Origin of the sequence: Paenibacillus sp. LjRoot56, from assembly GCF_964253335.1 — a bacterium.
In the GTDB taxonomy this organism is placed as follows: domain Bacteria; phylum Bacillota; class Bacilli; order Paenibacillales; family NBRC-103111; genus Paenibacillus_E; species Paenibacillus_E allorhizoplanae.
On sequence record NZ_CAXURV020000008.1, the window covers coordinates 115,343 to 202,264 of the forward strand.

63 protein-coding genes and 3 pseudogenes (1 of these 66 running past the window's edge) are annotated in these 86,922 nt (G+C 43.1%); 11 read left to right on the forward strand and 55 right to left on the reverse strand.

Annotated features, from left to right (window positions below):
- From ACSQ8O_RS35990 to ACSQ8O_RS36135, 30 genes and pseudogenes are all read right to left on the reverse strand, one after another.
- Positions 1-4,992, reverse strand: the 5' portion of a protein-coding gene (locus tag ACSQ8O_RS35990; RefSeq protein ID WP_436245647.1) for a GH32 C-terminal domain-containing protein. It extends 1,995 nt beyond the left edge of the window; the window shows 4,992 of its 6,987 coding nt (coding positions 1-4,992); its start codon is at positions 4,990-4,992; the stop codon falls past the left edge of the window.
- 164 nt (positions 4,993-5,156) lie between these two features.
- The gene (locus tag ACSQ8O_RS35995) at positions 5,157-6,935 is read right to left on the reverse strand and encodes a sensor histidine kinase (RefSeq protein WP_436245648.1); all 1,779 of its coding nucleotides are present in this window, start codon (positions 6,933-6,935) and stop codon (positions 5,157-5,159) included.
- Between the two features lie 12 nt (positions 6,936-6,947).
- On the reverse strand, positions 6,948-8,552 hold the full coding sequence (locus tag ACSQ8O_RS36000; RefSeq protein ID WP_436245649.1) for a response regulator: 1,605 nt from the start codon (positions 8,550-8,552) through the stop codon (positions 6,948-6,950).
- Between the two features lie 38 nt (positions 8,553-8,590).
- Positions 8,591-9,598, reverse strand: a complete 1,008-nt coding sequence (locus tag ACSQ8O_RS36005; protein WP_436245650.1) for a substrate-binding domain-containing protein — start codon at positions 9,596-9,598, stop codon at positions 8,591-8,593.
- 194 nt (positions 9,599-9,792) lie between these two features.
- Positions 9,793-11,268, reverse strand: a complete 1,476-nt coding sequence (locus ACSQ8O_RS36010) for a glycoside hydrolase family 32 protein (protein WP_436245651.1) — start codon at positions 11,266-11,268, stop codon at positions 9,793-9,795.
- Positions 11,255-12,223, reverse strand: a complete 969-nt coding sequence (locus ACSQ8O_RS36015; RefSeq protein ID WP_436245652.1) for a carbohydrate kinase family protein — start codon at positions 12,221-12,223, stop codon at positions 11,255-11,257. The genes ACSQ8O_RS36010 and ACSQ8O_RS36015 overlap by 14 nt, the downstream gene beginning before the upstream one ends.
- Positions 12,224-12,260: 37 nt before the next feature.
- Positions 12,261-14,504 carry a GH32 C-terminal domain-containing protein gene (locus tag ACSQ8O_RS36020; RefSeq protein ID WP_436245653.1) on the reverse strand — a complete coding sequence of 748 codons (2,244 nt, stop codon included), beginning with the start codon at positions 14,502-14,504 and terminating at the stop codon, positions 12,261-12,263.
- Between the two features lie 24 nt (positions 14,505-14,528).
- The gene (locus tag ACSQ8O_RS36025) at positions 14,529-16,187 is read right to left on the reverse strand and encodes an extracellular solute-binding protein (protein WP_436245654.1); all 1,659 of its coding nucleotides are present in this window, start codon (positions 16,185-16,187) and stop codon (positions 14,529-14,531) included.
- A 117-nt stretch (positions 16,188-16,304) separates the two neighbouring features.
- Positions 16,305-17,201 carry a carbohydrate ABC transporter permease gene (locus ACSQ8O_RS36030; RefSeq protein WP_436239507.1) on the reverse strand — a complete coding sequence of 299 codons (897 nt, stop codon included), beginning with the start codon at positions 17,199-17,201 and terminating at the stop codon, positions 16,305-16,307.
- A gap of 12 nt (positions 17,202-17,213) precedes the next feature.
- Positions 17,214-18,128, reverse strand: coding sequence for an ABC transporter permease (locus tag ACSQ8O_RS36035; protein ID WP_436245655.1), 915 nt, complete (start codon positions 18,126-18,128; stop codon positions 17,214-17,216).
- 86 nt (positions 18,129-18,214) lie between these two features.
- Complete coding sequence (locus ACSQ8O_RS36040) at positions 18,215-19,219, reverse strand: LacI family DNA-binding transcriptional regulator (RefSeq protein ID WP_436245656.1); 1,005 nt, start codon at positions 19,217-19,219, stop codon at positions 18,215-18,217.
- Between the two features lie 95 nt (positions 19,220-19,314).
- The gene (locus ACSQ8O_RS36045; protein ID WP_436245657.1) at positions 19,315-20,406 is read right to left on the reverse strand and encodes a GerAB/ArcD/ProY family transporter; all 1,092 of its coding nucleotides are present in this window, start codon (positions 20,404-20,406) and stop codon (positions 19,315-19,317) included.
- Between the two features lie 15 nt (positions 20,407-20,421).
- Positions 20,422-21,636, reverse strand: coding sequence for a Ger(x)C family spore germination protein (locus tag ACSQ8O_RS36050; RefSeq protein ID WP_436245658.1), 1,215 nt, complete (start codon positions 21,634-21,636; stop codon positions 20,422-20,424).
- Between the two features lie 46 nt (positions 21,637-21,682).
- Positions 21,683-23,275, reverse strand: coding sequence for a spore germination protein (locus tag ACSQ8O_RS36055; protein WP_436245659.1), 1,593 nt, complete (start codon positions 23,273-23,275; stop codon positions 21,683-21,685).
- Between the two features lie 145 nt (positions 23,276-23,420).
- Positions 23,421-24,929 (reverse strand): glycoside hydrolase family 32 protein, encoded by a 1,509-nt coding sequence (locus ACSQ8O_RS36060; protein ID WP_436245706.1) that lies wholly within the window; start codon positions 24,927-24,929, stop codon positions 23,421-23,423.
- 165 nt (positions 24,930-25,094) lie between these two features.
- A complete protein-coding gene (locus tag ACSQ8O_RS36065; protein WP_436245660.1) occupies positions 25,095-26,561 on the reverse strand; it encodes a glycoside hydrolase family 68 protein in 1,467 nt (488 codons plus the stop codon).
- A 213-nt stretch (positions 26,562-26,774) separates the two neighbouring features.
- Positions 26,775-28,055, reverse strand: a complete 1,281-nt coding sequence (locus ACSQ8O_RS36070) for an ABC transporter substrate-binding protein (RefSeq protein ID WP_436245661.1) — start codon at positions 28,053-28,055, stop codon at positions 26,775-26,777.
- Between the two features lie 26 nt (positions 28,056-28,081).
- Complete coding sequence (locus ACSQ8O_RS36075; protein WP_436245662.1) at positions 28,082-29,272, reverse strand: response regulator transcription factor; 1,191 nt, start codon at positions 29,270-29,272, stop codon at positions 28,082-28,084.
- 4 nt (positions 29,273-29,276) lie between these two features.
- Positions 29,277-31,058, reverse strand: a complete 1,782-nt coding sequence (locus ACSQ8O_RS36080; protein WP_436245663.1) for a cache domain-containing sensor histidine kinase — start codon at positions 31,056-31,058, stop codon at positions 29,277-29,279.
- Between the two features lie 1,004 nt (positions 31,059-32,062).
- Positions 32,063-32,734, reverse strand: a pseudogene (locus ACSQ8O_RS36085) (ABC transporter ATP-binding protein).
- A 70-nt stretch (positions 32,735-32,804) separates the two neighbouring features.
- A pseudogene (sigK, locus tag ACSQ8O_RS36090) lies at positions 32,805-33,307 on the reverse strand (RNA polymerase sporulation sigma factor SigK); the annotation flags it as partial.
- Between the two features lie 297 nt (positions 33,308-33,604).
- On the reverse strand, positions 33,605-39,727 hold the full coding sequence (locus ACSQ8O_RS36095) for an OmpL47-type beta-barrel domain-containing protein (RefSeq protein ID WP_436245664.1): 6,123 nt from the start codon (positions 39,725-39,727) through the stop codon (positions 33,605-33,607).
- A gap of 374 nt (positions 39,728-40,101) precedes the next feature.
- Complete coding sequence (locus tag ACSQ8O_RS36100) at positions 40,102-41,142, reverse strand: glycoside hydrolase family 88/105 protein (protein WP_436245665.1); 1,041 nt, start codon at positions 41,140-41,142, stop codon at positions 40,102-40,104.
- A 65-nt stretch (positions 41,143-41,207) separates the two neighbouring features.
- The gene (locus ACSQ8O_RS36105) at positions 41,208-42,848 is read right to left on the reverse strand and encodes an extracellular solute-binding protein (protein WP_436245666.1); all 1,641 of its coding nucleotides are present in this window, start codon (positions 42,846-42,848) and stop codon (positions 41,208-41,210) included.
- A 50-nt stretch (positions 42,849-42,898) separates the two neighbouring features.
- Positions 42,899-43,798, reverse strand: coding sequence for a carbohydrate ABC transporter permease (locus ACSQ8O_RS36110; RefSeq protein WP_436245667.1), 900 nt, complete (start codon positions 43,796-43,798; stop codon positions 42,899-42,901).
- Positions 43,799-43,813: 15 nt separating this feature from the next.
- A complete protein-coding gene (locus ACSQ8O_RS36115; protein ID WP_436245707.1) occupies positions 43,814-44,773 on the reverse strand; it encodes an ABC transporter permease in 960 nt (319 codons plus the stop codon).
- 290 nt (positions 44,774-45,063) lie between these two features.
- Entirely contained in the window at positions 45,064-47,334 is a 2,271-nt protein-coding gene (locus ACSQ8O_RS36120; RefSeq protein ID WP_436245668.1) for a helix-turn-helix domain-containing protein, read from the reverse strand.
- A 377-nt stretch (positions 47,335-47,711) separates the two neighbouring features.
- Positions 47,712-48,323, reverse strand: a complete 612-nt coding sequence (locus ACSQ8O_RS36125; protein ID WP_436245669.1) for an IS6 family transposase — start codon at positions 48,321-48,323, stop codon at positions 47,712-47,714.
- A gap of 32 nt (positions 48,324-48,355) precedes the next feature.
- Positions 48,356-49,498, reverse strand: coding sequence for an aldose epimerase family protein (locus ACSQ8O_RS36130; RefSeq protein WP_436245708.1), 1,143 nt, complete (start codon positions 49,496-49,498; stop codon positions 48,356-48,358).
- A pseudogene (locus ACSQ8O_RS36135) lies at positions 49,478-50,230 on the reverse strand (ThuA domain-containing protein); the annotation flags it as partial. The gene ACSQ8O_RS36130 and the pseudogene ACSQ8O_RS36135, both read right to left, overlap by 21 nt.
- An 84-nt stretch (positions 50,231-50,314) precedes the next feature.
- On the opposite strand from ACSQ8O_RS36135, the gene ACSQ8O_RS36140 reads away from it, so the two are divergent.
- The 5 genes from ACSQ8O_RS36140 (at position 50,315) to ACSQ8O_RS36160 (ending at position 56,503) form a co-directional block, all read left to right on the forward strand.
- Positions 50,315-51,982, forward strand: a complete 1,668-nt coding sequence (locus ACSQ8O_RS36140; RefSeq protein ID WP_436245670.1) for a GMC oxidoreductase — start codon at positions 50,315-50,317, stop codon at positions 51,980-51,982.
- A 338-nt stretch (positions 51,983-52,320) separates the two neighbouring features.
- The gene (locus ACSQ8O_RS36145) at positions 52,321-53,901 is read left to right on the forward strand and encodes a spore germination protein (RefSeq protein ID WP_436245671.1); all 1,581 of its coding nucleotides are present in this window, start codon (positions 52,321-52,323) and stop codon (positions 53,899-53,901) included.
- A 49-nt stretch (positions 53,902-53,950) separates the two neighbouring features.
- Complete coding sequence (locus tag ACSQ8O_RS36150) at positions 53,951-55,120, forward strand: Ger(x)C family spore germination protein (RefSeq protein WP_436245672.1); 1,170 nt, start codon at positions 53,951-53,953, stop codon at positions 55,118-55,120.
- 14 nt (positions 55,121-55,134) lie between these two features.
- A complete protein-coding gene (locus ACSQ8O_RS36155) occupies positions 55,135-55,377 on the forward strand; it encodes a hypothetical protein (protein ID WP_236292124.1) in 243 nt (80 codons plus the stop codon).
- A gap of 31 nt (positions 55,378-55,408) precedes the next feature.
- Positions 55,409-56,503, forward strand: a complete 1,095-nt coding sequence (locus tag ACSQ8O_RS36160) for a GerAB/ArcD/ProY family transporter (RefSeq protein ID WP_436245673.1) — start codon at positions 55,409-55,411, stop codon at positions 56,501-56,503.
- On the opposite strand, the gene ACSQ8O_RS36165 is transcribed toward ACSQ8O_RS36160, so the two are convergent.
- The 9 genes from ACSQ8O_RS36165 to ACSQ8O_RS36205 form a co-directional block, all read right to left on the reverse strand.
- A complete protein-coding gene (locus ACSQ8O_RS36165; protein WP_436245674.1) occupies positions 56,500-56,628 on the reverse strand; it encodes a hypothetical protein in 129 nt (42 codons plus the stop codon). The genes ACSQ8O_RS36160 and ACSQ8O_RS36165 overlap by 4 nt on opposite strands.
- Positions 56,625-56,885: a hypothetical protein gene (locus ACSQ8O_RS36170; RefSeq protein WP_436245675.1), complete on the reverse strand. Its 261-nt coding sequence runs from the start codon at positions 56,883-56,885 to the stop codon at positions 56,625-56,627. The genes ACSQ8O_RS36165 and ACSQ8O_RS36170 overlap by 4 nt, the downstream gene beginning before the upstream one ends.
- Positions 56,886-57,175: 290 nt before the next feature.
- Positions 57,176-57,307, reverse strand: a complete 132-nt coding sequence (locus ACSQ8O_RS36175) for a hypothetical protein (protein WP_436245676.1) — start codon at positions 57,305-57,307, stop codon at positions 57,176-57,178.
- 34 nt (positions 57,308-57,341) lie between these two features.
- Positions 57,342-57,584, reverse strand: a complete 243-nt coding sequence (locus ACSQ8O_RS36180) for a hypothetical protein (protein WP_436245677.1) — start codon at positions 57,582-57,584, stop codon at positions 57,342-57,344.
- Positions 57,585-57,634: 50 nt separating this feature from the next.
- Positions 57,635-59,323, reverse strand: coding sequence for a GMC oxidoreductase (locus tag ACSQ8O_RS36185; RefSeq protein WP_436245678.1), 1,689 nt, complete (start codon positions 59,321-59,323; stop codon positions 57,635-57,637).
- Positions 59,324-59,577: 254 nt separating this feature from the next.
- Positions 59,578-59,763 (reverse strand): SUMF1/EgtB/PvdO family nonheme iron enzyme, encoded by a 186-nt coding sequence (locus ACSQ8O_RS36190; RefSeq protein ID WP_436245709.1) that lies wholly within the window; start codon positions 59,761-59,763, stop codon positions 59,578-59,580.
- Positions 59,724-60,056, reverse strand: a complete 333-nt coding sequence (locus ACSQ8O_RS36195; RefSeq protein WP_436245679.1) for a hypothetical protein — start codon at positions 60,054-60,056, stop codon at positions 59,724-59,726. Before ACSQ8O_RS36195 ends, ACSQ8O_RS36190 begins: the two co-directional genes overlap by 40 nt.
- A 318-nt stretch (positions 60,057-60,374) precedes the next feature.
- Positions 60,375-61,292, reverse strand: coding sequence for a carbohydrate ABC transporter permease (locus ACSQ8O_RS36200; protein WP_436245680.1), 918 nt, complete (start codon positions 61,290-61,292; stop codon positions 60,375-60,377).
- Positions 61,293-61,396: 104 nt separating this feature from the next.
- Positions 61,397-62,653, reverse strand: coding sequence for an ABC transporter substrate-binding protein (locus tag ACSQ8O_RS36205; RefSeq protein WP_436245681.1), 1,257 nt, complete (start codon positions 62,651-62,653; stop codon positions 61,397-61,399).
- Between the two features lie 454 nt (positions 62,654-63,107).
- Here ACSQ8O_RS36205 and ACSQ8O_RS36210 point away from each other — a divergent pair, with 454 nt between their 5' ends.
- From ACSQ8O_RS36210 to ACSQ8O_RS36220, 3 genes are read left to right on the forward strand one after another with little or no spacing between them, the layout of a single operon-like run.
- Positions 63,108-63,395 carry an ArsR/SmtB family transcription factor gene (locus ACSQ8O_RS36210; protein ID WP_436245682.1) on the forward strand — a complete coding sequence of 96 codons (288 nt, stop codon included), beginning with the start codon at positions 63,108-63,110 and terminating at the stop codon, positions 63,393-63,395.
- A gap of 8 nt (positions 63,396-63,403) precedes the next feature.
- Positions 63,404-63,661, forward strand: coding sequence for a hypothetical protein (locus ACSQ8O_RS36215; protein ID WP_436245683.1), 258 nt, complete (start codon positions 63,404-63,406; stop codon positions 63,659-63,661).
- Between the two features lie 57 nt (positions 63,662-63,718).
- Positions 63,719-64,180 carry a hypothetical protein gene (locus ACSQ8O_RS36220; protein ID WP_436245684.1) on the forward strand — a complete coding sequence of 154 codons (462 nt, stop codon included), beginning with the start codon at positions 63,719-63,721 and terminating at the stop codon, positions 64,178-64,180.
- Positions 64,181-64,374: 194 nt separating this feature from the next.
- On the opposite strand, the gene ACSQ8O_RS36225 is transcribed toward ACSQ8O_RS36220, so the two are convergent.
- Both ACSQ8O_RS36225 and ACSQ8O_RS36230 read right to left on the reverse strand, forming a co-directional pair.
- Complete coding sequence (locus tag ACSQ8O_RS36225) at positions 64,375-64,581, reverse strand: DUF2750 domain-containing protein (RefSeq protein ID WP_436245685.1); 207 nt, start codon at positions 64,579-64,581, stop codon at positions 64,375-64,377.
- A gap of 702 nt (positions 64,582-65,283) precedes the next feature.
- Entirely contained in the window at positions 65,284-69,882 is a 4,599-nt protein-coding gene (locus ACSQ8O_RS36230; RefSeq protein WP_436245686.1) for a fibronectin type III domain-containing protein, read from the reverse strand.
- A gap of 399 nt (positions 69,883-70,281) precedes the next feature.
- Between ACSQ8O_RS36230 and ACSQ8O_RS36235 the strand changes: the two genes are divergently transcribed.
- Both ACSQ8O_RS36235 and ACSQ8O_RS36240 read left to right on the forward strand, forming a co-directional pair.
- On the forward strand, positions 70,282-70,470 hold the full coding sequence (locus ACSQ8O_RS36235; RefSeq protein ID WP_436245687.1) for a hypothetical protein: 189 nt from the start codon (positions 70,282-70,284) through the stop codon (positions 70,468-70,470).
- Positions 70,471-71,901: 1,431 nt separating this feature from the next.
- The gene (locus ACSQ8O_RS36240; protein WP_436245688.1) at positions 71,902-72,339 is read left to right on the forward strand and encodes a transposase; all 438 of its coding nucleotides are present in this window, start codon (positions 71,902-71,904) and stop codon (positions 72,337-72,339) included.
- A 317-nt stretch (positions 72,340-72,656) separates the two neighbouring features.
- Here ACSQ8O_RS36240 and ACSQ8O_RS36245 read toward each other — a convergent pair whose 3' ends face one another.
- The 11 genes from ACSQ8O_RS36245 to ACSQ8O_RS36295 form a co-directional block, all read right to left on the reverse strand.
- Complete coding sequence (locus ACSQ8O_RS36245; RefSeq protein ID WP_436245689.1) at positions 72,657-73,265, reverse strand: class I SAM-dependent methyltransferase; 609 nt, start codon at positions 73,263-73,265, stop codon at positions 72,657-72,659.
- 358 nt (positions 73,266-73,623) lie between these two features.
- Positions 73,624-74,403: an alpha/beta hydrolase gene (locus tag ACSQ8O_RS36250; protein WP_436245690.1), complete on the reverse strand. Its 780-nt coding sequence runs from the start codon at positions 74,401-74,403 to the stop codon at positions 73,624-73,626.
- 387 nt (positions 74,404-74,790) lie between these two features.
- Positions 74,791-75,183: a hypothetical protein gene (locus ACSQ8O_RS36255; RefSeq protein WP_436245691.1), complete on the reverse strand. Its 393-nt coding sequence runs from the start codon at positions 75,181-75,183 to the stop codon at positions 74,791-74,793.
- A 658-nt stretch (positions 75,184-75,841) separates the two neighbouring features.
- Entirely contained in the window at positions 75,842-76,816 is a 975-nt protein-coding gene (locus tag ACSQ8O_RS36260) for a copper amine oxidase N-terminal domain-containing protein (protein WP_436245692.1), read from the reverse strand.
- Positions 76,817-76,930: 114 nt separating this feature from the next.
- The gene (locus ACSQ8O_RS36265) at positions 76,931-77,398 is read right to left on the reverse strand and encodes a hypothetical protein (RefSeq protein WP_436245693.1); all 468 of its coding nucleotides are present in this window, start codon (positions 77,396-77,398) and stop codon (positions 76,931-76,933) included.
- A gap of 336 nt (positions 77,399-77,734) precedes the next feature.
- Positions 77,735-78,637, reverse strand: a complete 903-nt coding sequence (locus ACSQ8O_RS36270) for a response regulator (RefSeq protein ID WP_436245694.1) — start codon at positions 78,635-78,637, stop codon at positions 77,735-77,737.
- A gap of 5 nt (positions 78,638-78,642) precedes the next feature.
- A complete protein-coding gene (locus ACSQ8O_RS36275; RefSeq protein ID WP_436245695.1) occupies positions 78,643-79,917 on the reverse strand; it encodes a sensor histidine kinase in 1,275 nt (424 codons plus the stop codon).
- A 70-nt stretch (positions 79,918-79,987) separates the two neighbouring features.
- A complete protein-coding gene (locus ACSQ8O_RS36280) occupies positions 79,988-80,638 on the reverse strand; it encodes an amino acid ABC transporter permease (protein ID WP_436245696.1) in 651 nt (216 codons plus the stop codon).
- A gap of 20 nt (positions 80,639-80,658) precedes the next feature.
- The gene (locus tag ACSQ8O_RS36285; RefSeq protein WP_436245697.1) at positions 80,659-81,312 is read right to left on the reverse strand and encodes an amino acid ABC transporter permease; all 654 of its coding nucleotides are present in this window, start codon (positions 81,310-81,312) and stop codon (positions 80,659-80,661) included.
- 63 nt (positions 81,313-81,375) lie between these two features.
- Positions 81,376-82,239 (reverse strand): glutamate ABC transporter substrate-binding protein, encoded by an 864-nt coding sequence (locus ACSQ8O_RS36290; protein WP_436245698.1) that lies wholly within the window; start codon positions 82,237-82,239, stop codon positions 81,376-81,378.
- Positions 82,240-82,259: 20 nt separating this feature from the next.
- The gene (locus tag ACSQ8O_RS36295) at positions 82,260-82,988 is read right to left on the reverse strand and encodes an amino acid ABC transporter ATP-binding protein (RefSeq protein WP_436245699.1); all 729 of its coding nucleotides are present in this window, start codon (positions 82,986-82,988) and stop codon (positions 82,260-82,262) included.
- Between the two features lie 465 nt (positions 82,989-83,453).
- On the opposite strand from ACSQ8O_RS36295, the gene ACSQ8O_RS36300 reads away from it, so the two are divergent.
- Positions 83,454-84,539: a hypothetical protein gene (locus ACSQ8O_RS36300; RefSeq protein ID WP_436245700.1), complete on the forward strand. Its 1,086-nt coding sequence runs from the start codon at positions 83,454-83,456 to the stop codon at positions 84,537-84,539.
- A 248-nt stretch (positions 84,540-84,787) separates the two neighbouring features.
- Here the strand turns inward: ACSQ8O_RS36300 and ACSQ8O_RS36305 are convergent, their stop codons facing one another.
- The 3 genes from ACSQ8O_RS36305 to ACSQ8O_RS36315 form a co-directional block, all read right to left on the reverse strand.
- Positions 84,788-85,597, reverse strand: a complete 810-nt coding sequence (locus ACSQ8O_RS36305; protein WP_436245701.1) for a class I SAM-dependent methyltransferase — start codon at positions 85,595-85,597, stop codon at positions 84,788-84,790.
- Positions 85,598-85,887: 290 nt separating this feature from the next.
- Entirely contained in the window at positions 85,888-86,115 is a 228-nt protein-coding gene (locus ACSQ8O_RS36310; protein ID WP_436245702.1) for a hypothetical protein, read from the reverse strand.
- 84 nt (positions 86,116-86,199) lie between these two features.
- Positions 86,200-86,685 (reverse strand): hypothetical protein, encoded by a 486-nt coding sequence (locus ACSQ8O_RS36315; protein WP_436245703.1) that lies wholly within the window; start codon positions 86,683-86,685, stop codon positions 86,200-86,202.
- Between the last annotated feature and the right edge of the window lie 237 nt (positions 86,686-86,922).

An 86,922-nucleotide genomic window follows, 5' to 3' on the forward strand; every position in this document is an offset into this window, starting at 1 on the left:
CGCGACAATTTCCATTGTACTTCCATATACGGCTTGCAACACATTATTATCCTGCCCAACTTGGAAATTGGTCCAATGCAGAACCGGCTTTCTTAATTCTTCCAACTGCTGAATCGGCTGCTGAATCAGACGGATTCCATTCGTTGTCGTCTTAAGCTCAACCGTACGCGGAATGCTCATTGCCCCCCGCCAAGTACTTGTAGGCGTATTGCTCGCATATCTCCAGTTACTCATCCAGCCGAGCCATACGGGTCTTTCTAGCTCATCTCGAATATGGCTCCATGTTACTGCTGCATAGAAATCTGAACCATAGTCAATCCAATTGGATTGATCAGCAGTTGGCCGTTCATCAGGTGTAAAGGTTTTGCCATCGAACGTGCCGACAAAATACATCATACCTGATCCTTTGCCAGGAGGCTCTGGGTCAACATCTCTTCTGTTTCCGTTACCATCGCCGGTACTAATGATCATAACCCATTTCTTCTTGGTTGGATCTCCATCGACGGGTAATTCGATCAAATCAGGACATTCATAAATGCCGAAATGTGAGCCAAGACCGTCAGAACCAAATGAGTTTTCATAAGTCCATTCTTTTAAGTTGGGCGATGAATAAAACTCGATGTGATGACCTACCGCTAATAACATGATCCATTTGGAAGTAGCCTCATGCCAGAATACTTTAGGATCCCTAAAATCCGGTGCAGTTCCTTTAGGTTCCCTTAAATCCGCTGCAGCTTCCGGTAAGAGGACAGGATTTCCTGTATATTTCGTCCAAGTTCTGCCATTATCCTTGCTGTAAGCTATACTCTGCACCTGCTTCGGTCCATTTTGCGTATAGAACGCTACCAGACCGGAGCCTTCTTCATTAAAAAATCCGGATGAGTTATGCGCATCTACTACAGCGCCGCCTGAGAATATGGCACCATGTTCATCAGGCGCTATTGCCGGTGGTAGTTCTTTCCAATGGGTAAGATCTGTACTTACCGCATGCCCCCAATGCATCTTATCGAAAGCAGGGGATGTGGAAGAAGGAGTATACTGGTAAAACAGATGGTATTCTCCATTATAATAGACCATACCGTTTGGATCATTCATCCAATTTTTTTCAGGTGTGTAATGGAACTGTGGTCTGTATGGTTCTGAATAGTTTTCACGCGGAATACTCAATTGAAAATCATCTACATTGATATAACCAAAAGCGCCTGAGGTCTTATTGTCCACGACTTTAAAATATACTTCTTCCCCTAGGTAAGCTGAAGCATCCCATGTAACATCCTGAAATATGTCTGAGTCCGATCCCGTGGCTCTAAACAGTTCCATATGATCAGAAGCTCTGACTAGGGCTACATGCAGCTGATCAGAATCCTTACCTCCAGCGACCAAGAAGCTCAGAATACCAGTCCCTGTCAATTGGAATACTTTGGATGACAATGTACCTGTCAAGGCAGGGTTACTCGCTTTATTCCCGTTCACATAATACGTTCCATAGTTTCCATTCCCAGGTATATTTGAGACAGAATCTGCGAATGCATCACCTTCCAGTGTCCACCCAGACAAATCACCAGTTTCAAAATCAGAATTTTCCAATTGTGAAACTGCATTCACCGTTACAAAGCGATCCAGGTTGAGATGTCCAAATCCAGCAGTTGTTTGGTCCACAATCCGGAAATAGAGTTCTTCCCCTGCATACGGGGTAGCGTCAAAAACATGCTCTGAATATTGCTCATCACTCATACCTGTAGATGTGTAAAGAATCTCGCCTGTTCGATCCCTTACAAGCGCAACATATAAGTTGTCAATATCCGAACCACCGCCCATCAGGAAAGTTAATCTTCCCGATGTAGGGATATTCTTATCGCCCAAAGCGATGAAATGGCTGGATTCCATAATTCCCTTTCTGCCGTCTCCACCGCCTTGAAACCCCCAGAGATGATACAGTCCACTGTGCTTAAATGGCTTTGTTCCCCAGAATTTATCCTGCGTAGTAATCGTATTATCGAATGCGTTACCCTCAACGACCTTCCAACCACGTAGGTCTCCGCTTTCAAAATCGCCATTCATAACTTCATGAGACACATAATAGTTGAAATCATCGACATTGAGATGACCTGTCGCCATATTGTCGACAATGGTGAAATAAAGCTCTTCGTTTATAAATTTCGAAGCGTCCCAAATAACGGTTTGATAACTGTTAGTGTTCTGCGCTGCTGCTCTAAACAATTCTTTATTGTCGGATGCTCGAACTAATGACACATAAAGATGGTCAACGTCTATATCTCCGCTAATTTTAAAATTAACAGTCCCTGTCCCTGCCAGCCTGAATGTGTTGGATGTTAAAGTGCCTGTCGCTTCGTTATGTCCAACAACATGATAATTGCGCTGTTGCCTGTAGGCAATTCCCGAAGAATCAGTGTCCTGATCAGAAACTGAAAAAGCGTCGCCAACTACTGTCCATCCAGATAAATCTCCTTTTTCAAAATCTTCATTATTCATCATATAAGAAGGAGAACCTGTATTGCGAACATGGAAATCGTCGACATTCAAATGTCCTATTAGGCTATTGTCCATCACTTTCAAAAACACCTTTTGCCCTAAGTAGGCTTTGGCATCCCAAACGATCCGTCGAAGAGATTCAGGGTTTAACTCACCATTTGCCGGTGTCTCACTGTATAGGATTGAATTGTCTTCCGCGTTTACTAACGCAACATATAGGTTACTCGGATCATGATTACCGCTTAACATAAAATTAATTTCACCGTTGCCGCCAAGTTTAAAGACTGACGATTGGAGAGAGCCTGTTCTTGCATCCGCATTACCCGAACCAGCTCCAGCTAAGCCTTGGATATAGTAATTGCCTATTTGGTTGATTGGGTCTTCACCCGACATTGTCTCAGCGGAAACGGTTCCTGTAAAAGCATCACCAGTAGCTTGCCAGCCCTCTAAAGTCCCTGTTTCGAAGCCTGGATTCAAGATATCAGTCGGATCGTTGTTGAATACATGAATATCGTCAAGGTTAACATGCTGCCACCCGCCGCCAGGCACGCTATCCACTACTTTCAGATATACTTCCTCACCTATAAATGCAGAAGCATCCCACACAACACGATCATACCCCTCAGAGCCTGCATGTGCAGTATGCGTGGATTTGATCAGTTCTTTCCCATCAGACGCACGAACAAGCGCAACATACTCCGTTTGGGGGAAATTACCTCCGCCTAGCATGAAATTAATTTCACCATTACCGCCAAGCACAAACGTGCTTGATTGGATAGTGCCCTCCTTCCAATCATCGCCCCAGAAGTGGTACTCACCGACTTTATTTATCGGGTCAGGATGCCAGTAATTTACTTCAGAAGTGACTCGACCAGGTGCCTCAGCGCTCGTAACAGTCCAACCCGTCAAGTCTCCCGATTCGAAGTCAGGATTCACAATGTCATGTGGCAGATTATAAACATGGATATCGTCAAGATTCACGTGTTGCCATCCACCGGCTGCTATCTGGTCCACAAGCATTAAATAAACTTGCTCGCCTAGGTAAGCCGACGCATCCCAAGTCACTCTTGCATACGCCTCCGAATCTGCAAATTGTGTATTATTTGCTCTCATTAGTTCCGTATTGTCAGAAGCACGCATTAAAGCAACATACTGCGTATCGAGATTTCCGCCACCCATCATGAAATTAATCTCGCCAGTTCCACCAAGGACAAACACACTGGATTTGATAGAGCCTTGCTTCATGTCATCGCCCCAAAAATGGAACTGACCTGTCTTATTAATTGGGTTTTCATGCCAATAATTTACGGTTGGCGAAACTTGACCAGGCGCTTCTCCGGATACGACGGTCCATCCAGTTAAGTCGCCCGATTCGAAGTCTGGGTTTACAACGTTATGAATTGTATTAACTACACGGAAATCATCAACATTGATGTGTCCTTGACCCAGATCAACAACTTTCAAGTAGACCACTTCGCCAAGATGAGCGGAAGCATCCCAAATCACTCTTTTCATGGATTCAAGACCATCACCAAGAGAAGAACCGGTTGCTCTATATAATTCTGTATCGTCAGACTCTCTGACTAGAGCAACATAAGTATGATCCAGATCATTCGTTCCGCCGATAAGAAAGTTTACTTCGCCTGTTCCTTCCAGCTTGAATGAGGAAGACTGCAGAGAACCTGACTTTGCTTCTGCACTTCCGGCATCACCGGTCAAGCCCCATACAAAGTACTTTCCTTTTTGATAATAAGAGGTTTGATCCTCACCATAAGCTACCGAGTTTGAGACTGAGAAAGCATCGCCCTCAGCGTTCCAACCATTCAAGTCTCCCGTTTCGAAGCTTGGATTGTCAATACTATTCGTTACATTGTATACATGGAAATCGTCCACATTAATGTGCTGACTTGTGCTATTGTCCACAACTTCAATATAGAGATCTTCCCCTTTGTAATCTTGAGCTTGCCAATTCACTCGTACATATCGCTCAAATTGATCCGGCAATGCGAACCCCGCACTTTTAAACAAGATTGTATGATCAGAGGCGCGAACGAGAGAGACATACAAATTGTCGATATCATTGCCTCCGCCAACCAAGAAGTTAACCTCACCATTCCCAGAAAGCCTGAACGTACTAGATTTCAACGTACCTGTTCTTGAATCTGAGATATTTTTGCTGCTATCGCTTGGGTCTATTGTCTCTGGATTCCATCCCCATGCATGATAAGTCTCGTTCTGTTTAAAAGGATGGTCTCCCCAAAAATTCTGGATAGATGAGGGCAGATCGCTAAATGCATTCCCGGTTGTCATCCAACCTGATAGATCGCCAGCTTCAAAATCAGGATTTTCAATTGTGACAGGATGTTGTAAAGCATTCGCGGCTGTTGATATTCCACTAAAAGCAACAACATTAGAAAATAACATAAAACTAGCTAAACCTAACGCAACATTACTTTTTAACTTTCGGGCGCTAATCGCCATTTCTGTAACCCCTTTCATAAAACCCCTAAATGAGTAGATATTTGTTTTTTCCTCGTCTTCATCATACATTCGATAAAAACTAAAAATAATAGAGAATTCTCTTGCAAGTGTTGAAATTTTTCTACTGAACAAAAAAGCCCTGGCCTGTTATGAAGAATCAGGCTAGGGCTATATATTTACTTCTATTCTATGACTGGCAGCCAAATATTGACGGTAGTTCCTTTCCCGAATTCACTCTCGAAATGCAGCCCATACGGCTCGCCAAAATGGAGCTTGATTCTTTGATCCACATTTTGCACGCCGATACCACTACCTTTCGCAGACGTACGATCTTTATGGTATATGTTTTGGATCTCCTCGGGAGACATTCCAATTCCATTATCGATGACCTGAAGAAGAATACGATCCCCCTTACGTATACCAGTTATTTGAATATTACCTTTCCCTGCATTATTTCTTATTCCGTGATAAATGGCATTTTCTACTAGAGGCTGTAAAATAATCTTGATCAGCTTACAAGAAAGAATACTCTTATCCACATTGATTTCAAAATCCAATTTAGATTTGTACCGCATTTTCTGGATCGTCAAATAATTCTTAATATGCTCGATTTCGTTAAAAATAGAAAGGAATTCTTGTCCTTTACTAATGCTTAAACGGAATAACTTTGCTAAGGAAGCTGTCATAAGGATAACCTCTTTCGACTTTCCAGTCTCTGCCATCCATATAATTGAATCCAACGTATTATAAAGAAAATGAGGATTAATTTGAGCTTGTAATACCTGCAACTCGCTCTTTCTTTTTAACTCCTGTTCCTTCACATTTTGCAGCATCAATTCTTTGATCTCTGTCGTCATTCGATTAAATCGATTACTTAAGTGCCCGATTTCATTGGAGCTTTGAATATCAACCTGAATGTCGAAATTTCCCTTCTCTACCTCTTTCATCGAACTTTCAAGATGTTTAATGGGCCTTGAAATACGTAAGGAAAGAATAATAGAGAGCAAAACTACGATGATAAGAAATCCTATACCTCCAAAAAAAGTATACATTTGCAACTCATTCTTATTGGAGACTAATTCGTCCACATAAGTGACTCCGACAATTTTCCATCCGGTGCTTTGCGATGTTTTAATCGTGTACATCCGGCTATTTTTACCTTCTGAAGTCACAAAGCTGCTGCCAGGAGTACGCATAACTTCAGAGATCAATTCAATTTTCTGATTGTTGTTAATCATTTGCTGCTCAGGGTGATAAACAATGTTTCCATTTGCGTCCACAATGAAAACATATCCCCTATTTCCAAGTTTAATCTTATTGCAAATATCGTTGATGACACTATAGTTCAAGTCTACAAGCAGAACGCCAAGCTTTTCATTCCCGACATCACTACTCAGTTCACGACTTAAGGATATCACTGAATTATAGTCGTTAAGAATCATATTTTGTACATGTGAAGAAGAAATTACGACTTTCCCTTTCGCTTCAATTGCCTTCTTATACCAGCTTTGCACCGTTGGATTCACTTGTGGATTTAGTTTAATATTTTCATTGTAAGGGATAATCTCCCCATTTGTACCAAATATAAGAATCGACGAAATATCCTTTCTTGTATTCAACACAGTATTCAATTGGAAGGATATTTTCTGTTTCAAGTCTTCCTTACCAATTGCACCAAGATATACTTGCTTCAAAAGGTACTCTTTAATATCATAATTGGAAAGAACCATTCGCGAAATATTGTCCATATAATTGATGTAACTATCTATATTCGAGCTTACTTGTCCCATAAGCTGATAGGTATAATCCCGTGAATTTTTTTTCACTGCATCTGTGGAAAGGTGATAAGACATCCATGCAATCACCGTAATTGTGACCACAATTAAGCATGAAAAAGCGACAGCAATGGTTGACTGGATACTTTTGAAATGAAAAAAGTGCTTGATTCGATTTCTTACCATTTTTACGCCCCTTTACACCATTCTGCGATATACAGTCGGGGTCATACCCGTCGCTTTTTTGAAAATTAAATTGAAATAATGGGGGTCAACATAGCCTATACGATTTGCGATTTCATAAGTCTTCAAATCCGTACATTTAAGTAATTCTTTCGCCTTTTCTACACGAATCCGAGTAAGATAACTTATGAATGTTTCTCCAGTATGGTTTTTAAAAATAAGACTAAAGTAACTTGTGCTTAGAACCAGATACTTACAAACCATATCCATGGAAATTTTCGCATCCGCATAATTTTCCTTTATATATTCTTCAGCCTTTAAAGCTTGCATCTTACAAAAGTTGTTTCTTGTTTCGAGGATGGAACCTGTGGTTTGCAAACAATAATTTTTCAGCCAATCTTCAACTTCATCAAGTGTTTTTAACCCGTAAATTTCGGTCAATGGATTGGAAGATGTGCTATGAAGTGTTTCCCGAATCTCAAGCTCATCCAAAACATCCAAAATCGAGACGATTATTTGCTGTATGTGAATATAGCAACGATCCATTGGCAGATAAGATTCCTTAAGGTTTTCAATAATTTTCTCAATGATCAATTCTATCTCTTGCTGAGTTCCTGACTTTAAGGTAGTATCGAGCTTCCTTTCCCAATGTTTATCGTAAGGAGTGCTCTCACCTCTTCCCCCTTCAATATCGCCGAAATGTATAATCCGATTCTTTCCAAGAAAAAAGCGATAATCAAGTGCAAATGAAGCCCTTTTATGGGAATGATGAATTTTATTTAGAGAAGAGCAAATATCTCCCACACCAATAGACACTGTAAACTTCAGATAATCTCGTACCGATAGGTTGATCTCTTCGAAGATTTGCAGTGCTTCTTCACGGAGCGTTTCCATATTATCGCCAAAGAGGATTACAATTGTTTTTTCATTATTGTTTTGGAACACGAGTCCGTTCTTTTTTCTTGTAATAATTTCTCCACTAATGTTACACACTGCAAAATAAAGCAGTTCACTCTCGCTTTCGGGATAAAATCTTTGCAGTTCCCCATGATCATCTACATCAATCACTGCGACTAAATAATGGCTTCCCGGTAAATCAATATCCAAATAGGCAAGCTTATCTTCAAGCTTGCTTTCACGTAGTTCTCCTGTAACCAACTGATTCAAGAACCGCTCTCTAACGAGAGGCAAACTCTCTCTTAGCTGCTGCTTAAGCTTGCTTAAATCCTCCACTTTACGATTCTCATCATCAAGATCCGCCTTTACTTTGGAGAGGATTTGACATAATTCATCAGCTGTATTCGGCTTTAAGATATAATCATGTACCTTCAGCTTCAATGCTTGCTGAGCATATTCAAATTCATCGTAACCCGTAAGAATAATAATTTTTGTCTGCGGATAATGTTCATAGAGATAGCGTGACACTTCTAAACCATCCATCAACGGCATGTTAATATCCGTTAAAACCACATCAGGTTGAATCTGTTCAAGGGCCTGGAGCACCTCACGACCATTTTCAAAGTCGCCAACCACTTCAAATCCCAACTCATTCCAGTTTAAACTATCTCGTATTCCTTCCCTAACGTTATCTTCATCATCCGCAATGATAATCTTATACATACATTTCACCACTATGCTTTCGAATTTGATAAAGAATATTACCAACCTTTGTAGGTTTCCACATTATCTTGAGTAATCAAGTCAACAGGAATTTTAATTAACGATTCTACCTTTTCACCTTTTAGAACTTTAAAGCCTTCATCCATTGCCAATTTAATCATTTCAAACGGATACTGTGCTGAGGTTGCAACGAAGCTTTTCTTTTCTTTAAGCGCACTAACGGCATCTGGCGCTCCATCTACACCAACAATAAACATTTCTTTGTCCCGACCTGCTTGTTCAACAGCAATTTTAGCACCAACTCCAGAAGGATCATTCGTTGCAAATACAACGTCAATCTTTCCTTTTCCTTTGACTTGTAAAATGGTTTCCATCAATGTAACCGATGTTTCACGGTTGCCAAACCCATTCTGTTTAGCAACTACCCTAATTCCTGGAGTCGCTTTAATTGCTTCTTCAAATCCATTGATACGATCCGTTACAGCAGATACAGGAGGACCATCAATGACAACAACATTTCCTTTTCCATTTAAACGCTTAACAATATATTCCCCTGCTAATTTTCCGGCAAGGAAGTTATCTGAGGTTACAACCGTGTTCACACCTCCATCTGCACCTACGTCAACTGCAATGACGGGGATACCCGCCGCTCTAGCTTGGCTAACAGCACCCGCTATACCTTTGGAATCTACAGCATTTAGAAGAATTACACTTACTTTTTTTGTAATAAAATCTTCTATTTGAGCTGTTTGCTTAGCCAAATCACCTTCTGCACTTACTATAATTACATCAGCACCATGCAGCATAGCACCTGCTGTAGCACCTTTGGACATTGCGACGAAGAATGGATTACTTAAATTTTGTAAAGTAAATCCTACCACTACTTCTTGCTCTTTTTTTGCCGGTACTGCTTTTTCTGTTACTAAAGGTGAAAACGTTTCTTCAGATGTTTCTGAAGGTTCCGTTATTTTACTTGAAGAGCATGCGGTAAGTGTAACCCAAGCAACGGCAATTAATATAAACGATACTACTTTAATACTTTTCATATTAGACTATCCCCTATAATCATTTACCTTCAATTGAAACCTGCCAGTTAAAAAAATAATAAAGGACGATGCTGAGTTTTCTAAGACTCTGATTGAGAAAAACTTCTATCGAAGTACTTCGTAAACAAAACCCCCTTCATCCGTAAGGGGGTTCTTGCAATCTTATCCGCAGCACTTTCTTCTCATAAAAAATACTAATCAAGCAATATGGAATTAAGTGTGTAAATCGTTAACGATTTCACTCTAACAGTACCGTCTTTCGCGTACATTTTTATTTCTGCTAGTGTTGATAATGGGAAAATTTGATCTGTCATGACACGCTTCCCATCATTTGCAAAAACTTCAATGGACGATCGGTCTACAAAAATATGCATTTTAATAATGCCATTCTCCGGTTTCAATACAACACTGTGCTTGCATGCAAAATGTTCATGAAAATCGGTAACTCCAGAACGACTTCGATCCATATACAGCAATTGCTCCTGAACGCCATAGCTTACAACCGTTTCTTCTGTCTCGGAGGACCTTAGCTTCAAACCAAAATCTAAGGCATCGCCAATTTCAAATTCAGCAATAATTTCAAATAAATCGCCGTCAGTTATTGTTATTTCGGAATTGCTCAGCTCGAATGCTGCTCGATCCACTTTATTCCGCCTCTTAGCCTCCAGCTCGCGGATCGGCTTCTGATGGAGTCGGACTCCCTCTGATTCTGTCGCAAGTGTTAGCTCTCTAGGAAGCGTCATCGCCCCTCTCCAATTGGCAGTTGGAATGATGTTGGCATATTTCCAATTGTTCATCCACCCGATAAACAGACGCCTTCCCTGCTGTTCAGGCACATCTGACCATGTAACGCCTGCATAGTTGTCTCTCCCGTGATCCAGCCAAAGTAGGGGGGCAGGACATTCCTCAGGAACAAAAGTGTCCCCATTAAAAGCCCCAATAAAATACTGCGTACGGGATCCTTCAGGGAAGTTAACATCTTCTCCAATACTAACAATAAGCACCCATCTCGTGTTGTTGACGTCCTTGTCGACAGGCAACTCGAATAAATCCGGACACTCCCAAACGCCGTCATGCGAGCCTTGCCCCAATCCAAATTGACCCGTATATGTCCATTCTTTCAAATTCGGTGATTTGTAGAATCGAACGTAGTCACCCGCAGCAATGACCATTACCCAGCTTTGCCCAGGTACGTACCAAAATACTTTGGGATCACGGAAATCAGGAAGAGCTTCCTCCGTAAGTACAGGGTTATTTGCATATTTCGTCCATGTGCGCCCGCGATCCATACTGAACGCAAGACTCTGTCTTTGCCTAATTTGATCCGTCCCTGGTATCGTATCATGATGCGTGAAAATAGCGACAAGACCCGATTTTCCGGCAAAAAACCCGCTCGTATCATGCTTATCTACCACTGCGCTTCCTGAAAAAATAGCGCCATGTTCATCAGGAGCAAGCGCGATAGGAAGATGCTCCCAATGAACCAGATCCTGACTGACAGCGTGACCCCAATGCATAGGTCCCCAAACCGTACTTTCGGGGTGGTATTGATAGAAAAGATGATACTCCCCCTCATAAAACACCATCCCATTCGGATCATTCATCCACTGATCTTTCGGTGAGAAATGAAGCTGCGGTCGGAATTGTGTTTGATTGTTAGCTGTTATCATGAATCTTCGTCACCTTTCGTATCTCGTCTAGACTTGGAATCGCCGGGATGGCACCTCTTCGGGTCGTGGTTAAGGCACCTGCTGCATTGGCGAAGCTGATCAAGCCCTGAATGTCAGATTCGCTCATGGTGTGAACGTCATGATTTGCATCCAACCATCCGTGAAGAAAACCGCTAAAAAACGCGTCGCCCGCACCTGTAGCATCTATCGCATCTACTGCATATCCACGAACGCTTCCTGTTCTTTGACCCAAGCGGTAGAAAGCTCCTTTTTCTGCTAGTGTTATTAAGATGACCGAAGTACCAAAGGTCTCATATAGCATGCGTGATCCCTCTTCAAGATCCGTAACACCCGTTAGGAATACGAGCTCTTCTTCGGATAATTTCACGAAGTCAGCATAAGCCAACCCAAACTCCATCATACGTTTGGCGTGTTCCAAATCGTCCCAAAGCGGAATTCGCAAATTAGGGTCAAACGATATCTTGCAGCCATTTTCCTTGGCGAAAAGGAGTGCTTTCTTTGTCGCGGAAGCTGAGGGTTCATTCGTCATAGACAACGAACCAAAGTGAAACAACTTTGAATCCGCGATTAAATCCAAGCGTACTTCATCTTCTGCTAGCAGGGTATCAGCTCCCGGTTTACGATAAAAGCTAAAGGAGCGGTCGCCACTTGCATCTAATTGAACAAAAGCCAGCGTCGTATTTGCTTCCTTGCTCATTATTACGCCCTGCGTATGAATACCGCAATTTTCTAGCGTATCCACTAGAAACTGTCCGTGATTATCAGCTCCTACTTTACTGATGAAGCCAGTCCGTTTGCCCCATTTGGCTAATGCAGCCAGCACATTGGCTGGCGCGCCTCCTGGATTGCGCTCAAATAAAACATATCCTAAATCTGACTGCCCAGCTGGTGTGAAGTCGATTAATACCTCACCTAATGCAACGATATCATACATCGCTCTCTCTACCTCCCGATATGCTCTTCCTTTTTTTCTACACCGACACTTGAAATGTCTGTTTGATCTCCCACATTTGCATGGATATGATTCGAATGTCTCGCTCCCCATGCAAAAGTAAACCTAATGCGTCCAGCCTAGATGGGTAGGCGCGTGTCGTTAAGCATTTTTGCCCGTTAGCGTAAGCCTCGATCAATGAACGATCAACAAACACCCGCAAATTCAGTGGTTCTCCATGGAGTTCAAGCAAACCCTCTTGAATGCCTGTCGTTCGTTCACGCACATCTAACGTTGATTTATTACGATTCACGCCAAGCCGCTCGCGATCCTGATCATAGAATAGAACCGTCTCCTCTTCCCCATCCGGTGTTCGTCTGACCGAAATTCCATATTGGTGCACGGCTCCTGGACCAAAGGTTAGCTCGATCTCGAATGAATCATTCCGTATGTGCTGCAAGCACTCATTCGCTTCATCCAAGCTAACATTTTGTAAGTTCAGAAGCTGCGCGCCCCGGAGTTGACGCATCTCCTCGATAGGTTCAATCCCGAGCTGCCCATCCTCCCGCATAGTCAAACTGATCGGCATGCCGGCACCGTGCGACCAACCACAATCGTAATCGATTTCTGGTGTTCGCTCACCTTGAGCAATCGTAAACAGCAGCGATCTTCCTGTTACAGGATCAACCATGCCGCTTGGGCCAGTGAAATGGAAATCACCTACATCAATGAGCCTTGGTTCTTCATGATCCGGGATAAAGCGGAAACGGCTGCTATCCCACTCTCCTATCCAATAATTCACTTCTACTTTAGATTCTGGCCCCCATGGGCTTATTAGCAAAATATGTTTACCTGTTTCCTGGCCATCACGCTTTAACGGCAGCAGTACAGGAAGCTCCCATACAACCCCAAGGTAGGGGTATTGCTCGTAATTGCTTACATACAGGGGACCTTCTAACTCCCAATCGGTTAAGTTCTCTGAGCGGTAGACCATCGCGGTACCGCCTTTCCCCTCAATTCCCGTACCGACGAGCATAATCCATGTATCATTTTCTTTCCAAACAAAGGGATCCCGGAATTCACCAAAGTATCCTATTCCAGGCTTCTGAACAACAATTGGCTCAGAATGTTTCACCCATTTTTTCAAATCTAGATCCCCATCCTGCGGATAAGTCGTATAAGCCAGACCTACCGATTGATTTGGAGAACAAGCGTAATTCCCTGCTGTATAAAATAAGGCCGGATATCCATTTTCATCATACGCCGCACTGCCTGACCAGATCCCGTCCGGATCTATACCGGGCTCTGGCGCTAAAGCAACCGGAAGATCTCGCCAATGAACCAAATCCTCGCTCACCCAATGTCCCCAATGGATATAATGCCAGAAAGGGCCATTCGGATTGAACTGGTAGAACAAGTGATAGAGCCCATTGAAATAAATAGGCGCATGCGGTTCATTCATCCAATGACCCGGTGAAGTCAAATGGTACTGCGGACGATGCCGATCCTGAGCAAAGTTAGCTCTATGAATGGCCAGATGTTCGTAAGGAATAGCTGGTACAACCCCGCCGTGTTCGCTTAAATAATCCCGGTATGATCTTGCGATATCCTCCTCAGACATCGCAAGATCATAGAGACGAAGCTCATCCATCAATCCGTCGAACATATTCATAGTAAAGGCTTCTGCTAAGATAACCCCCTTATTATTTCGTCCTATTAACAAATCTTCCGTACTTGCAGTAATCCCGATATCCTTCTTTGAAAGCTGCTTTTCGGCAACCTTACAACCATTTAAATATAGCTTCATAAGACCTGTTAAAGCTTCGTACGTAGCAGAGACAAAGGACCACGCTCCCTTAGGGATCGGGTGATCATAGCACCAGACCTCCACCCACTCTTCGCCTAACGCAAGCTGGAGTGACCAAGACCCATGACGGGATAATCCAAATACGTAACCCTCGCAGCGTTCTCTGTCATGTTGATTCACGATCGCTGCTAGGCGCTGCTCATCTCCGAAGTCATAGCTGCGTGGAGCTATCCAAGTGGTAATCGTCAACGATTTCGACAACCTTGGACTTTGGTCTACTGAGCGCTGCAGCCATGTTGAATAACCATCAAATAACAGGGCATACCCGCGAATGCCTTTCCGCCAAACCGGATCTTGCCGAGGCTGAAACCGGCCTTTGGCAAGCGCATAATGAATTTGATCCCAACTACTCGTACTTCGCTCATGCGCTATACACCCCTGCCCCTCATCGAAGGACCAATAGGCAATAGGTTCCATGGTTGGATACCTCCTGATTTCTCATTACTTGGACGCTTTGTTGTAGCGGTCCAATGCGTCTTGATAGATTTTCAACAAATCATCTAATCCCATTTTCTTTAGCGTCGTTAAGTAAGAATCCCATTCCTTCTCTACGCCGCCTTCCATCAACCATTTGGAGCGTTTTTCATTGGTCAGCTTGGCAAGATCAGGTTTAATTTTACCGATTTTATCCAGCTCCTCCGGTGTAAAGAAAATACTCGGGTAATTTTCTTTTTCCATCTGAGGAACGAAGGTATCCTTGATACGATTCATTCTATCCAATGCGCGAGGCTCGGGAGCGACGAGGTTTTGGAAATCCTCAGCCAAGATAACACCCGTCATGTTCGGCGCAACCTTTTGACGGAATTCTCCTGCGGCTACCCCTGCATCAAGTGGTTTCTGTATAAGTTTGCCGTCTTTTTCATCGAATGCAACGCCAATCGGTCCCCAATGAAGCTGCGCAGCCATCTTCGGCTCATATTGCAAATCTAGCCATCTTGCTGTGATTTCAGGATTTTTGTTCACTTTCGTGATGACAGGACCTCCACGACTCCAAGGAGAGCCATTATTATATTTCACGACCATGCCCTTGAAAGGCGGTACGAGCGCATAATCCTTGGCGCGGTCCGGTCCGACAATTTCCGTCTCTTCCCACCAGAGGTAGGAGCCTAGCGTAACATCCTTCGTTTTTCCTTTTGCAAAGTAAGGAGCCGGATTGTTGTTGAAAGTAAAGGAATCTTTATCAATGAGGCCCTCTTCAACCCATTTGTGAAAATAGGAGACTGCTTCTTTGTATTTGGGATCGGTTGCCGCATAATTCACTTTGCCGTCCTTCACATTCAAGTGTTCAATAAACGAGTTATCGCCAGGCTGATACGTTTTGTCAGGAACTCCGAAAGCTCCGAATAAATAACCGATATCGCCGGTCCAGAAGGTATTCATAAAAGACATCGGCACTTCATCGGCTTTACCGTTACCATTAGGGTCTTTCGTTTTAAAAGCGCTAAGCACATCGTGCAGCTCTTCAATGCTCGCAGGCATCTTCAAACTCAGCTTATCCAGCCATGCTTTGTTCAAGAAGAGAAAATCCGGATTCGAACCGATGCCAGCTTGCCCTTTGCCCAGCTCTTCCGCCACAGGAAGGGAGTAAATTTTCCCGTCGGGGGCAGTAACGAACGCTTTCAGCTCCGGTCTTTTTTCAAACAGCTTCTTCACGTTAGGCATATACTTATCGATAAGGTCATTCAGAGGAATAATCGTGCCATCTTTGCTGTATTTCATCAAATCGTTATCTGTGAATCGAGCGCCGTAGAAGACATCTGGTAAGTTGGAGCTGGCAAGCAAAATGTTCTTCTTATCGTTGTAGTTCGCTTCCGGCACATTATCCCATTCCACATGCACGTTGGTCTGTTCTTCCAGACGTTTGAAGATCTCCATCTCTCCGTAATTCGGTGCAAGCGGCGCTTTCGGCGATACCATTTTCACTGTTACTTTATCTTTTACGATCGGGTAACCGCTTTCGTTAAAGTTCTTGGCTGCCGCTTTCTCGCTGTTTTGCGGGGCTACCGTATCTTTTACCTCAGGCGTTTTGTCACTGCATGCTGCCAGCACCAGACTCAAACTCATCGTCACCATCGTTATTGTCGTTAATTTTTTCTTCATTCTCGATACCCTCCTCTTTATATGTAACCGTTAAGATTTATGACTGATCCTTAGATGCACTCTTTTAATATCACCGCAAGACCGCCACCACCTCCTCTAATGCTTGCCTTCGCATCTCTAACCTTTTACAGATCCAATTAGAACACCTTTAACGAAGTAGCGCTGCAAGAATGGGTATAAAATGAGCAATGGTCCTGCTGCAATGAGAATAACCCCATATTTAATTAGTTCCGAAACCCTTTGTTTAGCTAAAAGTGAGTCAATATCTGACACCATGTCGCCGATTGGCTGGCTTTGGACCAGAATATTACGCAAAACTAGCTGAAGAGGATACAGTTTTTCATTTTCCAAATAAATTAATGCATCAAAGAATCCGTTCCACTGCCGAACAACCGCAAACAGCACTAGCACAGCAATGATCGGTTTGGATAAAGGAATAACTATACTCCAAAGAAATCGTGTATTCTTGCAGCCATCCATGAATGCCGCTTCCCTAAGTTCATCCGGTATGGTGGATTGGAAGAACGTCCGGGCAATAATAATTCCGAATGCATCCACGGCTGATGGCAAAATGACTGACCAAATCGTATCCACCATACCCAGCTTTTTGACTAACAAATAGGTAGGAATTAAGCCGCCAGAGAAAAACATCGTAAATACAAAAAACAGCATAAACACATTACGCCCATAAAAATCCTTACGAGAAAGCGGATATGCGGCTCCTATCGTTAGAGCAACACTGATCAGCGCGCTTGCGGCTGCATAGATAATAGAATTTCCATATCCTGTCCAGATCTGGGGATCCGATAAAATTCTGCTGTAACCTTCAAGCGTAAAACCTTTGGGCCAAATCCACACTTGGCCGGCATAAATATGATCGGGCTCACTGACGGAAGCTATAACTACGAAATATAGCGGATACAATATGAGCAGCGCAAAGCCACTCAATACTAGAATGTTTAAAGCGTCGAACCATTTATCAGCAGTGCTTTTTGCTGTAATCATAAGGTGAATGCCTCCTCTCTTTTAAAATAGCCCACTGCCGTTTATTTTTTTGACCAAACGGTTAACGGAGACCAGAAGGACGAAATTAATCAAGGAATTGAACAAACCAACTGCTGCGGAGAAGCTGTATTCCGCTCGCTGCAGACCAATTTTGTACACATACGTAGCGATAATCTCAGATGAACTGGCGTTTAGATCATTTTGCATGAGAAACGCTTTTTCAAATCCAACATTCATGAGATTCCCGATCGCCAATATGAACAAAATGAGAATTGTCGGCTGAATCCCCGGGATATCAATATGCCAAATCCGGTGCCATTTCGTTGCTCCGTCCACGACCGCCGCTTCATGAAGATGCGGATCGATACCGGCTAATGCTGCTAAATAGATAACCGAGGCAAATCCTGTTTCTTGCCAGACGCCAGAGAAGACATACAGGCTTTTAAACCATTGTGCCTTAGATAAAAAGTAGATTGGCTCAACGCCAAACAGTTGAATAATGTGATTGATGAGCCCGCTTCCAGGCGATAAGAAAACATACATCATACCAACAAGCACTACGGTAGAGATGAAATAAGGAGCATAAATGACCGTTTGAATAAAACGTTTATACCTTTCGTGGAGCAGCTGATTAAGCATCAGTGCAATAAGAATCGGTACTGGGAATGAAACCACTAACGAGAAAAGACTAAGTCCTAACGTATTCTTAATGACCGTCCAGAAGTTAAAAGAATCGAAGAACCGTTGAAAATGCGTCAATCCTACCCAGGGACTTCCCCAGAATCCCTTGGAAGCGATGAAATCCTTAAATGCGATTTGGACCCCGTACATCGGCCAATATTTAAAAATAATGAAATAAATCACAGTTGGCAAAATGAGAAGATACAGCTCGTAGTTGGCTTTGATCTGTTTGAGAGGTTCTTTGAATGTGCTCATTTTAAATGGTGCAACCCCTTTCTTTTTCTCGGGAAATCGTTTACGTAAACGTTTTTCTAATAGTCAAAAAAAAGCCGGATCAGCTTTTAACAAGAGCCTCGCAGGATTAACGCAGTTGGCAGTCTGTATTCTTTGCCAATCGAACCTGGGTTCTCAATCCGCTCTAACATGATCTCTGCCGACTTCACACCAATCTCATAAGAAGGCTGCCGGATAACCGACAACGGCGGGGTAGTAATCTGAGTCCAATCGTAATCGTCAAAGCCAATAATGGCCAGTTCGGCCGGGATTTGAATCCGTCTTTCTTGCATGTATTTCATGGCGCCCATTGTTAACACATTATTAGCAATGAACAGCGCAGTTATTTCCTGCTCCGCAAGCAGATCTTTCATACTCTCGTAACCGCTCTCAAGATTGGATTCCGCTATCCTCACAATGGAAGAATCAAATGGAATGTCGTGATCTGCTAATGCTTTTTTATATCCCTCATAGCGCTCATTGCTCGTTGTAATACCAAGTTCCCCGGTTAGCATCCCTATTCGACGGTGGCCTTTTATGATAAGGGTTTGGACTGCCTCATAAGCGCCTCCGATGCCGTCAGCCAGTACACTATCCCCATTATAACCGGTAGGTTTACGGTCGATAAACACGACAGGATAATTCGAACGTACGATATCGGTTAAATAACTGACATCTTCAGCAATAGAAGCAATGAACAAACCGTCAATCATCTTGGAATTAAACAATTTAATCTGTTCTTGTTCATCTTCAATTTGTTCCGTTGTATTGTTGCTCAGCAGTAAATGATACCCGTGCTGCTTCAATGTATACTGAATCCCCTGCGCTACCATCATAAAGAAGAAATTAGAGGTATCCGAGGGAAGTACCGGCACAATAAGGCCGATAGTGTTAGATTTCTGGCTGCGCAAACTTCTGGCCGCTGAATTGGGACGGTAATCAAGCTCTTCCATCGCTTGGTAAACCTTGCGCTTAACTTCATCCGATACATAGCGGGTGTTATTAATAACATGAGACACAGATGCTATTGAAACACCAGCATGTTCGGCTACCTGCTTAATACCGGAACGCATAATAATTGCCCTCATTTCTCATAAAAACGTTTACGCAACCGCTTTCTCAATTATAGGTTCCCTTTATTTAAGTTGTCAATGTTTTTTACAGGGATTTATAGCGGTTTGTTTCCTCGGCCTTTCATTAACATAACGAGAAAAAGAATGGACGGTATGATTCCAATGAAAATCTTGTTGACCATAAATTGATTCGCCACGATTCTCCCAATCTCTAAATGCGACTGCCAACTTGTGGGCAGAAGAGCTGTTATATAAATAAGACCACCGACAGGAAGCGCAAACCTTCGATAGTCCGTATGAAACATTTGAGATAACCCAAGTACGGAGGCCAAAAACCATAATGTCGATTTGATTAATATCCCTGCGTAAAAAAGTAAGATAACCAGTGCATCAAAACGCTCAAATACTTCTGCGATCTGAATCAGTTGTACCGACTGTAGTAAAGGTACTGTACTTATGTTAACTAATTGCGGACCTAGAACGATCAGATTCATTATGTTACAGAGAGTGATAACAAGCCCGGAAACAAAAAAAGATCGAATCGTCGTTTTTGTCATCTCTTTCTTCTCGTTTAAATAACTCCAGAACACGAGAAAAATCACCATTTGACCAAATGGAAACCAGACGGATTCAGCTATACTTTCTTTTAATATAGGTTGGATGCCTTTTTCCATCATCGGTAGAAGATAATTAAAATGAGCAACACCCGATACAAAGTGCATAATAAGTAAAATTAAATAAAAAGTCAGCACACCCACTACAATATATTCGGCTAAACGGAAGAAAACTTCTATACCCTTGTATATCGCATAAATCGATAAAGTCACCATTATCAGCATAATGATTGAAATAGGGCCCTTAGGAAGAATAGTCAAGAGCGTAAGATCACCAAAGTCCCGTACATTTCGCATGGCTTCGTAAGCAAACATTAGGGCATAGAGGAATACGACGGTTTTTCCGACAATTGAACCGAAATATGTAATCAATATCTGACTTAAATTTTTTTCAGGTTCCCTACATTGGATCGCCAAAAAAAGAAAAAGCAGCAGTAATCCTAGCAGCATGCTAATTACTACCACCAACCAGGCGTCTTGACCGGTTTTGATTCCTAATTCAAATAATGGCGTGCTTCCAATTTGAAATAAGATAATCATCGCACCTAACTGATATTTACTGATCCGCTCCATACGAAGCCTCCTTTCTCATTCTTTTTTTTTGGATAATTTGGAAAAGGAGTCATTAATCATTCCGGTTCTTTGAATCGTTACGTGAACTTTAACGTCCAAGCTGATATCAGCAAACTCTTTCTCCCAGTTTTTACTCAGTTCTTTCCAGTTTTGCGGGTAAGACTTGTGGAATTTGTCACCGAAGCCCAGTATGTCCGCTTTCATCTTTTTCGCGGCTTGGAAGGAGTCTTCCACATCATTTTTTATTTGTTCCTGGATATATGTCTCGAGTTTATGTAAGGTGTTAGGCTCTTTCAGTTTCAGATTACATGCCGTTTCATTTAGATTTCCTTTGGCTTCAATATCTACGGACATGAACAAGTTACCGCCCGAAATGTTCGGTGTTAAGTTGGTGCGGGATTTTTGAACCAAAAAGGAGGATAGCTGTTCGCTGAGGGTCTCCCCTTCACAAGAAAAAACGATAGTCATTTTCTTTATCTGATTCGTTATCCAAGGGATTCCGATGCTTTCATTCCGGCTTAACCAACCTGCAAATTTATCTTCCTTAAATACACCGACTCTATCCAATTTCAATACGGTGGATTTACGCGTTTCTTTGAGTGCGTCTAAAGAATTTTGTCCCTCTCGCTGACCTGTGATTTTGATTTCCGGCACAGTAGAGCTAGCGGTAGGATTTGTCATTGTGGACATGAGTTCGTGCATTTTAGATGGGACTAGGTTGGTTAATCGGTCTGCTTGTTCACTTAACAAATTGGAAATCGCGTTTCCGGGAATGGATTCTAAAGGAGTAAGGATCTCAAGTACATTCTTTGCGTCTGCATCAGAAAGGAGAACATTCGTATTTTCCCTTGATTCGTAACTTCTCAAGTACGCGTCTAATATTTGATTGACACCATATTTAGCAACACGTTGGCTGATAATAATGACCCGAGTATGGGAAAAAAAGAGGTGACGAGGAGCCTCTAAATCACTCTTTTGAATGGCCTCCTGTATGGTCTTCCCCTTCGATGAAAAGACAGTAACCGGAGATTGGGAGTTGCCTCCGCCGGACTTACTCTGAATTGACTTCGGTATGATAATTTGAAAGGTCAATACCCATTGATTACTTTCATCTAAATCAAAGGCTATTGCGCTGATAATCCCCAATTTGTTTAGTTCGATATGGTTCGAACAACCACTATTAACGACTAGCATAAAGGTGATCAACAGCAGGATTATCCATCGTTTCACTTCCTAATCCCCCTTGATGTCCGTCTCCCTACCCGTATGAATACAATTACTTTTCTTTCTCCTTATCGGAGGGCTCCGGATGTAAGTTAACTTTTTGGCGCACATAATTATTCTTAGCGAATAGACGCGGTCTGGTTACCATCATCCACCAAGGCACCCTGATCACCGTATCTTTTAAATTGCTTGGTATAAAAGGTGCTATGGGTGCCATGTAAGGAACTCCGAAAGAGCGTAGAGACAACATATGGAGCAATAGAAAAAAAAGCCCCGACATAATCCCGAACAATCCTAAAACTCCGGCAAGAACCATCAGTATAAACCGAATCAATCGAGCGGCAATTGAGATATTAAAAGCCGGAACGACGAAGCTGGAGATCGCCGTAAAGGCTACCACGATCACCATGGCTGCCGAGACTAGCCCAGCTTCAACTGCTGCCTGTCCCAAAACAAGAGCTCCAACGATGGAAATTGCAGAACCGATGGCTCTAGGCATTCGAACCCCTGCTTCCCTTAACACCTCAAATGTTAACTCCATCAATAAAGCTTCAAAGAATGCTGGAAAAGGGATTCCTTCCCTTTGTGCAGCAAGACTGACCAAGAGAGTTGTCGGTAACATTTCTTGATGAAAAGTCGTAATTGCAATATATAAGGAGGGCAGTATCATAGAAGTGGTAAACGCAACGAAGCGCAAAATTCGCAAAACTGAAGAAATATCGAATCTTTGATAATAGTCTTCGCTGGCCATAAAGAACTTGAGAAAGGTGATCGGCAGCACTAGAACAAAGGGTGTTCCATCCACCAGAACAGCAACCTGCCCATCCAAGATAGAACCCGCAACCGTGTCGGGACGTTCCGTGTTAATAATTGTTGGAAACGGGGTAAAGGTTTGATCCTGAATAAATTCTTCCAAATAGCCACTTTCCAGTATGCCGTCTATTTCGATGCGATCCAGTCTTTGAAGCACTTCATTCACGACTAAATCATTGGCGGTCCCTTTCAGATACATAACACTAACGTCTGTTTGGGTCACCGTTCCGATTCGCCTGTCGATTTTCCATAGATTCGGACTTTTGATTCTGCGCCGGAGTAATGCTATATTCGTGCTGATATCCTCGGTGAATCCATCTTTGGGTCCGCGAATAACAGATTGAGACGAGGGTTCCTCTACCCCCCTTTGCATCCATTTAGCTGAACTTGCGGAAATGCCTTGATCCCAACCCTCAGCGAGAATAACGGTAGATCCGCTGTATAAAGAAGACATGAGTTCATCTATATTACTCACCGTTTTTGTGGAACTAACAGTAAGAATTTGGTCTTTAATAACCGTCAAAGAATCGTATGAATTTCTCTGTTGAGCTTCATTTACTTCTGCATCGGACATGATCGGATTCATGATGTGATCGTTAATGACCACAGTATCGGTTAAACCGCTTATATACACAATAGCCATAGGTAAACTATTAGCCCCTTGAAATGTACGGATGACAACATCTGAGCTGTTACCGGTTAACGCAGATAAATTCTTGATATTTTTCTGTAAGCTATTGGAAAGGGGTTCGATTTGTTTGCTTTTTGCTTGAGTATCCTGTTGTGAGCCCTCATTATATTTCCGGGCAAATCGCTGTAAAAGTCTGTTCATCCGATAGCCTCACCAAGTATGCCATATAATACCATTCATTTTCGCCTTAGGTTCCAAGAGTTATACCTTCATCGAACCGCCATAAACATACAAAGATACCCGTAACCGCGATTTACGCAGCCCTTAATGAGATAACCTTCTTTGGCTAGTTGAAGTGCTTGATTACAACATTATTAAAGATCGCGGTGCCTCCTTCAGAAAAAAGGGTAATTCCTTGCTCGTTTAATTCCGGGAAAATTTCATTGGAAAAAACGATGGTTCCATCTTCCATAAAGACTTCAATGCTTGTTTTATCGACGAAAATTTTTAAGTGAACGTGCTTCTTACTCACATCAAAGGGGGCCCTGCTTTCAACATATTTACCACTCAGGTCAGGCTGACCTGTAAAAGCTCTGTTGACATAAGAGTACCTTCCCTCTGCAAAAACACCTACATCTACATGACGGTTTTTGTCTGTTGATTCTCGAAGTCTTAATCCGACATTCTTGATCTCTGACCACGATATATCTGTCTCAAGCTGGTAAGCATCACCCGTTATAGGAAGAGTTTTAGAGCCATTAACCACTATTTGTTTCAACGAATCCGTTGTAATTGTCAATTGATTCAATGCTTCAATGGGTTGTGAAACCAAACGATACGTATCGCCATCATGTGTTAAGTTAATTTGACGAACAATCGAATCTGTCCCGTTAAACCCTTCTTGAAGCGTTGGCGTACTATGAGGATAATCCCAATTATTCATCCAAGCTAAAGCATACCGATGATTGTATTTATCGCTGTCTTTCCCTTCTTCAAACGTGACAGCACCATACCAATCAAAGCCGTAATCTAACCACTGAGGGTCACTTTGATCAGGAATAAATTCCTTGCCATTAAAGTGTCCAGTCCAATAGGCATAAGTGTTTGGTTGACCTTCCGACTTACCATTTGCGCTGACACCAAGAATCCATTTATAGATCCCGTCATTCGCACGCATCAAATAAAGATCAGAACACTCCACAATGCCGATATTTTGCGTCATAAAACCACCCGTATATTGCCAATCTTTTAAATTCGGAGACTCATAAAAACCAATTTTCGTCCCTTCCGCCATTGCCATCACCCACTTATTAATCTGATGATCCCAGATGATTTTCGGGTCTCTAAAATCTTTAGTACCAGGATTTGAAATAATGGGATTGTCACGATAAGAAGTAAACGTTTTTCCTTTGTCTGTACTGTACCAAAGATATTGTTCCTGCTTCCCGCCTTCTGCAGACGGCTGTGTGACTATCGCCACAAGAGCACCTTTTCCAAAGCCTGCTGAATTGGTATCATCCACGACGACTGATCCCGACCATGGATCACCATTTTTATTCGTATATTTAGGAATCGCCACCCCTTCATCCTTCCAATGCACCAAATCCGTTGATGTCGCATGCCGCCATTCGGTTCCATTTCCAGTCGGATAATCATGATTATAGAGATAATAGTAATGATACTTTCCATCGAAATATATCGGCCGCTGAGGGTCGTTTTTCCATTTGTCGGGCGTAGTGAAATGATAGCTAGCTCGATACGTTGGTATAACTGAATCGATGATTTCGTTCTTCTTATTGCTTTCTGAATAATGAACCACTAACCCTATCGTCATCAAAATAATGAAACAAATCATAACTACACCTATTCGTTTTACTGCTTTCTTATGATTTGTTGTATCGTTCAAGCTGATACCTCCTCGCTGTGCTGCTGTTTATTCCTTTTTGTAAAAAAGAAAATGCCGATTTACATCGGCATTTTCTTTGCTTTATTTAGGATGTTTACGTTATTTTTTGTTAAGCTACTTTGTATCAGTCGTTAATTGCCCTTGTGCTAGGATACTATCACCCACAACCGAAGTTTTTGAACCACTAATGTTCAGCAAGAAACTCGGAGCAAAAGTAGATTTGTGGTCTGCAAATAAACCTCTGTTTGTCATGTAGCTTGTGATAACCACATTTTTACCATCAGCTTGCGGTACTGCAAAGTGAGAATAAGTCCAGGTAAGATCTTTAGGATCAAGATTCATGTTTAATACAAGTCCGCTGTCATTTAACGGTTTGTATGTTCCAGTTAAGGAATCGGACACATAACCTAACATGTATACATCATTCGCCCCGATTCCATCAATCGTCATTTTGGAACCCCTGGAATCTGTGAACAAATACCATTTGCCATTCATTTTAAATACGTTGGCACGTTCGATTTCATCTGTTACAGTGTTCGATGCAATTAACGGTTTCATGACTTTTTTCAACGTATAATCATCGTTCAATTCAATAATACCCAATGCACCATTTGCTAACTCAGCAGCACGTTTTTTAGGACCTTGCAGCAATTTATTTTTTTCATCTTGGAAGAATTGCTTCTTTCCACCGTAGAAAGCTTTATTGAAGAGTGATGCCTCTCCTTGGTAACCAACTTCCGTTCCTGTGTTGGCTTCGAAAACAAGGTATTTATGACCATTGTCTTCCACATAGTGAGGATCTCTTAATGTATGATTATCTGAATAGTTTTCCGCTTCGATTCCTTGCATAACGTTTTGATAGATTTTGCCGTCTCCGCCATCAAAAATCGATTTCAGATCCTGAACGCCATCAATTTTCAGCGTACTTTTATCTGGTTGAGATACATTGACTTGGGCCGTTGTTAAAGTTTGTTTACCATAGAACCCGTGATTGGGGTCCCAACCCTGACGATCTGTATAGAATAAGCGAACTTTTCCATCCGATGTTAAGGTTGCGGAGCCTGACCATTCTTCTGCTTGATATTTGAGAAAAGGATCGTTAGGAACGAATTTATCGCTATCCTTAAATACTCTGCCAGCATTTTTCCAGCTATCAATGGAAGTATCACCTACTTTTTGATAAAACATGTAGACAAAGGTGTCCCATCCTCTTTTAGGGTCTCCTGCTAAAGCAAAAACGATATTGTAGCCATTATAATTTGCTACTGTTCCATCAGCATTTTGCAGCGGCCAGCTATCCCAAACATCGATATCGATCAAGTTGCCCTGCTCATCATAACCTTTTGCCGAAGAAAGATTTTTTATTGTTGATGCATCGAAATGAGGCGCTTGAAATTGTGCACTCTTTTGTTGTTCAGGTATTTTCAGCATGTCAGAACGTGTAATATGGGAAAAACCATAATTTTCATTGTAATCCATAGTGTCTTTCTCTTTCGCAAATGCTTGAGCACCACCTCCTACCAGCATGGCTGTCGTCAAACTTACTGTTGTTGCTCGTTTAACCAATTTTTTGATGTTCATAATCTAACAACTCCTTATCTACTTTTGTTTTTTTCTCTCCACAATTTAAAGTTTAAGGCAAAGGGAAAGTTATGAACATGTCGTACATTGATAGATTTGCAGGCTTATATTGATTCAACTAGACGAGCTTTACAAGCACAAAATAACCCTTACCGCCTTGATACTAAGCATCAGAGGCGAAAGGGTTATTTATCTAATATGTGTGCCAACCAATTATTTCTGTTCAGCCTTATTCCAGGATTTTTGGAACTCCTGAAGCAATTGGTCGCGGTTAAGCTGTTTGCCTACATAAGCTTGCATAGCATAGCCGAACTCTTCTCTAGCCCTCGAAGGAAATTTAAACCAGTTCCAGGACAACGTTTTCTTCTCCTTTGAGTAACGAATAATATCGTCCACGAGCGGTCCCGAACGGTCCGTCTCTATATTATTAAACGCAGAAATAAAATGGAATTGTTCCTTCATAAACGTTTTGCCTTGTTCCGACGAAACCATCCAGTTCAAGAATTTCTTTGCTTCTTTCTTTTTCTCCGGCGAAGATTCTTTATTTACGACCCAGTTATTGGATACGCCCACCGCCAAGGCATCGTTTCTGGCATCATCATTTATAGGAATAGGTAAGAAACCGATATTCATATTCGGCGTTATTTGATCAATCTTAGATTGAGCCCAATTCCCTTGTTTAAGGATCGCCGCTTGGCCGGTTGCAAACAAAGAGACTTCGGTATTATAGTCGGTCGTCAGAAAATCTTTATTGCCGTATTGAACGGTCAAATCCAGCATTCGAGTCAGATCTTCGAACTTTTTGTTCCCTACGATGGTTTGCGTCCCTTCGTTCAAAGCTTGAATAAAAGCGTCCGGGTCGTCCTGCTGGGCAAAAGCAATATTCATCATGAGAATGAAAAACCAACTATCTGAATAACCGACTGCAAAGGGGGTAATACCAGTGGAATGTAGCTTTTCCGCCGCTTCCTTTAATTCGGTAAGCGTTTTTGGCAGGGTGTGGATACCGGCTTTAGCGAATAAATCCTTATTATAAATAAAGCCGTAGCCTTCCAAATTTATAGGCATCCCGTAAATTTTCCCGTCCATCTTCATCGGCTTAAGGGCCTCATCAACCACATTTTTCACCCATGGCTGATCGGACAAATCCTCCAAATACCTTTTCCATGACTTCGCTTCTTCGTAACCGCCGTTAGGGAAGATATCGGGACCTTTATTTGCTGCAAATCTTGCTTTCAATTCGGCAAGGTAATTTGCCCCTCCGCCAAAGGTTAAAATATTCATCTTAACATTCGGATTTTCTTTCTCGTATTCCTTTACCATCTGCTCAAACTCCGTGGAAATTTCTACTTTGGGATTCAGTACCTCTAAAGTGATTTTCTGATCAGCACTGATTGTATCTATTTCCTTCACCGAACGATTGTCCGCCCAGCAAGAAGAAAGCGCTAGGGTTAGCAACCCGGCTAAAGCACATTGAAAAACCTTGATTATCATGATACCCCCTCGTTTCATTTACAACTTTAATGAAGTAATCCCAATTCCGTTATTTCCCGGTTTCCCTCCTTATTCCGATATTCAAGAGGCGTCATGCCAACAATTCGTTTAAACAATTTCGAAAAGTAAGTTTCATCCTGGTACCCGAGCTTTAATGCAATCGAGTACATTTTCTCGTCTGTTTGGCTTAACCACTGTTTAGCTTGTTTTATTCTTAGCTGAATAATGTAGTTGGAGAGGGTCATCCCGTTTTCTTGCTTAAATCGTCGCGAGATATGTTCGCGGCTCAGGAAGAAACGGTTTGAAAGTTTGTCCAAACTTAACTCTTGCATATAATGTTCATTTACAAAAGCAACAATATCATGCATGCGCCTGGCATCATCCAAATCCGTCAAACGGTGTATGGCTCTGAAATTTTGCTCAGCCATTGCCCTTTGCGCAGATTGAAAAGATTGCGGGAGCTCATTAAGCGATGTCAGTGGGAGGCCGCTAACTAGACGAACGGGAATATCAATATGCTGGGTAATCCATTCCTCTACCGGGAAAAATTGACCGTGAACAGAAAGTATCACACAGACATTAGGGTCGTTCTGAAGAGCATAGGCATTCCCCCACTCCCGAGTAACCAGCTCATCCGTCAAATGCTGGAGGTAGGGCTCCGAATGATGGGTTTGGTAAAAATAAATCAAGGTAAGATCGTATGCGTCCGCTTGCGGAAGCGACAAGGCAATTTCGTCGGAATCAAAAACTTCCCCGTTACATGCCGCGGTAACCCCCTTGTTTAAGCGAAGCTTCTTAGCCTCTTCATAGACGCCCGGCTCTACAATGCTGCGTTCTTCCTCTTCTTTTTTCCAGGATTCTACCGCTCCCGCGAGTGTTTCATTTAGCATTTCATTCTCGATAGGCTTCAACAAATAATCGAAGCTGCCGTGCTTAATCGCTTTACGCATGAAGGAATAGTCATCAAACCCTGTAATCAATATCACTTTTCCCGGGTAGGAATTGGCATCCAACCACTCCATCAACTCAATCCCGTTCTTTTTGGGCATTTTCACGTCTGTCATGATGATTTCCGGACTTTCCAGATCAATTAACGCCTTTGCCTCTTCACCATTTCTGGCTTCCAAAATGTCGGTAATCCCATGTTTCTGCCACTGTCCCATAAAACGAATAATTTTCCTTACATTAGACTCATCATCCACGATAAGAGCTTTCATTACCTCATTCCTCCTTAAGGTAGAGTGGAATCATCAGCTGAACGGAAAACCCTTGTCCCTGCAAAGAATCAAGTAGGATTCCCGCTGTCGGATCATAATTAAGAACCAAGCGATCATGAATATTTTTCAAACCGATATGCTGGGGCGAGTTGTTTTCTTCGCATACCGGCGCGTAGATTTTATTTTTTAATGCCGTCAGCTCATCATCCGTCATACTGCGGCCGTTATTTTCTACAACCAGATTCAAATATTCTGCTCGTATTTCACCGTAAATACGCAAGTGGGCTTGTTCGTATCCCTCTTCATAACAATGTTTAAAGAAGTTTTCAACGAGTGGCTGCAAAATCATACTCGGAACTGAAATATCAAGAATGTCCTTGGGGATGTCGATGGAATAGCTAAAATCGGTTTGAAAACGCTCCTCTTGAAGGTTCAAATACGCTCTTACATAATCTACTTCACTTCGAACTGTGGCCTTTTGATCCACACGAATAGAGTACCGCATCATTTTGGATAAGGAGACTACCAATTGGTATACTTTCGGAGATTCGGTGAATAGGGCAACCGCACCAATGGATTGAAGGGAGTTGTATAAAAAGTGAGGATTAATCTGCGACTTTAGCGCTCTGTGCTGATTCTTCCTGTTCTCAATCTCCAGCTTGTACTCACGGTCGATGTGACGATTAATCCGGTTCATCATTTCCTTGATATGCCTCTCCAGATTGCCGATTTCATCTTCCCTCTTATCGTCAAACGGAGCATTCATGTTCCCGCCTTCAATGCTCAGTACTTTCCGGCTAAGCAGCTTGATCGGACGAGTAATCTTATATGATATGATGGCTATCATGATTAAGCCCAGAATTCCCACGATTACACCGACTATAATGTTCTTGTAGGCGGTTTTCCTCACATCATTAAATAAGAATTTGCTTGAGGTTATCTTAACAAAGTGCCATTGATTTAACGGTTCCGACAACGTTTTGGAAAAGATAATATCGCCATTCGAAAACTGTGCGCCTGCAGCCGACTGATTGATTTTCTTTTGTAATTCTGCCGGAACAGCCTTCCCTATCATGGCTTCATCGCTTGCATAGATGACATAACCGTCCGAATCGGACAGCAATACGGATTCTTTATTTTTTTGAAGAAAATGATTAGATATGCGAGAAAATTTATCCAAATCGATGTCTATCGTGATGATGCCGAGAAATTCTTTCGAAAGGGCATCCAAGATTTTGTGGTGAATCGTCAATACCATCGTTTTGTCGGATGGGGGCATAATTGCTGTATTGTTATAATTTTCAATCTGATGTGGCGGTTCGATTAGAAAGTTCGAATCAGAGTTTATTAGCTTCTGAATAGAGGCTTGTTTCAATAAATCCGGCTGCCGCTTACGGGAACTTATCATCGCATTATAAACCGTAAACGAGTTTTTTCCTTCCTCAATGTATAACCGAACCTGCCTAATTTCGTTTCTCATCAGATAAAAGGTTGTCATGCCTTTATAGATTTCAAGCTGATTGAAATAAAGGGATCCTTCGAAGCCTTTTTCGAAAATCATGAACAAGTCAGGATTTCGGTATAAAATATACGGGAGATTAACGATATCATCAAAGTATTGCTCCAGGTCTTCGGACGCCTGCCCAATTTGTTCGCGGCTGTTCTCAAGCTCATGCCGTTCCACATTCTCTTTCGTTTGCCTATAAATCAATAGCATGGACAAAAAATACGGTAGGATAATAAAAACAAGCAGCATGATCAATAAACGGCTTTGAATGCTTTTCACAAAAATACTCCTTTTATTTAAAATCACCTTACTATTATTCTAACCTCTTAGCATTGTGATTTCTTTCGCCAATATCTGTAAAGGGATCCTCAGCTGTTATAAGATTCGGTCTTTGATAAAAAAATCAGTCCGTAGAAATGTTTCAAGCTATACCTGGCCTCTAACCGAATAGTGCCGAACCCCCATTTAGATTTCATATAAAATCGGTTAATACGACCGATCGGCGTGGGCACTTATCTTGCACCATACGCAGCACCAAGTCCTAGTCTGTCATAGAGGCTGCCGCGGTGTCTTTATTCAGCTATCGGTCTCAGCGACAATAAACACTCTAAAAGCGAAATGAAGGATGCATTAATTATATCCGACATGTTTTAAACGGATTCCCTTTCGAGGAGAATGGGATATATCATATCAAATCAAGGTAGTTCCTCAAATACTTTTACTTTTGCTGGATTTAGGACAAATATAAACACTAAAAATTATCAGTCCATAATTAGCTATATTTGTAAAGTATGTGCGTTTTACATGGTGGAAGCAAAAAAAATCTCCTATTGTAGAGTAGTAGGCACGTTGTCCATAACCCGTACTCCACCAATAACCCCCAGTAAATTTCCCGGTTGTATAGTCTAATGAACCCGTTAAATAACTCGCTTTTTTCACCCATTTCCATTCGGGAAAACATAAGCACATATCGATCGCCTAGCTGAAAAATGTCCGACACTCCCACATCCTACCCGCAATCCCGCAAATCTCCAAAATCAGAGAGCAGGACCCCGAAATAGTAACTTCCATGGATATGAATTCTTTTATTTTATTGAGCTGCTTTGCAATTATATTTTAACTACCAATATACATTAAAAATAAACCCGCGCAATTTTGCACGGGTTTTACAGAGTAAGAACGAAATTTGATATTTAATTGGCCTCTAACCAAATAATTGATCAAGATTACTTTCACCATTACCTACATTTGCTCATAATACCCAATATTTTTTCATTCCAAACTCAATGCAACAACCGCCCATCCCGAAACCTCACAACCCGCTTCGCCGTCTCCGCAACCTGCCGGTCATGCGTAATCACAATAATCGTCCTCCCCTGCTCATTCAACCGCCTGAAAATATCCATAATCTCCGCGCCTGTTTTCGAGTCCAATGCTCCTGTAGGTTCATCCGCCAAAATAATCGTCGGATCGCCCGCCAACGTCCGTGCAATTGCGACACGTTGTTGTTGTCCGCCAGATAGCTCCGAAGGAATGTGCTTCTTTCGATCCAACAAATCCACCGCTTCCAGTGCCTGTAAAACTTACGGCTCTCGCTGTTTTCTCGATAATCCCCGATAAATCAAAGGTAACTCCACATTCTCATAAGCGTTTAATCTCGGCAGCAGATTAAAATTCTGAAAAACAAACCCGATCTTCCGATTCCGAATCTCGGCCAACTGTGAATCCTTCAGCGAGTGAATCTGCTTCCCATCGAGCACATACAGGCCTTCGTCCGAAACGTCCAAACAGCCGATGATGTTCATCAGCGTGGACTTTCCGGAACCCGAAGGTCCCATAATGGCGACAAATTCACCTTGGGTGATGTCCAACGAAATGTCATCTAGGGCGCGGATTGTCTCCCCGCCCATATAGTAAAACTTACTAACATGCTCAATCTGAATTAAGGCTGTCATTGTCCTCGTCTCCATTATTTGATGCCAAATGAATGAAGATTGCGATTCAATTCAACTGAATTCAATTCTTTTACCGCTTCGCCTTATAAAATTCATGATAAAGCTTCATCAACGCCCGCTTCTCAATACGCGATACATACGAACGCGAAATCCCCAGCTCCTTCGCAATCTCCCGCTGCGTCCGCTCCTCGCCGCCAAGCTCCAAGCCAAACCGTCCAACCCAACTTCCTTCTCCCGGTCGTCCAATATCTCCAGATTCCGATAGATTTTGCTCTTCTCGATTTTCAATTGCACCGCATCCACCACATCGTCCGCCTCGCTACCGAGGATGTCAATTAAAGTAATTTCATTCCCCTCTTTGTCCGTTCCGATCGGGTCATGCAAGGACACATCTTTCCGCGTTTTCTTCAATGATCGCAGATGCATCAATATCTCGTTCTCGATACAACGTGCCGCAAAAGTCGCCAACTTCGTGCCCTTGTTCGGGGAGAAGGACTCGATAGCTTTGATCAGTCCAATCGTCCCAATGGAGATCAAATCTTCCAAATCTTCCCTTGTGTTGTCGGATTTTTGAGGTTGTGAACACGAAGCAACGTAATGTTCACTCTGTGTTACTCATTACATCCAGTCGAAGAGCAAAAGGCATGATGTCACTGATATAAAGCTTTCGATGCTGGAAATGATCCTATTGGATCGAATACTAAGCGGAAGAAGTGCTCCTGAAATTTTGCGGTCTTCTTATCAACAATCCGACGTGTTTGATCAATTTATTGGACAAACAACCAACCACCGAGCTTTGAACGATTAACTCGGTGGTTGGCTAAATATTTTGTCTAGACTATAGCGCCTTTTCAGTACCAGTTCATAGTGCTATTGAGCTTTTACAATCTCTCTACCATTTTTTAGAAAAGAAATCGCGTTGATGATAGATGCTGCGAATTGCATATCGATCGTTTTACCTGATTGCGCATGAACGTAATTCTCAAGCATATTGAAATCATTCTTAGCCTGTGGCTTACCCAAATGTGCTTGTAGGGTCTCGATCTTGTCTAACAAATTAGTGAAAGTGGCCGGATCGTAAATCCAATTCTGTTGGTTCGCATAGCGCACAGCCTCATCCAAGTGATTCGCATCCATCTGGACTTTCAGTGAGTATGTTCCAACAGTTTCATTTCCTGCTGAATCAGCAGCCGTCACCTTCACGGTATGATCGCCAATCTCAAGAGAGAATGGATTGAATGAATAAGGAAGACTAACTTGTGCGCCATCCAACTCGAAAGACTTGCTAACAAATCCACTTAATGGATCGGAGATATCAAACGTCAGACTGCCGCCATCCGTCCAGAATACTTGCATGGCGCTGGTAGGAACGATCACTGGTCCTGTCGTATCGATATTCACTTTGGTTGTTTTTACGTCTTCTTGATTGCCTAAAGAATCGACACTCCAATACGTAATCACATACGAACCCTCATCTGACAAAGAAATCGTAGTGCCTTGCTGAGTCGGCTTCCCATCCACCGTGTAGAAAGTGCCGCCAACACCAGAACCACTGTCACTCACCGTAAGTGTGACTTTTACAGGGTGATTCACCCATCCTGTCGGTGCATCATCCGTCGTTACAGGCGGAATTGCAGGTGCTGGCTGGTTCACTATGGCAAGGTGAGGCTGAGCTGGCTCCGTCATACCGACGCCAAGATAAAAGCTTGTGTGCGGCGGTTGGTTATAACCTGTATTTTGCCATGCTACCCCTAAACGGTAAATCGGATCATGCATCAGTGTACGCAACCGAGTTTCAGTCCATGTACTCGTTGTATAAATCCGCAGCTCAGAGCTGTCTGTGTTGCGCCATACGACTTCTTCACGCCAATCGCCAAACAGGTCGGCTTGCAGGTTCGGCGTTGCTTTCGTGCTGTTATTGGACAGCGCGTCATCCGCGGTAAATAAATTGTTGGTCACATGGTTCACGTAATCCCATTTATCAATGCGATTGCTATCTAACAACTCACGATTCAAGTCACCATCCCACCAAATGCCGAAGTTCGTGGAGCTCGGAATCGTCGTGGAGATCAATTCGCCTTTGGCACTATAAAGGCCTGTGAGTGGAATATGCTGCGCATTGGTAATGGTAGCGGCCCATACTTCTTCACCCAAATAGTTCGGATCGATGTCTGCCGACATACCGCGTCCTGTATCAATCCCAGTCCAAACGCCCCAAAGGATTTCACCCGTTCTCGCATCCCGGAAGTCCATCCCATAAGGGGAATCCGTATGCTCATGTACGTTGAAGAACTCCAACCCTGGTCTGGACGGATCCAGATCGCCTAGATGCTGAGCATCACCGTGACCGAGCCCCGTATTGTAAAGCGGTGTACCGTCATCATCGATAGCCATAGCACCGAATGTGATCTCATCCTTGCCATCTCCATCTACATCACCGATGGACAAGTTATGATCGCCCTGTGCGGTGTAAGCAGCGCCAAGTCCTTCATCGTTCGTATCGAAACACCACCTTTTCGTCAAGGCGCCATTCTTGTAATCGTAGGCCACAATCACAGTTCTTGTATAATAGCCACGGCTAAAGATCAAGCTTGGATGCTCACCGTCAAGATAAGCTACACCAGCAAGGAAACGGTCCACACGGTTGCCGTAAGCATCACCCCAATCGGTCACGACTCCGCGAGGAGGATCATAATTGGTCGTCGTGATTGCCCTGCCAGTTAATCCATCGAAGACAGTCAAAAATTCAGGTCCTTCTAGTACATAACCCGAGCTGTTTCGGTGATCGGCCGATGCATCGCCAATGACAACACCTGTTCCGTCAATCGTGCCATCGGCTGTTTTAAGTGCGACTTCTGCTTTCCCATCGCCATCAAGATCAAACACCTGGAACTGTGTATAGTGCGCACCGGCGCGAATGTTCGGTCCAAGGCCGATACGCCATAGACGAGTGCCGTCCAACTTGTAAGCATCGAGATACACGTTGCCTGTGTAACCAGCTTGAGAGTTATCGTGGGAGTTCGATGGATCCCATTTCACGATCAACTCGTACGTACCATCGCCATCCACATCGCCGACACTAGTGTCGTTCGCGCTGTAAGTGTAGGCTTCTCCCGCTTTCGTGATACCGCCCTCCGGCTTCTGCATCGGAATAGACATATAATTTTGCTGCCATACGGTCGTTTCTTTCGAAGCTGCTCGCTCTTTGCCTGCGATCACCGTTTTCAACAGATAGACCGATGAATCTGTTCCCGCTTCATCAAGCAGATTCGTTGCGCCTTTGATCGGTGCTGTATTTACTTTGACTCCGTCACGATATAAATTGAAGGCAATATCAGACGCATCTGTGCCAAGCATTTTCCAACCAACATAGACACCGTTGTCTTGCTTCACCGCCACAAGCGCGCGATCGAGATACTCGGCTTGACGATTCAACACCGTAACAGCTGGTGTTTCCAGCGTTTCGGATTGGCCCGATACACCGCCTGCGCTTACAGCTGCCACCTTATAATAGTATGGAATGGTTGTTAGTACTGTGGTATCGGTATAGCTGGCTTGATTGGATTTGCCAATCAACTCGAAGCTGCCGCCAGCTGACTTCGAACGGTAGATGTTATAGGTCTTGGCTCCAGTTACCTCATCCCAGCTTATGGTGAGATCGTTCTTATTTACAGTGCTTACTTGCAGATGCACAGGTACATCAGGGACTGGCACAGTTGGATCAATCATGGAAACGGTAATGGATCCAGAGGGTCCTGTCTCTACCCCAGCCAAGTCAACAGTTGTCACTTGGTATTCGTAGTTCATGCCTACATCGACGGTGTTATCTATATAGGTATTCGTTGTTGCGCTGCCCAGCAGCTCGAACTTCGATGTTCCGGCCACTTTGCGATAGACGTTATACTTCGCAGCATCTTCGACGCCAATCCACGACAAGGTGATGGAAGGATTTGCTGGATCTACTTGTTTGCTCTCAACCTTCAGCACTGAAGGCGCCATAAGAATAGGCGTAATCTCCAACCCATTTACAATGCCAGTAGAACCGCCAAACTTGAAGTTCATTTGTCCATCACTCACGGAGGTTTGTGGAATTATTTTTTCAACTACAGACTTATTGCCAGCTGTAACGGTTCCATAATCGGTCCCCTCGATGGCAACAGTCGTTCTTGCACTTCCCAGATAGTCGCCAACGTATAGCTTAACGGAGTATAGACCATTTGGAAGATCGACCATGAATTCCCAGCCAACATTGAAATAACCGAGCCAGTCGCGAAGCAAATCCGTGCCCGTAGCGCGATCACGGCCAATCATACCTGTAGGATTCTTAATGCCATAGCCTTTGTCTGCTGTATAAACAGTAGATAGATTAACGCCAGTATAGCCTTCTTGAACAGGTGATGCAGCCAATCCAAAGTCGTATTTAATCGTTGCATGCTTTGTTGTAATAACAACGACATCTGATTGCTCTGATTCGCCTTTGCCGTTAATCGCTGTCGCAACAACATGATATGTTTGCCCTTCTGTCATACCCTGCGTCGTGATGCTAGGAATCGTCGAGGTCCCGACTAAGACGTAATCCGTTTCAGAGGCTAACTTTCTGTAAATTTTATAAATATCCGCACCCTCTACCGTGTTCCATGTCAGTACAGCGCCTGCATTGCTTATACTGCTTGCTACAACCCCTGTCGGCTTGCTTGGGACAGCAGTGGGAGGTGCAATATCGGTGACATAGGCGGAGAGCGGGATACTCAGATCTTTAATTCCACCTGATAACAGACGCGCGATCTGAATGGCGCCATACTCTTGGAAATGCGTGTCATCCGCATTGCCGGACGGGAAGGCGGTATACGTTCCAGCCGGTACATGGAGGAAGACGGCAAGTGTCCCGATTGGTCCGATGGTGTTATAGTACGCACGACTTAACGAACTGAGGTCCACCAATTTGACATCCATCTCTTGTGCTACTGTTTTCATCGCATCGACATACTCTGGGAAGCTGACATTGAATAGTCCCGTTGTCGCGTTATAATCTCTTCGACCAACAGGCGTTACCAGAATCGGGATCGCTCCACGCTGTCTAGCCCCGTTGATATAGGTCTTCAGATAGTTTTTGAAATCCGCAGGGGAAGCATATCGTTCTGGAACTGAGATCGTCGCATCATTATGTCCGAATTGAATTAAGAAGTAGTCATTCGGTTTAATCGCTCGCAAAATGGTATCTAAGCGGCCTTCCGTGAGGAAGGTTTTGCTGCTTCGCCCGCCGATAGACTGGTTGCTGAACGTAATATCAGATGTAAAATAACGAGAAATCATCTGCCCCCAACCGGCTTGAGGCTTCCAGTACGGATCATATGTCTGGACCGTAGAATCCCCGGCAATATAGACCGTAGACGTTTCACCAGCCACTCGATTTGGCAGCTTTGAAATGACGAGTCCATTAATTTTGGGCGCAGACCCCGAGAAGAAAATGTTCAATTGACCATCCACGAGAGCAACTTCGAACGATTGTTCCAAATAGTCGCCAGCTGCTTTAGACGTGAGCGCAATTTTATTCGCTGTCATTCCTTCTACGGATACAGCAACTTCCGTTGCTGCACTAGCATCACCAGCGGTAACGGAAACCGCATAATCCCCATTGGGCAGATCCATGTTGAAGGACGTACCCCCTGGTGACAAATAATCGGATTTCAGCGGATCTGCAGTACCGCTGTTACCAGAGCCGACAAGCGATGGATCTGCGAAGCCGTATTTGAGCTGAGCGGAATACGCAACTGGAGCCGTGATCCCAAAGTAGCCGTCCGCTACGGCGCCAGGACCGAAGTCGATTTTCAATGGTAAGTCAGATGGAAGCGCATTAGGAACAACAAATACTGTGCTTGCTGCCACATTAGAAGCCGCAGAAATCCCTGCTGTGTTGGAAGCTTTCACCTGATAGTAATGCGGGGCTGATGTATCAGCTGTTGTGTCGGTGAAGGAAGTCGATGCAACCGTAGCAATTTCGGTATAGGTTCCATCAGCAGAATCCGAACGAAGTACGGTATACCCCGTTGCGCCCGCTGAAGCTGTCCATTGCAGGGATGCTTGACCTGCAGTGACACCACTGACAATGACATTCGATGGAGGAGCAGGAATGGTGACGGTTTGTACCACTTCCGCCGACACTGGTGTACTAGGCGTGGATTCAAGGCCTCCTGCGTTTATAGCTGTAACCTGGTAGGAATATGTATTCCCTGCAGATACGGCTGTATCCATGAAAGAATTCGTTGGCACTTGTGAGATCAAATCATAACTTGTCGCGCTATTCGTCGCACGGTACATATTGTAATAGACGGCATCCGTGACACTGTTCCAAGCTAGTGATACGGATGCTGCACCTGCAGTCGGATTAATATTAGTCACTGTGAGAGCTGTAGGAGTCGAGGGAGCTGTAGCTATCACCTGCTCAATGATTAGACCATTCAAATACCCCGCCCCTGTACCGCTGTAACCAGTTGTGATACCTACGGTTAACTGACCATCCGTGACGGTTGTGCTATACGTTGCTTGCGCAATTGCAGTCTTCGTGGAAATCGTCCCTTTCGCCACACCTTCCAGGGAAACCGATGTCTTCGTTGTCGACGTTCCCGCAAGGAGATCGCCCGAATAAATCGTCACATTATAGTTCCCGTTCGGTACGTCCGCTAAGAACGTGAACGGCGTTCCCAGAATGAAATCGTTCGTCAGATCCGTTCCGCCTGAACGGTTCCGTGAAGCGCCTGTTGGCAATGCCGTTTCAAGCCCGTAGCCTCTCGCCTGCGTATAAGTCATTTGATCATGAACTTGATTATACCCCGCCAAGACTGGACTGCTTACTGGACCAAAATCAAATTTACCGACATATGCATCTGCAGCATGTGCCGTTGGTTGAGCGTTTGGCAGCACTTGGATTGCAGTGCTTGAAATCATAAGACCACATAATAGCATAGCTGCTATTCGACTTGCTTGCTTTTTCATTAGACAAAGCCCTCGCTCTCTACGTGGTTTTCCTTCTACCTAGATGCTCGTTCTCGTTGCGTCAACTCATACCTCCCCTTTATTGGGAATATTAACCTTCTCACATCATAATGGGTTTTCTTTGTCATTCACATGTAAAAAGTCGATCTGTTTGTTAAAAAAACAGTTTTTTTGATTGCGCTTACAAGTTAACTATTTTCGAGTATTCAAATGAATTCACGAGATATATAGATATATAGTCCTATTTTTATTTGTATTTTGCATTTTTTTGTCGAAAATCAATGAATTTCGCCAAATACACACAATAAAATCTACTTTATTAGAGCTTTACATGTATCTCTCGGTGCCAACATTCAATCCCGAACGGATCCGGCTTATTCCTCCGTTTCGGCCGTCTCGATGACCGCTGCGAGGAATGCGAGCGTAAGCCCTTGTCCCCAGCCTTGCGCCCATTTACGGTCAATGCGGAGATACCCTTCGATATCGTTCATGACGGCCGTCCCGCCAGATACGTTCACGACCCGCCCGTTTTCAGTGATATTGGCCAGTATGCCGTCTAATGCCTTCCGAACGTACTTCGCATGCAGCGGATTGCCTTGCATCACCATTGCGGCGGCGATGCCCGCCGTCGCCGATACTTCGCCGTAAGCAACCCGGTAATCGAGCACGGTGCCCCAGAGTCCGTCTTCCTTCTGCAGCTTTTTGATTGCTGCAAGCTGGTCGCGCAATGAACTCCAGATATGCATCATTGGGGGATATAGATATCCTTCCGGCACTAACCTTGCCGCACGGGACATCGTATAGGCCGCCCAAGCATTGGCGCGCGCCCAGTGAATCCCGGACATGTGATCCTTGTTGATATGGTTATAGCCGTGGTACCATAGCCCTTTTTCCTCATCCTGCAAAAAGTTGATATGCCAGAAGAACTGATGCAGTGCATCGTCGATCAATCGCTTCTCCTTCAGCTTGACACCGACGCGTAACAGAAAATATGCCGCCATAAAAAGCGTGTCCGCCCAGTATTGCTCCGGAAAATCGTTGTTAGAAGATACCGTATGCTGAAGCACCCGGTCCCCGAAACGCAGCGCCTTGTTCTCCAGATAGCCCACCTTGCTGAGGATGAGATCGAGGTATTTCTGATCGTTTGTTTGATCATAGAGAGTTAGCAGTATGTGCCCCATTGCGCACGTGTTTACCGTCCAACCTGGAATTCCAGCATCGATATACTCGTCGCACCACGCCGCCATCCGTTCCAGATAGGCGCGTTCGCCCGTCACTTCGAACAGACGGCTGACGCCGTAGAACGCAACGCCGCCCGGCCAATCCCACGTCAGATCCATCCCGAAAGTATAGTCCGCCACACGACCGGCAATCTGTCCTAAATCGTTCGCTGTTGTATCAAATTTCAGTTTCATGTTGCCCTCCATAAATTAGAGCCCCCGCTTACGGCAAGGGCTCTGTTTAGACTCGGTTATAGTGATTACCGGAATTGACCCGCATCGATTGCTTTTTTCTTCTCATCCAGAATCTCTTGATAGCCTGCCTGGAGGAACTTCTTCTTAGCATCTGCATACAGCTTGTCAAACTGATCCTGAGGAGACATAACAACCTTCAGGTAGAGCTCCTGGAAGAGGGCGTTCAGGTCCGCTTTATGCTCGGTTACATTCTTGAGTACAACGGAGAACAAAGCATCCGGCGTACGGTATTCTGCGGTAGCGTTCCAATTTTTCATTAGTTGTTCGGTCAATTGCTCCTGTCCGGGAACCGTCCAATTGCGCAGGTTCGCCTTGGTTGTCAGTTCCGGAGTGGAGAATTCCGCGATTTCGGTCACAAGCGCCCAGTAATCCTTATTGTTGTTGTTGGAAAGCTTCGATTCGCCTTTGAAATCCGCAATTTTCTTCGGCAGGCCATCGGCATCGAGGGTATAGTTCTGACCTTCGACCCCATTCTGCAGGAAGAACAAGTTCTTCGGCTGGCTCATCCACTCGAGATACAACCAAACGGCAACTCGTTCTTGTTCGGTTGATTTGTGGTTAATTCCCATGATGAACCCAAACGGCCAGTCGGCGCGTCCCTGCGGCTTGCGACCTTGAGGTACGCCGGCCTCTGGAGGGATGACGGCAAATTGAGCTTTTGGATTGTTCTTCAACGTAGCGGCGAATAGGTCAGTATTGCTGGCAAGATAAAGTCCATATGTTCCGGTCCTGCCCGCCACAAACTCGGCTTTGATCTTGTTGTCGTCGTCGCGTAAATAAAACTCCTTGTCAATCAAACCGTTGTTATATTGATAGTTTAAGTTCTTCAGCCAGCGCTCCGTATCAGCGGTCGTGAAATCCGCAACGGCAAGATCGGAATAAAGCGCGCGGTACTTCGGATCAACCGGCCAATCGCGGAAGGCATAGCTGTAATTGAATACGTTCCGGGTTAAGGATCCACCTGATACGCCGAGTCCCGCTGCCTTCCATTTCATGAGCATCTCGTTGTATTTCTCTAGGGACGTCAGATCCTCCACTTTCATGCCGACCTTTTCGACCCAGTCTTTCCTGATGAGGCTCACAAAGTTGTTATAGTTAGGACGCTTAGCGAAGAGGAACATATTCTTCTTGTCCACTACACCATATTGTTCAATCGTTTTGCTCGTGTTCTTCCAGTAGGTCGGTGCATACTTGGCAACCTCGTCCATTTTGAGCGGCTGCAAGACCTCTTCGGAGTAGTAGGTAAGCGCCTGAGGCATGTCATAATGGAAGATTATATCCGGTGCCTTGCCGGCTGACAGCAGCTGCTCGAAATCCCTCACTTCGTTACTGCGCGAGATCGCCACGAAATTGACTTTGACATTGTGTTTCTCGCCAAATTCCTTCTGGATCCATCGTGTGTAGTAGTTGTCGGCCACATTCCAACCCTCGAACGCACGATCATACACCGGAATATCGAGGGTGACCGTTTGTGCGAAACGATTCGAAGAATCAAGCAAGCTGGTGCTTGCGCTCGCGCTTGGATTAACCGAGGTGGTAGCGGATGGAGATGCTTTGTTCCCGCTGCCGTTATCATTGCAGCCCGCCAAAAGACTGGTACTCATCACGGAGGCCAAAATCACAGGGACCCATTTCTTAATACTCATCGTATTTCCCCCAATAGAAAATTAGTTATCACGCAAATGCTGCTATAAGGTTATTCCTTAACCGCCCCAAGCATCGTTCCCCGAACAAAATACTTCTGAATAAACGGATAGACGCAGACGATCGGCAATGTTGCGAATACAACGACCGAAGCCTTGAGCACCTCGGGATTGCTAAGCTCCACTTGGGTGCTCTCTAGCTGAAAGCTTTCGGTCGCCTGGATAACCAGATAATAGAGTTTCAACTGCAACGGCCGCAGGTCGGTATTCTGTTTAATGTAGAACAGAGCATCTTGATAAGCATTCCAGCGGCCTACCGCATAGAAGAGTGCTAACGTTGCCAAAATCGGCTTGCAGAGTGGGAGGACGATATTCAGTAAAATTCGGAAGTGTCCGGCTCCGTCAATCCTTGCCGATTCCTCCAAGCTAACCGGAATACTACTCGAGATGGAGCTCCTCAAAATCAGCAGATTGAATGCGCTGAACGAAAGCGGCAGTACGAGTGACCATATGCTGTCCAACATTCCCAGGCTGTTCATCAACATGTAGTCGGGAATAATCCCGCCATGGAAGTACATGGTGAACACAAAGATAAAAGTCAGCAGCGTACGGCCTTTCAGCTGCTTGCGCGATAACGGATAGGCCGCGCAAATCGTAACGATCATCCCCAGAATCGTGAATAACACAGTAACGAGGACGGAAACGTAAAGGGATCTTAGGATACTGTCGTCAGCAAAGATTTTCTCGTAGGCCTGGGCAGTGAAGCCTTCAGGCCAGAGATATACCTTGTTAGCGATTACAAACGCGTCATCGCTAAAGGATTTGGCGACGACATGTATGAACGGCAGCGTGCACGCAAGGGAGGCAACAATCAATACCAGGTGGATCATCACATCCCATATGTCAAAGCGAAATCTACGTTTTACGGCATTCGTGCCAGCAGATGATTTCATGGGTCCGCATCCTCTCTAAATCAATCCGTCTTCGCCCAGTTTCTTCGCGATCCGGTCGGCGACCAAGACGAGGACGAGCCCGATGATCGATTGAAATAAACCTAATGCGGTCGCACGGCTGAAGTTGCCGCTTTCAATCCCCCAGCGGTACACCAGAACCGGTATGGTCGTGGTGAACTCAGTGGTCGCCTTATTCTGTAGGGCCATAATCCGCTCGAAGGAGCCACCCATTACACCGCCCAAGCTCAAGATCAGCAAAGTCACGATCGTCATCCGGATCGAGGGTAATGTAACGTTCCACATTTTACGCCATCGGCCCGCACCGTCGACGATAGCCGCTTCATACATCTCTGGATTTATGCCGCTGATAGCCGCAAGGTAGATGATCGACCCCCAACCCATACTCTGCCACACACCGATGGCCAAATAACTGATCACCCAATTGGTATCCTCCTGTAGAAACGGGATCCTGATGCCTCCCAGCTTCTCGATGAGATTATTAACCATACCGTTGCCTTCGCTTAAGAGCTGATAAGAGATGGCACCGATAATCACCCAGGACAGGAAATGGGGCAGATAGAGCAGCGTTTGATTCACGCGTTTGAACATAAGGTTTTTGACCTCATTGAGAATAAGAGCGAGCACAATCGGCATCGTAAAGCTGAACAAAAGGTCCAGAATATTCAACAGCAGCGTATTCCGAATCGCTCGGCCAAAGTCGGGTTTGGCGAAAATCTCTTTAAATACTTGAAATCCTACCCATTCACTGCCCCAGAAGCCCCTCGCGATTTTATAGTCTTTGAAAGCGATCGTGAGTCCGAACATGGAGGCATACTTAAAGGTCAGTACCATTGCTAAAGGAAGAAGCAGTAGCACGTAGAGCTGCCAATCCCTGCGCAGATAGTGATATATCCCCCATTTGTACTTCTTGGACAACGATAAAGCGGTTACATTTTTGGTATCAGAAGTTGCCATTGATTTCACAGTCTCACCTCCTCAGTACTTGGGGTCCCCGGTTGATTTTCCTCATTGGTTCGTTCCGGATCGGTCTCAGCATACCGTTCCGTCTGCTGATCGGTAAATCATGAGTATTGATTCAACCCGTCATTTTTGATTAACGTGCAGCAAAATCACTATCCTCGGACTTTCTAATGATCAATTCTGATAGGTAGGAGCAAAAGTTAAGCTGCCTTTGTCGGCCATAAGGGCCGAAAAGACAGCTTGATGACCCCAAGGTTCCCGGATGGAGTGTCGTTTATTTTTCTTCAGGATGTCCGTAACTTCGCCGCCTTGTAACTGCTCGGAGGCATTCCTTCGAATTTACGGAAAAATCGGTTGAAGCTTTGTACATTATAATAGCCAACCTCGAGTGCAATCTGCGTGATAGTCAACCTGGAATCGACGAGTAGCTGCTTCGCATTCTCGATTCTCAGCTGGTTGAGATAATCAATCGTACTCATGCCTGTCATCTCATACACGATCTTGCGCATGTAAGAGTAACTGATACCGATTTCCTTCGCCATGTCCTCAAAAACGATTTCTTCGCGATAGTGTTCGTTTATATAGCTGATGATGCGCTCACCGTAGTTGTTGGTCTCGCCTGGTGAACGCGCCAGGTGCTGCACGATCTCCGCGTAGAGATCGCGAAAATATTCTTCCAGCTCGTCAAGCGTGTCAATGGATGCGAGGGCAGCGTAAATATTACCTCTTCCTGCGAAAATCCGAGCTGTGTTTACATAGTTCTCTCTAAGGTGCTTGATGGTCATACCTGCCAATTGATGGTAAATAAATAAGATATTATCGTAGGAAATGTATTCTGCGGAACGGATTTCGCCGCTTATGATTTCTAGTTCTTTGATGATGCTTTCGAGTTGACCATGGTTCAAGTAATTTAGAATTCGTCTTTCGCTGTTAGCAGGATAAATATATCTCTTGTCGCGCCCCTCTTGTTCCTTCCAATAGATGATTCCACCACTGCCTGCGATCATGCGGTGCTTGACTCCCTCCATCGCTTCGATCACGCGTTCCGCGACGCTGTCACTCGACTCTGTCGGACTACTTACACCTATGGTGACAGAGTTCTCCAAGAGCTCCTCAGCTTTATCACGAATATCGCTGAGTGCGACGTCAATGCCTGCACCTTCCTTTTCAAATTCCAGCAGCCCATAGTTGATCACTATAGCGAAGCAGCCGTCTCCTTGATATACACATCGTGTATGCACCCCATTCGGAAACATGCTGTCGCATTGGGATATCAGCAACTGACGATGGGTGCTGCGCATCTCAGGATTATTCTTGCTCACGTACTTCCTGTATCGATCAATCGAGACGACAGCAACAATAAAATAACGGGCCGGAAACATGACGGCGGCCGGCGGGGTCAGTTCACCCCGCAGCAGATTATGAACCGCCAGACTGCGGGCATCCTGTTCACGGACATGGAGCAGCCCATGGAGTGCATCCTCTTCCTCCTGCATTCGCCTGAACGCCGCATCCAGATAAGCGAGCTCGTTCCTTCCTTTTACTCCCAAATGACCGCGCTTGCGCAATGTCCGTACCAATTCCCTGGCTGGCTTGGACAACCATGTCGCGAAAATGACGGTTAGAATGGTCCCGGCGAAAATAATGCCCGCTGTAAGGAAAATGATATTTTTCTGTAAGGTATGAGTCTTGGTCATCAGTTCATTGACCGAGTAAATCTTCACGTAAATCCATCCGAACTGCTTCGACCGAGACCACGTGTAGAGCAACCGTTCTTCGTCAAGCTTGCGTAATACATATCCCTCTGCTTTGTCCTGCGCTAAGATCTCACGAATAACGGTCTCCTCACTGCCGTTCTTAAACAGCATGCTCTTGTCATAGTGAGAGATAATGGTTCCCTTTGAATTCATGAGCATGTATCTTTGCTCACCGCTACTTGATGAGCGCATATCATTTTCCATTTGGGTTTCACGCAAATTCACGACAATCGTACCGCGCATGGTAGTTGAGAGCCGGTTGAGCGGCAGCATATAGGAGATAACGTCCACACCCGAATCAAGCTTACGCGGATACCAGACCCCACTGATTCCTTCCCGCTCGGCAAGGGCTTCCTTCATCCAATCGAAGTCCTCGTACCGCTCCAACTTCGTGATGCCTTTATCTGTCGACACGACATAGTCCGAATCGCTCACGTAAAAGAAGGAGGAATAAACTCCGTCGCCGATCCGGTTAAGACTCATCAGATCTTGCTGTACGGATAATGCGTTGAAGACATTTTCGTAATTCGAATTGATTTCTTCAAAGGTTTTGTAAGGGCGGATCTTGTCAAAAAAATGGGTCGCGGCAAGACGTATCGTGTTCTGGGCTAAGTTGTCGAGCGTATTCTCGTTCAGATTGCGGTTGGCATTCAATCCGGCGAGAGCAGATTCTGCAATAGCGCGCTCCGAATTCCCTAAAATCTGTGCACCGCTGTACCAAGTTAACGTCGCTGTTGGAATGGCCATAACGCAGAACAGAATTAATGCTAATTGAAGCATCATCGGAAAACGCTTCATAACGCCCCTCCTCATTTAGTGTCTAGTAGAATGATAGAATGAACATCGATATGCCTCTTGACTCTACGTTTGCTATCGTATAAAGGAAAAATGACATGGCGCTTTGGTTGGCCAAGGGCTTTTCCTGCATAGGATCTCCGAGCTTTCCTCTAAATTAAGTACATAAAATAATACATATTCTACCACAAATAACTACTAGTTACTTCAATATTAAAAAGGAACAGTTACCCGCCGCGGCGATCTGCTCCCTGTTTATTCAAAGAGGTCAGTTTAAACAGTCGCACTTGATTTACATACTTCAATAATTATTAAAAGAGCTAAAGGTTGTGGTGCAAAAATAAAAATGGATAGCAAATACCCATCCAATTGTAATTAAACTATGCCACTATACCAAATATTTTATTGAGCCAATCAACAGCAGATAGGACAGACGAATTATTTTCGGCCTGCCCTTTCCTTATCATATGTAAAGCCTCAATTCCCTTTAACGTTTGAACCGCTGTAAGAAACGATTTGAAACCAAGCATCGGTTTTGTGATTTTCTTTATGAATCGATGATCTTGTTCAACAATGTTGTTTAGATACTTAGTTTGACTAACCAATGTTTCTTTTGGCAGGGCTTTTTCATTTATTAAATCTTGTATGGCTGGTGGATATGCCGGGTTTTTGTCCAAAGTAATCACACGAGGTATTTGATGATGTGGCGAGGATAAAGCCTTTGTAAAGAAACGCTTGGCTGCCGTCATATCACGATTTTCAGATAACATGAAATCAATCGTGTTTCCTTTTGAATCTACTGCTCTGTAAAGATATTTCCACTGTCCTTTAACTTTAATATAGGTTTCGTCCGTACACCAAGAATCGTTTGAGGGTTTCAAATAGCTGCGGATTCGTTTATCTATTTCGGGTCCAAACTCATGGACCCATCTCATGATCGTTGTATGGTATTGCTTCCATTTAAATAAATCCAATTTGGTTTCCGTTATCATGAATTAGGAGTTTTGCACCACAACCATAGCTTCTACTTGCTTGCTCTTGCTGAAAACTTATAGACGGACGTTTGCTTGTAAATCTGACCTGGGAGCAATTCCGTGCTAGGGAAATTGGGATGATTCGGGGAGTCCGGATAATGCTGGGTCTCAAGACAAAACCCGTCATACCGGTTATACGCTATGCCTCCCTTTCCGATTTCACTTCCATCTAGACCGTTCCCTGAATAAAACTGTAAAGCTGGCTGTGTCGTATAGACCTCCATCATCCGGCCCGAATTCGGTTCATAGACACTTGCTGCCTTATCCATAGCCACACCGCTTGGATTCAGGACATAATTAAAATCATAACCGCCTCTTGCATACCACATCTGTGGATCTTGGGCGTGGATCCTTGCACCAATTGTTGTCGGGATCCGGAAATCAAGCGGTGTACCAGCAACACTTTGAATGTGCCCAGTCGGGATAAGATCTGGCATAATCGGCGTAAATCGGTCGGCGTGAATCGTAAGCACATGATCAAGAATATTCCCATTCCCCGCGCCTGCCAAGTTGTAATAGTTATGTTGGGACAAATTTACAACGGTCTTCTTATCTGTCATAGCTGAATAATTAATGATTAGCTCATTGTTGTCTGTCAGCGTGTAGGTAAGTTTTACTCCAAGATTACCTGGGAAACCCTCTTCACCATCTTTACTCGTATAGTATAACGCGACTCCAACTGCGTCTTCGTGATAGACTTCCTCTGATGCCCATACCCTTTTATTAAATCCCCTTTTTCCGCCATGAAGCGTATTGGGTGGTTCATTAACGGATAGCCGATAGGTCACGCCATCAAGACTGAATTGGCCATTTGCAATGCGATTTGCATAACGTCCAATAGCCGACCCAAAGTATGGCTTATTCCCGGTTCGCAAGAAATCTTCCAACGTCCCATAACCAAGAAGAACATCTTCTAATACTCCGTGGCGATCAGGTACTTTAAGAGTCAGCATAATACCGCCGTAAGTCATGATTGAGGCTTGCATGCCATGTTTATTAGTTAATGTATAGAGATATATTGGTTCATCATCAGCGGTTTTCCCGAAATATTGCTTGGATATGGTGCCGTAAGCTGCGTTCGCCTGAATGGGTAAAGGAGGCCCGACTTTATTTATTTTCTCAAGCGGTCGCATGAATCCGTATACAGGTTCTGCTCCATGAGGTGACGCGGCCCAGTTTACTGCATTTGCAATAACCCGCAAAACATATTTGTTGTGATAGGTAGGGTACTCTTCGTGTCCTGGTCGGAAGTAAAAGATTTTCCCGAGTCCACGCCTATAGGTACAGCCGCTGCGAAATACTTCTCCGCCCTGAAACCAACTGACAAATACAAGCTCCTCAGGGGCTGGGATATCAAAAAACTCTCCATACATCTCTTCCGTTTGCAATTCGATAAATTCGCCAATTCCTGCTGTAATCGGGTGTGAAGGATCGACAACCCATAACCTTTCCCGCTCCGCCATTGTTCTCCACTTCAAATCACATGAAGTCCCCATTAATCTCCGGAAAATTTTCGAACGATGGCCAGAATGAAGTACGATGAGTCCCATGCCTTGCAATACCCTTGCTTGAATTCTATCGACAATCTCATCTGATACCCTATCATGAGCCAGATGCCCCCACCATATCAATACATCCGTACGGTTAAGCACCTCCGTCGTTAATCCGTGCTCGGGCTGATCCAAGGTTGCCGTTTGAGTTCGAAATCCGTACGGTTCAATACCAGCAGAAATCGCTTGATGTATGCCTTTTGGATAGATGTGAGCTACCCCAGGGTCTGTTCTCTCATGAATAAATTCATTCCATATGGTCACATGGATCGGTTTCATTTCAAACATCTGCCCACTGCCAATCCTTACTTTCATTGAATAATCCCTCCATATATCATCCGCCATGTCATTAACATAGGTACCCAGAGCATATACGTTATTTAAAAGGAAGTGATTACATTGAGGATCTATATTGCTGATCACTATGATACCCTGGTTACAATTTCTCAAAAACTTCAGGTAGGATTACTGCAAATGATGTCGGTTAATCCACATATCGCAAGTCCCGATACCATTATCACAGGTGAGCGGGTTAACCTTCCTGCCACGAACATGCCTGAATCCGATAACCGCATCTTTGGCGAATTTTGCCCGCCTGTACCCGAGTCGGAATTTCTTCGCGAGTGGATTCCAATCACTTCCGCAGAACAAATGGCTCAAACCGAATACGATGTACTTATTGTGGGAACAGGAGCCGGAGGAGGCGCTGCCCTTTGGCGGTTAGCCGAACAGTGGGGAAACAACGGAAAGAAGATTGGCGTCGTTGAAAGAGGGGACATTTCCCTGCCTACCCATTGCATGAACATCGCGACTATAAACGGTGATAACTTTCGAATATTAAGACCCTATAATATAACTTATCCAATTGGCAAGCGGCTCCCGCAGCTTCCTGGCGCAAAGCTTATTTATACGTTAGGCGGACGAACTTTGCTCTGGGGGGCGATCGCCCCGCGCATGCCAGATCACGTGTTAGCCCGATGGCCGGTTTCCATTCAGGAAATGAATATTTATTACAATATCGCCGAAGAATTGATGAGCGTCACTCGCGCTTATACAAAGGATTCGTCGATTACCCAAAACCTGCTGAATCGTCTTCGGGAAAACGGCTTTGAGAATGCAGATAACATCCCAGTCGCTGCCGATCTGGATCAAACCAGATTCGGTAAAATTCATTCAAATGTTTTTTACAGTACCATCGTTTCTTTGGCGAGAGCATTAGCGCATCGTCCATTTGATTTAGCCGTTAATACCTATGTTACAGAAGTGGTTACGGATCTTGGCAAAGCAGTGGGGGTTCGGGTGATGACCCCGGATAAGATATCCCATTTCATTAAGGCAAAAACAATCGTATTATCGGCAAGCGCATTACAAACTCCGCGAATACTGCTTAACTCCAAGATTCCGGGAAGGGCAATCGGCCGTTATCTCATTAACCATTCGTACTTGATTGCCACAGCAAGTGTAAATACCCGAGGATTTTCTGAGCCGCTAGGCGTATTGGGAATTATCATTCCGCAGCATATAGGGCATCCCTATCAGCTTCAACTCCAAGGACCGGAACAATATTTTAACTATCAATATGAACAAAAGCCGATCAAGGATCTGTGGAAAATCAGTTTTTACGGCGCTTCCGGCGAGGTGGAATCACGTTACGAAAACAGAGTTTATGTGGATCCGTTAAGTCGAGACGCATACGGGGTACCGGAAATACAAGTCAATTTCACCTACAGTGAGAAGGATGAAGCGGTTATCCGGCAGATGTCGATCGCCTTACAACAAGCTTCCAGAGCTATGCAGTTGGAGCTGGCAACGACCCAGAACGGTACTCCGGAGATTTGTTTAATGCCGATCGGAACCGATAACCACGAGTCTGGAACATGCCGAATGGGGGATGACCCTCAGACCTCCGCCACGAACAGGTACGGACAAATTCATGGTATATCCGGTCTTTACATAGCAGACGGCAGCGTGCTGCCCTCCATAGGCGCAACGAATACTACTTTGTCCATCGTGGCATTGGCGATTCGTACGGCGGATTACATCATCAAGTCACTACAAGAGTCATGATCAAAGTCCTTTATACTCAGAGATGCTGGGATAAGAGGAGTCCACGTCCTACAATACGATCCCGCGTTAATATGGATTCCTCTTTTGATAAGCGATAACGCAATTGCACGTCCATTACCGCTGTCTCCCCCGTAATAATCGCCACTTTATTTAGTCATTTCCCGGATCCGATATGATTTGGATTTTGAATGCCTCCACTGGCATTAGTTCCCTACAGATTATTCTTCATTGCACGATTGGGTGATAGCCTAAAAATATTTAACAGCGATGTCTTTCCAGCGAATTACTTTCCAGCTTTATGGGAAAAATAATACAATCCTTAGGGAAGGATTGGACTTATGAACCTATTCAAAAAGCTTACTCAAATTCGTCATCGCAACAATACGCCTTTGCCTAACTTTATTAATGAACCACTTTCTACAACTAACACTGTGAATCCGTCTTTACTTTCAGATGCAAACCCTGCTGCCATATCTGACCATTTGATGGACAATCTGTTGAAAGTGAAGACGATATTCAATCGCTGCAGCGACATTGTCATTCTGGAGTGGCACTACGGTCCAGAAATGAAGTATGCCGCATTCTCCATCTATTCGGATTCACTAATTCAAAAAAAAGAGCATAATTTCTTTAAAGAATCGCTCCAGGACTTGGTTACACAAGAAGTTGGCCCAGGAACGATGGTTACTCCGGATGATATTGAGTTCTTTTTCAGCCGTCATGTCGCCTCGGCACAAAGCGCCTCATTAATTGAAGATTTAAATGAGGCAATTAACGAAGTACTACTCGGCAAGCTGATCATCTTTGTTGACCATTGGAACAAAGCCCTATGCTATAATGCGATAGGTCTTGAAACCAGACAAGTCACCGAATCGGTCACCGAACCGGTCGTACAAGGACCTCGCGAAAGCACAGTTGAAAATTTATCTAAAAATTTAGGCATGCTGCGCATTCGGTTAAAGACCCCGAATTTTAAAGTTGAAATGCCGCCAGTCACGGGTCAAACGAAAACAAGAGTTGCTTATGGTTATTTGGAGGGAACCGTTGATCCTGATATGTTAGCCGAATTCCAAAGGAGACTGACCCGTCTTCAGGGCAAGGAGATCTTAGAAACCTCGTATATTGAAGAAGCTATTGAGGATTCGTCATACTCTCCATTTCCTCAATTTCGTTACACTGAAAGACCGGATGTAGCAGTTGCATCCTTACTGGAAGGGAAAATTGTTGTATTGGTTGAAGGGACGGGTTCCATGCTGATCTGTCCCGGTTTGTTAGTTGAACTGCTGCAATCAAGCGAAGATTATTATCAAAGAACCATCGTTGCAAGTCTTATTCGTTTATTGAGAATTGCAGCCTTATTTATTGCCGTGGGTTTGCCCAGCGTATATATTGCTTTATCCACTTTTCATCCAGAATTAATTCCGACAGTTCTCCTGCTTGCCATAATCAATTCTCGTGAAGGAATTCCATTCCCAGCTGTCTTCGAAGCATTCATTATGGAATTTTTCTTTGAACTGCTGCGGGAGGCTGGAATTCGGCTGCCGCGTCCGGTCGGTTCAGCCGTGAGTATTGTAGGAGCGCTTGTAATTGGAGAAGGGGCCATCAATGCCGGCATCGCATCACCGATTATGGTGATCACCGTTGCCCTAAGCGGAATTGCGTCCTTTGCCGTACCCCAATATAATTTGGCCATAGCACTGCGTATTTTACGGTTTCCTATCATGATATTCGCAGCTACGTTGGGCATATTCGGCATATTAATGGCCTTCATGGTTATTTGGCTTCACTTGGCGAATTTACGTTCATTAGGCCAGCCTTATCTAAGCTCACTCGCTCCTTTTATACCGAAACATATGAAAGATATATTCATTCGTGCGCCACTCCGTATATTAATGCGCTCACCGCGAAACCCTCATTAAGGCAGCTTTGGAAACAATCCAGCACGCGAATCAGGAGAGAACAACCATCATGAAAAGGCAGATATGGATATTGTGCATAAGCTTATCGGCACTTTTCGTCTTGACAGGTTGCTGGGATCGAGCCGAGCTTCCTGAGAAAGGGTTTGTTATGGGGATTGCCGTGGATAAAACCGAGAATGGAAAAATTTTATTGACTACACAGGTTTTCAGGCCAACCCAAGGCATTAGTATGGTTGGCGGTAAATCAATCGAATCAGCATATACCAATGTGACCACAGTCAATGCAACGCTTCCAAGAGCCATTCGGGATATCCCTATTAATCTCGGCCGCAAAACACAGTGGAGTCATACCCGTCTGATTATTATCGGAGAAGAACTGGCTCGTGAACAGGAAATATTTAGTTTACTCGAATTTTTTTATCGGGATCATGAACCCCGACTGACGGTTTCCATCATGATCGCACAAGGAAGAGCGGACAAATATTTGAACATGAAACCCCTCATTGAAAATACGATTAGCCAACAATTAGTTCAAAGTGAAAAATCATCTGCATCCTCTAGTAGCAAAACAGTAAAAACCAATTTGCTGAAATTGGGTCTGCAAATGAAAAGCGAGGTCGGCAACGCAATGGTTCCCTATCTGTATCTATCCCAAAATGGAAAGACAGTCACGAACATTGCCGGAGCTGCCATGATTAGAAAGGGGAAATTTACAGGTAAAATAGAACCTTCTGACGTAGAAATGTTGCAAATGTTTCTGAACAAATATGAAAGCGGAATGATCGATATCCCCTGCCAGAACCCGTCTAAGCCCCAACAGAATGTAGAAAATATTGAAATCCTCTCCCTCAAAAGTAAATGGCAGCCTACTGTGATGAACGAGGATTCGCTGAAAGTTCACGTAAAGGTTAACACAGAAATCGCGATCATGGAATTGAACTGCTCCAAGGTCGAAAAGGTTGATGAAGAAAAGGAGTTTGCAAGAAGAGTGGAGGAGACGATCAAACAACGATTAGAGGGAACCATTGAGTGGTTAAAAAAAAATAAATTCGATGCCATCGGCTTGGGTAATAAAATTTACCAGAAAAATCCCTATTTATGGAGGGAATGGAAACCAACATGGGATGACCGCTTTGCAAACACGGAGTTCGACATCGCGGTTGACGTTAAGATCCTAAACAGCGGAACATCCATTGCCAAGCCAGTTTTCAAAAAATAGAAGGGACAAGTAAAATGTCGGTAAAGATATTACTGCTGCTTGTGATTTACGTTGCCATTTGGATAGCGGATAGACAGAAACTTAAAAACCTGGCCAGGCGAGAGTTCTTTGCTTATTCAGCTATGCTGCTGCTTTCACTTTATCTCGGCATTAGTTATGCATTCAGCTTAAAATGGATGTTTTTGGAAGAGGCTGCAGAAGCACTCATTGGCACTCCTGCCCGTCGCATTATTGAATTGCTAACGGTTCCCTCTTAACTAATCGAAATCTGCTGCGGGGGTGCAAGTGTTGAAAGCCAAGGAACAAATTAGTTCATTACAAATGAGTGTCTTGTTTTTTTCATTCATGACAGGTTCTTCCATTGTAAATATCCCGGGACCACTCATCGGCTACGCCAAAAACGGAGCATGGATTTCCCTGTTGCTCTCTATAGCATGCGGCGCATTCTTCCTATCCTGTATACTTTATTTGTACCATAAGTTCCCAGAACTTACATTCATCGAAGCCAGCAGGTCTTTAGTCGGTAAATGGATTACGATTCTTCTAGCAATTCCCTTCATTACGTTTCAATTCCACATGACATCCGGAATTGTCCTGGATATTGGGTTATTTATGAACAGTTCCATGATGCGCCAAACCCCGTTGTATCTATTTGTATTAATCATATTTGTTGTTGTCTCTCTGACCGTACGTTCAGGGATAGAATCGATCGCACGAATGCTCTTTGTTCCTATGGCGATGGTTCTCAGTTTCATCATTCTCATTATAATATTGTCAAGCAGCAATTACGAAATCGATCATCTGCTCCCCATCCTACCAGAGGGTATCAAGCCAGTCATACTCGGTGCATATTTCTCATACGGCTTCCCCTATGTCGAACTTGTGCTTATGGCCATGCTTCTTCCTTATGTACGTAAGGAAGATCGGCCAAATGTAAAGAAAGGCATGTATATTGCCTTGTTTATAAATGGTTTTCTATTAATCGCCGTAACACTCAGCACCATACTCGTGTTCGGTCCAATGGCAGGAGAACGAAAATATTCGATGTTTGAGGTTGCTCGCATCATAGACCTGCTTGATGTCATACAGAGAATTGAGTCCGTTATCGGCATCTCCTTAATCCTGACTTCATTTATAAAAGCAACCATTACGCTTTTCATACTGAATTTGACGCTTTCAAAATTATTTAAGCTTCGGGACGATCGTATCTTGGTCTTTCCTATTACGTTTGTCTGCTATCTCTATTCTCTGCATCAAATTGATAATGGATCAGCCCATTGGATTTATGCGGTCTCAGTCATACATGCATTTTGGGCCACTTTCGCATATTTGCTCCCTTTGCTAGTCGTTACCGCAGCAGCACTACTAAGGAAAAAAGGTTAAATCACCATTAGTCTGTTACCGTACAATATGCCTGCCTTCATCACGGATACGGAGAAGGCTCCGGCCGATGCATCATTATCGGCCTTCTCTACGGCCGTACCACTCAGCATCGATTCTGCGTTCACAAACTCAAAGCGCTCACATCATAACGAACGGCAATCTCTTGTGCGGATACTTTCTGTACTCCCGCCAAGCTATAGGTGAAACTAATCATATCAACTTGACCTACCAAGCCCGGCCCGGTCAAACTTGCCGTACCCGTAGTGACCACAGACTCAACATAAGAGGTAAGGCTAACTTGCCCAGAAATGCCGTTATCATTGATCTTCGAGGGATAGAATGGCGGCCGAAGTGTAAAAAGCGCATTACTTAGTTTCGTCACAGTTTCTATTGTGATTTTGTTAGTCCCGGGGATATAAAGCGATTTTTTCCTTGAACATTATGTGAATATTTTCACATTATGTTCCACGGCTTGTAAACGAAAAATATCACACTCCCATAACGAAAAACACCTATTCTTCCCCTCAGAATACGGAATAGGAAGAACAGGTGTTGTCAACTATGTATCATTGCAGACAGCCCTCATCTTACGAGTAGCACTAACCATGGATTCGAGCTAACCTTACGGCGATCCGCGGGTCCGAAGCGACAATGTACCTGACACCTGGTCATTCATATTGTTTCATATGAAATGTAGATTTTCTTATAGAGTCCCACATCCAGATCTGCATGATCGGAGCTCCTTGGCGGCGACGGCTCCACCGCCGCACCTGACCCCATTTCAATCACATCGGCATCAAGCATATGACGCCCCCCCCCCCCCTTGGTCGTTCAATCGTCAATAAAAAACTGCGAAATGCGCAATATCCCTTAGATACGCCAGGAAAGCCCACCTGCTTCCAACCGATTGGAAATATTCCAGTCTTCGTTCCGTAGGTGTTTTCAGTCGCGTCAAGCCGTATGCGAACGATTCTGTATAAAACCAAACATCGTCGCCCGATTCAGATAATCGACTATAAATACAACGAGTCCACCATCGAAGTTGTCCGGATGTGCTCACTTGCCTTCGCGCCGTTTGCATGCATGGAATACATCATCCTTTCTTCATCACCCTGAATGTTCAGCGGCTCTTCATTTCGTTTTCGGCTGTTTGCCCCCCTGTTTGATAATATGATCAGCCGCACGAATGGCAAACGCAACTGTGGTCAGCGTTAGATTTTCGGCCCCAATGTAAGGTAGAACACTGTTGTCGGCCACATAGAGGCCGGAGATTCCGTGGATCTGTCCATATTGATTAGCGACGGAAGTATTGGGATCGTCTCCGATTCGGCATGTGCCTGAATCATGATGCAAATCGCCGAGCGGGGTCAAGCAAATAGGCGGATTGCCGTTCTTACTAATCAGACGTACGCCCGTATCCTTGGCAATGCGCTTTATCCCTTCCGTCATTTGGTCAACGACGTTCTTATCCGTCTCACTCAAGGAGAAATGAACCTTTATTTCAGGGACGCCGTATTCGTCTATTTTATCCGGATTCAGAGTTACACGATTTTCGTATCTCGGTTCGACTTTACCATAACCAAAGAAGTTGACCGTAGTTTCGCCTGTTAATGGTCTTTCAACGCTAACTGGATACCAGTAGAAAGCTTCAGGCCCGGTCATTAGTACAGAGTATGGCTTTTCCGGTTTTTGCGGTATCATAATATTCAAAGGACCCCAAGGGATAGGGAAATCAGTCGTAGATATCACTCCCGTTGCTTGCACAAAAGTTTGATTCGTCAGGTAATGCCCCAACGCTCGGTTCTGAAATCCCGAATTCAGCAGCAAACGAGGTGTCTCAAACGTACTCGCACTCACAACAACTGTTTTGGCTTTTAGGGTATACGCTGTTTTATCTGGGGAAACGACCGTAACTCCTGTGACTTTTCCGTTATCATGAAGTATTTTCGTGGCACGTGCGTTGATCGCCAAATCGAAAGGCCTCTGATTCAGAGCTCTGGCAAGCAGGGAAATAGAACTCGTAAACATATCCGTATGAGTCTGACCGAAAGATTGGGGTACGATATCAGCCGCAACCGGTAGAGGTGACGCTTTAGAATAACCGCGGAGCCACAACCGCTCCAATAATATTTCGGTGAAGGACGCCCCTTCTGCAAAGGCTCCCGTGACATTCATAACCTGTTCGGCAATACCGTAGTAGCTCTCCATCTCCTGGACAGGTATAGGCCATTTTGCCAGATCCCATTCATGCAACCGTGGTGTAAACGCATACCAGAATAGCGTTCTGCCTCCCAGCGCAAAAAGCTGTCTGGCTCCCGGATATTCGGGTAAAGAACCTGGGAGCGGCTTGGATAAGTAACTAAAATAGGCTACGAGGCGCTCTTGGTTCAACGTCGACAGATTTCTTGCATGCGTCGGGATCACTTGATCTCCCCGTTCAATGATACCAATCCGTTTCTTCTCCTTCTTCCATTGTTCGCACAATCGCCATAGGACAGATCCGCCGCCGGCACCGGTACCGATGATCAGAACATCATATTCCTGTTCTGCCATCTGAGAGAGAGGCGTGAGGGGAATCCAGTTATTCAGCATTTCTGGCGGTGCGACCGCGCAAGTCGTAATGGAGCCTTTCGAATCGGCTCTTGAATGAATTTCATTGTTCATCTCAGTTTCGGAAGGCAGATAGACTGATTTGCCGGTGATGTCCAGATCCGGGTGCACAATGTGCGGATTGAGCAAAACTAGCTCTTCAACGGGTAACCGGTTTTTAATCGCGATAGCACTAAGTGTTTCACGGTTGTTAGAAACCCATATTCTCAACGGCTTTCACTCTCCATCCGACCTGTTACTGTACTTCATGTGTTAAAGTGATAAGTACCCTACTTATACTATAATGTGACATTGGAGTCTTTATGTATGCTAATTACTATGGTTGTGGTACAAGAATTAAAAAAGATAGCAAGTACCTAATAAATTGTAATTAACTATGCCACAATGCCAAATATTTTATTGAGCCATTCAACATCAGAGAGGACAGACGAATTATTTTCGGCCTGCCCTCCGGATGGTCCATCCTATCTTGGATCCCAGAATCCGGACCTTCGGGATGAAGCCAGTCGGCACCATTTACCACCCACCACCATGGTGTTTGTTGGGCCGAATCTTTCAGCTTTGGTTTGAAAGCCTGTATCCTCAACAAATCTCTTGAATTCTTCATTCGTTAACGTCGTAGCATCAATGTAAAAAGGGTTAACAGAAATTTCTCTGACAGGCCCATCACCATCAGATGGGAATCCTTTTGATCGTCAGTCCCCATTGAAAACTTCTCACCAAGTATATAAATCATACGTTCTGTTTGGCAATTTGACTTTGCTTGAGCCTGTGTATGATCTACTGCAACGAAAACTCCTGCAGCCATTGCTGCTATACTCACATTTTTCCAAGTCAATATACTTTCAACTTGGCCCTCGAAACCAAAATGTATCGCTACATAAATAATCAAACCCGTCACGACAGGCTTCAGACCATAAAAGATGGAGCGAACCTGTTTCACTTCAAATCCGCCTTTCTTAATGCCGCCTCCACCCATTTAATAAGGATTTTGATAGGAAATGGCTTGGTAATTTAATCGTCGATTTACTGCACTTGAAATTCTCGATCTTTAAAGTTGAATAAATGCTTTTAGAAATTCCGCTACCTATTTCTCATAACTTACAGGGAACAAATAGTCAGTAAAAAGAAAAAGTACCATATACGATAGTTTTTTGATCAATGCAGAAAAGGAAAAATCATCAGAAGTGTAAATATCAATACGATGATGGAAAGAGCGATCTTAGGTTTTGTTTGTTCCATAATTCATCAACCACCTTATTTAATCGATGTCATTACCTTGGCCATATTTGAAATTGACGATGGTAATAACCGCAATAATCCCCAGTAATACCGTTGCCATTGCGGATGAGTAACCTAGCTGAAATTCCCCGAAAGCACGGTTATAAATTTGATGAACAATGGTCGTCGTCGAATTCATTGGACCGCCGTTTGTTAAAATTTTAATCTGTTCGAATACATTGAAATTGTTTATGAGTCCTGTGATGAGTAGGAAGAATGTGATCGGCTTTAGCATGGGGATTGTAATGTAAAAGAACTTATGAAGTGTATGTGCGCCATCTACCGAAGCGGCTTCATACAAATCCCGCGGTACCCCTTGCAAACCCGCTAAGTAGATAACCATGTTGTAGCCAACGAACTTCCAAATCCCCATGATGATCAGGGCAACCATCGCCCAGTTAGGGTCATACAACCATTGCTTGCCTCCAATATGAAAAAATCCGAGTACGCTATTCGCGATTCCGCGTGATGGTTCATAAATCCATAACCAAATCATCGATACAGCAACCATGGATGTCACATGCGGTGTGAAAAATCCAGTCCGAAAGAAAGAAAGTCCAATGAGTTTGTTATTCAATAAGCTGGCGAAAATCAAGCCAAGTCCAAGTGTAAACAAGAGCGTAAACAACGTGTATATAAACGTATTTTTGAGTGATATCCAGAAAAACTTATCTCCCCACAAAATTTTGTAATTTTTGAATCCGATAAAATCCATACTGTTCATGTCATAATTCGTGAAGCTTAAATAGATGTTCATGAGAATCGGAACTAAAACGAAGATAAGCAGGAAGAAATAAAATGGAGCGATTAATACATATCCAATGGGATCGCGATCAAGCTGCCCTTTGTTCACTTTACGAACCTGTGATGCTTCACGAGTTGCTAGGCTTGCGTTCATGGTGACTCTCCTTCCAGCCCTATTAACGGAGCTGGCTGAGCGGGCCTGTAGACGATAGTTGAATGTCATACAAGCTCGCTTGCCGCTTCCTTATTTAAGGAACATTATTTAGCAATATTTTTCAGTTCATTTTGTAGACTATCCTGTGCATCCTTAAGCGCTTGCTCAGGTGTTTTCTTCTTGCTGATCGCTTCTTCATAGGATTGGATGATGTATTTGTTGTAAAGAGCTAACCAAGGAACAACTGGCTTACCTTTACCATTGTTTACGTAATCTTTATAGCGCTTCCAAACTTGCTCGTTGGACATCATGAATTTGATAAATTCAAAGGACTCATCCTTGTGCTTGCTAGTGCTTCCAATTGTGAAAAGACGGTAGCCGTTGAAGCCAACTTTTGTTTCTTTTTGCAGGACGGGAGCAAAGCCTAACTTATCTTTCAAATCCGGATTATTTTTGATCAGATTACTAATTCCGCTTGTTTGAAGGAAAGACATCGCCGATTTACCGCTTACAAAAGGAATTTCATCCTTCTTCTGATAGTTGTACGGAATGCTCACTTTTTTGTTGTTGAGGTCAACCAAATATTTCAGACCCTCAACTGCTTTCGGATCATTCAGAACCGGAACACTTTGCCCTTCGTCGATCAACTTCGCGCCATTTTGACGAAGGAAAGGTTCAACGAACACGTCTGCTGAAGTGAGTGGAATATCAAAGCCTGCACGGGTTACGTTGCCGTTCGCATCACGCTTCGTGAGCTTCTCCGCATAGCTGGCTAGCTCGTCCCAGTTCGCTGGCGGCTTGTTCGGGTCCAGACCCGCTTCTTGGAAATAATCCTTCCGGTAAGTCAGTATTTCCGGTGCTGGGAAGAACCCTAACCCAAGCGTCTTATTCTGATATTTACCCGCGTTTAACGCGCTGTCCATGATATCCGCTTTTTGGTCCCATTTATCCATGTAAGCATCTAGTGGGGCAAAATCACCTTTCGCTCCTCTTGATCCCATGAAAGCTAGGTATGCGGAGAAAATGTCAGGCATTGTTCCACTAAGCTTCGCTGAGTTCAGCTTCGTATCAATATCTTCTGCAGCGGATGGCAGCACCGTTGTTTCGATCGTTACGTTCGGATGCAGCTTCTCAAATTCTTTCGCCGCATTGTTGAAGTATTCATCATTCGCTTTATCTGCGCCTGGAAACCAGAACGTCAGTTTAACTGGTTCTTTGCTTCCTGTGTCCTTAGGTGTTGTTGTACCTGCTGCTTTGGCTGTTTCTTTTGCGGCTGGCTTGTCCGATGTGCCACACCCTGCCAGTAGTCCTCCTACAATGACTGTACTAAGTGATAAAGCGGTTACTTTTTTTACATTCATTTTAATACAACCTCCCCTAATGTGCTTTCTAGTGTTGCGTTTGAATCGCTTTGGCCTACTTCATCATTATAGATAGCGCTTTCTTTTCCGTGAAGAAATGAAAATTAGATCATTTGTTTAGTTTTTCAGTAGTTTTTCCCACTTAAATCCCAATTACATATCCAATCTGAAAAATATATAAAAATATTTAGGTAATCCCTCTATAAATTTAGGTTAGGTAGTTTTTGGATTAGCTTAAATAATAAAAAAATTTTTGACTATTTATTACACTATCGTTTCCGTCCCTTAACAGCAGTTGATTACCCTCAAATTTATAAGAAGCGACAATAAGTGAGACGCTGTATACCACGTATGAACAGATCATCAAATTTCGCTTGACATCATTTCACGTGTCAGTTATTATTTACACATGAAAGAAAATAATTTTATCCTTAATGGAGATCAGTTACTAGCGATGCTGTCAGCACTCGCCAATCCGCACAGACTGCGAATCATCGCTGCGCTTGCATCCGGTGGACGCAACTATGTCAGTCAACTTGCACGCGAGATTGGCATCAGTCGCCCGTTGCTACATCTACACCTTCAGAAGCTTGAAGAGGTCGGCCTAGTCACCAGCCAACTGGAGCTCTCTCACGATGGCAAAGCACTTAACTATTTTGAAGTTACCAATTTTGGCTTCGAACTCTCTCCGACGTCCATCACTGAGGCTGCGAAGTCTCTGACAACCAATCCTGAAAAGTAGAGGTCCTTATGTCCGAAAAAGTTTATTTTTTAACGCTCATCCTCCCGCTCGCGACGTTTTTACTCATCTTCGGTATGAGATATTTCTCAGCCATCCAACAGGCAAAGCTTCGCTTCTCCAGTGATGAGGCTTACCGGCTGATCGCAGAAAAAGCCGTTGCCGCCCAAACTCAGACAGCGAACGCGCTCTCTTCCCTCGACGCCACTCTTGTGGACGTCAATAGTCGCTTGACAGTAATCGAGAAGATATTAAAGGAAGTCGAATAACAGATAGGTGGACTGTGCGAACAGAAGCCAATTGAAACAACCAAAAGGGGATATCCAATGAACGAAGTATCGTTGTTTCGCCTATATTTGCTCAGATCCGTGTACCTTTTCCTAGCAATTGGCCTCGGTATTTACCAGTGGCCAGATGTCATCCATCAAGCCATTTATCAGGAGAAGCCGTGGGAGCTAATGGAAGGAGTGGTCGCTTGTATGCAGGTGGCCTTTGGGATGCTTGTGATCTTGGGAATTCGCTATCCGTTGCAGATGCTGCCTGTGCTTCTGTGGGAAATGATTTGGAAGTCGATTTGGTTGCTCATCGTTGCACTACCAGTGTGGTTATCTGGCCAGATGGACGAGTCAACCATGGCGACGGTCTTTGCCTGCATAATGGGGATTATTGTTCCAATCGCTATACCTTGGTCCTACGTCTTTACAAAGTACATCCGGAAACCAGGAGATCGATGGCTAAATACAACAGTGCGGGGAACAATTGTGGTGAATCAAGAAAAAGCCAATTAGAATGGTCACCATCATTTATTATGTGCTCAAAATTGATCCCACGCAGGTTTTAGAATTACAAAATCGACAGCCTTTGTAAAAATAAGTTTAGACTGACCAAAAAAAGAAACAGCGGTAGCCTTTGGATGAGAAAATAAGTCCTAGACTACCGCTGCTTTATTGAGCTATCGTTTCGTCGTTAGCGTAACGACGGATTAGTATTTTTCAATTTCTTGTTCCAATTCGTTAAGTAGAACATTGACAGCTATAACAGCGGAATCCTTTCTATTCCAAAAGATCGAAGGCTTATGATGATCTTCAATTATTCCTGGTAACCAGTCATTCATAAATTCATTTAAGGTAATACTCTGTGCTTTGTAATGCGACCATTCTTCAACTGCTTCGAATTCCTTCTGGTTCAAATATGACCTTCTCCTTCACCACCGAACTATCGTTTCTCGTTAACGTAATAATGCACTCACGTTGTACTATAATAAATCCTGCATTATCGTCTCCAATTGCATCCCTCTCGATCCCTTTAGAAGGATTACATCTTCTTTCTTTATCATCTTTCTCTAACAAGGATTACTCCAATTAAAATCACAAAAAAATCCGCCTTATCTGCAGACCACTGAAAAACTTACGCTTTTTCGGAAGACCGTCAATTTATGTCTGTGAAGTCAAATAAAAAAACAAAAAATCCGTTTAAAGCCATCTCAGAGGCTAAAAACGGATTTTGTTGTTCAAAAAGGTCTATTTAATTGTTCATAAGGACTATTTCGGTGGCCTCCTTATTTGGAGGAACTTTAACACTGTTTTTTTGCAGCGAATCTCTATACTAACTTGGTGACATGCCCACCCATTTTTTTACACCTGGCTAAACGAGATGGAACTGGTATAACCCGTTTTCTCCGTAATATCTTGAACATTCTCTTTCGTCTCAGTCAAGCCAGACGTCGTCCGTCTGTATATTTGACCGTGACCGGTACATTGCTTGCTCGATTCGTATCGGCATTCCATCACAAATACACGTCATAAGTGCCTGCCGACAATACGTTAGGAGTATAGTGGACGTCCGACGTTATTCTGTATTTGGGGTCGCACGAGTAGAGACATCCTCCTATTTACGGAGCTGTATTCACCACAACATCGTCAAAATAAGCTTTCGACAGGTGTGTGTATACCCCGATTTTCCCCGCTGAGAACGTGCTGGCTGTTGCTGTAAGAATAAGCTGACCATTTACATATGCCTGCAGCGTATTCCCATTCGCCGTGAATCGCAGCGTATGATAGGTTTCTGCGGCAAGAGGCGGGATGGCTGCTGAAATGGCAAGATCGGTTTGAACACCGTTTTGCAGCTTTGTGATGTATACTTTCTTGGTGTAGTTATCATAGGACATACTGTAATAGTTGTTATAGTCAACAAACCTCGCCACCAGTCCTATTCTACCGCTGGCCGTCTCCATTTTCCCCTTGGCTTCTACGCTGTAGTTGGTCCAGGATGTGGATCCTGCTACGGATTTCACCCCGCCTTTATCCGCATTATTAGACAGGTAAGCTTTGGACCCATACACGTCGGATACAACGGAGAACGTTCCCCATCCGGAAACCACCGACCAACCGCTGGCGCTGCCGGACTCAAAATTATCTTCCAGCAGTGTGCTTTTCGTCGTGACGATGGCTTCACTGCTTTCTTCGGAGATGTTGTTCGCCGCGTCTTTCGCTTTGACGGTGTAGTGATAAGTCGTCGCCACATTCAAGCCTGTGTCTTTGAATGTATACACCGCGCCCGTCACCGTGCCCACAGATTGCCCATCCCGATAAATGGTGTAGCCGGTTACCCCGGTATCATCGGAGGCTTGCGCCCATGACAGCGCAACTTCCGCAGACGAGGGCGCATCAGCCGTCAAGCCCGTTGGCGCAGTAGGCGCTGTGACGTCGGGATTCGGCAGGGGATTCACAACAATATCGTCAAAATACGCTTTCAACAGGTGCGTATATACGCCGATCTTCCCAGCTGAGAAGGAGCTGTCCGTAGTCATAGCCACCAGCTGCCCATCCACATACGCTTGCAGGATATTGCCTGATACCGTGAATCCAAACGAATGATACGATCCAGCGGTAAGCGGTGTTATCGGATTGGAAATCGCTAAGTCGACAGTCGTACCGTTCACCAGCTTACTGATGTATACTTTTTGCGTATAATTCTCATAAGTCATGCTGTAATAGTTGTTATAATCAACGAATCTCGCCACCAGCCCGATTCGGCCGCTCGGCTTATCCATTTTCCCCTTCGCTTCCACACGGTAGTTGGTCCACGAGGAGAGTCCAGCTACGGACTTTGTAGCCCCTTTACCCGCATTATCGGACAAGTAAGCCTTCGTGCCTCCGTCATTCACCACGCCAAATGTTCCCCATCCAGAAACAACGGACCACATGCTTGCACTCCCCGACTCGAAATTATCCTCGAGCAGTGTGCTCTTCGTCACAGCCACAGCTTCAACGCTTACTGCAGAACGATTATTCGCAGGGTCAACGGCCTGAACCGTGTAATGGTAAGTCGTGGCTAGGCTCAAGCCCGTGTCCTTATAGTTCGTTGTTACGCCATTTAAGGTCGCAATTTTTTGCCCATCCCGATAGATGATGTAGCCAGCCACACTGCCATTATCCGTAGACGGGGTCCAAGACAATGACATTTCATAAGAAGATAGCGCCGTTGCTGTCACATTCGAAGGTACGGAAGGAGGTGTGATGTCGTGATATGCCACCAAGAAATTATCATAGGAGACTGGGCCCTTAACCCGCTTCAAGAATTCGGTTAATTTAATTAGGAATGCCCCATTCGAGCCAGGGGTTGCATTAATTTCACTTTTCACCGCGTTTCCTAGTGCAGCTATCCATTGTTGTGTTGCTGTCCCCCACGGGAAGCCTGCCGGCAGTTCAAGATCCTTCGTTAGGATCCCAGCGGAGCCGCTTGCAATCGAGTTGTCTGTTGCTGTGACCACCAATTGACCATTGATATAGCCATTTAGGTTACTGCCTACCACTTCAAACCTCAGCTTGTTCATAATATCCAACGGTAATGTCACACCGGTCGCTGTTTGAAGCACAACGGATGTACCATTGCTGCGTTTCTCAATGACTGCCTTTCCGAATAGCGCATCATAGGTAAAGCTATAATACTGGTCTGGATTCACATACCGGGCGAGGAGTCCTACCGTATCTTTATGACTGACAATCCTCACATCTGACTCTACGAAATAGTCTGTACCCACAGTCTGCTCGACCACAGCTGTCGATGACTTCGTCGACTGATACACATGATTGCCACTACTCTCTGTTTGAAGCGCAAAGTTCCCTTTAACGGAGGTCCAATCCGCCGCACCTGACTCAAAATCATTCGTGTACAATGGATCGTAAACCAGTTCAAAGGCGAAGCCTTTATCCGTATCAAGCTGGACAAATACGTCTTTTCCTGTGGCGATCACGGGAATTTCCTGCAGCCGTACACCGTTTGTCGCCAGCTTGTAAGCTTTGTACGCTGCTGGGATGAGTGTCGTCTTCAGATGGAATTCCATTGTCTCGTGTTTGGCAAGTGTCGGCAATTTCCCTCTTACATAGGTCCGTTTGTTGGCGTCTGTCAGATCTTGAATCGTATCTTCCCCTGTCGCCGCTACATCGGTTGTATAGATGACCAGCATTCTCTCGCTTTTGTCTAGCGATTTATCATCAAGCGTTGCTGCGGATACGGTTCCTTTATCCACACTTGCCTTCATGGATACAGGACCAAGCTCGAATAAGTTGTTATTCAACGTGCCTACAGCTCCAATTGCGTAAGGGGTATTGATCAGATAGGTATTTAAATTAAGATCAAATATAAGCTCACCCGTGTCCGAAACCAGCTTATTTTGATTCAGATTAGAGAGCATGTTGTTTTTCAGATTGACATCATCTATTGCATTTATAAACGTCTCCGCAACCTGCTTTAAAGTCATGCTATTCGTTATGGATATCTTATTCTGGGCAGGAATATTACCGCTTGCGATTTGCTCAGGTGTAAGCTCAGGTGTGATTTTATAGATGGCATAGGGTTCACCAGGCTTATCTGCGTACACGGTAACCATCTTGAACAGATGCGGTATGTACATTCGATTAATCTCTAAATCTTCATTCTCCGTTGATGCCGCATGCGTCTTAACCGATGTCTGGTCCCTGACAATGACAAATTTAGGTTCGCTTGCAGTGATGTGACCTTTACGGAAAAGGAGGGTGCTTTGATATTCGGACATCGTTACCAAGGTATCTGTTAGGGTATCAAATGAAGTAAAACCACCCAAAGTTGCACTTTGTTGAGTAGCCTCTCTTACACGGGAAACATATTGAAACCTGTTTAGCATATCCCAGCCATTGAAGGCGCCGGTCGCGGCCACCATCAATCCAAGGTCGTCTCTGCCTTTCGTCGGAAACTCCTGATTATATTCAGTTAATGCAAAAGGCTTCTGGTACAGCTGCCCAAGGGCAAGACCAGGAATATAATTTTTAAATATAGTCCCTCCAGATTGCGGCACATAATTAGCTGCTGATTCTGGAGCAAATACCATACTGTAACGAGGATGTGACGCCGGTGTAAAAGAGAATGTTGCTCCCCTTCCATCTACAAGCCCATTATATAAGTGTGTTTCATGAACATCTGTGTGTGTTCGCCAGTAGTTGGCCAAAGAATCATTAATGTAGTTAATTCCTCCAATGGGTGCCTTTACTCCAATTACATCTTTAAGGTAATTTTTCATTTCATTATGGGAGGATAACGTTTTTTCTGTGAAGTATTCGGCAAGATCATCACGAATACTCGCAGGTGCACTCCAAAATATATTTGGAAATGTTGTGATAGGCGGACGTGCTTTACCAGCCAGAAACGTATTAAAGTCTGCTTTTAACCATGCATTTACACTTGCGTTTGAAAAATTAGCATTATAAAGAATAGTTTCATTCATGGGAGACAGCCCCATCAATATAGGATCATCCTTCAAGGCAAGTCCGGTATAAGGATTAACATGAGTAAGCCACTGCTGAGCAAATGATCGCCAAATCGCTTTACCGTCCGGAAAAAGCGTTGCCATATATTTGGCAGCGAATGAGCCGTAGACGCTTAAGCTTGGTACACTAGAGTAATCCGCATAAGCCAGAATGTCGAGATCGATATAAATGCCTCGATCCTTCAGCAAAGAAACAAAGTACTCAAAATTATCCAGTTTGGCCGGATCTAATGTAACCGTAGTGGAAGTAGGTTTCACCATAAGTCCTACTGCCCAGTCAACATTATCATCATTGGAATGGTATCGCACCACATTATAACCCATAGCAGCAAGCCGGTCTGCGATAATAACCATTTCTTCCCGGGTTGGATCCGTACCATAGCTGCCGTTAAGATTGGTACCAAAAAACTTTACTTTCTTATTGGGCTCATCCGTAAAATAATAATCGCCATCCGCATCAATCTTTACGAAGCCTTTCGTTCCAGCTGGTGTTTGATTCAAGTAGGACAAGTCCAGCGCACTTCCAGGTGCTACCGCCAATGTCGTATCAATAGCTTTCCATGTGCTGTCAGCAACTATGGGAGCTGCATTTGCGGTAGGGCACGCCATACCTGCAGCCCCCACTATGTGCAGGAGTAAAGCCATAACCAGCGTTACCGAAGCCTTAGTAATCATTCCTTTTCTCATTTTTCAATCCTCCTGTACACTTTTATCAAAACCCATTCATGTTTTCTCGGCAGAGTCGCTGATCTGTGCGACATAAACCACCTCCTTTCAACCCCTAAGTGATTTAAATTGGGATTTCGACCCTGTTATGACAGCGCTTTCTTTTCCTCCTCTCCACTTTAAAGTTCGTACTCGTATAATAAAATATCTCCATTTTTGATTTGATGCCTTCATTTTGGTTATCCGCCCAGTAAGCTCATTTGTAAACATTCGCTTATACACTTTCGGACCTACACGCTCAGCCGATGCTGGAGCATAATGGAACTGCAGCGCTCTCCGGCGCAGGTTGGATAAATTCGACGGTGTATGCTTTTCTAGGGAGAGAACTTCATGCAAAATCCAAATAAATTCTTCCGTTAGTTGCGCTGGTGTCATGGTGCTGCCACGGCATTCTACTCCCTGGAACCAGTCGGACAGCTTGCCGACCAATGGCCTTACCACCGTAAGCGCAATGGCGTATACCAAGAAAAATGTGCCGGCGTTGACCCTGATGGATTCCGCGAACAACGGCTAACGGCAGCGTGGGCAGCAGGATATAGAATCCTGTGAATTAGACCAGCATCCCTAGCGTCAATTGAATAAAAGACGTTGTTCATAGTCGTTCCATGTCATCCTCCTTAGACTTCATCTGTCCGGACTTTCTCTATCTCTTCCTTCATCCACTGAATCTCGACCTCTTTAATAATGTAGTAATTTTAGCTGACTATAATGATTTTTGTATTTGTAACACTAGTGCTTATTACATTTTCAAGATATTTCCACGCTATCCTGTCGTTAGCTTAATCCCCTCTGCTGTTAATCATTTGCTCTAACTCAGTAAAAAAACGTTCACCACCCAGTGATGAGTGAAGTGAACGTTTTTTATTTCATATCTTATTTGTCATTTCAAAACTTTATTGGCAATTTCAAAACCAATTTGTCATCCAACACTACTTGTTGGGAGACATTAAAGTTTTGAAGTGCAAGAAGCCAGCAAATTCAAGGCTTTGCTGGCTTTTTTGTGAAATATAAAATACAAATAAAGTTCTGAAGTGGTCTTGTTGAAAATTAAGCTAAAATACAATTAAGTTTTGAAGTACTTCTTACAACATCAAAAGTTCTCATTGAACTAACGTTTCTCGTTAGTTGAATTGGAAAGCAACTTATTTTTTTGTCCTAACTTCCCTATTTCTTACAAATGAGAGAATTTAAAAAGTTAATCCAGGTTATTATTGGGATAGAAATTACCAACAACCAACACATAACGACCAGAATGACCAAATCCGAGCAGCCTTGCTTCATCGTCTAAACTGTGCAAAACCCACGTTGCTATTACTAAAATTAGTGTATTTATAAAAAAGCCGATAACATACCTAACCATTTGTTGTTTCTATTTCTTAATATCAGAACAGATAAAATCGTAGAAACCAATAAAGAAAACATGATAATAACGAAATTCACTTCCACACCACCCTAGAATCTTATATAAGAACACTGCCCGTTTAGCGGAGAAGGCTGCCGATCCATTGCTGTCAGCAGCCTACTCCAATGTTTATTGAGCTATCGTTCCCAGTTAGTTTAATAATTGCAGTATTTCGAAAACGGCTTCTGAAGCAACCGCTATTGCACTAACGTTCTCCGTTAGCCATACATGCAGCGCAAGCGCTGCACCACAAATGATGAAAATGGGGCAAAAAATCCGTCAATACTGCTACTATGGCTGGGAGAGGAAGGTCGATGAACTATGGTACCATAGAGCCCATCCGTTAGTCTGACTCCAACGATCACGGTGCATCACAGATTGTCGCTCCCTTTCGGGAAGCACTCATGGGAGATTAATCCTACTCCGATTGTTGCACCAGCCTCTACTCTGATTTAGCCATAGAGAGGATGTTTTAAGATGGAAGTTGTCATTGAACGTGCATGCGGTATGGATATTCACAAGGACAACATTACTGCATGTATTCTTACGTCGAAGGGAAAGGAGATTCAAACGTTTCCATGGCAGAACAAATGTTAGCAGAAATCAGGACGGATATTAAAAAGCAGTTTCCAAGCGCTGCGCATTTCTGTTCATGGGCAGGACTAGTACCTGGACATAATGAAAGTGCAGGAAAAAGGAAATCTGCCAAAGCCAAAAATGGAAACAAATATCTGAAACCTGCCTTAGTTGAAGCAGCACATTCTGTTGCAGGGTCAAAAAACTATCTCGGCGCCATGTATAGACGAACAGCAGCACGAAAAGGGAGAAAACTCGCTGCAATAACTGTGGCTCATGCGATGTTAAGAATTGCCTTCTATCTTTTAACTCGTAAGGAAATGTACGTAGACTTAGGCGAAGATTATTTTGATAAACAAAAGCAACAATCTATTGTAAAATACGCACTTCGACGACTAGAAAACTTAGGTTATTCTGTAACCATTTCAGAAGTCTCCTAATTCTTTAAAGAAACCAATATCTCTTTATTTCGGGCGCTCCACCCTTTTTCATGGGAGTTTAATCGTCTGCTGATCTTTCCATCTGCTGCATTGCGTCGTATTAAGGCTATAGTACTCTTACACAAAATGTATTCGATCGGGTATCCGTCGGGAATGAGATAAAGTTCTTGTCATTGGTTTTTGACAATAACTTTATCCCATAAAACAAAAAAGCCGCTATTTACGCGGTCTGCTTCTTCCTCTTCTTCAAAAAATGCGACCATATCAACCTCGAATGCAGCCTTATGATCCCCTTGTCATGCTCCCCCTCCTTCTTTTTACATCGACTTTCTCACGCACCAAGTACTCATACAACGCTGCCCGGCCACATTGACCGTTTTAATTGGCTCAAATAGTATCCCCTTCAACTCTTCTGTAGTTTTCTGTAATCTTTCCTCATCCACAAGAAAACGGATGCTCCCGTCTGGAAGTTTATAACGTTCATCCCCGAGTGGCTTTACCTTCGTTTCAATTCCAATTGATGATGCAAGTCGTACAAACATCAGCCCGCCAGGCTTAAGTACACGCCATAATTCATGCACTATTTGCTGAAAATGGGCCTCATTCTCAGCAAAATGCAGAACGGCGTTACTAATAATAAAATCAAAATAGTGATCATCAAAGCTCATCTTCTCAACAGCTTCAACCCGAGTGCGCTCGTTCGACCAGTCAGGTGCTAGCTTCATGGCAATCCTCTGAACAGCGCCAATCGCTTCCGCAGATCGATCCACTGCATACACTTCATACCCGTTACGCAGTAAATAGATAAGATTGCGACCAGAGCCGCATCCGGCATCGAGAATTCGCATTCCCGGCGTAATACGACCTTTTAATAGCTGATCAAATAAATAAATATCAATATCGCCAAACTGCTCTATTAGATTCATATGCTTCACCTGTTTACCTTCAAAATATCAACATAAGAGACGTTATCCTGAAACGAAATAATCCCAATATCCTTAGTAATTATACCATCAATTCTCGCAGCTGGAAAATTATAGACAAAGGGCTGCTCTAAATGAGCAGCCCTTTGTTCCCCATTATTTGTATATTTTCTAGTATATAGTTTAAACTGGCTTCTTGTTGCGGAATGGATGTTAATGGCTAGTCGGTCTTCCGAACGCTGGTCCGTTCCCTGTCAATTATCCGTTTATAAAAAAAATTCTACCAGGGGGGCAAGCTGCCCTTTGGCCTTAATTGCATTAACCAGACTAATTCTAACTAATCACTGCCATGCACGTTAAGTTATACTACCTTAAGGAAGTTCTTTATTTCATTCCATGCATCCCCGCTCGAGAATATGAAAGAGTGATCACCACGATGAATTGTCTTCATTGTCTTCTCTCCTCCCCATTTAGCTACAAGGTTTTTAGAATATTCTATAGGTATGTTTTTATCTAAGTCCCCTGCTAAGCATAGTAACGGTGTTTTAATTGAAGAAGCCATTTTTATTGAATTATAAGATTCTCCAATAAAATAAGAAAGCGGAAACATATTATGTAGCTGTAAAGCGTTTGATATTGTTTTTCCCTTAAACTTAGAATAATTATCATACGGAGAAACTAGAATTGTGCCAACTGTTGAGCGTTCACTTGATAAGTTCACAGCGATTCCCGTTCCTAGGCTATATCCCATTGAGACTATTTTCTTATTATCAATATCACTTCTTTTTGAAAAATAATCATAAATTGAATTAGCGTCATTGTATAAACTAATCTTACTTGCTTCTCCTTCACTCAGTCCATACGATCTATAATTAATCAGTGCTACAGACCATCCATCTAAACCCTCTGCAATCGATAACATATCAGATACTTCTTCCCCAGAACCGCCAAAGTATACAAGTAGCGGGGCTTCTTTAAAACTCGAATTTTTTATAAGCCATCCGTACAAGTTTATATTATCAGAAGTGTTGATTTTAATCTCTTCAGCATTAATATAAAGCAACCTAATCTTTTCAGCAGTGGATTGATCAATCTTTTTAGGTTGGTAAACAAGATGATTAATTTTAATAAGTTCGTCCAAATTTTGATAAAAAAAGAGGCAAATGATTAAATATGTGCCAATTAAAATAGATAAAGTTAATGATAGTATGAAGTAACTTTGTATGAGAAAAATAAACCTGTTATTCCTATAACACCCAAGAATAAGAAATAATGTTAATAAAATAGAATGCTTTCTTGCTAATTTTCAAATTTAAACCTCCATTCTAATTAATGTAATTGCAATAATATTCATTTTATATTCTATATATTGGTAATTCAACGAACTTATTTTACCTATTCTTTAAAATTATTGACCTAATTTTTTTACGAAATATAAAAAAAAAGGGGCAGATTCAATTGATCCGCCCTTTCATTTATTAAACTATACAAGAAACGTTATCCGTTAGTTGAACAATTTTATGTCTTCTTAAGAGTAATTTTCGAAAATAAAAAAGTGATTATTATCTGACAACAGTGATATTACACTTCCAACAAATAAATCATCGTTGTATTCTTGGATTTTAAAGCCTAATGATAAAGACTGACCGTCTTCGTTTCCCGTCGGGAGATAGTACATAAAATGGTCTGCAATTAAGTCAATTAAACTAAGTACCCAAAAAAACAGAAATCCTAATAAGGCAGAGCTACCTAAAATGTAACTAATCCCACGCTGGCGTTTAGAAAACAAATTAATAAGTATAGATATAAAACTTAAAGAACCAATTATAATAAATAACTCTGTCCACTCAACATAAAGCGATTTTGTAACAAAAAGTAAAATCATTGTAACTACTACAATTAGAGCAGTAATTTTTTTCATGAAATCCCCCCTAATATTACATTATTTAACATTAGACGTTTCGTGTTTTATTTAAGTTTCATTAATAAACTATGTTGCCCTTTAGCTTAATGGGAAATGGAGCAGCTGTCGCAATGGCGTCTGCTCCATAAACTTATTTAAAAAATGATTCCAGTTAGCTAAAACGGATATCCGGCCAGCGATTACCTCTTTCTTAGAAACCATCATCCTCAAATTACTTAATACTAGTAATAGCCCGTACAAACATATTTAAACTAACTTGAATAGACTGGCTTATGACATTTGATATAAGGAGGAGATCACCGTGCATGTTTATATCTCCCATTTCTTGATTCAAATTGCAGTGCTCATCATATTTGTTATTTCTGCTTATAAAGCCGTAAGTTCAGTAAGCACTTGGAAATTGTTAGATTTCTTTTTCAATGCTTCAGTAGCGATTATATCTTTTGCGTATTTATTTAATTAACGGGGGTACTTCGTTAATCATGAATTTTAGTATTCAAACGCGCCAGTTAGCTTCTCCATAACTTGGCGTCACAAATATTGGAAGTATGCTGCCCGTTAGCTCAATAAAACAAGGAGCAGATCTGCCGCAGCTGCTGCTCCTTGTTTTGTTTAACTATTGCTCTCCTTAAGCATAAAGACACAACGAAAATGGTTATTTATTCTCTGGAGGACTTGCAATTAGTAGCAATCGAAAATTGGGTCCACCTGATATTTCGAAGCTTATATTACCTATCATGGTATCACGGATTTCGCCTTTGTTAAGTGTGTTATTTTCGACCCACTTTTTAGCTGCCTGTATATTTGAACCATCGTATGGAGTGGTTGCAACCGAAGCAAAGTATTCTAGGGCTATTTTATTTACTTCTTCTTTACTATCTCCCGTCACTGATAGAGCAATAAGACGTACATGCTCAGGCAAATTTCCATAAAGATCACATTTCAATGTGATACCTGTCTCAGTAGCAGAAGACGATCCACTAATTAAAAACTCCGATGGATATCTCTCCCCCCCATTCAAAAATTTGGCCTGTCTGAAATTAAGGCTGAAAGTCTTTTCTAAGTTCTGCTTAATGTCTAAAGGAACCATGCCTGGAATAGACTTTTGTGTCATTTTAATAGATTTTGATTGATTCCCCTCTTTGGTCTCGTGGGATTCGAGTGCTTTCCATATTTTTGAAAAGTCATTTGTATTTACATTGACAATCACTTTTCGTTCATCTTCGTTCCATTGAATATCTCCTGCAAAAATTTCACAAAAAGACCTTAGTGGGATATAAACATCATCGTTTATCAAAATCGGAGTATCATCTAGTATCGCTATAGAAATAAATGGGTCAGCATTTTTTTGTGGCATGTAAAAGAGTGGGATCTGATTTGTATCAACTAAAAAAGATAAACCAAAGGTACCAGTATTTCGATCAATAATTCTCGCAGTCTGGTCCTTAGGATTCCAATCGACTTCAAATCCTAATGTTTTGAAAAAAGTATACATTGGTACGTATGTTTTACTTTCAATTAAAAGCGGTTTAGGTTCATTTAATTGTTCCTTGTTAACGTTTACACTAACTTTCTCTGATTGATATGTCTCAGCCTTAGCAAACACATTGCCATAAAATAATAAAAACAAACAGATAAATAAAAGAGTTGCTTTTTGAATACTAATCCCTCCCGTAATAGCTCATTAAATCAACGCCTCGTAGAAACTCGTAATCCGCTATCGACGAGGAAACCCTCCAGTTTCTTAACCCTTTAATTCTTTCAATTTATAATAAATTTCATTTGTACCTTGAATGATTCCATTCATTGAAGGGCCACTTCCACCTTGAGAAAGCAGGATATCCTCTGTGAATATTTTTTTTGAAGTCTTAATCCTAATCCAATTCGTTCTATAGTAATTATTGATATGTTCTGGATGCATATACCTATCAATTTTAAGTATTTCATCAAGTAATAAGGAGAACTGCAGTTTTGTATCTAAGTTATAATACTTCTTAATCCAACCTTCCTTTGAAAGCTCAGCAATATAAGAAACCATCCCATTAGAAATACTTAAATTTCCTTTTGAAAAATAATTAATGGGTACGTAATTGGTGAGTAAGCGTACATGAGGAAATGCTGCATTTTTCACTTGTAGTTTGTTCTTTACATGTAACGTAAATTGTTCAAGATGACTGATAGAACTGATCCAAATAATCCTGTTGTTCATCATTGCAGTCTCCTCAATAGTGTAATGAAACGCGGCTAATGTACCTTGTCTCGAATAGGGACATTTTACCATGCATTCATATGAACGAAATATAATACAAGTGTTTTATTACTCTACTGCCCTGTAGTTGAATAGGCTACCGAATTGTCGGTAGCCTGTTGTCGTGGAACTATAGTGTCCCGTTAGCTCTCAATGAAGTTTTGATAATCGGAAAAGTTAATTCAATCTGCTCGAGATCATCTTAGTATAGTACCTTATTTTTACAAAAAATAGCACCATAATCATCGGTCAGTTCGCAACCGGAAGCTGTCCTGTCTTTGACCTTATTACCTACCTATCCTAATGCTCGCTGCGCATTTTGTCGGTGACTTCCAGGTAGAGGACTTGGAGAAATTTTTTAACATTAACCTTACCCTTCTCCGGCTTCCAATTCTCATCGATTTCTTTCATCTTCATACGCACATCCTGGAATTCAAAATAAAGAGGTGCATAATGCTCAAACTTGGGGTTGCTGTAATCCGTCAAGCCGATACTCGCTATATGGGTTAACGCAGCCATGACTGTTCGACGAATTCGCTGTTCGACAGCTTTGCCTTCTTTCTCTACGTCAGCTTCATTTACCTTGTGGCAGCGGGCCACAGTTTCATAGAGCTCCTTCAGCGGTGGGATTCCATCCCCTTTTTGATGACGAATCAGATGCTCCATAATGTCCATCACATCGCGACTGCCGCTGTCACCTACTATCCCTATATCCATGAGAATCGGCTGTAGGATTTCACGGACACCTCGTTTTTTACGCGTACTCTCAGAACCTGTGTGCAGTAGACTTAGCTTGGTTAAAGATTCCTGAATTTCCTTCAAGGAGCGGCTAATCTTCCACTGCTCGTTAACCTTGGATAGCACTGCTTCGACTTCAATCTTATTGATCGGCTTCTGAATGTAGTATTCAACACCAGCTTGATAAGCCTTACCGATCATTTCTTTATTTTCAATTTGCGAAATCATCACGTATTTCCCTTGATAACCTCGCTCCTTCAATCGAATAATGGTCTCAATTCCATCTTGATCCGGCATTAGTAAATCAATGAGCACGACATCCGGCGTCGTTTCCAGAAGAACTTTTTCTCCTTCGCTGCCGCTGTCTGCTGTCCCTACGACTTCGCCTAGACTACCTTTTTCAATGATCTTTTGCAGCATCAGTCTGCTTACCGCATCATCGTCTACTATTCCGAATGACATCATGATCTCTATGCTCCTTTTTTCAACGTATTGGTCAATAAGGTAATCACAAAAGAGGTCTCAGAACCTGGCTCGTCAGAGCGCAAAAGAATGTCCCCACCTAAAGAATGAACAATATCTCGAACGTGAGAGAGGCCAATCCCTGTCGCGGCAAAGCCTTCCTTATTGAATTTCGTTGTGAAACCAGGTGCAAAAATCATCTCTTTATCCTGCTCAGAAATGCCAACACCCGTGTCGGATACGGTCAAGATGGTCTCATAACCCTGCTCATAAGCCCCTACACGGATCGATCCTTGATCTTCAATGGCTTCCACAGCATTAGATACGAGATTATTGAGTACGGTTAAAAGCGGGATATATTGATCCGAGTAGTAGTCCGTTTGAATGTCGCTTGTAATTTGAATCTTTTTTCCGATCATGGTGCTGTATCCAAGGTTGGACTTGATGGCGAATTCCACAACTTCAGCCAGCCTCATTTCGGCAGCGAAATCCCGATCAAACAGCTTCAACAAACCAGCGAGGATGCGTTGAGAGTCCTTCTTTACTTCATGAATTTGCTGGGTAATTCCCAAAATGGTGCGAGCATAGCTTTTTAACCCCGTACCATTAACTTTTTCATATAAGTTATGGCTCTTCGCCGTTATTTGCTCGATGGTTTCCATTGACTTTCGTAAGTAAAATACCTCGCCATACAAACCGCTATTCGTATTTAGCATTTGCTCAATACGCTTCTGCTGCTCACAATGCAGGACTCGCATCTGATTAATGGTTACACTGCTGTAGATGCCGACCACAAAGTAACTTCGTACGACAGCGGTCACGGTAATGAACACTAATTGCTGCGAAAACATGTACGGTGAATTAAAAATGAAGCTGCGCGCCAGTAATTCCAGCTCATTTGACATGAGGTCAATAACAGATAAGAATAATCCCAAAATAAAGGGGTGGAAGCGTTCCCATTTGTGCTTAATCAAGCTCATGGCAATCGCATAGGCTATATAATAGAACGTGGCTGATAAATGCATTTGCGCGCTCGCGCTGAAAGATAGAGCTCCATGCGAAATAATGCCATCCTCTAACATCCGAAATAGCAGAACAGTGATGCCAGTAATAATACCTGTATACACATAAGGCAGATGCCTCATCAACAACAAGCAGAGAAGAAAGGCACTGCTGCCAAGTCCGATGCGAAACACTTCACCACTGAAAGGTGTTATTTTAAACTCCCCGGCAATTGCCGTCACAATAGCGATGAGAATCATTTGTAGCCCTTCGTTCTTCAATCGTCTCAGGCGCTCACCCCCCTACAGTAAATCCTATATCTGTTTACCAATTAGGAATAATCACATTCTCTTACACCATTCTTGATTCCATCCTGCGAGCTGCTAAAGATAGCGCATAATTCACAGCAAAATACAGAAGAGCCACTAAAAATAGAATGGGCATAGTATAATTATAGTTTTGCCCAATTACTATTTTCGCATGATGCATCAATTCAGGCAAGGAAATAACAATCGCAAGAGAAGTATCTTTCAACAGGGAAATAAATTGACTCACCAGTGGTGGCACCATACGGCGCAGCCCCTGCGGAAGGACGATATGCCAGAGTGTTTGCACATAGCCTAGTCCTGAAGAACGCGCAGCTTCAATCTGCCCTTTATCGATGGAATTTAGGCCGCTTCGCACAATCTCTGCGATCATTGCGCCTTCAAATAACGTTAAAGCAAAAATAGTTGCATTCATGGCTCCAAGCTTGATACCGATATCCGGTAAGGCGAATCGCGCGAAAAATATGATTAACAACAATGGTAAATTGCGTATGAGCTCGACCACGATGGCTAGAATTGGGGATACCACCGTCAGCTTCGTATACCGAATTGTGCCGACGACACATCCCACGATAAAGCTCAGAACAATAGAGATCGTAGCGACTTTAAGCGTCATGTAGAAGCCTTCAAATACAAATCTTACATTATCTGCTGAAAAAGCATGCATAATATCCATTCGCTCACCCCATCTTAAAGTCAGTCCGTACGAGCTAATTTACGTTCCAGACGCAAAGCCATGTAACTTAAAGGCAGCGTCAGTACCAGATAAAGCACAGCAACGAAGATATAGGTATCGAACGTAGCAAAAGTCTCACTTGCAACCTGATCGCCGAAATACATGAGATCAAAGCCTGCGAATACGCCTAGTACGGACGAGTTCTTAACGAGGTTAATGAATTGGTTGCTGAGCGGGGGGATCACAATTTTGATTGCTTGCGGAAGGACGATATGCCACATCGTTTGAAGATATGTTAGTCCCGAGGATTGTGCAGCCTCAGACTGGCCTTTAGGCACCGACATAATACCGGCTCGGATCGCTTCCGCGATAAAAGATGCCGTATATACCGTAAGCCCTAAAGTTCCGCATACGAATCCACTAAGGGTAATGCCCATAGAGGGCAGCCCATAGAAAAACACAAAAACAACAAGCAAGAGCGGAATGTTTCGAATGAACTCCACATAGGCCGTACCTAACCATTGCAGCGGTTTCACCGATCCGATACGAAAAATTGCAATGATCGTACCCAGCACAAAGCTGCCAATTAAAGCAATTACGCTGGCAATGATCGTGTTAAAGAAGCCCTTCATATAGATATCAAAATAGTCGGTAAAAATCGAGAAATCCAGCATGCGCTCCCCCCTCATAGACAGAAGATGGGCAGCGGCAGCCACCCATCTCTCCTCTTATTCCTGTTAATTGGATGGCGCTTTGCCGATCCATTTCTCGTAAATCTTCGCGTATTGACCGCTTGACTCCAGCTTCTTCAGCCCTTCATTCACTGCGGCTTGAAGCGTTGTTTCACCTTTTTTCATCGCGATACCGTAAGGTTCATCTGTGAACGGTTCACCTACTACTTCGAAGTTCTTATCCTGTTCCATCATGCCATAGAGGATGGCGTTATCGGTGGTCAACGTATCACCTTGACCTGCTTTCAGAGCGCTGAATGCATCTTGATAATTATCAAACTCCAGTATGGTGGCATCCGGAGATTTCGCTTTAATATTGGCAACGGATGTGGCGCCTTTTACAGCCAGTACCTTCGTTCCTTTTTTAACATCCGCGACACTCTTAATAGGGCTGCCCTTTTTGACGAGCAAGGACTGTCCCGCTTTGAAATACACCTGAGAAAACTCAACTTGCTTCTTACGCTCTTCGGTAATCGTCATCGTCGCAACAATCATGTCAATTTCTTTGTTATCGAGCATCGGAATACGCGTCTTGGACGTTACTTCTTTTAACTCAATTTTCTTTTCATCGCCGAGAATTTCTTTGGCTAGTGCTTTTGCGATGTCGATGTCGAAGCCTTCAACCTCGCCTCCGGTCGGGTTTTTCAAACCGAACAGCTTCGTATCATATTTCACACCAACGACGACTTTGCCTCTACTTTTGATCTCATCCAGAACAGTTGTCCCACCCGCCGGCTTCGTAGTGCTTGGAGCAGCGCTTGCTGCCGGAGTGCTCGATTCGCCCCCAGTTATACTCGTTGTAGAGGCACACCCTGCCAATGCGAATATGGTTACCAACATAAACATGATATTCCACTTTTTTGACATCATTTTTTCGTTCATCTCCTTATTTAATGGTTAAGTACGCGATTCAGAAATAGTTTCGCTCTTTCTTCTCGCGGGTTAACGAAAAATTCATCTGGAGGCGATTCTTCGACAATCTGACCTTTGTCCATAAATACGACGCGATCGGCTACTTCTCGGGCAAAGCCCATCTCGTGTGTGACCACAACCATCGTCATCCCTTCATGGGCAAGCGCCTTCATTACATCCAAAACTTCACCAACCATTTCCGGATCCAAGGCTGAAGTCGGCTCATCGAACAACATGATCTTCGGTTTCATCGCAAGCCCCCTTGCAATGGCAACACGCTGCTGCTGACCACCGGACAACTGCGAAGGAAAGCTGTGTGCCTTATCCTCAATACCTACCTTATCCAGATAGTACATCGCGACCTCTTCGGCTTCTTTCTTAGCCATACCGCGCACCTTAATCGGCGCAAGCGTAATGTTATCAATCACTTTCTTATGCGGATATAGATTGAAATGCTGGAATACCATGCCGATATCTCGGCGCAGCTTGTTCATATCCATCTTCTTGTCGCTGACCTTGTATTCATTCACGACAAGTTCCCCACTTGTGATGGTCTCTAGACGATTAATGCACCTTAGCAGTGTACTCTTGCCTGAACCAGATGGACCTACGACGACAACGACTTCGCCCTGCTGAATCTGAAGATTAATTCCTTTGAGTACATGAAAATTGCCGTAATGCTTCTCTACTTGACGAAATGAGATCAATGGAACCCCCCCTTCGATGAATCTCTATCAATGTAAACTTTTTGTTATGTAAACTGACAATTGATGTACTTAAACAATAAGGTGAAACTATAGAATCTTATGTAATCCGACATTTGTTCAAAAAAAAAAAAAAAGGTACCGGCATTGGCCGATCCCTCATAGCGTCGTAATAATTTTGACGTTCAATATTCACAGAAGTTCCATAATTTCACAAAATTTAAATCCTGAGATTCCACCCTACTGCCCCGTTAATGTAATGAATGCCATCGATCATACCGATAGCCTCGTCCTGGTGTTCATTCAACTATCGTTCTGCTTTAGTGCAGTAATAATGATTAAATCAATTTTCCTATACAATGAAGGTCGTATTCTACTGGTTTAAACCAAATTTTACCATAGTTTTTCATTGAATTAAGATATAATAAAAGTAAAGGATGACTATTTAGATTACAAAGAGGGATACATATGGAATTAAATGAAATAAGAGATAACCTTAATAACATTAGAGAAGATAAAGATTTGTGGAGTGAATTTAAATACTCATCAGTAGATAATTATTCCAAGCGGTATGCATTAGCAATAGAACTGCAATATGACTTAATACCTAATGATAAAGAACTTATAAAGTTTCTAATGGAAAATGAAATTGAAAGTAGAGCGAACGACCCTTTTCAAGGTATTGGTGAGGCACTTAATCTTCTATCATACCTTCTTGCAAGTTTTAGAGACCCCAAAAATGTATGGTTATTTGAAAAAGCTAAATGTGCTAACTTTGATACCTTTTGTGGATATGATAGTGAGTTTATATTTTCAGCTGGTGTTGAAGCTACATGTCATTACCTTGATAAATACAAAATAACTGAGGATAATCACTATTTATTTGAAAGAAAAGATAGCCTTCGAACAATCTTCACTGAAGTACACATAAGCGAATTTTTTGATAAAATGAAGACTAATTACCCTGAGAGTATTACAGAAGAGAATATAGAAAGTATGTTGGATAGGGCTATTCAATTTGAAAATTATAATGAGTGTGAAAGATTATTTGCATTATTAGAGGAACAAGAACAAACAAATATGGAATATTTATTCTACTATGCTAAGGCTATTAGAAATTATAAAAAGGCTGTGTACTATAAGACAAAGCAGTTTGAGACTGTAAAAGGCGCTTGGAATAAGGCTTCTTCACTATTAAACTTAGCAACGGTATATTATCTTGATAGTGATTATACTAATGCATATAAATCAGCAAAGAAATGGCATTGGCTATTATGGCAATTCAAAACATGGAAGAAAACTGGATTAGGAAGAATGATGACAGAAGCATGGTATGATATCTGTTTAGGATTTTATAAACAAGGCAATATAAATTATGCACGAATTTGCTTCAAAAAAGGTGATTATATGTTGAGAAGAGTTAGCAATCCAAGTCTTGTTCTCCTCGAAAAAGCTAATAGCTGTTGCATTAAACTTGATTTAAAGAACGAATTAGAGCGTTATAACAGTTTATATGAAGAAGAGAAGAAACGGGTCGATATGCTCCTCAATTAAAGTGAAAAATGGTTATGTTGGTAGACTGAGGAATGGGTAGGCAAACCACTTTGAAAATAAACTGAATGGCTTTTCTCTAAATTTTAATATGAATCTTATATTCAAGGCTAACTTTGTTCTTGAGTACTGTAAAGTAATCCGTATCATCAGTTGGTACAAAATAGTTGATCCACCACGCTAAACTGCCCGTACTTTAATAAACAAAAAAGAGGAGCTGCCGCGAAGCAAGCTCCTCAAATATCGTCTTTCTATAGTTTTCTTGCCTTGAATACAAAAGTCACAGGAAGCATCTCTGCTTTTTTTGCAAAAGCGCTGTTAGCCCCCGATTGCATAATTTCATCATCAGATTCCTCAATCATTTGCTCAATGACAAATCCCGCTTTTGCTAACGCATTCACATAGGTTGATAGTTTACGGTCCGATAATGTTAGCGTACTTCCTCCAAGAGATAGCGAATACCAAGATTCATCGAAATAATTTTTTTTGAAAACAAGCATATTATCTTGCGCAGCAACACATTTGTGTATTGGGTGAGACCAGCTGAAAATAAATACGCCGTCTTTTTTTAGGTAAGAAGCAATCCGGCGAAAAGTACCCTCAAGGTCAGTTGTCCAGCCTATTGCATAAACCGAATAAACAAAGTCAAAATAATCCTCTGGTATGCCACATTCTTCTTCCATAGGAGAACAGATTAATTTTGCTGAAAGACCGAACTCCGTCAGATGTTGCTTTGTCTTTTCGAGTTGGTTCTCTGATATATCCATACCCCATAGTTCAGATGCTTTGCGTTCCCCCAGATATTGCAAAGATTGACCGCTTCCACAGCCTATTTCCAGTATCTTTTTTCCTGAGACATCGCCAAAAAGCTGGCATTTTTCTTCTGAAACAAATGCTCCATAAAGAGGAAGTGAGGTTGCTCCTAAAACATCATTTCCTTTTGTATCCCAAAATAAGCTGTTTGTTTCATGAACAACACTCGTATCCATGTCGTCGACCGAGATGATACCAACCTCACTACCGCCTATAATGCTTTTCCCATAAACAGTATCCTTCTCCATGCCGACGACCTCCCCAAATAAGGCTCACTCAATATAACCCCAACTCTATGATGGATAAATATGCAAAATCATCATATCGCACGTACTTTCTTGTGTAAATGCCGTCTATTTCGGAAATTGTTACCTTATATACTTGACCTCTTTTTCAATGTTAACTAGGAAATAAATATGGTGATTCATAAAGTTCCACATACAGACCAGACAATTTTATTTCGTGAAGTGCTTCCGAACTATCGTCATTGGATCCAAGATACATATAAAAATCGAACCCAAAGTGTACAAAAATATCATTAGATTCCAGCTTGCACCAATACTCGTCTCGAAGAACAGCCTGAATAATATGCATTTGCTACTGTTTCATACTCTTCTTTTGTTACAGTTTTGCCTATATCACTGTATGAAGTCCATTCATTGGTTTTTTGATAGTTTCCCTTTTCGTCACGATAATCAGGATTGTATTTCGTTACTCGCCATTGGTACCGCATGAATTCCCCGCCTTTAGGTTGAACCATTTTCATTTTATATCATCCACAAGAGTCAATTAAAAGCTGATGGACTATCTAAATGTGGTAGCCCTTAAGATGTTCCACTATCGTTCTTCGTTAGCTTAACTCAATCGTCTTATATTCCTTCCAATCTGAGAGGAAACAAAGAAATTTATTACCTATATCTAACATGCCATGATGAGTTCTCCAAGATCCTCCACCATTAAAAAGATCAATTAACGGTTTGAATAGATCAATAAATTGAATTGCAATTGGATCTCCTTCATCTGCTAATGAACTCCAAATAACATGATTCACGCATAACGCTTGAGTTACTCCATTTGGTGCTTTAATGAGATTGGGACATAACTCAAAAACCTTATCATAATCAATCTTACTTTCCTTATTGATCAATTTAACTGGATCGATATATGGGTATTTTGATTCCACCGAAAGAAAATCAAGAAAAAGAGACAATCGCTTGAAAAACTCCTTGACAAATAAAACGTCCATTTTACACTCTTCTTCGGTTCTTTCATGATTATTCATCCAATTAATTGTGTTTATATTTTCAATTGCTTGATTTAAGAAAAGACTCTTCATTTTACTCTTCTCCTCTTTTTTGCAATCGATTATTAGTAATTTAAATAGAAATCTGACTCAATACATTCGCTATCAATAAGTTATTACCTTTTTTTTGTAATTATCCTCCCTCTATGGAGAAACGTTTTGCTCTTAAATACTCTCGTTTTCTCAGGTTTTAACCATCAGTTCTTTTTAGTAGATAACATTTCAATGGTATGAAGTTGTAGAGGAAGAAATTTATGGATATACCGAAGA

Coding starts and splice junctions, on each gene's coding strand:
- ACSQ8O_RS36060 (WP_436245706.1), bottom strand. CDS start 24,929: ATGATTTGTTTCATTATTTTGATGACGATAGGGTTAGTGGTTCATTAT.
- ACSQ8O_RS36300 (WP_436245700.1), top strand. CDS start 83,454: ATGGAATTAAATGAAATAAGAGATAACCTTAATAACATTAGAGAAGAT.
- ACSQ8O_RS36125 (WP_436245669.1), bottom strand. CDS start 48,323: ATGATAACGGAAACCAAATTGGATTTATTTAAATGGAAGCAATACCAT.
- ACSQ8O_RS36010 (WP_436245651.1), bottom strand. CDS start 11,268: ATGATAACAGCTAACAATCAAACACAATTCCGACCGCAGCTTCATTTC.
- ACSQ8O_RS36200 (WP_436245680.1), bottom strand. CDS start 61,292: ATGAACGCAAGCCTAGCAACTCGTGAAGCATCACAGGTTCGTAAAGTG.
- ACSQ8O_RS36280 (WP_436245696.1), bottom strand. CDS start 80,638: ATGGATATTATGCATGCTTTTTCAGCAGATAATGTAAGATTTGTATTT.
- ACSQ8O_RS36205 (WP_436245681.1), bottom strand. CDS start 62,653: ATGAATGTAAAAAAAGTAACCGCTTTATCACTTAGTACAGTCATTGTA.
- ACSQ8O_RS36290 (WP_436245698.1), bottom strand. CDS start 82,239: ATGATGTCAAAAAAGTGGAATATCATGTTTATGTTGGTAACCATATTC.
- ACSQ8O_RS36150 (WP_436245672.1), top strand. CDS start 53,951: ATGAAAAGGCAGATATGGATATTGTGCATAAGCTTATCGGCACTTTTC.
- ACSQ8O_RS36230 (WP_436245686.1), bottom strand. CDS start 69,882: ATGAGAAAAGGAATGATTACTAAGGCTTCGGTAACGCTGGTTATGGCT.
- ACSQ8O_RS36095 (WP_436245664.1), bottom strand. CDS start 39,727: ATGAAAAAGCAAGCAAGTCGAATAGCAGCTATGCTATTATGTGGTCTT.
- ACSQ8O_RS36270 (WP_436245694.1), bottom strand. CDS start 78,637: ATGATGTCATTCGGAATAGTAGACGATGATGCGGTAAGCAGACTGATG.
- ACSQ8O_RS36240 (WP_436245688.1), top strand. CDS start 71,902: ATGGCAGAACAAATGTTAGCAGAAATCAGGACGGATATTAAAAAGCAG.
- ACSQ8O_RS36055 (WP_436245659.1), bottom strand. CDS start 23,275: ATGAACAGACTTTTACAGCGATTTGCCCGGAAATATAATGAGGGCTCA.
- ACSQ8O_RS36115 (WP_436245707.1), bottom strand. CDS start 44,773: ATGGCAACTTCTGATACCAAAAATGTAACCGCTTTATCGTTGTCCAAG.
- ACSQ8O_RS35995 (WP_436245648.1), bottom strand. CDS start 6,935: ATGGTAAGAAATCGAATCAAGCACTTTTTTCATTTCAAAAGTATCCAG.
- ACSQ8O_RS36105 (WP_436245666.1), bottom strand. CDS start 42,848: ATGAGTATTAAGAAATGGGTCCCTGTGATTTTGGCCTCCGTGATGAGT.
- ACSQ8O_RS36015 (WP_436245652.1), bottom strand. CDS start 12,223: ATGTATGATATCGTTGCATTAGGTGAGGTATTAATCGACTTCACACCA.
- ACSQ8O_RS36285 (WP_436245697.1), bottom strand. CDS start 81,312: ATGCTGGATTTCTCGATTTTTACCGACTATTTTGATATCTATATGAAG.
- ACSQ8O_RS36215 (WP_436245683.1), top strand. CDS start 63,404: ATGTCCGAAAAAGTTTATTTTTTAACGCTCATCCTCCCGCTCGCGACG.
- ACSQ8O_RS36005 (WP_436245650.1), bottom strand. CDS start 9,598: ATGAAAAGTATTAAAGTAGTATCGTTTATATTAATTGCCGTTGCTTGG.
- ACSQ8O_RS36315 (WP_436245703.1), bottom strand. CDS start 86,685: ATGAAGAGTCTTTTCTTAAATCAAGCAATTGAAAATATAAACACAATT.
- ACSQ8O_RS36130 (WP_436245708.1), bottom strand. CDS start 49,498: ATGCGACCGCTTGAGAAAATAAATAAAGTCGGGCCTCCTTTACCCATT.
- ACSQ8O_RS36120 (WP_436245668.1), bottom strand. CDS start 47,334: ATGAAGCGTTTTCCGATGATGCTTCAATTAGCATTAATTCTGTTCTGC.
- ACSQ8O_RS36110 (WP_436245667.1), bottom strand. CDS start 43,798: ATGAAATCATCTGCTGGCACGAATGCCGTAAAACGTAGATTTCGCTTT.
- ACSQ8O_RS36305 (WP_436245701.1), bottom strand. CDS start 85,597: ATGGAGAAGGATACTGTTTATGGGAAAAGCATTATAGGCGGTAGTGAG.
- ACSQ8O_RS36210 (WP_436245682.1), top strand. CDS start 63,108: ATGCTGTCAGCACTCGCCAATCCGCACAGACTGCGAATCATCGCTGCG.
- ACSQ8O_RS36245 (WP_436245689.1), bottom strand. CDS start 73,265: ATGAATCTAATAGAGCAGTTTGGCGATATTGATATTTATTTATTTGAT.
- ACSQ8O_RS36100 (WP_436245665.1), bottom strand. CDS start 41,142: ATGAAACTGAAATTTGATACAACAGCGAACGATTTAGGACAGATTGCC.
- ACSQ8O_RS36220 (WP_436245684.1), top strand. CDS start 63,719: ATGAACGAAGTATCGTTGTTTCGCCTATATTTGCTCAGATCCGTGTAC.
- ACSQ8O_RS36255 (WP_436245691.1), bottom strand. CDS start 75,183: ATGAAAAAAATTACTGCTCTAATTGTAGTAGTTACAATGATTTTACTT.
- ACSQ8O_RS36155 (WP_236292124.1), top strand. CDS start 55,135: ATGTCGGTAAAGATATTACTGCTGCTTGTGATTTACGTTGCCATTTGG.
- ACSQ8O_RS36145 (WP_436245671.1), top strand. CDS start 52,321: ATGAACCTATTCAAAAAGCTTACTCAAATTCGTCATCGCAACAATACG.
- ACSQ8O_RS36310 (WP_436245702.1), bottom strand. CDS start 86,115: ATGAAAATGGTTCAACCTAAAGGCGGGGAATTCATGCGGTACCAATGG.
- ACSQ8O_RS36175 (WP_436245676.1), bottom strand. CDS start 57,307: ATGCTTGATGCCGATGTGATTGAAATGGGGTCAGGTGCGGCGGTGGAG.
- ACSQ8O_RS36070 (WP_436245661.1), bottom strand. CDS start 28,055: ATGATAATCAAGGTTTTTCAATGTGCTTTAGCCGGGTTGCTAACCCTA.
- ACSQ8O_RS36045 (WP_436245657.1), bottom strand. CDS start 20,406: ATGGAGCGGATCAGTAAATATCAGTTAGGTGCGATGATTATCTTATTT.
- ACSQ8O_RS36020 (WP_436245653.1), bottom strand. CDS start 14,504: ATGGAACCTATTGCCTATTGGTCCTTCGATGAGGGGCAGGGGTGTATA.
- ACSQ8O_RS36180 (WP_436245677.1), bottom strand. CDS start 57,584: ATGCAAACGGCGCGAAGGCAAGTGAGCACATCCGGACAACTTCGATGG.
- ACSQ8O_RS36065 (WP_436245660.1), bottom strand. CDS start 26,561: ATGAACATCAAAAAATTGGTTAAACGAGCAACAACAGTAAGTTTGACG.
- ACSQ8O_RS36035 (WP_436245655.1), bottom strand. CDS start 18,128: ATGAGCACATTCAAAGAACCTCTCAAACAGATCAAAGCCAACTACGAG.
- ACSQ8O_RS36075 (WP_436245662.1), bottom strand. CDS start 29,272: ATGAAAGCTCTTATCGTGGATGATGAGTCTAATGTAAGGAAAATTATT.
- ACSQ8O_RS36265 (WP_436245693.1), bottom strand. CDS start 77,398: ATGATGAACAACAGGATTATTTGGATCAGTTCTATCAGTCATCTTGAA.
- ACSQ8O_RS36000 (WP_436245649.1), bottom strand. CDS start 8,552: ATGTATAAGATTATCATTGCGGATGATGAAGATAACGTTAGGGAAGGA.
- ACSQ8O_RS36025 (WP_436245654.1), bottom strand. CDS start 16,187: ATGAAGAAAAAATTAACGACAATAACGATGGTGACGATGAGTTTGAGT.
- ACSQ8O_RS36040 (WP_436245656.1), bottom strand. CDS start 19,219: ATGCGTTCCGGTATTAAGCAGGTAGCCGAACATGCTGGTGTTTCAATA.